General features: G+C 72.5%; 92 protein-coding genes and 2 pseudogenes (1 of these 94 running past the window's edge). 49 read left to right on the plus strand and 45 right to left on the minus strand.

The genetic code is table 11. From position 1 onward, the window contains the following. Nucleotides 1-995, plus strand: a 995-nt coding sequence (locus ACWEPL_RS24725) for a CHAT domain-containing protein (RefSeq protein ID WP_452437541.1), incomplete at its 5' end; no start/stop codon positions are given. Between the two features lie 49 nt (nt 996-1044). On the opposite strand, the gene ACWEPL_RS24730 is transcribed toward ACWEPL_RS24725, so the two are convergent. The 4 genes from ACWEPL_RS24730 to ACWEPL_RS24745 all read right to left on the minus strand — a co-directional run bounded on the left by ACWEPL_RS24730 (nt 1045) and on the right by ACWEPL_RS24745 (nt 4089). Then, complete coding sequence (locus ACWEPL_RS24730) at nt 1045-1395, minus strand: STAS domain-containing protein (protein WP_452437542.1); 351 nt, start codon at nt 1393-1395, stop codon at nt 1045-1047. Nucleotides 1396-1482: 87 nt separating this feature from the next. Then, nucleotides 1483-2910 carry an MFS transporter gene (locus ACWEPL_RS24735; protein WP_452437543.1) on the minus strand — a complete coding sequence of 476 codons (1428 nt, stop codon included), beginning with the start codon at nt 2908-2910 and terminating at the stop codon, nt 1483-1485. A 109-nt stretch (nt 2911-3019) separates the two neighbouring features. Continuing rightward, nucleotides 3020-3619 carry a TetR/AcrR family transcriptional regulator gene (locus ACWEPL_RS24740; protein ID WP_363974669.1) on the minus strand — a complete coding sequence of 200 codons (600 nt, stop codon included), beginning with the start codon at nt 3617-3619 and terminating at the stop codon, nt 3020-3022. 26 nt (nt 3620-3645) lie between these two features. Continuing rightward, entirely contained in the window at nt 3646-4089 is a 444-nt protein-coding gene (locus ACWEPL_RS24745; protein WP_350727734.1) for a CBS domain-containing protein, read from the minus strand. 236 nt (nt 4090-4325) lie between these two features. Between ACWEPL_RS24745 and ACWEPL_RS24750 the strand changes: the two genes are divergently transcribed. Together ACWEPL_RS24750 and ACWEPL_RS24755 are read left to right on the plus strand one after the other, a co-directional pair. After that, nucleotides 4326-5666 carry a TrkH family potassium uptake protein gene (locus ACWEPL_RS24750; RefSeq protein WP_452437595.1) on the plus strand — a complete coding sequence of 447 codons (1341 nt, stop codon included), beginning with the start codon at nt 4326-4328 and terminating at the stop codon, nt 5664-5666. Continuing rightward, nucleotides 5659-6315 (plus strand): potassium channel family protein, encoded by a 657-nt coding sequence (locus tag ACWEPL_RS24755; RefSeq protein WP_357753897.1) that lies wholly within the window; start codon nt 5659-5661, stop codon nt 6313-6315. Before ACWEPL_RS24750 ends, ACWEPL_RS24755 begins: the two co-directional genes overlap by 8 nt. Here ACWEPL_RS24755 and ACWEPL_RS24760 read toward each other — a convergent pair. After that, entirely contained in the window at nt 6312-7460 is a 1149-nt protein-coding gene (locus tag ACWEPL_RS24760) for an epoxide hydrolase family protein (RefSeq protein ID WP_452437544.1), read from the minus strand. The genes ACWEPL_RS24755 and ACWEPL_RS24760 overlap by 4 nt on opposite strands. 63 nt (nt 7461-7523) lie before the next feature. Between ACWEPL_RS24760 and ACWEPL_RS24765 the strand changes: the two genes are divergently transcribed. Together ACWEPL_RS24765 and ACWEPL_RS24770 are read left to right on the plus strand one after the other, a co-directional pair. Beyond that, nucleotides 7524-8486, plus strand: coding sequence for a helix-turn-helix transcriptional regulator (locus ACWEPL_RS24765; protein ID WP_452437545.1), 963 nt, complete (start codon nt 7524-7526; stop codon nt 8484-8486). Nucleotides 8487-8497: 11 nt separating this feature from the next. Further along, entirely contained in the window at nt 8498-9082 is a 585-nt protein-coding gene (locus ACWEPL_RS24770; RefSeq protein WP_452437546.1) for an NADAR family protein, read from the plus strand. On the opposite strand, the gene ACWEPL_RS24775 is transcribed toward ACWEPL_RS24770, so the two are convergent. Next, nucleotides 9061-9603, minus strand: coding sequence for an RNA 2'-phosphotransferase (locus ACWEPL_RS24775; RefSeq protein ID WP_452437547.1), 543 nt, complete (start codon nt 9601-9603; stop codon nt 9061-9063). The two genes, ACWEPL_RS24770 and ACWEPL_RS24775, sit on opposite strands and share 22 nt — an antisense overlap. Nucleotides 9604-9736: 133 nt before the next feature. On the opposite strand from ACWEPL_RS24775, the gene ACWEPL_RS24780 reads away from it, so the two are divergent. The 5 genes from ACWEPL_RS24780 to ACWEPL_RS24800 all read left to right on the plus strand — a co-directional run bounded on the left by ACWEPL_RS24780 (nt 9737) and on the right by ACWEPL_RS24800 (nt 18562). Beyond that, complete coding sequence (locus ACWEPL_RS24780) at nt 9737-10276, plus strand: DUF892 family protein (protein ID WP_350727741.1); 540 nt, start codon at nt 9737-9739, stop codon at nt 10274-10276. Between the two features lie 31 nt (nt 10277-10307). Next, nucleotides 10308-13235 (plus strand): FAD-binding and (Fe-S)-binding domain-containing protein, encoded by a 2928-nt coding sequence (locus ACWEPL_RS24785; protein ID WP_452437548.1) that lies wholly within the window; start codon nt 10308-10310, stop codon nt 13233-13235. Nucleotides 13236-13380: 145 nt separating this feature from the next. Continuing rightward, nucleotides 13381-14241, plus strand: coding sequence for an FG-GAP-like repeat-containing protein (locus ACWEPL_RS24790; RefSeq protein ID WP_452437549.1), 861 nt, complete (start codon nt 13381-13383; stop codon nt 14239-14241). A gap of 38 nt (nt 14242-14279) precedes the next feature. Further along, nucleotides 14280-18212, plus strand: a complete 3933-nt coding sequence (locus tag ACWEPL_RS24795) for a hypothetical protein (RefSeq protein WP_452437550.1) — start codon at nt 14280-14282, stop codon at nt 18210-18212. Further along, on the plus strand, nt 18212-18562 hold the full coding sequence (locus ACWEPL_RS24800; protein ID WP_452437551.1) for a hypothetical protein: 351 nt from the start codon (nt 18212-18214) through the stop codon (nt 18560-18562). The genes ACWEPL_RS24795 and ACWEPL_RS24800 overlap by 1 nt, the downstream gene beginning before the upstream one ends. 72 nt (nt 18563-18634) lie before the next feature. On the opposite strand, the gene recD2 is transcribed toward ACWEPL_RS24800, so the two are convergent. The 3 genes from recD2 to ACWEPL_RS24815 are packed head-to-tail and all read right to left on the minus strand — an operon-like array spanning nt 18635 to nt 23207. Next, nucleotides 18635-20767 (minus strand): SF1B family DNA helicase RecD2, encoded by a 2133-nt coding sequence (gene recD2 / locus ACWEPL_RS24805; RefSeq protein ID WP_452437552.1) that lies wholly within the window; start codon nt 20765-20767, stop codon nt 18635-18637. A 32-nt stretch (nt 20768-20799) separates the two neighbouring features. Continuing rightward, nucleotides 20800-22065: an erythromycin esterase family protein gene (locus ACWEPL_RS24810; protein WP_363974634.1), complete on the minus strand. Its 1266-nt coding sequence runs from the start codon at nt 22063-22065 to the stop codon at nt 20800-20802. Next, nucleotides 22062-23207 (minus strand): acetate/propionate family kinase, encoded by a 1146-nt coding sequence (locus tag ACWEPL_RS24815; RefSeq protein ID WP_363974631.1) that lies wholly within the window; start codon nt 23205-23207, stop codon nt 22062-22064. The genes ACWEPL_RS24810 and ACWEPL_RS24815 overlap by 4 nt, the downstream gene beginning before the upstream one ends. A 96-nt stretch (nt 23208-23303) precedes the next feature. Here ACWEPL_RS24815 and ACWEPL_RS24820 point away from each other — a divergent pair, with 96 nt between their 5' ends. The 4 genes from ACWEPL_RS24820 to ACWEPL_RS24835 are packed head-to-tail and all read left to right on the plus strand — an operon-like array spanning nt 23304 to nt 27336. Continuing rightward, complete coding sequence (locus tag ACWEPL_RS24820; RefSeq protein ID WP_350727750.1) at nt 23304-23792, plus strand: (2Fe-2S)-binding protein; 489 nt, start codon at nt 23304-23306, stop codon at nt 23790-23792. Further along, nucleotides 23789-24757 (plus strand): FAD binding domain-containing protein, encoded by a 969-nt coding sequence (locus tag ACWEPL_RS24825; protein ID WP_363974629.1) that lies wholly within the window; start codon nt 23789-23791, stop codon nt 24755-24757. The genes ACWEPL_RS24820 and ACWEPL_RS24825 overlap by 4 nt, the downstream gene beginning before the upstream one ends. Continuing rightward, on the plus strand, nt 24754-26784 hold the full coding sequence (locus tag ACWEPL_RS24830) for a xanthine dehydrogenase family protein molybdopterin-binding subunit (protein WP_452437553.1): 2031 nt from the start codon (nt 24754-24756) through the stop codon (nt 26782-26784). The genes ACWEPL_RS24825 and ACWEPL_RS24830 overlap by 4 nt, the downstream gene beginning before the upstream one ends. A 30-nt stretch (nt 26785-26814) precedes the next feature. Continuing rightward, complete coding sequence (locus ACWEPL_RS24835; protein WP_452437554.1) at nt 26815-27336, plus strand: DUF6328 family protein; 522 nt, start codon at nt 26815-26817, stop codon at nt 27334-27336. On the opposite strand, the gene ACWEPL_RS24840 is transcribed toward ACWEPL_RS24835, so the two are convergent. The 7 genes from ACWEPL_RS24840 to ACWEPL_RS24870 all read right to left on the minus strand — a co-directional run bounded on the left by ACWEPL_RS24840 (nt 27285) and on the right by ACWEPL_RS24870 (nt 34985). Next, nucleotides 27285-27602, minus strand: a complete 318-nt coding sequence (locus ACWEPL_RS24840) for a cation:proton antiporter (RefSeq protein WP_350727754.1) — start codon at nt 27600-27602, stop codon at nt 27285-27287. The two genes, ACWEPL_RS24835 and ACWEPL_RS24840, sit on opposite strands and share 52 nt — an antisense overlap. After that, nucleotides 27599-27859 carry a monovalent cation/H+ antiporter complex subunit F gene (locus tag ACWEPL_RS24845; RefSeq protein ID WP_185074016.1) on the minus strand — a complete coding sequence of 87 codons (261 nt, stop codon included), beginning with the start codon at nt 27857-27859 and terminating at the stop codon, nt 27599-27601. Before ACWEPL_RS24845 ends, ACWEPL_RS24840 begins: the two co-directional genes overlap by 4 nt. Continuing rightward, nucleotides 27856-28359 (minus strand): Na+/H+ antiporter subunit E, encoded by a 504-nt coding sequence (locus tag ACWEPL_RS24850; RefSeq protein WP_350727756.1) that lies wholly within the window; start codon nt 28357-28359, stop codon nt 27856-27858. Before ACWEPL_RS24850 ends, ACWEPL_RS24845 begins: the two co-directional genes overlap by 4 nt. Then, on the minus strand, nt 28356-29906 hold the full coding sequence (locus ACWEPL_RS24855; protein WP_452437555.1) for a Na+/H+ antiporter subunit D: 1551 nt from the start codon (nt 29904-29906) through the stop codon (nt 28356-28358). Before ACWEPL_RS24855 ends, ACWEPL_RS24850 begins: the two co-directional genes overlap by 4 nt. Continuing rightward, complete coding sequence (locus ACWEPL_RS24860) at nt 29894-30679, minus strand: Na(+)/H(+) antiporter subunit C (protein WP_452437596.1); 786 nt, start codon at nt 30677-30679, stop codon at nt 29894-29896. Before ACWEPL_RS24860 ends, ACWEPL_RS24855 begins: the two co-directional genes overlap by 13 nt. Before the next feature lie 35 nt (nt 30680-30714). Then, nucleotides 30715-33441: a Na+/H+ antiporter subunit A gene (locus ACWEPL_RS24865; RefSeq protein WP_452437556.1), complete on the minus strand. Its 2727-nt coding sequence runs from the start codon at nt 33439-33441 to the stop codon at nt 30715-30717. Between the two features lie 137 nt (nt 33442-33578). After that, entirely contained in the window at nt 33579-34985 is a 1407-nt protein-coding gene (locus ACWEPL_RS24870) for an alpha/beta hydrolase (protein WP_452437557.1), read from the minus strand. A gap of 310 nt (nt 34986-35295) precedes the next feature. On the opposite strand from ACWEPL_RS24870, the gene ACWEPL_RS24875 reads away from it, so the two are divergent. From ACWEPL_RS24875 to ACWEPL_RS24885, 3 genes are read left to right on the plus strand one after another with little or no spacing between them, the layout of a single operon-like run. Beyond that, a complete protein-coding gene (locus ACWEPL_RS24875; protein WP_452437558.1) occupies nt 35296-36897 on the plus strand; it encodes a TIGR02677 family protein in 1602 nt (533 codons plus the stop codon). Next, entirely contained in the window at nt 36894-38102 is a 1209-nt protein-coding gene (locus ACWEPL_RS24880; RefSeq protein ID WP_363974604.1) for a TIGR02678 family protein, read from the plus strand. Before ACWEPL_RS24875 ends, ACWEPL_RS24880 begins: the two co-directional genes overlap by 4 nt. Continuing rightward, nucleotides 38099-42175, plus strand: coding sequence for a TIGR02680 family protein (locus ACWEPL_RS24885; protein WP_452437559.1), 4077 nt, complete (start codon nt 38099-38101; stop codon nt 42173-42175). Before ACWEPL_RS24880 ends, ACWEPL_RS24885 begins: the two co-directional genes overlap by 4 nt. A 15-nt stretch (nt 42176-42190) precedes the next feature. Here the strand turns inward: ACWEPL_RS24885 and ACWEPL_RS24890 are convergent, their stop codons facing one another. Then, nucleotides 42191-45376, minus strand: coding sequence for an NACHT domain-containing protein (locus tag ACWEPL_RS24890; protein WP_452437560.1), 3186 nt, complete (start codon nt 45374-45376; stop codon nt 42191-42193). A gap of 68 nt (nt 45377-45444) precedes the next feature. Continuing rightward, nucleotides 45445-46404: a carbohydrate kinase family protein gene (locus ACWEPL_RS24895; protein WP_452437561.1), complete on the minus strand. Its 960-nt coding sequence runs from the start codon at nt 46402-46404 to the stop codon at nt 45445-45447. A gap of 148 nt (nt 46405-46552) precedes the next feature. On the opposite strand from ACWEPL_RS24895, the gene ACWEPL_RS24900 reads away from it, so the two are divergent. Genes ACWEPL_RS24900 through ACWEPL_RS24915 form a run of 4 tightly spaced genes read left to right on the plus strand, consistent with a single transcriptional unit; the run spans nt 46553 to nt 50362 of the window. Further along, nucleotides 46553-47545 carry a sugar ABC transporter substrate-binding protein gene (locus ACWEPL_RS24900; protein ID WP_350727765.1) on the plus strand — a complete coding sequence of 331 codons (993 nt, stop codon included), beginning with the start codon at nt 46553-46555 and terminating at the stop codon, nt 47543-47545. 10 nt (nt 47546-47555) lie between these two features. Further along, a complete protein-coding gene (locus ACWEPL_RS24905) occupies nt 47556-48518 on the plus strand; it encodes an ABC transporter permease (protein ID WP_350727766.1) in 963 nt (320 codons plus the stop codon). After that, nucleotides 48515-49327: an ATP-binding cassette domain-containing protein gene (locus ACWEPL_RS24910; RefSeq protein WP_363974591.1), complete on the plus strand. Its 813-nt coding sequence runs from the start codon at nt 48515-48517 to the stop codon at nt 49325-49327. The genes ACWEPL_RS24905 and ACWEPL_RS24910 overlap by 4 nt, the downstream gene beginning before the upstream one ends. A gap of 24 nt (nt 49328-49351) precedes the next feature. Beyond that, a complete protein-coding gene (locus ACWEPL_RS24915) occupies nt 49352-50362 on the plus strand; it encodes a LacI family DNA-binding transcriptional regulator (RefSeq protein ID WP_363974588.1) in 1011 nt (336 codons plus the stop codon). Here the strand turns inward: ACWEPL_RS24915 and ACWEPL_RS24920 are convergent, their stop codons facing one another. Continuing rightward, nucleotides 50363-51091, minus strand: a complete 729-nt coding sequence (locus ACWEPL_RS24920) for an SDR family NAD(P)-dependent oxidoreductase (RefSeq protein ID WP_355195771.1) — start codon at nt 51089-51091, stop codon at nt 50363-50365. Nucleotides 51092-51213: 122 nt separating this feature from the next. Here ACWEPL_RS24920 and ACWEPL_RS24925 point away from each other — a divergent pair, with 122 nt between their 5' ends. The 4 genes from ACWEPL_RS24925 to ACWEPL_RS24940 all read left to right on the plus strand — a co-directional run bounded on the left by ACWEPL_RS24925 (nt 51214) and on the right by ACWEPL_RS24940 (nt 55381). Continuing rightward, entirely contained in the window at nt 51214-52308 is a 1095-nt protein-coding gene (locus ACWEPL_RS24925) for a glycerophosphodiester phosphodiesterase (protein WP_452437562.1), read from the plus strand. Between the two features lie 55 nt (nt 52309-52363). Next, complete coding sequence (locus ACWEPL_RS24930; RefSeq protein ID WP_363974582.1) at nt 52364-53764, plus strand: tetratricopeptide repeat protein; 1401 nt, start codon at nt 52364-52366, stop codon at nt 53762-53764. A gap of 71 nt (nt 53765-53835) precedes the next feature. After that, nucleotides 53836-54663: a PIG-L family deacetylase gene (locus ACWEPL_RS24935; protein ID WP_452437563.1), complete on the plus strand. Its 828-nt coding sequence runs from the start codon at nt 53836-53838 to the stop codon at nt 54661-54663. Nucleotides 54664-54688: 25 nt separating this feature from the next. Continuing rightward, nucleotides 54689-55381, plus strand: a complete 693-nt coding sequence (locus tag ACWEPL_RS24940; RefSeq protein ID WP_452437564.1) for a crotonase/enoyl-CoA hydratase family protein — start codon at nt 54689-54691, stop codon at nt 55379-55381. Between the two features lie 122 nt (nt 55382-55503). Here the strand turns inward: ACWEPL_RS24940 and ACWEPL_RS24945 are convergent, their stop codons facing one another. Continuing rightward, nucleotides 55504-56082, minus strand: a complete 579-nt coding sequence (locus tag ACWEPL_RS24945) for a TIGR03086 family metal-binding protein (RefSeq protein WP_452437565.1) — start codon at nt 56080-56082, stop codon at nt 55504-55506. Between the two features lie 123 nt (nt 56083-56205). Here ACWEPL_RS24945 and ACWEPL_RS24950 point away from each other — a divergent pair, with 123 nt between their 5' ends. Both ACWEPL_RS24950 and ACWEPL_RS24955 read left to right on the plus strand, forming a co-directional pair. Then, nucleotides 56206-56784 (plus strand): TetR/AcrR family transcriptional regulator, encoded by a 579-nt coding sequence (locus ACWEPL_RS24950; RefSeq protein WP_449892536.1) that lies wholly within the window; start codon nt 56206-56208, stop codon nt 56782-56784. 133 nt (nt 56785-56917) lie between these two features. Continuing rightward, nucleotides 56918-57115 (plus strand): annotated as a pseudogene (locus ACWEPL_RS24955) (ATP-binding protein); the annotation flags it as partial. 32 nt (nt 57116-57147) lie between these two features. Here the strand turns inward: ACWEPL_RS24955 and ACWEPL_RS24960 are convergent. After that, on the minus strand, nt 57148-58014 hold the full coding sequence (locus ACWEPL_RS24960) for an alpha/beta fold hydrolase (RefSeq protein ID WP_452437566.1): 867 nt from the start codon (nt 58012-58014) through the stop codon (nt 57148-57150). A gap of 152 nt (nt 58015-58166) precedes the next feature. Next, nucleotides 58167-60092, minus strand: coding sequence for a hypothetical protein (locus ACWEPL_RS24965; RefSeq protein WP_452437567.1), 1926 nt, complete (start codon nt 60090-60092; stop codon nt 58167-58169). 68 nt (nt 60093-60160) lie between these two features. Between ACWEPL_RS24965 and ACWEPL_RS24970 the strand changes: the two genes are divergently transcribed. Continuing rightward, on the plus strand, nt 60161-60622 hold the full coding sequence (locus tag ACWEPL_RS24970; RefSeq protein ID WP_364249362.1) for an RrF2 family transcriptional regulator: 462 nt from the start codon (nt 60161-60163) through the stop codon (nt 60620-60622). A 44-nt stretch (nt 60623-60666) separates the two neighbouring features. Next, nucleotides 60667-61833 (plus strand): globin domain-containing protein, encoded by a 1167-nt coding sequence (locus tag ACWEPL_RS24975; protein WP_452437568.1) that lies wholly within the window; start codon nt 60667-60669, stop codon nt 61831-61833. Between the two features lie 21 nt (nt 61834-61854). Here ACWEPL_RS24975 and ACWEPL_RS24980 read toward each other — a convergent pair whose 3' ends face one another. From ACWEPL_RS24980 to ACWEPL_RS24995, 4 genes and pseudogenes are all read right to left on the minus strand, one after another. Then, nucleotides 61855-62652, minus strand: a complete 798-nt coding sequence (locus tag ACWEPL_RS24980; protein ID WP_452437569.1) for an ABC transporter permease — start codon at nt 62650-62652, stop codon at nt 61855-61857. Further along, entirely contained in the window at nt 62645-63334 is a 690-nt protein-coding gene (locus ACWEPL_RS24985) for an ABC transporter permease (RefSeq protein WP_452437597.1), read from the minus strand. Before ACWEPL_RS24985 ends, ACWEPL_RS24980 begins: the two co-directional genes overlap by 8 nt. A 217-nt stretch (nt 63335-63551) precedes the next feature. Then, nucleotides 63552-64136, minus strand: a pseudogene (locus ACWEPL_RS24990) (ABC transporter ATP-binding protein); the annotation flags it as partial. A 51-nt stretch (nt 64137-64187) separates the two neighbouring features. After that, nucleotides 64188-64730: an LGFP repeat-containing protein gene (locus tag ACWEPL_RS24995; RefSeq protein ID WP_452437571.1), complete on the minus strand. Its 543-nt coding sequence runs from the start codon at nt 64728-64730 to the stop codon at nt 64188-64190. Nucleotides 64731-64903: 173 nt separating this feature from the next. On the opposite strand from ACWEPL_RS24995, the gene ACWEPL_RS25000 reads away from it, so the two are divergent. Then, entirely contained in the window at nt 64904-66097 is a 1194-nt protein-coding gene (locus ACWEPL_RS25000) for an aminotransferase class I/II-fold pyridoxal phosphate-dependent enzyme (protein WP_363974543.1), read from the plus strand. Nucleotides 66098-66225: 128 nt separating this feature from the next. Here the strand turns inward: ACWEPL_RS25000 and ACWEPL_RS25005 are convergent, their stop codons facing one another. The 4 genes from ACWEPL_RS25005 to ACWEPL_RS25020 form a co-directional block, all read right to left on the minus strand. Then, nucleotides 66226-66993 carry an amidohydrolase family protein gene (locus tag ACWEPL_RS25005; protein ID WP_452437572.1) on the minus strand — a complete coding sequence of 256 codons (768 nt, stop codon included), beginning with the start codon at nt 66991-66993 and terminating at the stop codon, nt 66226-66228. Nucleotides 66994-67134: 141 nt separating this feature from the next. Further along, nucleotides 67135-68604 carry an SLC13 family permease gene (locus ACWEPL_RS25010; RefSeq protein ID WP_452437573.1) on the minus strand — a complete coding sequence of 490 codons (1470 nt, stop codon included), beginning with the start codon at nt 68602-68604 and terminating at the stop codon, nt 67135-67137. Nucleotides 68605-68629: 25 nt separating this feature from the next. Further along, nucleotides 68630-71413, minus strand: coding sequence for an FAD-binding and (Fe-S)-binding domain-containing protein (locus ACWEPL_RS25015; protein ID WP_452437574.1), 2784 nt, complete (start codon nt 71411-71413; stop codon nt 68630-68632). Further along, nucleotides 71410-72552: a pyridoxal-phosphate-dependent aminotransferase family protein gene (locus ACWEPL_RS25020; RefSeq protein WP_452437575.1), complete on the minus strand. Its 1143-nt coding sequence runs from the start codon at nt 72550-72552 to the stop codon at nt 71410-71412. The genes ACWEPL_RS25015 and ACWEPL_RS25020 overlap by 4 nt, the downstream gene beginning before the upstream one ends. An 89-nt stretch (nt 72553-72641) precedes the next feature. Here ACWEPL_RS25020 and ACWEPL_RS25025 point away from each other — a divergent pair, with 89 nt between their 5' ends. The 8 genes from ACWEPL_RS25025 to ACWEPL_RS25060 all read left to right on the plus strand — a co-directional run bounded on the left by ACWEPL_RS25025 (nt 72642) and on the right by ACWEPL_RS25060 (nt 84251). Continuing rightward, nucleotides 72642-73352 carry an IclR family transcriptional regulator gene (locus ACWEPL_RS25025; RefSeq protein WP_452437576.1) on the plus strand — a complete coding sequence of 237 codons (711 nt, stop codon included), beginning with the start codon at nt 72642-72644 and terminating at the stop codon, nt 73350-73352. Between the two features lie 212 nt (nt 73353-73564). Beyond that, on the plus strand, nt 73565-75907 hold the full coding sequence (locus ACWEPL_RS25030) for a beta-xylosidase/alpha-l-arabinosidase (RefSeq protein WP_452437577.1): 2343 nt from the start codon (nt 73565-73567) through the stop codon (nt 75905-75907). Beyond that, entirely contained in the window at nt 75904-76887 is a 984-nt protein-coding gene (locus tag ACWEPL_RS25035; RefSeq protein WP_350727790.1) for an ABC transporter permease, read from the plus strand. Before ACWEPL_RS25030 ends, ACWEPL_RS25035 begins: the two co-directional genes overlap by 4 nt. Further along, entirely contained in the window at nt 76884-77759 is an 876-nt protein-coding gene (locus ACWEPL_RS25040; protein ID WP_355195813.1) for a carbohydrate ABC transporter permease, read from the plus strand. The genes ACWEPL_RS25035 and ACWEPL_RS25040 overlap by 4 nt, the downstream gene beginning before the upstream one ends. 29 nt (nt 77760-77788) lie before the next feature. After that, nucleotides 77789-79426, plus strand: coding sequence for an ABC transporter substrate-binding protein (locus ACWEPL_RS25045; RefSeq protein WP_363974519.1), 1638 nt, complete (start codon nt 77789-77791; stop codon nt 79424-79426). Continuing rightward, the gene (locus ACWEPL_RS25050) at nt 79426-80937 is read left to right on the plus strand and encodes a GH39 family glycosyl hydrolase (RefSeq protein ID WP_452437578.1); all 1512 of its coding nucleotides are present in this window, start codon (nt 79426-79428) and stop codon (nt 80935-80937) included. Before ACWEPL_RS25045 ends, ACWEPL_RS25050 begins: the two co-directional genes overlap by 1 nt. Beyond that, entirely contained in the window at nt 80934-81620 is a 687-nt protein-coding gene (locus tag ACWEPL_RS25055) for a hypothetical protein (RefSeq protein WP_452437579.1), read from the plus strand. The genes ACWEPL_RS25050 and ACWEPL_RS25055 overlap by 4 nt, the downstream gene beginning before the upstream one ends. Nucleotides 81621-81707: 87 nt before the next feature. Beyond that, nucleotides 81708-84251 (plus strand): hypothetical protein, encoded by a 2544-nt coding sequence (locus tag ACWEPL_RS25060; protein ID WP_452437580.1) that lies wholly within the window; start codon nt 81708-81710, stop codon nt 84249-84251. Here the strand turns inward: ACWEPL_RS25060 and ACWEPL_RS25065 are convergent. The 7 genes from ACWEPL_RS25065 to ACWEPL_RS25095 all read right to left on the minus strand — a co-directional run bounded on the left by ACWEPL_RS25065 (nt 84213) and on the right by ACWEPL_RS25095 (nt 93976). After that, nucleotides 84213-86150, minus strand: coding sequence for an alpha-glucuronidase (locus tag ACWEPL_RS25065; protein ID WP_452437581.1), 1938 nt, complete (start codon nt 86148-86150; stop codon nt 84213-84215). The genes ACWEPL_RS25060 and ACWEPL_RS25065 overlap by 39 nt on opposite strands. Before the next feature lie 77 nt (nt 86151-86227). Then, entirely contained in the window at nt 86228-86956 is a 729-nt protein-coding gene (locus tag ACWEPL_RS25070) for a DUF6882 domain-containing protein (RefSeq protein ID WP_452437582.1), read from the minus strand. A gap of 69 nt (nt 86957-87025) precedes the next feature. Beyond that, a complete protein-coding gene (locus ACWEPL_RS25075; RefSeq protein WP_452437583.1) occupies nt 87026-89704 on the minus strand; it encodes a sugar-binding protein in 2679 nt (892 codons plus the stop codon). A gap of 16 nt (nt 89705-89720) precedes the next feature. Continuing rightward, nucleotides 89721-90521 carry a carbohydrate ABC transporter permease gene (locus ACWEPL_RS25080; RefSeq protein WP_363974498.1) on the minus strand — a complete coding sequence of 267 codons (801 nt, stop codon included), beginning with the start codon at nt 90519-90521 and terminating at the stop codon, nt 89721-89723. Further along, entirely contained in the window at nt 90518-91414 is an 897-nt protein-coding gene (locus tag ACWEPL_RS25085; protein ID WP_363974495.1) for a carbohydrate ABC transporter permease, read from the minus strand. The genes ACWEPL_RS25080 and ACWEPL_RS25085 overlap by 4 nt, the downstream gene beginning before the upstream one ends. Further along, complete coding sequence (locus ACWEPL_RS25090; RefSeq protein WP_452437584.1) at nt 91411-92775, minus strand: extracellular solute-binding protein; 1365 nt, start codon at nt 92773-92775, stop codon at nt 91411-91413. Before ACWEPL_RS25090 ends, ACWEPL_RS25085 begins: the two co-directional genes overlap by 4 nt. A gap of 4 nt (nt 92776-92779) precedes the next feature. Beyond that, the gene (locus ACWEPL_RS25095) at nt 92780-93976 is read right to left on the minus strand and encodes a carbohydrate kinase family protein (RefSeq protein ID WP_350727802.1); all 1197 of its coding nucleotides are present in this window, start codon (nt 93974-93976) and stop codon (nt 92780-92782) included. A gap of 135 nt (nt 93977-94111) precedes the next feature. On the opposite strand from ACWEPL_RS25095, the gene ACWEPL_RS25100 reads away from it, so the two are divergent. Beyond that, nucleotides 94112-94900, plus strand: a complete 789-nt coding sequence (locus ACWEPL_RS25100; protein ID WP_350727803.1) for a DeoR/GlpR family DNA-binding transcription regulator — start codon at nt 94112-94114, stop codon at nt 94898-94900. A gap of 10 nt (nt 94901-94910) precedes the next feature. Then, nucleotides 94911-96281, plus strand: coding sequence for a 6-phospho-beta-glucosidase (locus tag ACWEPL_RS25105; RefSeq protein ID WP_350727804.1), 1371 nt, complete (start codon nt 94911-94913; stop codon nt 96279-96281). Nucleotides 96282-96332: 51 nt separating this feature from the next. On the opposite strand, the gene ACWEPL_RS25110 is transcribed toward ACWEPL_RS25105, so the two are convergent. Continuing rightward, nucleotides 96333-97661, minus strand: a complete 1329-nt coding sequence (locus ACWEPL_RS25110; protein WP_452437585.1) for an amidase — start codon at nt 97659-97661, stop codon at nt 96333-96335. Nucleotides 97662-97762: 101 nt separating this feature from the next. Here ACWEPL_RS25110 and ACWEPL_RS25115 point away from each other — a divergent pair, with 101 nt between their 5' ends. Further along, entirely contained in the window at nt 97763-99028 is a 1266-nt protein-coding gene (locus ACWEPL_RS25115) for a hypothetical protein (RefSeq protein ID WP_452437586.1), read from the plus strand. Between the two features lie 192 nt (nt 99029-99220). On the opposite strand, the gene ACWEPL_RS25120 is transcribed toward ACWEPL_RS25115, so the two are convergent. From ACWEPL_RS25120 to ACWEPL_RS25145, 6 genes are all read right to left on the minus strand, one after another. Beyond that, nucleotides 99221-100030 carry an amino acid ABC transporter permease gene (locus ACWEPL_RS25120; protein WP_363974480.1) on the minus strand — a complete coding sequence of 270 codons (810 nt, stop codon included), beginning with the start codon at nt 100028-100030 and terminating at the stop codon, nt 99221-99223. Then, complete coding sequence (locus ACWEPL_RS25125) at nt 100027-100695, minus strand: amino acid ABC transporter permease (RefSeq protein ID WP_363974477.1); 669 nt, start codon at nt 100693-100695, stop codon at nt 100027-100029. The genes ACWEPL_RS25120 and ACWEPL_RS25125 overlap by 4 nt, the downstream gene beginning before the upstream one ends. 3 nt (nt 100696-100698) lie before the next feature. Beyond that, entirely contained in the window at nt 100699-101535 is an 837-nt protein-coding gene (locus ACWEPL_RS25130) for a glutamate ABC transporter substrate-binding protein (protein WP_350727809.1), read from the minus strand. Between the two features lie 11 nt (nt 101536-101546). Continuing rightward, nucleotides 101547-102290, minus strand: coding sequence for an amino acid ABC transporter ATP-binding protein (locus tag ACWEPL_RS25135; RefSeq protein ID WP_350727810.1), 744 nt, complete (start codon nt 102288-102290; stop codon nt 101547-101549). A gap of 107 nt (nt 102291-102397) precedes the next feature. Then, entirely contained in the window at nt 102398-103231 is an 834-nt protein-coding gene (locus tag ACWEPL_RS25140) for a glutamate ABC transporter substrate-binding protein (RefSeq protein ID WP_452437587.1), read from the minus strand. Continuing rightward, on the minus strand, nt 103228-103914 hold the full coding sequence (locus tag ACWEPL_RS25145) for a response regulator (RefSeq protein WP_350727812.1): 687 nt from the start codon (nt 103912-103914) through the stop codon (nt 103228-103230). The genes ACWEPL_RS25140 and ACWEPL_RS25145 overlap by 4 nt, the downstream gene beginning before the upstream one ends. A 162-nt stretch (nt 103915-104076) precedes the next feature. Here ACWEPL_RS25145 and ACWEPL_RS25150 point away from each other — a divergent pair, with 162 nt between their 5' ends. Beyond that, a complete protein-coding gene (locus ACWEPL_RS25150; RefSeq protein ID WP_452437588.1) occupies nt 104077-106896 on the plus strand; it encodes a response regulator in 2820 nt (939 codons plus the stop codon). A 49-nt stretch (nt 106897-106945) separates the two neighbouring features. Here ACWEPL_RS25150 and ACWEPL_RS25155 read toward each other — a convergent pair whose 3' ends face one another. Next, nucleotides 106946-107323 carry a hypothetical protein gene (locus ACWEPL_RS25155; RefSeq protein ID WP_452437589.1) on the minus strand — a complete coding sequence of 126 codons (378 nt, stop codon included), beginning with the start codon at nt 107321-107323 and terminating at the stop codon, nt 106946-106948. Nucleotides 107324-107330: 7 nt separating this feature from the next. Here ACWEPL_RS25155 and ACWEPL_RS25160 point away from each other — a divergent pair, with 7 nt between their 5' ends. The 7 genes from ACWEPL_RS25160 to ACWEPL_RS25190 all read left to right on the plus strand — a co-directional run. Next, nucleotides 107331-107753, plus strand: a complete 423-nt coding sequence (locus ACWEPL_RS25160) for a hypothetical protein (protein ID WP_452437590.1) — start codon at nt 107331-107333, stop codon at nt 107751-107753. Beyond that, a complete protein-coding gene (locus ACWEPL_RS25165) occupies nt 107753-108631 on the plus strand; it encodes a WXG100-like domain-containing protein (protein WP_363974466.1) in 879 nt (292 codons plus the stop codon). The genes ACWEPL_RS25160 and ACWEPL_RS25165 overlap by 1 nt, the downstream gene beginning before the upstream one ends. Before the next feature lie 21 nt (nt 108632-108652). After that, the gene (locus ACWEPL_RS25170) at nt 108653-108961 is read left to right on the plus strand and encodes a YbaB/EbfC family nucleoid-associated protein (protein ID WP_185074069.1); all 309 of its coding nucleotides are present in this window, start codon (nt 108653-108655) and stop codon (nt 108959-108961) included. Nucleotides 108962-109017: 56 nt separating this feature from the next. Then, the gene (locus ACWEPL_RS25175) at nt 109018-112059 is read left to right on the plus strand and encodes a BTAD domain-containing putative transcriptional regulator (RefSeq protein ID WP_452437598.1); all 3042 of its coding nucleotides are present in this window, start codon (nt 109018-109020) and stop codon (nt 112057-112059) included. 584 nt (nt 112060-112643) lie between these two features. Further along, nucleotides 112644-113549 carry an ATP-binding cassette domain-containing protein gene (locus tag ACWEPL_RS25180; RefSeq protein WP_452437591.1) on the plus strand — a complete coding sequence of 302 codons (906 nt, stop codon included), beginning with the start codon at nt 112644-112646 and terminating at the stop codon, nt 113547-113549. Continuing rightward, a complete protein-coding gene (locus tag ACWEPL_RS25185) occupies nt 113546-114337 on the plus strand; it encodes an ABC transporter permease (protein ID WP_452437592.1) in 792 nt (263 codons plus the stop codon). The genes ACWEPL_RS25180 and ACWEPL_RS25185 overlap by 4 nt, the downstream gene beginning before the upstream one ends. Nucleotides 114338-114423: 86 nt before the next feature. Next, nucleotides 114424-115343 carry the 5' portion of a sensor histidine kinase gene (locus ACWEPL_RS25190; RefSeq protein ID WP_452437593.1) on the plus strand. 391 nt of this gene lie beyond the right edge of the window, so 920 of the gene's 1311 nt are visible here — the first part of the coding sequence; the start codon lies at nt 114424-114426; its stop codon lies off the right edge, out of view.

Here is a 115343-nt window from a genome sequence, read left to right on the forward strand (position 1 = left end):
GCCCCGGCCTGGCCCCCGCCCCCGTCGGCGCGGTCGAGGAGGCGCTGGCGGCCGGCGACGATGCCATGGTCAGCCTGCTCAACGTCGGGGGCAGGCTGCTGGCGCTGGTGCTCGTGCGCGGCCGGTGCCATCTGTACGAGCTCAGCGCGTACGAACCGGTCGCCGAAGCCGCCCGCCGACTGGCCGGAGACCTCAACGCGCAGGCCGGGCGCACCCTGCGGCCCGCGCTGAGAGAGGTGATCGAGGCGTCCGTCCGGCGGCAGCTGGCGACCATCACCGGCGCGGTCATGGCGCCCCTGCGGCAGGTGTTGTCCGGCGCGCGGGGGATCGTCGTCATCCCGACGATGGGCCTGTCCGCCGTGCCCTGGGGCCTGCTGCCCGACCTGCGCGGCCGGCCCCTGGTGGTGGCGCCGTCCGCGCTGGTGTGGCTGTCGGCCCGGCGCGGGCGGGCGCCGTACGGGCCCGACGGCCCGCCCGTCCTGGTCGCCGGGCCCGGCCTGGACCACGCCGAGACGGAGGTCGAGCGGCTCGCGGCCGTGCACCCCAAGGCGCGCCGGCTCAGCGGCGGGCTGGCCACCGTGTCGGCCACGCTGGAGGCGCTGGACGGCGCGTCCCTCGCCCATTTCGCCGCGCACGGGCACCACGAGCGCGAGAACGTGTTCTTCTCCCGCCTGGACCTGGCCGACGGGCCGCTCATGGCGTACGACCTGCAGCGGCTCGGCCGGGCCCCCGGGCACGTCGTCCTGTCGGCGTGCGACGTGGGCCAGGCGGTGGTACGGGCGGGGGACGAACTGCTCGGCTTCACCGCGGCGCTGCTCCATCTGGGCACGTCCACCGTCATCTCCAGCCCCACCCGGGTGCCGGACCACGTCGCCGAGGCGGTCATGACGGCCTACCACCGGGGCGTGGCCGAGGGCGCGGCCCCGGCCGACGCGCTGGCGGCGGCGTCGGCGGGGGAGCCCGCCGCCACGTTCATGTGCTTCGGCGCCGGCTGATCACAAGAGGTTCGGCCGGGCGGCCGGAGCCCGCCCGGGTGGAGCGTTCCTAGGAGGCCAGGGCGGCGGTGATGGCGCCCTCGACCGTGTCGTGCACGGGCACGTGGGCGATGACGCCGGTCAGCTCGAAGAGCCGGGCGGGCATGCGCTGGACGGCGGCCAGGTGGACCGCGCCGCCGTCCTTGAGGCAGTTGGTGGCGCAGGTCAGCAGCACGTGCAGACCCGAGCTGTCCATGAACGGCACCTCCGACAGGTCGAACACCAGCCTCCCCGCGGGCGCCGGCTGGACCCGCGCGATGTACGCCTCGAGCTGGGCGCGGTTGGCGGCGTCCATCTCACCGATCACGGCGATCACGGTCACGCCGGGCAGTTGCTGGTGCGCCAGCCTCAGTCGCGGCATCTATGCCTTCACCGCTCTCGCCCGGCTTAAGTTGACCATCAATGAAGGATAATGCGCCGGAGACGTTGGCGATATCCCGGTTTTTCGTCAGTGACCGTGACCGTGGCCGTGGCCGACGAACGCCGCGGCCGGTCGGCCCGGCGGCACCAGCCCCAGCGAGACGGCCGCCGCGACCACCGCGACGACGGCGCACAGCGTGAGCCCCGCGACGAAACCTCCGACGCCTCCCGCCGAGCCGGGCGCGAGGCTCGACGCGGCGACCGTCGAGACGGCGGCCACGCCGATCGAGCCGCCGAGCTCGTGGAAGGTGTTGATGACGCCGGACGCCACGCCGTTCTCGCCGGGCGGGATGTTCGCCATGGTCGTCGTGGTGGCCGTCACGAACGCCGGCCCGATGCCCAGCGCCGCCAGGACGAAGCCCGGCAGCAGCGTGGTGTACGCGCTCGCGTCCGGTGAGATGCGCGTCATCAGGGCCGCCCCCGCCGCGGTCAGCACGAAGGACGCCACCGCCACCGGCCGCCCGCCGATCCTGCCGATGAGATGCCCGCCGAGCTGCGCCCCGATGGTGATCGCGATCGCCACGGGCAGGAAGAGCAGGCCCGTCTCCAGCGCGCTGAACCTCAGCACGTGCTGGAGGTAGAGCGAGCTGAGGAAGAACAGCCCCAGCATCAGCCCCGTCGCCATCAGCATGACGAACGTCCCCGAGATCACCGGCCGCCTGGCCAGGGTCTCGGCGCGCATCAGCGGTGACCGTACCGACCGCTCGACCACCACGAACAGGACATAAAGCAGCACCGAACCGGCCAGCGGCAGCACCGTGCCCGCAGCGCCCCAGCCGGCGTCGCCGGCCGTCACCAGCCCGTAGATCAGCAGCGCCGTCGCCAGCGTGACCACCAGCGCGCCGGGCACGTCGACCCGCTCGCCCCGCCCGCGCGCGGGCGGCACCAGGGCGGGCACGGCCGCCAGCACCACCAGCCCGATCGGGACGTTGACGAAGAACACCCACGACCACCCCGGCCCGGCGGTCAGCACGCCGCCGACCAGCACGCCCAGGGCCGCCCCGGTGCCGCCGATGGCCGCCCAGACGCCGAGCGCCCGGCCGCGCCGCTCACCCGTGAAGGTGGTGGTGATCACGGCCAGCGCGGCGGGGGAGAGCAGCGACGCGCCGACTCCCTGCAGCGCCCGTCCGGCGATGAGCGCGGCGCCGCTGCCGGCCAGCCCGCACAGCAGCGAGGCCGCCGTGAACAGCCCCAGGCCCGCCAGGAGCGTGCGGCGCGCGCCCAGCGCGTCCGCGAGCCGCCCGCCGAGCACCATCAGCCCGCCGAAGCAGAGCGTGTACGTGGTCACGACCCAGGTGAGGGACTCGCGGTCGAGCGCGAGGTCCACGCCGATGGTCGGCAAGGCCACCTGTACGACGGTGATGTCCACGATCAGCATGAACTGGGCCAGGCACAGCAGCACCAGCACACCCCATCCGCCGGTGCGCCGCCCGGCGGGAGCCGTATCAAGGCTCATCGGATACCCTCCTTAACTTGAACACTGATGTTCAAGTTAGCACGCATGAACCATACGTGGGTAGGGCATGCTGAAGGGCCGCGGGAGCCCGCGGTCAGGGCCGGTAGGGTTACGGCCGGGTGGGGGCGAGCAGCGAGAGCATCGTCCTGGTCAGCACCAGCTCGACCTCCTCGGGCACGAGCCGCCCCGCCTCACGCTCCTGCGCGGCGGCGTGGATGATCGAGAAGAACGTCGTCACCAGCCACTCCGACGGCAGGTCCGTACGGAACTCGCCCGTGCGCTGCCCGCGCACGATGAGCCGCTCCACCCGCCGCAGCGGCCTTTCGTGGTGCTCCCTGATCCGCTCCGTGGCCAGCACCCGGTCGGCGGCCACGAACAGCCGGCGGTGCCGGTCGAGCACCTCCCACGACGAGCGCAGCAGCCGCGCCATGGCCTCGGGCGCGGGGGCCGTGTCGAGCGAGTCGTCCGCCAGCACCGCGTCCGCCACCTCGACCGCGTGGTCGAGCACCGCGTCCACGAGCGCCTCCCGCGACGGGAAGTGGCCGTACAGCGTCACCCGGCCCACCCCAGCGGCCTTGGCGACGTCCGCCACGCTGGCCGTGGGATCGGCGCTGAGCAACCTGGTGCCGGCTTCGAGGATCGCGGCGATGTTGCGCTCGGCGTCCGCGCGCCGGGCGGGTACGGGCTGTCGTGCCGCGGTCTTGGCCATGCGACCAGCCTACGACGCCGCGCGGGTCACAGCTCCAGGACATGGTCCAGCAGCGACTGCAGCGTGACCGCACCCACCAGCCGGCCCCCGTCGACCACGGCGACCAGCGGGCTGCGCGTGCGCGCCATCAACGCCGCCAGCTCCAGCACGGTCGCCTTCAGGTCGGCGACCGGCAGCTCCTTCGGCTGCTCGGGCAGGCACTCCCGCACGGTCCTGCCCCCGAGCCGCCGCAGGAACAGGTCGGCGTGGGCCTCGTCCACCACCCGGGCCAGCGCCGGGTCGTCCTGGCAGTAGGCGGGCACCGCCAGCCGCAGCACCTGGGTGCCGGGCAGGATGCTGAGGGGGCGCCCGTCGGGATCGACGAGGATGAGCCCCGGCAGGTCCTGCTCCGCCAGGAGCTTCGCGGCTTCCAGCGCCGGGGTGTCCAGAGTGACCGTCGGGAAATCGACGGCGAGATCGCGTGCGCGCATCAGTGGCCTCCGGCGCCCAGCCTACGTCGCCGCCGCCTGCCTCCGGCGGGAGGCGGGGGCGTCAAAAGCGCGCAGGGTTCGCGTCAAGGACGCGTAAGTGCGCCGGCGTCACCCGGGCCTGTTACGGTAGTGCGCGGTGCGCCGGGAAGTCTGGTCGGCTCGGATTTCGGCTGGGGTTCGACGGGGGAGGCGCTCTCGATGCGTGACCTGTGTGGCGGGGCCAGGTGATGAGCATGATGCCGTCGTTCTTGACCCGTTTCCGGCACCCGGCTCAGGTCGTGGCCGCCGGGTTCGTGCTGGCCATCGGGATCGGCACCGTGCTGCTGGCCCTCCCGATCGCCACCACCGAGCGCGCGCCCGCCGACTGGGTCGTGGCCCTGTTCACCGCCACCTCGGCCGTCTGCGTCACCGGGCTGGTGATCGTGGACACCGAGTCGCACTGGTCGGTGTTCGGGGAGGTGGTGATCGCGGGGCTCGTGCAGGTGGGCGGGCTGGGGATCATGACGATGGCCACCCTGTTCACCCTGCTCGTCTCCGGCCGGCTCGGGCTGCGGGCCAGGATCGCGGCGCAGGCGGAGACCAAGACGCTGAGCATGAGCGACGTGCGCCGCGTCGTGCGCAAGGTGGTCCTGTTCAGCCTCGTGTGCGAGGTCGTCGCCGCCGTCGTGCTCACCGCCCGGTTCGCCATCGGGTACGGCGAGCCGCTGGGCCGGGCCGCCTACCTGGGCGCCTTCCACGCGGTCACGGCCTTCAACAACGCCGGGTTCGCGCTCTGGCCGGACAACCTCATGCGGTTCGTCGCCGACCCGTGGATCTGCCTGACCATCGCGCTCGCGGTCATCGTCGGCGGGCTCGGCTTCCCCGTGGTGTTCGAGCTGGCCCGCTCCTGGCGCCACCCGCGCAAGTGGAGCGTGCTGACCCGGGTCACCGTGGGCGTGAGCGTCACCCTGCTGGTGCTGGGCACCCTGGTCTTCCTGATGACCGAGTGGCGCAACCCCCGCACGCTGGGCGCGCTCGACGATCCCGGCAAGCTGCTGGCCGCGTTCTTCGCCGCGGTCATGCCTCGCTCGGCCGGGTTCAACACCCTGGACATCTCCCAGATGTACCCGTCGAGCTGGCTGGCCACCGACGTGCTGATGTTCATCGGCGGCGGCAGCGCGGGCACGGCGGGCGGGCTCAAGGTGACCACGTTCGGGCTGCTGGCGTTCGTCGTCTGGGCCGAGGTGCGCGGCGAGAGCCGGGTCAACATCGGCCATCGCAGGCTCCCCGAGGCCACGCAGCGCCAGGCAGTCACGATCACGGTGCTGGGCGTCACGCTGGTCGCCGTGTCCACGTACGTGCTGCTCGCGCTCACCCCGCACGGCCTGGACCAGGTGCTGTTCGAGGTGGTCGCGGCGTTCGGCACGGCGGGGCTGAGCACCGGCATCACCCCGAGCCTGGGCGTGGCCGGTCACCTGCTGCTGACGGTGCTGATGTTCATCGGCAGGATCGGCCCGCTCACCATGGGCTCCGCGCTGGCGCTCAACCAGCGCTCCCGACATTACGAGCTACCCGAGGAGCGAGTCATCGTTGGCTGACAACAACCCCGTCGTGGTCATCGGCCTCGGCCGGTTCGGCACGTCGCTGGCGCTGGAGCTGACCCGGCGCGGCACCGAGGTCCTAGCCATCGACCACCGGCCCAAGGTCACGCAGAGCCTGGCCGGGCGGATCACGCAGATCGCGACCGCGGACGCCACCGACATGGAGGCGCTGCGCCAGCTCGGCGTGCCCGACTTCTACCAGGCGGTGGTGGCCGTCGGCGGTGACATCGAGGCGAGCATCCTCACCACGTCGCTGCTGGTCGAGCTCGAGATCAACGACATCTGGGCCAAGGCGATCAGCACCCAGCACGGCCGCATCCTGAGCCGCATCGGCGCCCACCACGTCGTCTTCCCCGAGCACGACATGGGCGAGCGGGTGGCCCACCTGGTGAGCGGGCGCATGCTCGACTACATGCAGGTGGACGAGGACTTCGCGCTGGCCAAGACCACCCCGCCCAAGGAATACGTCGGCGTCCCGCTCGGCCGCTCCAACCTGCGCCGCAAGTACGGCGTCACGATCGTGGCGGTCAAGGCGCCGGGCGAGGAGTTCACCTACGCCACCGCCGAGACCGAGCTGTCCTACGGCGACGTCGTCCTCGTCTCCGGCCGGACCGAGCAGATCGAGCGCTTCGCCGAGCTGCCCTAGCGGAGCCGGCCGAAGAACTCGCGCAGGTCCGTCACCAGCAGGTCCGGGGTCTCCAGCGCCGCGAAGTGGCCCCCGCGGCCGAACTCCGTCCAGCGCACCACGTTGTGCACCCGATCGGCCAGCGGGCGCACCGAGAAGTCCGTCGGGAAGACGGCCGCCGCGGTGGGCACCGTGCCCCGCTCCCTGGGCGCCCACGCGCTGAAGTCGTTGAACCGCTCGTAGTACGTGTGCGCCGTCGACCCCGCCGTCTGCGTGAACCAGTAGATGCTGACGTCGGTGAGGATCCGGTCGCGGTCCACGGCGTCCTCGGGCAGCTTCGCCTCGGGGTCCGTCCAGTCCTTGAACTTCTCCACGATCCAGGCGAGTTGCCCGGCCGGCGAGTCGTGCAGCGCGGCGGCGATGGTCTGCGGCCGGGTGCCGTGCAGCTGCATGTACGCCCCGAGCTTGTCCTGCCACTCCCGCATCCCGGCCATCCGCGCCTGCTCGGCCTCGTTCAGCGAGCCCGTCACGGCCGGGTCGGGGAAGGTGAGCAGCCCGTTGACGTGCACGCCGACGACGTGGTCCGGCGCGGCCCGGCCCATCAGGGGAGCGATGAAGGCGCTCACGTCGCCGCCCTGGACGCCGTACCGCTCGTACCCGATCCGGGACATCAGCTCCACGAGCGCGGCCGCCGTGCGGCCGTCCGTCCAGCCGGCGCCCGGCAGCGGGCCGGAGAAGCCGTAGCCGGGCAGCGACGGGATGACCAGGTGGAAGGCGTCGGCGGCGGCGCCGCCGTGCGCGACCGGGTCGGTGAGCGGGCCGATGACGTCGAGGAACTCGACGACCGAGCCGGGCCAGCCGTGCAGGAGCAGCAGCGGGGTGGCGTCCGGCTCGGCGGAGCGGACGTGCAGGAAGTGCACGTCCGCGCCGCCGACCGTGGTCGTGAACTGCGGGTACGCGTTCAGCGCCGCCTCCTGGGCGCGCCAGTCGAAGCCGTCGGCCCAGTACGCGGCCAGGTCGCGCAGGTAGCCGGTGGGCACGCCGCGCTCCCAGCCGGTGCCGGGCAGCTCGGGGGCCCAGCGCGTACGCCGGAGGCGCTCGCGCAGGTCGTCGAGGTCGGCCTGCGGGATGTCGATGCGATAGGGGGTGATGCCGCTGTTCGTCATGCCTGAGACAGTAGAAGGGATTGGTGACAGGTTCTGGCACCGATGTCCGGCAGAATCATCCTCATGTTGGAGACCTCGGCGCGGCTGCTCCGCCTGCTGTCCCTGCTCCAGTCGCGCATGGATTGGAGCGGCGCCGAGCTGGCCGGACGGCTGGAGGTCGGCCTGCGCACCGTGCGGCGCGACATCGAGCGGCTGCGCGAGCTCGGCTATCCCGTGGACGCCACCCCCGGCGTGGCCGGCGGCTACCGGCTCGGCGTGGGCGCCGCGCTGCCGCCGCTGCTGCTGGACGACGAGGAGGCGGTGGCCGTGGCGATCAGCCTGCGTACGGCCGCGACCGGCAGCGTCGCCGGGCTGGAGGAGGTCGCGCTGCGGGCGCTGGCCAAGCTCCACCAGGTGCTGCCGTCTCGGCTGCGGCACCGGGTGAGCGCGTTCCAGGCGGCGACGGTGCCGCTGGCGGGCGCGGCGGCCCCGGAGGTGAACGCCGACGTGCTGGCCGGGCTCGCCGCCGCCTGCCGCGACCACCGGCGCCTGCGGCTGCGCTACCGGGGGCGGGACGGCGTCACGGCGCGCGAGGTGGAGCCGCACCGGCTCGTGCACACGCCGCGCCGCTGGTACCTGCTGGCGTGGGACGTGGCCAAGGAGGACTGGCGGACGTTCCGGGTGGACCGGATCGAGGATCCCCTGGGGGAGCCGGGAGCCCGGTTCACGCCGCGTGCGGCGCCCCAGGAGGACGTGGCCGCGTACGTCTCGCGCGCCATCACCTCCGCGCCCTACCGCTACCGGGCGCGCATCCTCTTCCACGCGCCCATGGAGGCGGTCGCGCCGCGCACCTCGCCGGGGGCCGGGCGGCTGGCGGCGGTGGACGAGCGCACGTGCCTGTTCGAGGCCGGCTCCAACTCGCTGGAGGAGCTGGCGATCCACGTCGCGGCCAAGGGCTTCGACTTCGAGGTGCTCGACCCGCCCGAGCTGGTGCCGGTGCTGCGCGAGGTCGCCGACCGCCTCATGAGAGCGGGCTCGCGAGCGTAAGGTACGGGGACATGTCCGACGAACTTCCCATGACCGTGGACGAGGCCGTCGCCGCCGAGCGGTCCGGCCGGCACGTCAAATATCTGTACTTCTGGGGCCACCAGCCCGCCCGCGACGGCGGCGTCGGACCGGGCTGCCTCAGCCAGTGGTGGCCGGTCACCTTCACGGAGGACGGCCACACGTACGCCTCGGCCGAGCACTACATGATGGCGCACAAGGCGTGGCTGTTCGGCGACGGGGAGAGCGCGGACAAGATCCTCGAGGCCGGCCACCCGGGCGAGGCCAAGGCGCTGGGCCGGACCGTACGGGGCTTCGACGAGCCCACGTGGGACGCCCACCGCTTCGGCATCGTGGTGCGCGGCAACGTCGCCAAGTTCGGGGCGCACGACGACCTGGCGGAGTTCCTGCTCGGCACGTCGAGCCGGGTCCTGGTGGAGGCGAGCCCGCTGGACCGGGTGTGGGGCATCGGGCTGGCGGCCTCGGACGAGCGGGCCGCGTCACCGGCCGCGTGGCAGGGTGCCAACCTGCTCGGCTTCGCGCTGATGGCCGCCCGCGACACCCTGCGCGCCCGCCGTCAGGAGGGGAACCGCAGGTAGCCGGGTGGCACGTGGTCGGCCAGCCACACCCCGTTGGCGCTGACCCGGAACTCGTGCCCGCCGGCGTGCATCGCCTCGGCCGCGACCACCAGCACCACGGGCACGCCCCGCCGGGCCCCCACCCGCGTCGCCGTCTCCCGGTCGGGCGACAGGTGCACGTGGTGCCGGTTCATGGGCCGCAGCCCCTCCTCCTTGATCGCCGCCAGGAACCGGCCAACGGTGCCGTGGTAGAGCACCTCGGGCGGCCGCACGGCGGGCAGGTCGAGATCCACCGGCACCGAGTGCCCCTGGCTCGCCCGGATCCGGCCGTCCTCGATCGCGTAGCGCCGCTTGTCGTTGGCCTCGACGACCTTCCACAGCTCCGCGGCGGTGATCGGGAACCCGTGCTCGGCCGCCGCCCGCAGCAGGGTGTCCACCGGCACCCACCCGTTCGGGTCCAGCGTGAGGCCGATGCGCCCCGGGTCGTGCCGCAGGTGCCTGGCCAGATATTTGGAAACGCGTATCAAGCGCCGTTCGTCCATCACCGCCATGATCCCGCGCCCGTCAACCGGGTTTCGACGTGACTGTCCCCGGGTGTCGCAGCCCGCCTGCGACGTCCCGCAAAGTTACCTTTGACCTGGGGGAACTCCTTGCCGGGGGAAGGACAGGACAGACATGAGCCACACCGACGACTTCGTGCTGGACGTCACCAGAATCCGTGACCAAGTGCGGCAGAAGATGAACGAAGGTCCGATCACGGGCACCTTCGGGCACGACCCGCAGAAGGTCATCAACATCCTCAACGATGTCATCGCGACCGAGGTGGTGTGCTGGCTCAGGTACACCAGGCACGCCATCTCGGCCAAGGGGATCGACCGGGCGCAGGTGTCGGCGGAGTTCACCGAGCACGCCCAGGAGGAGCTGCAGCACGCGCTGCGCGCCGCCGAGCGCGTGAGCCAGCTCGGAGGGGAGCCCGACTTCGACCCCGCCAGCCTCGTGCAGCGCTCCCACACCGACTACCAGGTCCCCGCCGACACCGACCTGCGCGGCCTGCTGGAGGCGAACCTCTGGGCCGAGCGCATCGTCATCTCCACCTACCAGGAGATCATCCGCTGGCTGGGCGAGGGCGATCCGACGACGCGGCGGCTCATGGAGTCGATCCTCGAAGAGGAAGAAGAGCACGCCGACGACCTCACCGATCTGCTCGGCGTCTAGGGCCGGGCGGCGGACGATGGCGGGCGAAGCTATGGACAGCCTGATCAGAACACCGGCCGCGCGCCCGCGCCGGCCGCTCGAGATCGACGTGGAGCCGCTCCAGCGGCGGCTGGAGGAGACGGTCGACGGCGAGATCCGGTTCGACACCGGCAGCCGCGCCGCCTACGCGCGGGACGCCTCCAACTACCGGCAGGTGCCCATCGGCGTCGTGGTGCCCTACACGCTCGACGCCGGGGTGGCGGCGGTGGCCGCGTGCCGCTCCCGCGACGTGCCGGTGCTGTCCCGGGGCGGTGGCACCAGCCTGGCCGGGCAGTGCTGCAACGTGGCCGTGGTGATCGACTGGTCCAAGCACTGCGGCGCGGTCGAGTCCGTGGACGTCGCGGGCAGGCGGATCACGGTGCAGGCCGGCGCCGTGCTGGACGGGGTCAACCACGTGCTGGAGCCGGAGGGCCTGATGGTCGGGCCCCGGCCGTCCAGCCATCCGACCTGCACCATCGGCGGCATGATCGGCAACAACTCGTGCGGGGCGTCCGCGCAGGCGTACGGGAAGATGTCGGAGTCGGTGCTGCGGCTGGAGATCCTCACCTACGACGGCGTGCGCATGTGGGTCGGCCCGACCGACGACGACGAGTACGCCAGGATCCAGGCCGTGGGCGGGCGGCCGGCCCAGCTCTACCGGCAGCTGCGCGAGCTGCGCGACGACACCATGGAGCTGGTGCGCACCCGCTTCCCCAAGCTGGAGCGGCGCATCTCCGGCTACAACCTCGACCAGCTCCTGCCCGAGAACGGCTTCAACCTGGCCCGCGCCCTCGTCGGGAGCGAGGGCACGCTGGTGACCGTGCTGCGCGCCGAGCTGGCCGTGGTGCCGAGGCCGGCCGCGCGGTCGCTGGCGGTGCTCGGCTTCGAGGACATCTTCGCGGCGGCCGACGCCGTCCCCGCCGTGGCCGGGCACCGGCCGCTGGCGCTGGAGGCCATGGACGACCGGATGTGCCGGCTCGCCCGCCAGGAGCGGCCCGACGATCCCGCGCTCCGCGACCTGCCGGAGGGGCGGGGGTGGCTGCTGGTGCAGTTCGGCGGCGACACCGCCGAGGAGGCGCTCGAACGGGCGCAGGGGCTGATGCGCGACGTGGGGCGGCACGCGACCCACACCTTCCTCGGCGACCCGGCCAAGGAGGACGAGCTGTGGCGCTGGCGCGAGGCCAGCCTGGGCGTGGAGGCGTACCCGCCGGAGGGCCGGGAGACGTACGAGGGCTGGTCGGACGCGGCCGTGCCGCCCGAGCGGCTGGGCACGTACCTGCGCGACTACGAGCAGCTGCTGCGCCGCCACGGCTACGCGGGCTCGGCCCTGTACGGGCATTTCGGACAGGGATGCGTGCACGGGAGGCTCCCGCTCGACCTGCACACCGACGACGGAATCGCCCGATTCCGGGCGTTCGCGGAGGAGGCGGCCGATCTGGTGGCCGCCTTCGGCGGCTCGCTGTCGGGGGAGCACGGCGACGGGCAGGCGCTGGCCGAGCTGCTGCCGCGCATGTACGGCGACGAGGTGGTGGAGGCGTTCGGCCGGTTCAAGGCCGTCTTCGACCCGCGCAACCGGATGAACCCCGGCAAGGTCGTCCACCCCAACCGCCTCGACCAGGACCTCGCCCAGCGGCACTTCTACCCGCTGGAGCCCCGGCAGAAGTCCTTCGACTACCAGGGCGACCACGGCCGGTTCGGGCACGCCGCCACCCGGTGCGTCGGGATCGGCAAGTGCCGCCAGGACACCTTCGAGGGCGGGGTGATGTGCCCCAGCTACCGGGTGACGCGCGAGGAGGAGCACTCCACGCGGGGACGGGCCCGGCTGCTGGGGGAGATGGTGCGCGGCGAGCTGATCACGGACGGCTGGCGCTCGGCCGCCGTGCGCGACGCGCTCGACCTGTGCCTGGCCTGCAAGGGCTGCCGGTCCGAGTGCCCGGTGAACGTCGACATGGCCACGTACAAGGCCGAGTTCCTGTCCCACCACTACCGGCGCCGGATCCGGCCCCGCGAGCACTACTCCATGGGCTGGCTGCCGATGTGGGCGGCGCTCGCCTCCGCCATGCCCGGCCCGCTCAACGCCCTGGCGCACACGCCGGGCCTGTCGCGGCTGCTCAAGGCCGTCGCGGGGGTCGCGGCCGAGCGGGAGCTGCCCCGTTTCGCGAACGAGCGCTTCATCGACTGGTTCAAGCGGCGGGGCCCGGCGCGGCCCGGCACGCGGGGCAAGGTCGTGCTGTGGGCGGACACGTTCACGAACAACTTCGACCCGCACATCGGGCAGGCGGCGGTGAGCGTGCTGGAGGCGGCCGGGTTCGAGGTGCACGTGCCGCCGGTGGCGCTGTGCTGCGGGCTGACCTGGATCTCCACGGGACAGCTCGGGGTCGCGCGGCGGGTGCTGGCCCGCAGCGTGCGCGCGCTGCGGCCGTGGGCGGAGTCCGGGATCCCGGTGGTGGGGCTGGAGCCGAGCTGCACCGCCGTGTTCCGCGCCGACGGGCCGGAGCTGCTGAACACGCCGGACACGCGGCTGCTGTCGGAGCGCACGCTGACGCTCGCCGAGCTGCTGGAGTCGCGGGCGCCCGACTGGCGCCCGGCCTCCCCGGGCGGGGAGGCGGTGGCGCAGGTGCACTGCCACCAGAGCGCCATCATGGGGTACGACGCCGACCGCGCCGTTCTCGACCGCTTCGGCATCCGCACGGAGGTCCTGGACGCGGGCTGCTGCGGCCTGGCCGGAAACTTCGGGTTCGAACGCTCGCACTACGACGTCTCGGTGGCCTGCGCGGAGGAGTCCGTCTGGCCCGCCGTCCGGGCGGCGGGGCCTGACCAGGCGATCCTCGCGGACGGCTTCTCCTGCCGCACCCAGATCTCCGCCTCCCGCACCGGCCGCCAGGCCCGCCACCTGGCCGAGCTCCTGGCCACGTCGCTGTCCCGCCCGGAACCCGGCTGAGCCACCCTCCGTGGTGCTTCCTGCGGGCAGAGCGAGTACGCCGCCCGCGGGAAGCGCAACGGAAGCGATCCGGTAGCGCTTTGCGCAACGGTCGGGTCCGTCCTGAAAGATCCTTTCACCTCTTCCTCATACGAGGTCACGTCGAATGTCCACATTCTTACGCTGGGCGCCAGTCCGTACCAGAACGCTGGCGGCGCTGGCTCTGCTCACCGTCCTGGGCTCGCTGCTCACCGCGCCCGCCGCGTCCGCCACCGCGGCGGGCGCGCCGATGCTGCCCCTGTTCGTCCGCAGGGCGAGCGACGGCCACCTGCTCGCCTACGAGCCCAAGGGCACCGGCGGCCTCCAGACCCCCGTCGACCTCGGCGGCGGCTTCTCCGCGGCGACCGCGATCCTGCGCGCCACCACCTCGGAGAACGGCACCGGCAACGACCTGTTCTTCCGCCTGGGCGGCGAGCTCTACTACACCGCCGAACGCGGCACCTCGACCATGCCGGTCGCCTCGACCATGGACCAGTACAACCTGATCATGACCCCGGGCAACATGGGCAGCAGCGCCTCGCCCGAGATCATCGCGCGGGACACCGCCGGCGCTCTGTGGCTCTACCCCGGCCGCTCCGACGGCGGTCTCGCGGCCCGGGTCCAGGCCGGGACCGCCGGCTGGAACGGCATGGACGCCCTGGCCGGGTACGGCGACTACACCGGCGACGGCAAGAACGACCTGCTGGCCAGGACCACCGCCGGCACCCTCTACCTCTATCCGGGAACGGGCGGCGTCACCGAGAACCAGATCCTGGGCGCCCGCGTCAGCGCGGGCACCGGCTGGGACGCCTACACCGCGCTGGTCTCGACCGGCGACAACAACGGGGACGGCAAGGCCGACCTGATCGCCCGCGACTCCGCCGGCGCGCTCTGGCTCTTCAAGGGAACGGGCGTCTCCTCGGCCCCCTTCGCGGCCAAGGAGAAGATCGGCAACGCGGGCTGGAACGCCTTCAACGCCTTCTTCTGAGCGCACCCGTCCCCGTAACCAACGGCTGAAAGCTGACCATGTTCACCACCACATCACGGCGCCCTTTATCGGGATGGCTTCGCGCTGCCGCCGCGACCCTCGCCTCCATCACCGTCCTCTCCGCGCAGGTCGTGCCCCTGCCCGGCGCCCGCCCGGCGGCCGCCTTCGCCGACGCCGCCGAGTACGACCTCGCGCACGCCGCGTCGGTCCGCGCGGCCCAGTGCCTGCTCACCACCGCGCAACGCAGGGGCGGCCAGGACCTCAAAGCCGTCGCCCGCGCCGGGCTGGGCGGCACCGACGACGTCCTGCTGCGCAACGCCGCCGACGACTACTGGGCCGACCCGCCGACCCCGCTGCACGCCGCCTTCGACAAGGACGAGGAGCGGACCGGGGTCAAGCTGAACGAGCTCAACGACCGGCACTACGTCTGGGAGGGGTCGCTCGCCGTCCCGCCCCCGAAGGGTTATACGGACGTCCAGTTCCAGCGGATCGACCAGAAGGACAACCCGTTCACCAAAGTGGGCCTGTCCACCTGGATCTCCAACCAGTACTGGCAGCACGAGGACGACTTCTACGCCGATCAGACCCCGCGGGCCGCCAAGGAGTCCGTGGACGCGGTCAACAAGATCGCCGAGGAGCGTTACCCCGCCGGCGGCGAGGACGAGGAGGGGCGGCAGGCGTGGAAGGACCTGACCGCCGACCACCCCATGTACGCCGACGACGCGCGGGCCTTCCTGGAGCGCGGCGGCTTCCCGACCGGCGCGCCCGATCCGGACAGCATGGAGTTCCGGGTCGACGTCGAGAACCTCAAGGCCCGCTACGCCTCCTGCACCACCGCCAACCCGCCGGACCCGCACGAGGTGCTGAAGGCCGAGTTCGCCGCCGCCTCGCAGGAGTGGCAGCAGGAGGTCGACGGCCAGCGCGCCCAGCGTGACACCATCCTCAACGAGGAGGCCGGGGCCGCCGCCGACCTCCAGGTCGCCTCCCAGGCATTGGGCGAGGCGCTGGGCCAGTCGATCATCGCGAGCCGGCTGACCGAATGGCAGGCGTACTGGCTCAAGCAGTCGCCGGACGACCTGTCCTACCCGAGCGCGGCGGAGTTCGCCAAGGTCAAGAACGACATCGTCAAGGCCCAGGCGATGGCTCTGGGCCGGGTGTTCGTCGCCTCGCGGGCCGCGCAGTCGGCCCAGCGGCACGCCACCGCCGCCGTCACGGCCCAGCAGGCCGCGTACGCGATCGCCGACGCCGCCGGGCTGCCACGGGGCCGCGGCCTGCTCTACGGGCAGCAGGCCGTCCAGGTAGCCCGCGCCTCGGCCGCCGCCACGCAGGCCGTTTCCAAGGCCACCGAGACCGCGGGCAACGCCACCCGCGCCTCGGCCGCCGACAGCAAGACGCTGATGGCGCTGGCCGAGACGCAGGCGCACGCCTCACGGGCGGAGTTCCGGCGGATGGCCGCCGAGGAGGCCGCCGCGCAGGCCAAGGCCGCCGCCGACGGCGCCGCGGCGCAGGCGGCTCTCGCGGCCGAGAACGCGACCAAGGCCAAGAACGCCCAGGCCAGGGCCGAGGCCGCCGAGCAGACGGCGAAGGCGGCGGCCGACGACGCCCGCGCCAAGCGGGAGATCGCCGAGTCCGAGCGCGACAACGCGGAACGGCAGAAGAACATCGCCGCCGAGCAGCGCGCCAACGCCGCCGCCGCGGAACAGCGGGCCCAGTCCGAACGGCAGACGGCCGCCAACGCGCTGAGCGCCGCCCAGGGCGCCGGCGCCACCGCGGCCGACAAGAAGGAAGCGGCGCTGGAGGCCGAGCGTAAGGCGGCCGCGGCCCGTACCACCGCCCTGGAGGCCGAGAGCACCCGGGACACCCTGCAGGCCAAGGCCTCTGCCCGCGAGGCGTACGCCGCGGCCGCCGAGGGCACCGATGCCGCTGAGGGGGCCAGGACCGCCGCCACCCAGGCGCGTTCCGCGGCCGACCGGGCGACCACCGCCGCGACCAACGCCCGCGCCGCCGCCGACCAGGCCACCGCGGCCGCGTCCGCCGCCCGCGAGGCGGCCACGCGGGCCGAGGCCTCCGCGGCCCGGGCCAGGTCCGCCTCCGACGCGGCCCAGCGCGACGTCACGATCACCAACGCGGCGGTCAAGAAGGCCCACGCCGCGGCGGCCGACGCCATCAAGGCGTCGTGGGATGCGTCCATCAACGTCCGTGATGCCGAGCAGTACGCGAAGACCGCCATGGCCAACGCGGTGCGGGCCAAGATGGACGCCGTCGTCGCCCGTAAAGAGGCCGACGCCGCGCATGTCAGCGCGGTCAAGACCGCCGGGTTCGCCTACGCCACCGCCCAGGCCGCGCTGGCCGCCCGCGACTCCTCCGCCCAGGTCATCAAGCCGGCCAACGACGCCATCGAGCTCGGCTCCCCGTACAAGGAGACCGACGCCTCGGCGGGCCTGGCCGTGCTGACCGCGCAGGCGTCCAAGACGCTGGCCGCCCAGCAGGCCGCCGTCGCCCAGGCCAAGGCCACCCAGGCGAAGAAGGCCGCCGCCGAGGCCGCGGCGCTGGCGGCCCAGGCCGACGCCGACGCCAAGGCGGCCGCCATCGCGGCGGCCGACGCGGCGGATTCCGCGGCCAAGGCCGTCGCCTCCCTCGCCCAGGCGCGGGCCTCAGCGGACGAGGCGGCAGCGGCGGCCAAGGCGGCGGTGAAGGCCGAGGCCAACACAGTCGAGTACGACCGCCGCGCCACCGCCGACGCCGCGGCCGCCGACAAGGCCGCCACCGCCGCCGAAGGCTACGCCGGCGACGCCCGCGACTCGGCCGACGAGGCCGAACGGGACGCCGCCTCGGCCCGCGACGCCGCCAGCGCCGCGGAACAGGACGCCGCCACCGCCCGCGACGTCGCCTCCAAGGCGGAAGCGGACGCGACCGCCGCGGAGGAAGCCGCCAAGAACGCGCGGCAGAGCGCCGAGGAGGCGCAGGCCGCGGCGATCAGGGCCGAGGCGCAGGCCCGCCAGCAGACCCGGGACACCCAGCGCATCGCCACCTGGGACGGCGGCTTCGCGCTGACGGAGGTGGCGACCGACCTGACCGTGGACTCCTGGAACGGGTCGTGCACCACCGGCTGGGGCGGCGACGGGACCTGCGACATCGACATCCCGCTGCACATCCACGGGACGGTGTACTACAACCTCGCGACGTGCCAGATGACGAGCGCGACCGAAGCGGAGTGCACCCGCTACAACCTGCTCGTCAAGGACGTCGACTTCATCGAGCACCGCACGCTGCACATGGACGTGCGGAAGGTGATCCAGGAGTCGTTCAACAACCTGGTGCACGCCGTGCTCGGCGACTTCATCGACTGCGCCAACTTCAAGGCCTCGGGCTGTGCCTGGGTGGCTGGCGAGATCCTGGGCCCGGTGGTCATCGGCAAGATCGCGAAGAGCGTGTTCGCCTTCCGGAACTCCATCCGCACGGGAGTCGGCGCCGAGGAGGCCGTGGCGGGCCTGGAGGCCGAGGCCGGCCTCGACCAGGCGACCGTGCTCGGGCTCGAAGCGCAGGCGGTGCGCGAGCTCGAGGCGCTCGAGGGCGCCAAGGTCTCGCTCGGCAGCCTCAGAGCCGAGTTCGTGGAGTTGGTACGCCGCAGGGCGCTAGGTTGGGACGCGGCGCAGAAGGGATTCAGAAAAGCCGAGATGGAAACCGCACTCCGCATCGAGTCCGAGCGCGGCGTGCGGCTCAGCCGGTCCAACGGCACGAGCGAGGACTGGTTCGACCAGTACGGGCGGTCCTACGACGCGGTGGGCAGCGGTCTCAGCTCGGAGTTCTTCGAGCGGAGCTGGCCGAGCCTGCAGAGTCAGATTCAGTCGCATCTGGGGAAGGCGCAGTTCGTGCCGGTCGACGTCTCTCTGCTCTCGTCCGCCCAGATCGCGACGGTGAAGGCGTTCATCGAACCGCTGGGACGCAACGTCTTCATCGTGGGTGGCTGATGGCGAACGACATCTTCGTCTCCGACGAGTACGCGTGGACCGCGTCGTTCGGGGTGTTCGAGTGGGTGGTCGAGTTCCTGCTGGAAACCATCGAGGACGCGGCCACCAGAGAACACCTCTCGCTGGTCCTCAGCGCCGGTCTCGGAAGCGTCGACCTGAGAGGGCTGCCGGAGGCCGGGCGCGCACAGATCCTGCGAGCCCTGCGCGGGCCGCTGGTGCCGGCGGCCGAGTCGGGCCTCGCGCTCACCCAGCCCGAAGGTGCTCGGCGTTTCACCGTCGGCCATGTCAAAGTCCTGGCCCTCATGGCCGAGGACGTGGCCGGCTCCGCCGGCGGAAAGGGAGCCACCTGAGCTGAGACCGGCGGCCGTCCTCGTCCCGGACGAGGGCGGCCACCGGGCCGGCGTCCACGGTGAGGGGCCGGGCTAGCTTTCCAGGGCGAGGGCCAGGCGGCGGGCCAGGCCGGTGTTGCGCCGGTGGCCGATCCGGTGGACGGCCAGCTCCAGCGCCTCCCGCTGGCCCACCAGCACCACCCACGCCTTCGCCCTGGTCACCAGCGTGTAGAGGAGCTTGCGGCGCAGCATGATCCCGCCCGACTCGGCCACGACGGGCGCCACCACGAACGGGTATTCGCTGCCCTGCGACCGGTGCACGCTGATCGCGTAGGCGTGGGTCAGGTCGTCGAGTTCGTCGAAGCCGTAGCGCACCCGCTCACCGTCGTCGGTCAGGATCTCGATCGTGCGCTCCTCCTGCACGACCGCCGTCACCGTGGCGGTCTCCCCGTTGAAGACGCCCTTGTCGTAGTTGTTGCGGATCGGCATGACCCGGTCGCCCACCCGGAACACCGACGCGCCCGACCAGTGCTCCGGCTTGTCGTCGGCGGCCGGGTTGAGCTGGTCCTGGATCAGGCGGCCGAGCGCGGTGGCGCCCGTCTCGCCCTTGCGCATCGGGCACAGCACCTGCACCTGGTCGGGCTCGACGTTCTGCTTGCGCGGGATCGCCACCATCGCCAGATGGGCCACCCGCCGCGCCACCTGGGCGGGGTCGTCGAGCTCCTCGAACCAGAACCCGCCGCCGGCCGTCCTGACCGGGAGCCGGCCGGCGCGGATGCGGTGGGCGGCGTCGATGATGCCGCTGCCGCCCGCCTGCCGGAAGACGTGGGTGAGCTGGACCCGCGGGACCGCCTCCACGCGCAGCAGGTCGGCGAGCACGTCGCCGGGCCCGATGCTGGGCAGCTGGTCGCCGTCGCCGATGAGCAGCAGATGGCTCCCTGACGGCACCGCGGCGGTCAGCCGGGTGGCCAGGTGGAGATCGAGCATGGACGCCTCGTCCACCACGATCAGGTCGGCCTGCGACGGCGTCTCGTCGAACAGCGTCTCCGGGTCGGGATCGGGCTGGCGGGCGAGCATCCGGTGGATGGTCATCGCCGGCAGCCCGGTCAGCTCCGACAGGCGCTTGGCCGCCTTGCCCGTGGGCGCGGTGAGCGTGACCGTGCCGCCCGCCGCCCTGACCGTGGTCGCGATGGCCTTCACCGTGTGGCTCTTGCCGCACCCGGGACCACCCGTGATGATGGAGACGGTGCTGGTCAGAGCCATGTTGACGGCGGCCTGCTGGTCCTCGTGGAGCCCGGGGTCGTCGGGGAAGGCGCGCAGGGGGAGGGTCGAGCGGGCCCGCATGAGCCGGGCGATCTGCTCGGTCAGCGCCGCCTCCCTGCTGTGCACGTGCTTGGCGTACGCCACCGCCTGGCCCGGCTGGCCCGGCGCGGCCTCCACGACCACCCGGCGGTCGGCCACGAGCGCGTCGATCATCGGGCGCACCAGCTCCTGGTCCTGCTCGATCAGCTCCGCCGTCTCCCGCACCAGCGCGGGCACCGGCACGAAGCAGTGGCCGTCGCGGCTGCCCGCCGCCTCCAGCCGGTCGAGCAGCGCCGCCTTGACCCGCTGCGGGCTGCGCTCGGGCACCCCCGACTGCAGCGCGATCTTGTCGGCGATCCGGAACGCGATCCCCCGCACCCGCCCGATCAGCCGGTAGGGGTCCGTGGCCAGCACCTCGTCGGCGTCCTGCCCGAACACCTGGTAGATCTTGGCCGCCAGCAGCGGGCTGACCCCCAGCCCCTGCAGCGTCACCATCAGCGCGGCGATCGCCTTCTGCTCCTGCCACGCCTGGACGATCTGCCCCTGCCGCAGCGGCCCGATGTTGACGACCTCGGTGAGCCGCTCGGGCTCGCTGTCGATCACCTTGAGCGTGGCCTCGCCGAAGTGGTCGACGATCGCGTACGCCAGGCGCGGCCCGATGCCCCTGATCAGCCCCGACCCCAGGTAGATCCGGATGGCCCGGACCGACGAGGGCACGATGCGCTCGCACCCGCTGACCGCGAAGCGCCGCCCGTAGCGGGGATGGCGGCCCCACTCGCCGAAGATCCGCAGCGTCTCGCCGGGCTGCGCCCCCGCCAGCGCCCGCCCGGTGGCCACGAAGTCGGGCTCGCCGTCGGCGCTCATGCGCGCGACGGTGTATTCGTCCTCCCGGACGTAGACGAGCTGCTCGACCGACGCCTCCACACCGCAGATCCAACCACCTGGCACCGACAAGGTCACATGGCGGTCGGATATGTCGCCGGTTCGGCGTCGCCCCACGGCTCGCCGTGCAGCGGGTGCAGCGCCCTGGTCTCGTCCAGCCAGATGAACGCGTCGTAGCGGCCGCCCACCACCGTGGGCACGTAGTTGCCCCTGAGCTCCCGCTCGGGGTGGTACACGACGCCGACCGCCCGGTGCCCCATCGGCTCGTCGTACCAGGCGGGCCTGGACCACTTGGGCGGGACCACGAACAGCACCTCGGGCTCGACGACGGCCTCGTGCAGCAGCGCCTCCAGCGACGCGGGCCGCGCCGGCGGCACCCGCATGACGTGGTGCTGCGAGCCCCAGGCGGTCGCGGCCACCACGGACCCGCGATGGGTGCCGAACCCCACCAGCACCGCGTCGTCACCGTAGCGCTCCCGGGCCAGCTGCCCGAGGTTGGTCATGCCCGCGGCGGCCATGTCCGTGGCTCGGGCGTCGCCCACGTGGGTGTTGTGCGCCCACACCACGCCCTTGGCGTCGGAGAAGTCCGCAAGCCGGGCCATGGTGTCGGCCATGTGGACGTCCCTGACGTTCCAGGACTCGGGGCCGCCGCGCATCATGGAGCGGTAGTAGCGCTCGGCCCCCGCCACGACCTCGGCGTTCTGGCGCGCGCTGAAGCCCTGCTCGTCGCCGGGCGCCGCGCGGACCACGGCCTGGAGCAGCTGCACGACCTCGTCCTCGCAGCCCTCCGGGACCAGCCGGGTGGCCAGGCCGTACTGCTGCGGGTCGTGGCCGTAGGACTCGAAGCAGTACAACGCGTCGATGACCGGCTCCATCTCGTGCGGCAGCCGGGCGGCGGCGTAGCGGCGTACGGCGCGCAGCGAGTCCCACAGGCTGTAGACGTCCAGGCCGTGGAAGCCGCAGCGCTCCTCGCGCGGCAGCGCGGCGTTGTAGCGCCGCAGCCACCGGCAGAACTGCACGACCTCCTCGTTGGCCCACATGAACGTCGGCCAGCGCTCGAACGCGTAGAGGGCCTCGAAGGGATCGGTGTCGCCGGTCACGGCCCGATGCACCCGTTCGCAGTCGGGCCAGTCGCCCTCGACCCCGACGAAACCGAATCCCTTCTCGGCGATCAGCCGGCGGGTCAGCTCCGCCCGCCAGGCGTAGAAGTCATGCGTCCCGTGGCTGGCCTCGCCGATCAGCACGAACCTCGCCTCGCCCACGCGTTCCATCAGCGGGTCGAGGTCCCCCGGGCCGGTCAGCGGCAGTGCCGAGCGGCGTACCTCGTCGAGAACCGTCATTCGTCCTCCTCCGCGAGCACGTGCAGGCATTCGCGGGCCAGCTGGAGCTCCTCGCGCACCTGCACCACCATGACGGGGACGGCCGCGTCGTACGCGCTGACCGGCCCGTCGTCGTGGCGGTTGCCGAGCGAGGGAGGCTCGATGCCGAGCAGCCCGAGGCGGGCGCAGACGGCCTCGCGCACCTCGGGCTGGTCCCAGCCGATCTCCCCGGTGAACACCAGCGCGTCGATCCGCCGCAGCGAGGTGGCCGCGGCGGCGATCTCCCTGGCCACCCGGTGGCTGAACACCTCCAGCGCCAGCTCCGCGGCCGAGTCGCCCTCCCGCGCGGCCGCCACCAGTTCGCGCGTGTCCCCGGAGAAGCCGCCCGACAGCCCCAGCAGGCCGGAGCGGCGCTCCAGCCCCTCGCTCAGCTCATCCACCGTGAGATGGCCCGGCCCCAGCAGCCACATCAGCATCCCGGGATCCACGCTGCCCGAGCGCCGGGACATCGGCAGCCCCTCCAGCGGGGTGAAGCCCATCGAGGTGTCCAGGCTGCGCCCGCCCGACACCGCGCACACCGAGCAGCCGCCGCCCAGGTGCGTCAGCACGAGATCCAGCTCCGCCGGCGGCCGGCCGAGCAGCTCGGCCGCCCGGTCGGCCGCCCACGCGTACGACAGGCCGTGGAAGCCGTAGCGGCGCAGCCCGTACTTCTCCCGCCAGGACAGCGGCAGCGCGTAGACCGCGGCCTCCTCCGGCAGGCCGGCGTGGAAGGCGGTGTCCGGGCAGAGCACGTGCGGCAGGGCCGGCAGCTCCGCGCGGGCCGCGTCCAGCAGGGCCAGCGCCGGCGGCAGGTGCAGCGGCGCCAGGCTCGTCAGGCCCCGCAGCCCCTCGGCCGTCTCGTCGTCGGCCACGGTCGGGGTGCGGACGAGATCGCCGCCGTGCACGAGGCGGTGCGCCACGGCGCGGATGTCGCGCCCGAAGTGCCCGCCGAGGAACGACGACAGCTCGCTCCTGGCCGAGCCGGGGTCGACGGCGCGCTCGGTGCGCACGCTGTCCAGCACGCAACCGCCCTCCACCAGATCCAGGCGGAGGCTCGACGACCCGGCGTTGACAGTGAGTATCGCCGCCGACTCCGTCACCTGCTCGTCGATCGACACGCCCATGCCCGCTCGGCTACCCCTCATCCCAGGCGCAAAACGGACACCGCGCTTTACCGCCCTCAGAGATTGCCTCGTCTGGAGGTCGGGTAGTCGTGCGCCATGGACATCACCCTGAAGGTGAACGGATCGTCACATTCTGTGCACGTAGACCCTCGGATGTCGCTGCTCGACCTGCTCCGGGAACGGCTGGGGCTGATCGGCGCCAAGAAGGGCTGCGACCACGGCCAGTGCGGGGCCTGCACGGTGCTGATCGACGGGCGGCGGGCCAACTCCTGCCTGGCGCTGGCGGTGGCGATGGACGGCTCGGAGATCGTCACCGTCGAGGGGCTGATGGAGGGTGACGAGCTGCATCCGCTGCAGGCCGCGTTCATCGAGCACGACGCCTTCCAGTGCGGCTACTGCACGCCGGGGCAGCTCTGCTCGGCGGTGGGGATGCTGGGCGAGCAGGGCCCGAGCGCGATCACCGGCGATCTCCGCGAGGACCCCGGCCTGACGCCGGAGGAGATCAGGGAGCGCATGAGCGGCAACCTGTGCCGCTGCGGCGCCTACGTCAACATCGTCAGCGCCATCGCCGAGGTCGCGCCGTGAAACTCTTCGAATACACCAGGGCGGGCAGCGCGGCGGACGCGGTGCGCAGGTTCGGGCCGGGCGCCATGTACCTGGGCGGTGGCACCAACCTGGTGGACCTCATGCGGCTGGGCGTGGCCGAGCCGGACCGCCTGGTGGACGTCGGCAAGCTGCCGCTCGACGCCATCGAGCAGACCGGCGACCGGCTCCGGGTCGGCGCCGCCGTGCGCAACAGCGATCTGGCGCTCCACCCTCTGGTGCGCTCCCGCTACCCGATGCTGGCCCGGGCGGTGCTGTCCGGCGCCTCCGGCCAGGTGCGCAACATGGCCACGGTGGCCGGCAACCTGCTGCAGCGCACCCGCTGCCCGTACTTCCAGGATGTGACCCGGCCGTGCAACAAGCGCCAGCCCGGCTCCGGTTGCCCGGCCATCGAGGGCGACCACACGAACCTGGCGATCCTCGGCACCTCGCACGCCTGCGTGGCCACCCATCCGTCGGACATGGCGGTCGCGCTGGCCGCGCTGGAGGCCGAAGTGCACGTCACCGGCCAGGGCGGTGACAAGGTCGTCCCGATGCCGGGGCTGCACCGGCTGCCGGGCGACGCGCCCGAGCGGGACACCGTGCTGGAGCCGGGTGACCTGATCACCGCCGTGGAGCTGCCCGCGCCGCCGCCGGGCGCCTCGCTCTACCGCAAGGTACGCGAGCGGGCGTCGTTCGCCTTCGCCCTCGTGTCCATCGCCGCCGTGCTCGACGTCCGCGACGGCACCGTCACCGGCTGCCGCATCGCGCTCGGCGGCGTGGCCCACGCGCCGTGGCGGGCCGAACGCGCCGAGCAGGTCCTCGTCGGCGGCCCGGCGACCGGTGAGGCGTTCCGCACCGCCGCCGAGGCCGAGCTGGAACAGGCCCGTCCGCTCCCGCGCAACGACTTCAAGGTGCCGCTGACCCGCAATCTGATCGTCCGCACGCTTGAGGAGCTGACGCCGTGAACCGCGTCGAGGGCCGCGTCAAAGTCGCCGGGCTGGCCACGTACGCCGCCGAATACCCGGTCGAGGGAGTCACCTACGCCTATCCCGTGCAGTCGCGGATCGCCAAGGGCCGCATCAGGCGCATCGACGTCCGTGACGCGCTCGCCATGCCCGGCGCGCTGGCCGTGCTGTCCAGCGAGGACCCGCCCCAGTTGGGCCCGGCCGCCGAGGGCGAGCTGGCGCTGTTCCAGAGCAGGGAGATCGCCTATCGCGGCCAGTTCGTGGCAGCCGCCGTGGCCGACACCTACGAGAACGCCCGCGCCGCCGCCGACGCGATCGTCGTCGAGTACGAGCAGGACATCCACGACGTGGCCCTGCGCGCCGACCACCCCAACCTGTACCAGCCGGAGACCGTCAACCCCGGCTTCCCGTCCGACACCGTGAAAGGCGACGTCGAAGCCGGGCTCAACGCGGCCGAGACCGTCATCGACGTGACCTACACGACCCCCGTCCTGCACAACAACCCGATGGAGCCGCACGCCGCCCTGGCGCTGTGGGACGGCGAGGGCAGGCTGCTGGTGTACGACACCACGCAGGGCACGTCCGCGAGCCGCGACCTCATCGCCCGGACCCTCGGCGTGTCCAGTGAGCAGGTGCGGGTGGTGTCCCGGCACGTCGGCGGCGGCTTCGGCTCGAAAGGCACCTCCAGGCCCCAGGCCGTGCTGGCCGCCCTGGCCGCCAGGGCCGTCGGCCGGCCCGTCAAGATCGTGCTGACCAGGCAGCAGATGTTCGACGTCACCGGCTACCGCACGCCCACGATCCAGCGGCTGCGGCTCGGCGCGGACGCCGACGGCCGGCTCACGGCGCTGGAGCACGTGGCCTACGAGCAGAGCTCGACGCTGGTGGAGTTCGCCGAGCAGACCACGACCCCGGCCCGCGTCATGTACGCCACGCCCGCGCTGCGCACGGCGCACCGGCTGGTCCGGCTGGACGTCGCCACCCCGTCGTGGATGCGCGCCCCCGGCGAGTGCCCCGGCATGTACGCGCTGGAGTCCGCCATGGACGAGCTGGCCTGCGCCGCCGGCATCGACCCGATCGAGCTGCGCGTCCGCAACGAGCCGGAGACGGAGCCGGACAGCGGCCTGCCGTTCAGCTCCCGCAACCTGGTCGCCTGCCTGCGCGAGGGCGCCCGCCGCTTCGGCTGGGACCGGCGCGACCCCGAGCCGGAACGCCACCGGGAGGGCGAGTGGCTGGTCGGCACCGGCGTGGCCGCCTCCACCTATCCGGCCAGGCGCAGCCCGTCGAAGGCCGTCGTCACCATGCGGGAGGGCGACTTCCTCGTCCAGGTGGCCGCCGCCGACATCGGCACGGGCGCGCGTACCGCGCTGACCGGGATCGCGGCCGGCGCGCTGGGCGTCGCGCCCGACCGGGTGCACGTCGAGCTGGGCGACAGCGACCTGCCGGACGCCCCGCTCGCGGGCGGCTCCATGGGCACGGCCTCGTGGGGCTCGGCGGTCGTGCGCGCCTGCGAGCACCTCAAGGTGAACGGCACGGTGGGCCGCGCCGACACCACCGAGGAGGTCGCGCGGGACGCGGAGCTGGCCAGGCACGCGTTCGGCGCCCAGTTCGCCGAGGTGCGGGTCAACGCCGTGACGGGCGAGGTACGGGTGTCGCGCCTGCTCGGCGTCTTCGCCGCCGGGCACATCCTGGACGCGGAGCTGGCCAGGTCGCAGTTCATCGGGGGCATGACGATGGGCATGGGGATGGCGTTGATGGAGGAGACGTACACCGACGAGGAGTTCGGCGGCTTCCTCCGGCGCGACCTGGCCCAGTACCACGTGCCCGCCTGCGCCGACGTGGAGCGGATCGAGGCGGTCTGGCTGGACGAGGAGGACGACGACCTCAACCCCATGGGCAGCAAGGGCATCGGCGAGATCGGCATCGTCGGCACGGCCGCCGCCGTCGGCAACGCCGTGCACCACGCCATCGGCCACCGCGTGCGCGATCTGCCCATCACCCCGGCCAAGATCCTGCGGGCGAGGTTTTAGCGCGCCCCGCCGAGGAAGGAGAAGTCTCTCGTGCCGGAGTCGGGAGGCGGCGTGAAGAACGAGTCGGATCAGGAGCGCGCGGACCGGAACTTCGTGGAGCTCTTACAAGGTGCGCGCGTGGCGGTGACCGGAGTGCAGGTGCTGTTCGCGTTCCTGCTCACCGTGCCCTTCTCGGCCGGTTTCGGCAAGCTGGACCAGCCCGACCGGTGGCTGTTCTACCTGGCGCTGGTCAGCGCGGCGGTCGCGTCCATCTGCTACATCGCGCCGACCGCCCAGCACCGCGTGCTGTTCCGGCAGGGGCGCAAGGAGACCCTGGTACGGCGCTCCAACCTCTACGGCATCGTCGGCGCGCTCGCGCTGGCCGTGTCCATGGCGACGGCCACCATGCTCGTGATCGACTACCTGTTCGGCCCCGCGCTGGGCTGGACCACCGGCGGGATCCTGGCCGCGCTGGCCCTGTGGACCTGGTTCGGCCAGGCGGCGCTCAACCGCTCGGACGATCAGTCCTCCGAGGGGAGCTCGGTGTCGTCGTCCGCGCGCTCGCGCGAGTAGGCGCCCCGCCCCACCATGTACGCCGCGACCGACACGGTGATCACCTGGGAGATGCCCGCCAGCAGCAGCGGCCCGGCGTTCGCCCAGGTGGGCCGGTGCAGCCACATGGCCAGCAGCACCAGCAGCACGCCGAGCACCTGCGGTTTGGTGCCCGCGTGCATGCGGTCCAGCGTGGTGCGGAACCGGACGAGCCCGGCCCCGGCCGACAGCGCCAGCGTCGCGCCCAGCAGCAGGCAGGCCGCAGCCGCAATGTCGAGCCAGCTCATCGGGACCTCCCCGAGAAGAAGCGGGCCAGCGACACGGACCCGACGAACCCCAGCAACGACAGCACCAGCAGGATCGGCAGGTCCGAATAGTCGTCCCTGACCACGGCGAACGCCCCGACGCCGCACATGCACAGCGACGTCATCACGTCGACCGCGACCGCCCGGTCCAGCATCGTGGGACCGCGCGCCACCCGGTAGAGCGTGGCCGCCGCCGCGCATCCGAGCAGCCCCAGCGTCACGAGGTACACCACGGTCACGGCAGCTCCTCCCGGTCCCGCCGGGTGCCGAACGCCGCCACGATGCGCGACTCCAGCCCGGCCACGTCCGCCCGCACCGCCTCGGCGACGTCTCCCGGACGTCCCAGCACGTGCAGGTCCAGCTCGCGCTCCTCGGGGTAGGCCTCCACGACGAGGCTGCCGGGCACGGTCGACAGCGCCACCATGATCATCACGGTCATGGACTCCGACGACGTGCGCAGCCGTACCCGGACGATCTGGGTGGGCGGCACGCCGGGCCGCACCACCCAGACCACCACCCGCACGGTCGAGACCACCAGGTCCCGGCCGAACCAGAGCAGGAAGTCCACCAGCGCCACCGGATGGACCCTGATGCCCGGGTCGAGAACGGGCAGCGGCAGCAGCCACGTCACCACCAGCGCGACCGCCAGCCCGCCCAGCACGTTGCCGGCCGAAAGCTCGCCCCACAACGTCACCCACACCACCGCCAGCCAGGCGATCAGCGCCAGTCGCGGCTTCACGGCCGCCCTCCGAGCACGGCCGTGACGTACGGCTCGCGGGCCATCAGCTCGGCGGCGGCCCGGTGCGTGAACGCCGACAGCGGCCCGGCCAGCACCGTGAACGACAGCCCCATCGCGACCAGCGCCGCCACCGCCGCCGTCAGCGTCCCCGGGACGGCAGTCGTGGTGACGGTCGGGTCCTCGCCGGTGTACTCCTCGCTCTCCACGACCGTGCCCGCCCGCACGGCCCGCGGGCCCCGCCAGAACGCCTTGCTCCACGTCTGGGCCACGGCGTACAGGGTGAGCAGGCTCGTCACCAGGCCCCCGGCCACGAGGGCGACGGGCAGCGGGCGGCCGTCGGCCAGGCCCGCCTGCACCAGCATCAGCTTGCCGAGGAAGCCGGACATGGGCGGGATGCCCGACAGGTTCATGGCGGGCACGAAGAACAGCACGGCCAGCAGCGGCGCGGTCGTCATCAGGCCGCCGAGCCCGTTCACCGAGGTGGTGCCGGTGCGCCGCTCCACCAGCCCGGTCACCAGGAACAGGGTCGTCTGCACGGTGATGTGGTGCACCACGTAGAAGATCGCTCCGGCCAGCCCGGCCACCGTGGACAGGCCGACGCCGAACACCATGTAGCCGATGTGGCTGACCAGCGTGAACGAGAGCATGCGCTTGAGGTCGGTCTGCGCGACCGCGCCCAGCACGCCCGTCAGCATCGTGGCCAGCGCCACCCACATGAGCAGCGTCGACACCGGCCCGCCCGGGAACAGCAGCGCCTCCAGACGGATGATCGAGTAGACGCCGACCTTGGTCAGCAGGCCGGCGAACACGGCCGTGGCCGGGGCGGGCGCGGTGGGATAGGAGTCCGGCAGCCAGGCCGACATGGGGAAGATCGCCGCCTTGATGCCGAACGCCAGCAGCAGCGTCAGCTCCACCAGCAGCGCCACCTGCACGGGCAACGTGGCGAACCGCTCGGCGAGCTGCGCCATCGACAGCGTCCCGGTGGCCGCGTACGTGACTCCCAGCGCGATCAGGAACAACATCGACGAAGCCAGGGCCATCAGCGTGTACGTGGCGCCCGCCCGGATCCTGGACTCGGTGCCGCCGAAGGTGAGCAGCACGTAGGAGCCGCTCAGCAGCAGCTCGAACGCCACGTACAGGTTGAACAGGTCACCCGACAGGAACGCGTCCGCCACTCCGGCCACCATGACCAGGAACGCCGGATGGAAGATCGCCATGGGGGCGTCGTGCTCCTGCGCGGCGTAGGCGTTGGCGACCGAGTACACCATGACGCAGAACGTCACCGCCGACGACACCAGCAGCACCAGCGTGGACAGGCGGTCGGCCACCAGGCAGATGCCGACGGGCGCCGGCCAGCCGCCCAGCTCGGTGACCAGCGGGCCGCGGGTGTCGGCGGCGACCAGCAGCAGCGCCGAGACGACGACCGAGACGGCGAGCGTGACCAGGCTGATGAGCGACTGCAGCCGGCGCAGCCGCCCGCCGATCGCCAGCTTCACGCCGGCGGCCAGGAGCGGCAGCAGCACGGGCACGCAGATCAGCCTCTCCACGGGGTCAGTCCTCGCCTTCCAGCTCGGGATCCTGCGCGAGGGCCTGGCGCTCCCGCTCCTCCCTGATGGCCGCCCGCATCTGCCTGCGCGCCTCCCGCTGCCGTGCCTTGAGCTTTCTCCGCATCGCCCGCTCCCTGGCCGCCTGCTCCTCCCGCCCCCGCGTGTGCTGCTCGCGCAGCTGCTCGATGCGCTCGGCGTTGTCCAGGGCAGCCGCGTCCTCGCGCCGCCCCGCCTCCTCGAAGCGCAGGTGCACCTCCTCCTCGGTCAGCCCCTCCTGCCGCCGCTCGTGCATCCACCGTTCGAGCTCGTCGTGCACCCTGGAGATGCGCTGCTCCAGGTCGGCCTCCTGCAGCCGCTCGCGCTCGGCCTGCTCGGCCGCGAGCTTGGCCAGCTCGGCGCGCTGCTCGGCGACCAGCCGCCGGTAGGCGTCCCGCCGGGCGCGCACGGCGTCGCTCAGCTCGCCGCGCCGGGCGCAGCCGTACGCGGCGGTCCTCGGTGTCGTCCTGGACCTCGTCGCTCCCGGACAGCTGCCACGACCGGTGCGCCAGGGCCAGCAGGAACGCCGTCACCCCCAGGGTGATCACGATCGCGGTGAGCACCATGGCCTGCGGCAGCGGGTCGGCCCGCCCGCGGACGTCCACGAAGGGCGGGCCGCCCGGGTCGCCGCCCGCGGTGACGATCAGCAGGTTGACGCCGTTGCCCAGGAGCACGACGCCGGCCAGCACCCGTACCAGGCTCCGCTCCAGCAGGAGCGTGACCCCGGTGGCGACCATCGCGAAGCAGGCCAGGAAGGGCAGCAGGGTGACGGTCACATGCTCTCCTGCCGGTCCAGCTCGGCGCCGAGGGAGCGCAGGATGTCCTGGACCATGCCGACGACGGACACGTACACGCCGAGGTCGAACAGCAGCCCCGTGGACACGTGCAGGTGCCCGGCCAGGGGCACGCTCACGTCCACGGTCAGCAGGTCGAGCGCCGCCCGCCCGAACACCAGCCCGATCAGCGCCGTGGCCGCCGACAGCGTGAGCCCGGCGCCCATGAGCACCCCGGCGTGCACCGGGAGAGCGGCGGCCAGCTCGTTCCGCCCGCCCGCCAGGTAGCGCACGGTGATCGCCAGCCCGGCCACGATGCCGCCGGCGAACCCGCCGCCGACCTCGCTGTGCCCGATGAACAGCAGGAACACCGAGAGCACCAGGACCGTGTGGAACGTCAGCCGGGCGACCACCTCGAACGCCAGCGCCCGCTGCCCGCGCGGCAGCGTGGCCGACAGCCAGCGGGTCCGCTCGGCGGGCGGCCCCGCGACCGGCTCGATGTGGTACGACCTGCGCCGCAGGAACACCAGGCTCGTCACGCCCAGGGTCAGCACGACGAGCACCGTGCTCTCGCCCATGGTGTCCCAGGCGCGCAGGTCGACGATGAGGGCGCTGACGATGTTCCTGGCGCCGGCCTGCCCGGCGGCCGCCTCCAGGTGCGCGCCGACCGGCTCGGCGGTCCGCGCGCCCATCGCCAGCATGCCCGCGCCCGTGACCACCACCCCCACGGCCAGCCCGAGCGCCATCCTGAACGGGAACGGCAGCCGCCCCCTGACCGGGCCGAGCGGCAGCCGCCGCAGCACCAGCGCGAACATGACCAGGCTCACCGTCTCGGCCAGGAACTGGGTGAGCGCCAGGTCGGGCGAGCCGTGCGCCAGGAACAGCAGCGCCGTGCCGTACCCGGTGAGGCCGACGACCAGGGCCAGCAGGATGAACGCGCGGGCGAAGAGCGCCAGCACGGCCGCCGCCACCGTCAGGACGGCGACGACGGGCTGCTCGGGGCGCTGCCAGAGGACGACGGGCACGCCGAGGTGGGGCGGGCCGCCGGAGGCGAGGGAGAACACGCCGACGCCGACCGCGGCCAGCAGGGTGAGCGTCAGGTAGTCGGGTACGGACCCGCGCTGGATGAAGCCGGTGAGCTGGATGGCGAAGCGGTCGAGCCGCTGCACGAGCGCCCAGAAGACCTGCCCGGAGTCGACCACGTGCAGCGCCGCCCCCGCCCTGGCCACCGGTTCCCTGGCCAGGAACAGCGTCACCCCGGCCGCCACCGACACCGCCGACAGCAGGAGCGGCAGGGTGAAGCCACCCCACGCCGCCAGATGGACTTCATGCCCCTTAATGCGAAATGTCCCGATATATCCAGAAAAGGCGGAGGCGAACCACCCGGCGAACGGCGTCAGGACCAGCCCGAGCAGCGACAGCAGCGCGGCAGGTCCCGTCATGGCCGCGGGCATGCGATGCGTCTGCCGCGCCACCACCCCCGGCTTGTCGCAGAACGCGCCCCACAGGAACCGCAGCGTGTACGCCGCCGTCAACGCCGACCCGGCCACCACGCCCGCCAGCACGACCGGAGCGCCCATGAGCGCCTCCAGCGCGGCCTCCTTGCCCGCGAACCCCGCCAGCGGCGGCAGCCCCGCCATCGACGCCCCCGCCAGCACCGCGACCCCGCACACCCACGGCATCGACCGGCCGACCCCGCTCAGCTCGCGCAGGTCGCGGGTGCCCGCCGCGTGATCGACGATGCCCACCACCAGGAACAGCGCGGCCTTGAACAGCGCGTGCGCCAGCAGCATGCCCGCGCCGGCCAGCGCCGCGCCTCCGTCGCCCGAGCCGAACAGCACCGTGAGGAAGCCGAGCTGGCCGACCGTGCCGTAGGCGAGCAGCCGCTTGAGATCCGTCTCGCGCAGCGCCCGCCACCCGCCCAGCACCATCGTGACCAGGCCGAGCGGGACCGCCACCGCCCGCCAGACCGTCAGGTCCCCGAGCGCGGGGCCGAGCCTGGCCAGCAGGTACACGCCGGCCTTCACCATGGCGGCCGCGTGCAGGTAGGCCGAGACGGGGGTGGGGGCGGCCATGGCGGCCGGCAGCCACATGCTGAACGGGAAGATCGCCGACTTCGACAGCGCGCCGGCCAGGATGAGGACGACGGCGACGGGGCCCGCGTGGGGCGGGTGCGCGACGATGTCCGAGACGCGGTACGTGCCCGCGGCCTGCCCGAGCAGGACGAACCCCGCCAGCATGGCCAGGCCGCCGGACGTGGTGACCATCAGCGCCTTCATGGCGGCCTGCCTGCTCAGCCTGCTCTCGGGGTCGTACCCGATGAGCAGGTAGGAGAAGACGGTGGTCAGCTCCCAGAAGACGTACAGCAGGAGCAGGTCGTCGGCCGCCACCAGCCCCAGCATCGACCCGGCGAAGCCCGTCATGAAGCAGCCGTAGCGCCCGAGCCCCTTGTCGTCCTGGCTGAAGTAGCGGGAGCTGTAGATCATGACCAGTGCGCCCACGCCGGTGACCAGCGACATCATCAGCACGGCCAATGCGTCGGCGCGGAAGGACAGCTCCAGCCCCAGCACGGGCGCCCAGGCCGCGCTCTCCTGAGGGGGCAGCCACAGCAGCACGGCGAGGAAGGCGATGCCCGGAGGAAGGGCGAGCACGGCCAGGGACGTGCGCCTGACCAGCCAGGGAGCGCACACCGCCGCCACCGCGTGCAGGACCAGCAGCGACTCCATGGGCTCCTCGGGAGGGACTTTTCCGGCTACGTCCGCCAATCTCTCCCGGCACGGCACGCGCGCTCCGCAGGCGCGACCGTGGTTGACCCGAACGACACCAGTCCCACACCGTGGTGTGGGACTGGGAAAACCGCGACTCACACCTTGGCGGAGCAGGCTCCGGGCCGCGGCGGGACGATCGTGATCAGGTAGCGGTCGATCTGCTTCTCCACACAGCTCGAACCGCCGCTGTACGCGGTGTGCCCGTCGGCGTCGTTGGTCAGCAGCACGCCCTTCGACAGCTGGGACGCCAGCGCCTTCGCCAGGCCGTACGGCGTGGCCGGGTCGCGGGTCGTGCCCACCACCACGATCGGCGGCGAGCCCTGGGCCCGCACCTTCTTGGCGAACCTGGTGCCCTTGACCGGCCAGTACGGGCAGCGCGACTCGGGGTGGTCGAGGCAGTTGATCGCCATGAGCGCCTCGTACCGGTTGTCGTAGCTGCCGTCGGCCCGCCGGCCGTTGTAGTCGTCGGCGAGCAGCAGCAGCTTCGTGCCGTCGCCCTTGAACGCGTCCGCCAGCGCGACCCGCAACGTCGGCCAGTAGGCCACCGCGTAGAGGGCGTTCATGACGCCGGTCCGCGCGACGGCCTCGCTGACCTGCCGGCCGTCGTAGGTGTTGCGCAGCGGCGCCTGGTCGGCCCGCTTGTACAGCGCGTCCAGCCGCTTCCAGGCCGCGCTGACGGAGTGCTTCTTGAACGGGCAGTCCTTGGCCCTGAAGCAGTCGCGCATGAATGACTCGGTCGCCACCTGGAAGCCCTTGGCCTGTGACCGGGCGAACTCGATGCCGGTCTGGTTCGGGTTCTCGGCCCCGTCGAGCACCATGGCGCGGATCCTCGTGGGGAACAGGTCGGCGTACCTGGCGCCGAGGTAGGTGCCGTACGACCAGCCGAGGTACGTCAGCCGCCGCTCGCCCAGCGCGGCCCGCATCACGTCCATGTCCCTGGCGGCCTCGCCGGTGCCGACGTGTGCGAGGAGCTGCTTGCCCGCGTTCTTCGCGCAGGCGCCGGCGAACGCCTTGGCCCACTGCTTGGCCTGCTTGACCTCGGTGCGGTTGTCGGGCGTCGGGTCGGTGGCGAAGAGCGCGTCGAGGCCCAGCGTGCCGAGGCAGCGCACGGGAGCCGAGGCGCCCACGCCGCGCGGGTCGAAGCTGACCACGTCGAACCGCTGCCTGAGAGAAGGGGACACCATGGTCTTGGCGGCCTTCAACGAATCGACGCCGGAGATGCCCGGGCCGCCGAAGTTGAGCACGATCGACCCGATCTTCTTTCCGGTGGCGCGCAACCGGACCAGGCTGATCTTGATCTGCCTGCCGCCGGGCTTCGAATAGTCGAGCGGGACCCGCAATTTCCCGCATTCATATCCGTTGCCACAGGAGGACCAGGCCACCCGCTGACCGTAATAAGCGTCGAGCCCGCCGGGCCCGGTCGCCCGCGCCGGCCCGGCGAGACCGGCGGCGGCGATCAAGCCTGCGATGGCGGGCGAAATGATGGTGATTAGACGTCGCATGAATAGAACGTGAATGTGAAAGCTTGCGGCGGCCTTTAAGGGCGCTGGAATAGATCGTCTGCAAGCGCGAATTCGGGGCTCGCCCATGCGCCGCCCTCGACAAGGTAATCGCATGGTAGTGCTCGGACGCCGAATCGCGCCGATTCCGCGTCAGGCGCGGGGACGTGTCGTACCGAACCCCGCCATCCCGGCCCCCGTTCCCATGCGCGCGCCGTGCCCTCGGTGATCCTCGCGCAAACCGGGGTCGGGTCATGAGGGCTTCCCGCTACGGTTGCGCGCGTGGAAATCGTGCGGCGAGGGGAGCGGGGCGATGGCTGAGCCGCCACGGGTGCCGCCGGAGATGTTCCGGTTCGCCACCACCGACCGGGCAGACCTGAACACCGCGGTCCTCTACGCCTTCGGCGAGGCCGGCGAGCGGCTGGAGACGGCGCTCACCGTGGAGGCGGCGCGGGAGCGGCTGCGGGCGGTGGGCTGGTACGCGCCGGTCGGCGAGCAGGAGCTGACCGCGACGCTCAAGCAGCTCGCGGGGTGGGGGCTGCTCGACGTCATCTTCAACCACGCCGGGAGCTTCGCCACCGCCGAGGAGTACGAGCGCAAGAACCTGCAGTACTCGCTGACCAGGCGCGGCGAGGCGGCCTTCGCCGGCGTACGGCACGCGATGGCGGTGCTGGCCTCCGCCGGCGCGCTGCAGACCGCGGTGCTCGACGCCATCGCCGACCGGCTGGGGGAGCTGGAGTCGCTGCTGCGCGATCCGGACCCCGGGCGCAACCGGCGGATCTTCGCGAGCCTGCGGGAGCTCGAAGGCCACCTCGACGGGCTGCGCGACAACACCAGGCAGTTCAACGGCGAGTTGCAGCGGCTGCTGCGTGTCGAGGGGACCGACCTCACCACGTTCCACGAGGTCAAGGGGGCCACCGTGGCCTACCTGCAGGAGTTCGTGAGCAATCTGGAGCAGCGCGCCGACACCATCGCCGCGGCCCTGCGCGGGGTGGCCGGGCACGGGGTCGCCGTGCTGCACGCCCGCGCGCTCGACGGGGCCGACCTGCCGGAGGCGCCGGGCACGGATCACGTCACCCCGTGGCTGGCGGAGCGGGCGGCCAGGTGGGAGGGCCTGTGCCGGTGGTTCGCGCCCGAGGACAGGCCGACCGACGGATCGGACGGCGGGCCGGACGACTGGGGGGAACCGCGGATCCGCCGGCTCCATGACGTGGCGCGGCAGGCCATCGTGTCGCTGCTCCAGGTGCTCGACCGGATCACCGACTCCCGCCGCCGCTCCTCTAGCGCCGCCGCCGACTTCCGTACACTGGCCCGCTGGTTCGCCGGCGCCCCGAGCGAGGACGACGCCCACCGGCTGTGGGACGCGGCGTTCGGGCTGGGTCCCGCCCGGCACGCGCACCTGGGGCACGCTGACGCGGAGCTGATCCCGGCCGGGGTGCCGTGGCGGGAGGCCGAGCCCGTGGAGGTGTCGGCGCTGCTGCGCTCGCGCGGGCGCACCGAGCGGATGGGCCGCACGGGCAAGGTGCGCGACGTCATCGCCCTGCGGGCCGAGCGCCAGGAACTGGCAGGCAAGGAGCGGGCCGAGCTGGAGGCCGCCTGGTCGGCGCTGGCCACCACCGGGGCGACCCGGCTGTCGCAGCTGGGGGAGCTCGACCACGACACCTTCGGACGCCTGCTCGACCTGCTCGGCAGGGCTCTGGCCGAGCGGCCCGACTCGACCGGGTTCCGGCGGGCCGTGACCTCGGACGGGCGGGTGGAGATCGTGCTGCGGGCCCCGGAGGACGGCGCGGTGGCGGTGCTGCGTACGTCGGACGGCTGGTTCCGCGGCCCTGACTACCTCATCGACGTGCGCTCCCTGGGGCTCGCCCGCGTGGGCGGCTCCCCCGCCTACCACGAGCAGGCGGCGGGCGCATGAGCAGCCTGGCCAACCAGCTCGTCAGAGCCGAGAAGGAGGAGATCGCGCGGGCGATCAGGACCCTGCTCGGCCGGCCGCTCGTGTCCCTGCACGACGACGCCGCCGCCTTCGACCTGATCAGGAAGCGGCGGCAGCCGCTGATCCAGTGGTTCGACTACTTCTGCGGCTGGCGGCTCGTGGTGGAGCCGCGCCGGGGGTACGCCCGCCTCGTCAAGGTCAGATCCGAGGCGAGCGCCACCCGGCCCGCCCGGCGCCGCCGCACCACCAGGGCCCCGTTCGACCGCCGCCGCTACACGCTGCTCTGCCTCTGCGCCGCCGAGCTGCTCACCTCGCCGGTCACCACGATCGGCATGCTCGCCCAGCGCGTGGTCCAGGCCGCCGCCGTGGAGGCGGGGGTGCCCGCGTTCGACCCGGTCAGGAGCGAGGAGCGGGCCGCGTTCGTGGACGCGCTCAAACAGCTGGAGCACTACGGCGCGATCACGGCCATGGACGGCGCGACCGACTCCTACCTCGACGACGAGGACGCCAAGGTGCTCTACCGCGTCGACACCACCCGCGTGATCAGGCTCCTCGCCGCCCCGGTGCCCCCGTCCCGCATCGCCGCCGAGGGCGACGACCCGATGGGCCGGGTGCTCGGCACGCTCACCACCGAGCCCCGCTACGGCGGCGACGAGCCGACCGAGACCCAGCGCAACCTGTGGGCCAGGCACTCCCTCATGCGCCGCCTCCTCGACGAGCCCGTCGTCTACCGCGACGAGCTGACCCCCGAGCAGTCGGCCTACGCCGCCTCGCTCACCGGCCGCCGGATCATCCGCCGCGCCGCGGAGGAGGCCGGGTTCGTGCTGGAGGAACGGGCCGAGGGCTTCCTGCTCATCGACGCCGACGCCACCGCCACGGACACCAAGTTCCCCGACGACGGAAGCCACGCCAAGGTGGCCGCCCTGCTCCTGCTCGACCTGCTCGTCTCCGCCGGTCCCGTCCGGGCCGCCCGGGTCGACGCCGAGGCCACGGAGCTGCTGCGCCGCTTCCCGCAGTGGGCCAAGGCGTACCAGTCCGACGGCGGCGGGCCGCGGCTGGCCGCCGACGCGCTGGAGGTGCTCGAACTGTTCGGGCTGGCCCGCCGCACGGGTGACCGGGTCGCCGCCCTGCCTGCCGCGGCCCGCTACCGGGTCGATCGCGGCACGGCCGTCCAGGAGGATTCATGACAGTCACGGAGCTCACCGCCGCACTCACCACCGGCACGCGTGCCGCGCAGGGCATGGACGCCCGCTGGGTGCCCGTACGCGCGGGGATCCTGAACGTGTGGCGCTACTACGACGAGGTGTTCGAGTTCCACCGGGGCAGGCTGCTGCTGCGCGGGCCCAACGGCAGCGGCAAGTCCAAGGTGCTGGAGCTGCTGCTCCCGTACGTGCTCGACGCCAGCCTCAAGCCGAGCAGGCTGTCCACGTTCGGCGGCACCGAGCGCACCATGCACTGGAACCTCATGGGCGACGGCGCCACCGGCACCACCAGGGTCGGCTACGTGTGGCTGGAGTTCCGGCACGCCGACGGGCGCTGGTTCACGTGCGGCGCCCGGCTCCAGGCCACCGTCCACACCAAGAACGTCACCGCCGCGTACTTCACGACCGAGGCCCGCGTCGACGCCCCCGACGGCATCCGGCTCACCGGCGAAGGCGGTCAGCCCCTGACCAAGGCCCAGCTCGCCGAGGAGCTCGGCACGTCGGGCCAGGTCCACGAGTCCGCCGACGCCTACCGCGCCGTCGTGCGCCAGACGCTCTACCGGGCGCTCAACGAGCAGCGCTACGACTCGCTCCTCACCGCCCTGCGCCAGCTGCGCACCCCCAAGCTCTCCGAACGCCTCGACCCGGGCCTGCTGTCCGACCTGCTGTCGAGCGCCCTGCCGCCGCTCGGCGAGGGGGAGATCCACGAGATCGCCGAGGGGTTCGAGCGGCTCGACCGGCAGCGCGAGGAGCTGCGCCTGCTCGACCGCGACGTGGAGGAGGCCGACCGGCTGGCCGGCCGCCAGCGCGGCTACGCGCAGCGGGTCCTGCGCGCCGCCGCGGCCGCGGTGACGTCCGCGGGCCACACCCTCGACTCGCTGGCGGCCGAGGCCAAGGCCAAGCGCGAGGCGCTCAAGGAGGTCGAGGGCGAGCTGAACGCCACGACCGTGCGGCTCGGGGAGGAGGAGGCGCAGGAGCTGGCGCTGGCGGCGCAGATCGACGGGCTCAAGGAGAGCGAGGCGTACCGGGCGGGCTCCGAGCTGCACCGGCTCCGCATGGAGGCGCAGGCCGCCCACGAGACGGCCGCCCTGCTCCGCGACCAGGCGGGGGCGGCGGCCCGCTCGGCCGCCGCCAAGCAGGAGCTGTCGGCGCTGGCCGAGGCCGCCGCCCGCACCGCCGCCGCGCTGTCGGAACGTTCCAGGACGGAGGCCCGCCACGCGGCCGAACGCGCCGGGCTGCTGGCCGCCCACGAGGAGTCCGACCGGGCCGGATCCGGCCCGGAGCCGGACGACGGTGATCAGGCCGTCCGCGCCGCCGACGGGGCCGGCGCCGTGCACCGGGCCCGGGAGCTGCTGCGGGCCGCCGTCACCAGCCGCGCCGCCCAGATCCGGGCGGTACGCGCCGGAGCCGTCGAGCACCAGGAGGCCATCAACCGCCGCACCGCGGCCGAGCAGGACCGCGACCGCGCCCGCGACGACCTCGCCGCCGCCCAGGCCGCCCACGACGCGGCCGAGAGCCTGCGCGACGAGCGGGCCGCCAACCTGGCCGCCGCCCTGTCCGAATGGGCGGCCGGCTGCGCGCAGCTCAAGCTCGACGCGGACGAGCTGGCGGGTCTGGCGGAGCGGTTCGAGCAGGCCGACGAGCTGGTGGGCGCCGCCCGTACGGCGGCGGCCGTCAAGCTGGCCGCCCGCGAGCAGCACCTGACCGGCCTGCGCGACAAGCTGCTGGCCGAGCGCGGCGAGCTGATCCGCGAACGCGAACGCCTCAACGACCGGACCGTTCTCGACCCGCGCGCCACGCACGCCCGCGACATGGCCGCCAGGAAGGGACGCCCGGGGGCCCCGCTGTGGCGGGCCGTGGCGTTCAGGTCGGGTCTCGACCCCGTCGCCCAGGCGGGCGTGGAGGCGGCGCTGGAGGCGGCGGGCCTGCTGGACCTGTGGCTGCGCCCGGACGGCGGGTTCGACGCGGGGGAGCACGACGCGTTCGCGGTGGCCGCGCTGGCCAAGCCCGCGCCCGGCTACAGCCTGGCCCACGTGCTGCTCACGGAGGCGGACTCCCCGGTCAAGGCCGACACGGTGCTGGCCGGCATCGCGTTCGCGCCCAGCGCGATCGGCGTCGACCACCCGGCGGTCGTCGGCGCCGACGGCACCTGGCGGCTCGGGCCCGCCGCGGGCCGCTGGGTCAAGCCCGAACCTTCCTACATCGGCGCCACCGCCCGCGAGCGCGCCAGGCGCCGCCGCGTCGCCGAGCTGGACGACCGGCTCGGCGAGCTCGCGGGCACGGTCGCCGAGTGCGACCACCTGCTCGCCGTGGTCGACGCCGACCGCGACACGCTGGCCGCCGAGCTGCGGCGCCGGCCCGCCCGGAGGCCGTACGCGGACGCGCTCGACGCGCTCGACGGGGCGGTGAAGAAGGTCGCGCTGCTCGAGGACCAGCTCAGGGCCTACGAGCAGCGCCTGCACGACCGGGAGAAGGAGGTCGGCAGGACGCTGCGGCGGCTCACCGAGCTGGCGGCCGGCCACGCCCTGCCCACCGCGCCGCCCGCGCTCGACAACCTCGAAGAGGCCCTGCGCACCGCCGAGACGACCGGCACCGCCTGGCACGACCGGCGCGCCGCCGCCCGCGCCGCCGCGGAGCGCGCCCAGCACGCCGCCGAGACCGCCGGCGAATACCAGGACCTCGCCGTCAGGGCCGTCGAACGCGCCGAGGACGCCGCGGCGGGCGCCGTCACGCTGGCGGAGAAGCTCGCGGCCGTCGAGTCCACGGTCGGCGCCGAGCACCTGCGCGTGCTGGAGCGGCTCCAGGAGACGCAGGCCGCGTACCAGACCTGCCGCCGCCTCATCCGCTCGGTCAACGACGACCTGGCCCGCATGCACGCCCGGCTCGGCGAGCTCAGGGGCGAGCTGGGCACGGCCGAGGAGAAGCACGCCGAGGCGGGGCGGGTGCGGGACGAGGTGTCCGAACGCTTCCGCAGCCTGACGGCCGGGCACCTGGCGGCGGACGCGCGGGCGACGGTCGAGCTGGCGCGCGACGCCGGGGTGCGGGCCGTGCTGGTCTCGGCCAGGGACGTCGCCGAGCAGCTCGCGGCGGTGCCGTACGAGCAGAAGAACGTCAAGGAGGCGGAGGCGCGGCTGCTCGACGCCTTCCACCACGCCAGGGAGATCCTCGCCGACCGCGCGGACCTGGAGCTGACGCCCGACGGGGACGTCCAGCTGCTGACCGCCACCGTCGCCGGCGTCCGGGCGGGGGCCGCCGCCCTCAGCGAGGCGCTGCGCAAGGAGCGCGACGAGCGGCGCTCGGACATCACGGAGGCGGAGCGGGACCTGTTCGACCGGACGCTGGCCGGAGACACGCGGCGGCACCTCGCCGACCGGATCAGGCAGGCGACCGCGCTGGTGGAGGGCATGAACCAGCGCCTCGAACGCGTCCGCACCGCCTCCCGGGTGGCCGTCCGCCTGGTGTGGCAGGTCGATCCCACGCAGTCGCCCGGCACCCGGGCCGCCCGCGACCTGCTGCTGCGCGACCCGGCCGGGCTGGACGAGGCCGACAGGGAGGCCCTGTACGTCTTCTTCAGGGACCGGGTGGAGGAGGCGCGGGCCGACAACTCGTCGGCGAGCTGGGAGGACCAGCTCATGAAGGTGCTCGACTACACGGCCTGGCACCGGTTCGTGGTCCGGCTGGACCGCGGCGACGGGCAGGGCTGGCAGGACCTCACCAGGAAGCTGCACGGGGCGCTGTCCGGCGGGGAGAAGGCGATCGCGCTGCACCTGCCGCTGTTCGCCGCCGTGGCCGCGCACTACCAGAGCGACCCGGGCTGTCCCCGGTTCATCCTGCTGGACGAGGTGTTCGTGGGGGTGGACAGGACGAACCGGGGGCAGGTGTTCGACCTGCTGGTGAACCTGGGGCTGGACCTGGTGCTCACGTCCGACCACGAGTGGTGCGAGTACCGCGAGCTCGACGGGATCGCCGTCCACCAGCTCATCACCGGCGACGGGGACGACGCGGTGACGACCGCCCGCTTCGTCTGGAACGGCTACCGTACGGTCCCGACGGAATGACCGTTCCCGACGGTGCTAATCGTTCTGAATGATCACGCTCTGGGTCTGCCCGAGTTCGCAGCCGTCGAGCGTGCCGTCCAACCGGTAGGCCGCGAGCAACTGCCGGAGCGCGTCGTCGGCGCCCGCGACCCCGGGATCGAGCTGTGCGCCGAGCGAGGCCAGGGCCGGAGATTCCGGCCCTGCCAGCCTGAACAGCAAGGCGACGCCGGGCGCGTCCGCATAGGTCTCGGGTTCGGTGAGCCAGGGGATCTCGTCGGCAAGCGCCGGATGCGCGCACAGCACGGCCGCCATCGCGTACGGGTCCGGTCTCCTGCCGCGGCCGACCCGGTCCGTCCACCGGACGACGTCCGCCGCCGACGCGGTCGTCAGCAGGCGGCTGCACTGTTTGAGCAGCGTCGCCAGCTGATCCAGCACCTTCTCCAGCTCTTCGTCGCCGACATCGTCGCCCGGGTCGACCAGAACCAGGTGTCCCTGCCGGCCGGGGCTGGTGAGCAGCGCGCTGATGGAGCTCTTGACGATGTCGGCCCACGAGTCGCCGGGACTGGAGTACTGAAGGCCCCCGACCGAGCTGTGGCCGAACCGAAGCCGCCTCTCCAGGGCGGTATCCCCGACGAGGCGTGCGTACATGACATCCGGGGCATCGGCTACCAGCTGCGCATTCGGCTGCGCCGAAATCTCGACCGAGCCGCCGTCGAACCTCAACGTGCTGAGGATCGACTGCCTTCCGGCCGTGTCGAGGCCCGACATCCACAGCATCACCATGGATCGCCACCGGGCCCGCTCGTTCTCTCCTTCCGGCCAGAGATCGTCGAGCAACACGAAATTCCGCAGCAGGACGAGCAGCGTGACCAGGTTGGCCGAGTAGGCCGCCAGCTGCCGCACCCGGTCCGTCGGGGTCGGCCGGTAGTCGGCGTACCGCTCCGAGCCGAACCTTCTGCGATGGCCCGCGATGAGCGCCGTGAGAGCGCCGGCGATCCGCCCCCGCTGCTCCGCCGGCAACTCGTCGGCCAACTCCTCCACGAACGTCAGGATGGTCCGCCGGTTCGACAGCGGCTGGTGCGACAGCAGCGCGAAGAGGAGGTTGTCGTTCAGGTCGCGGGCTCCGCGCCGGACCGGGGATTCGGCTGCCAGCTCGCCGAGCAGCTCGATGGTCTGTGCGGCCATCAGGTACTCGCCGAAGGTGGCGTGCATGAACTCGTAGCTCTGCCGCGGGTCGGCACCGGGCGCGCGGGCCTCGGCGGTGTGGACGAAGAAGAACTGTCCGATCAGCCGGCTGCCGACCTCGTCGGTGCGACTCGACGAGGAGGCCTGCTCGTCCATCGCCAGGAGGTCCGCCCCCAGCTCGGCGTCCGTCACGTTCTGCCTGCCACGGTTGAACATCGCGAACGCCGCCACGGCCAGTCTCCACAGCTGTTCGCGGACGAGCTCCTCACGCCGATGGCCGGAGAGCTTCTTGTTGGTGCGTTCGATCTCCCGGCGGGCGAAGGTGTCCAGCAGCCTTCTGTAGAGGTCGGCGGTCGAGAGCCCGTCGTCGAGCGCGGGCGCCCCGGGATCGGCGCAGTACAGAGCGAGCATGAGCAGCAGGAGCGGCTGTCCGGCCAGCTCGGGATGCCGCATGGCCGCCCCGGGGGTCAGCGCACGCGAGGCGCCGCCCCTGTTGGCGAAGTTCCACACCCGCAACCAGGCCGCGATCTGGTCCTCGTCGAACTCCTCAAGCTTGACGGCCACCGTCCCCTCCGGAACGGTGATCCGGTCGGCGACCACCGTCCGGGAGGTCACGATCACCACGACCGGGCGTTCCTGATCGGCCTCCTGACGCTGGAACGCCATGACCTCCTGCAGGTAGCCGCCCCGGTGACCGGCCGCCTGGAGCAGCTCGTCGAGGCCGTCCAGGAGGACGACGCGGATGGTGGCGCGGCTCTGGTCGGCCAGCTCCCACCAGTTGACCCGGCGATGGGTGGCCAGGTCGAGCGCTTCCTGGATCTGGTCGTGCACCGGTGCCCCGGCGCCGACCCGGCGCAGCGGAACCCGCACCGCGGTGAAGGCGGAGGCGGGCAGCCGTCCGGCGAGCATCTTGGTCAGGGAGCTCTTGCCCGCTCCTGGGTGCCCGAGCAGCAGCATCGGCGCTCGGGTGGCCTGGGGCGAGGTGAGGTGCGCCGCGAAGCGGAGGTCGAGGTCACCGAACACCGGCTGCTCACGCCACCAGCTCTCGTCGGCCAGCTTCTGGTCCTTGCCGCCCAGACTGATCCGGTAGCGGGGATCGACGAAGGACTCCTCGAGCGCGGGGAAGGTGAGCTCGGGGGTGGCCAGCACCGCGTCCTCCGCGACGATGTGCTCGCGTAACGCGCCCCGGTTGGCCCGGCTCATGACGGCGCACAGGTCGGGCTCCTCCCGGCGGTCGCCGGCCATCGACTCCAGCACCTGCTCCAGACGGGAGAGGGCGGCGGAGTGGCTGTCGAACGCGGTACTGACGTCCTCGCGGACCCCGGTGACCGCGGTCCTCGTGGCGGCGTGCTCGCCCAGACTTGCCCAGATGAGGAACTCCGGCACGGTCGCGCAGAGCGACAGGTAGTGGGACCGGTAACGCTCGATCGCGGCATCGAGGACCGTCTCCAGGTTCACCGGCAGCGAGGTGCCGGCCTGCGCGGTGAGGAGCCCCAGGAAGCGCAGGTGAGGCGCGATCATCCAATCCCGCAGTGCTGGGATGTTCTCCTCGAATCCCCGGGCGGGAGAGGGCGCGGGCACCTCGATGTCATAAAGGGCGTCGATCAGGTGCTCGTGGGCGTCGCGGGCGGTAGGCGTGATGAGCTGGAGCTTTTCGGCGTCCGTGAGGCGGGGCCGCGTGGCGAGCGGCGCCCTCAGGTGCTCGCGCCACGCCTCGAAGACCGCCGCCGCGACGATCGTGGTGTGGGCGGCGCAGATCAGCCGATGCCGTTCGTAGCCGGAGAGCCTCAGCAGCCGGTCGGCGGCGCTGTCCAGGGCCGCGCGCAGCAGCGAGACCGCCTCGTTCTTCTGGTCCACCCAGCCCCAGACCGCCGCGAACGCCGCCAGCGGCGGCAGCGCCGCCCCGCCGAGAGCCACGGCTCCGGCGGCCAGGATGGCGCCGCCCAGGAGCTTGTTCAGTCGGTCTATCCGGGGGCGGTCATGATGGCCGAGGATCGCCAGCGCGCCGCGATAGGTCAGGTCCGGGTCGCGGCGCATGACACCTCCACTGCTGCGTGCATGTGCCAAGTGTGGCCGGTCTCCGCCTGTCTCGCCTCTCGGTCGGGTCAGAGAGCATCGGCCCAGGGCGGGTTGGCGCCCGCGACCGAGCACGTCAGTGCCGCCACCCTTACCGCGAACTCGGCCGCCTCCACCGCCGTCCCCAGATCCAGGCCGTCCAGGCGGCCACCCAGGAGGTCCTTGGCGGCGAGGCTGTGCAGGAGGCCCGCCGTGAAGGAGTCGCCCGCGCCGACCGTGTCCACCACGTTCACCTCCGGCGCCGGCACCGACGCGCGCTCGCCGTCCAGGGACACCAGCGCGCCCGCCGCGCCCCTCGTGACGACGATCAGCCGGGCGCCGGCGGCGTGCCAGGTATCGCAGGCACGCTCCACCGGCACGCCGGGCAGCAGGAAGTCGAGGTCGTCCGCGCTGAGCTTGAGGATGTCGGTCCACTCGCACCAGCGCGACACCGGGTAGTCGGCCAGGGAGGCGAGGCTGGGGCGGACGTTCGGGTCGATCGAGATCGTGGCGCGCCCGGCGGCCTCCCGCGCGAAGGCCTCCACCGCCGTCCGGCCCGGCTCCCTGGCCAGGGCGAGCGATCCGGTGTGCAGGCAGGCGACCGGGCCGAGGCGGTCCAGGTCCAGCTCGTACGGGGTCCACTGCCAGTCGGCGGTGCCGTCGGCGTAGAAGGTGTACTCGGCCTGACCACCGGCGTCGAGGGCGGCGACGGCGAGCGTGCTGGGCTCCTTGGCGTCGACGGAGGCCGAGAGGTCCACGCCCGAGGAGGCGAGGTGGCGGCGGAACAGCTCGCCGAACACGTCGCCGGAGACACGGCCGAGGAAGCGCGTGGGGGTCCCGAGCCGGGCCAGCGCCACCGCCGTGTTCGCGGGCCCGCCGCCCGGCAGCACCCGCAACCCCAGCTCCATCGCCTCCCCGCCGTGCTCGGCCGGCCCGGATATGAGGGTGTGGTCGCCGGGGGAGCGGGTGGTGAAGCCGTCGGCGACGCACTCGCCCAGGACAGCGATCATCGAGCCTGCCTTTCAGGCACGTTGCCGATTTGTTACGGCATGGGGGCATTGACGTTTCTCGGATGGGAGTCCATCATCGCAGCACAGCGGATGTCAACGTTGACATATGTCAACGATGACATCGGGTCCCCCCTGATAGGAACCGCCCATGAATGCAAAGATTTCGGCCGGACTCCTGGTCACCGCCCTTCTCGTCACCGGATGTGGCGGCGGGGGCGGGGGCGCCGGGCAGAGCTCCTCCGCGACGCCCAAGGTCGGCCTCATCACCAAGACCGAGACGAACCCGTTCTTCGTGAAGATGAAGGAGGGCGCCCAGAAGTCGGCCCAGGCCAACGGCATGGAGCTGATGACCGCCGCCGGCAAGTTCGACGGCGACAACGCCTCCCAGATCACGGCCATCGAGAACATGGTCGCCGCCGGTGTGAAGGGCATCCTCATCACGCCGAGCGACACCAAGGCCATCGTGCCCGCCGTCAAGAAGGCCCGCGACGCGGGCGTGCTCGTCATCGCGCTGGACACGCCGACGGACCCGCAGGACGCCACGGACGCGCTGTTCGCCACCGACAACCTCAAGGCCGGCGAGCTGATCGGCCAGTACGCCAAGGCCGCCATGGCCGGCAAGCCCGCCAAGATCGCCACCCTCGACCTGGCCCCCGGCATCACCGTCGGCCAGCTCAGGCACGACGGCTTCCTGAAGGGGTACGGGATCGCGGAGGGCGACCCGTCCATCGTCTGCTCGCAGGACACCAGGGGCGACCAGGCCAAGGGCCAGACCGCCATGGAGAACTGCCTGCAGAAGGCCCCCGACATCAACCTCGTCTACACGATCAACGAGCCCGCGGCGCTGGGCGCGTACACGGCGCTGAAGGCCAAGGGCCGGGAGAAGGACGTGCTGATCGTCTCCGTGGACGGCGGCTGCACCGGCACCAAGGCCGTGAAGTCGGGCGAGATCGCCGCCACGAGCCAGCAGTACCCGCTGAAGATGGCGGAGGACGGCGTCAAGGCGGTGTCGGAGTTCGCCAAGACCGGCAAGAAGGCCTCCGGCTACACCGACACCGGCGTCACCCTGATCACCGACAAGTCCGTCTCCGGTGTCGAGGCCAAGGACACGGCCTTCGGCCTGGCCAACTGCTGGGGCTGACATGGCCGTCATGGAAGCGACGCTGCCGCGCCGCCTGATCTCCACACCCGTCGCGGGCCCGCTGGCCGCGCTCGTCCTGGCCTGCGTGTTCTTCGCGCTCAGGACCGACCAGTTCTTCACCGGCCCGAACTTCTCGCTGATCATCCAGCAGGTCATGGTGGTCGGCACGCTGGCCATCGGCCAGACACTGATCATCCTGACCGCGGGCATCGACCTGTCCAACGGCGCGATCATGGCGTTCGGCGGCATCGTGATGACCAAGCTGGCCGTGGACAGCGGCCTGCCGCCGGTCCTCGCGGTCGCCGCCGGGCTCGCCGTCTGCTCGCTGTTCGGGCTGGTCAACGGGTTGCTGGTGACACGGATCTCGTTGCCGCCGTTCATCGTGACGCTCGGCATGCTGAACGTGGTCTTCGCCCTGACCCACATCTACTCCAACGAGCAGACGGTCACGGACCTGCCGCCGGTGCTGACGTTCCTCGGCCAGACGTTCCAGGTCGGGCAGACGAACGTCACCTACGGCTCGCTGCTGACGATCCTGCTGTTCCTGCTGTTCGCGTACCTGCTCGGCTCCACGGCATGGGGCCGCCACGTGTACGCGCTCGGCAACAGCCCCGAGGTGGCCCGCCTGACCGGCATCAGGACGAGCCGGCTGACCATCGGCGTCTACACGCTGGCCGGCTTCGTGTACGGCATCGCCGCCCTGCTGCTGGTCTCGCGTACCGGAGTGGGCGACCCGCAGGCCGGCCAGACCGACAACCTGGACAGCATCACCGCGGTCGTCCTGGGCGGGACGAGCCTGTTCGGCGGCCGCGGACTGGTGATCGGCACGCTGGTCGGAGCGCTCATCGTAGGGGTGTTCCGCAACGGGCTGCAGCTGATGGGCGTACCGTCGATCTATCAGACGCTCATCACCGGCATCCTGGTGATCCTCGCCGTCGCGGTCGACCAGCTCTCCCGCAGGAGGAACCGATGACGACCCCCGTGCTCCAGGCCCGCGGCCTGGTGAAGCGCTACGGCCACGTGACCGCGCTCGACGGCGCCGACTTCGAGCTGATGCCCGGCGAGGTGCTCGCCGTCATCGGCGACAACGGCGCCGGCAAGACCAGCCTCATCAAGGCGCTCACGGGCGCGCTCCAGCCCGACACCGGCGAGATCCTGCTCGACGGCAAGCCGGTGCGCTTCCGCGACCCGCTGGAGGCGCGCCGGCAGGGCATCGAGACCGTCTACCAGGACCTCGCGGTCGCGGCCTCGCTCGACATCGCCACGAACATGTTCCTCGGCCGTGAGATCCGCAAGCCCGGCATCCTCGGCAGCGTCTTCCGCATGCTCGACAAGAAGCGCATGCGCGAGGAGTCCGCCCGGCACATGGCCGAGCTCAAGATCGGGCTGCGCTCGCTCACCCAGCCGGTCGAGTCGCTGTCCGGCGGCCAGCGGCAGGGCGTGGCCGTGGCCAGGGCGGTGGCGTGGGCCACGCACGTCGTGGTCATGGACGAGCCCACGGCCGCGCTCGGCGTCAAGGAGTCCGGCCAGGTGCTCGACATGATCAAACGGGTCCGCGACGGGGGCACGCCGGTCGTGCTGATCAGCCACAACATGCCGCACGTGTTCGAGATCGCCGACCGCATCCACGTCCAGCGCCTCGGCCGCCGGGTCGCCCAGATCAAGCCGGGCGACCACAGCATGGCCGAGGTGGTGGCCATCATGACCGGCGCCCTTCAGGTCTCGGAAGGCAAGGCGGTGGTGGCGGACCAGGGCGCGGCGGAGGCTATCGGGTTGTCCTGATGAGCGGCCACTAACATGGGCGCAATGCGGCGTCCGACGATGACAGATGTGGCGCGTGAGGTCGGCGTCACGGCGAAGACGGTCTCGCGGGTGCTCAACGACGACGGCCCGGTCGCCGTCGAGACCCGCGAGCGCGTCATGGAGGCCGTCAGGAAGCTGGGCTACCAGCCCAACCTGATGGCCCGCAACATGCGGGTCGGCGCGCGCGACGCCGCGATCGGCCTGGTCATCCCCGAGATGGGCAACCCGTTCTTCGGCACGGTCGCGGGCGGCATCGAGAGCGCCGTCCGCGCCCGCGGCCTCACCCTCATCGTCGGCAACTCCAGCGAGACCGCCGACCTGGAGCAGTCGCTGATCGCGACGTTCCTGGCCCGCAGGGTGAGCGCGCTCATGGTGGTCCCCTCGGCCACCAGCGACCACCGCCACCTGCGCAACGAACGCGTGGCCGGCCTGCCCATCGTCTTCCTCGACCGGCCGGCCGTCGGCCTGACCGCCGACAGCGTGGTCAGCGCCAACCGGGAGGGCGCCAGGGCCGGCGTCGCCCACCTGATCGCCCACGGCCACCGCAGGATCGGCTTCGTCGGCGACGTGCCCGCCGCCCTCTACACGCGCCGCGAACGCTTCCAGGGCTACCGCGACGCGCTCGAAGGCGCGGGGCTGCCGTTCGACCGGGGCCTGGTGGAGACGGGTCACGACCAGGAGGCCGCGGCCCGGGCCACGATGCGGCTGTTAGCCCTCGGCGATCCGCCGACCGCCCTGTTCGCGGGCAACAACCTCGCCTCCACGGGCGCGGTGGTGGCGCTGTCACGGGCCCGCCGCAGGGACGTGGCGCTGGTGGGCTTCGACGACCTGCCCCTGGCCGAGTGCCTGGACCCGCCGCTGACGGTCGTGGCCCAGGACCCGGCGCGGATGGGGGCCGCGGCGGCCGAGCAGGTGCTGGCGCGGCTGGACGGCGACCGCTCCAAGGCCCGCAGGACGCTGGTGCCCACCCGGCTGGTCGTCCGGGGCTCGGGCGAACTGCCCGCCCCCAAGTAGCTAGCGAGGGTAGGCGCCGCCGTCCAGGCTGAGGACCTGGCTGGTCAGATAGCCGTTGCGGAGGACGGCCAGGGCCAGGTCGGCGACCTCCTCAGGACGCCCGAAGCGGCCGACCGGGAGGTGGCTCGGGCTCGCCGTGGCCGGGAGCATCGCGGTGTCCTCGATCAGGGCGGGCGCCAGGGCGTTGACCGTCACGCCGTGCGAGGCCACGCGGGCGGCCAGGAAGTGGAGCATGCCGTGCAGGGCCGCCTTGGACGCGGCGTAGTGCGGGCCGACGATGCCGCCGGTGAAGGCCGCGATCGACGACATGAACAGCACCCGCCCGAACCCCCGCGCCGCCATCCCCGGCAGCGACTGCTGCGCCAGCAGGAACGGCGCGCGCAGGTTGACCGCCATCGTGCGGTCCCACGTCACCGCGTCCACCGCCGTGTACTCCTGCTGGATGGCATAGCCCGCGTTGGAGATCAGCAGGTCGACGGGGCCGAGCGCGTCGGCCGTGGCGCGCAGCAGGGCGACCGGGACCTGCGGGTCGGCCAGGTCGCCCGGGAGCGCGATCGCGTCCACGCCGGCGGCCCGCGCCCGCGCCACCAGGTCGTCGGCGTGCTCGGAGCGGGTGCCGTACGTGAAGGCGGTTCTGACTCCCGCGGCGATGAGACGGCGCCCGATCGCCTGCCCGATGCCGCCCGACGCGCCGGTCAGCAGGGCCACGCGGCCAGTGAGTTGGGTCATGTCACCCAATCTTCCCCGTGACTGAGGCGTTGACGGCACGTTGGAATGGGGCGTTTCCGTACGTCTTCCACTGTGTGCTCACGCGTAACTCGCGGTCCACCTGGGCGGTCTACGGTGCGCGCATGAGAATGCGCAGGTTACTCGCGAGTGTGCTGGCCGGAGTCGTCGCGGGCGGTACCGTCGCGGTCGTGCTGACCCAGACGACTCCCGCCACGGCCGAGCGCCGCGGCCAGGCACCCATCGTGATCGGCCACCGGGGCGCGAGCGCCCACCGGCCCGAGCACACGCTCCTGTCGTACGAGACCGCCATCGCCATGGGCGCCGACTACATCGAGCCCGACCTCGTCTCGACCAAGGATCACGTGCTGGTCGCCAGGCACGAGAACGAGATCTCCGGGACGACCGACGTGTCCGCGCACCCGGAGTTCGCCGACCGGCGCACCACCAAGACCGTGGACGGCCGGCCGATCACCGGCTGGTTCACCGAGGACTTCACGCTGGCCGAGCTGAAGACGCTGCGCGCCAAGGAGCGCGTCCCCGACCTGCGGCCGGACAACACCGCGTTCGACGGGCTGCCGGAGATCCCGACGTTCGAGGAGGTCGTGAAGCTGGCGCAGGAGCACGGCGTCGGCGTCTACCCCGAGACCAAGCACCCGACGTACTTCGACTCCATCGGCCTGTCGCTGGAGGAGCCGCTGCTGGACGTGCTCAACCGGTATCGCGTGCGCAAGGCGTACATCCAGTCCTTCGAGACCGCGAACCTGCGCGAGCTGCGCGGCAAGACCCGCCTGCCGCTGATCCAGCTGATCACGTTCGGGGGCGCGCCGTACGACTGGGTCGCCTCCGGGAGCGCCCGCACGTACGACGACATGGTCAAGCCGGACGGGCTGCGCGAGGTGGCCTCGTACGCGAGCGGGATCGGGGTGGACACCCGGCGCGTCGTGCCCCAGGACGCCTCGGGCAGGACCCTCGAACCGACCACGCTGGTCGCCGACGCGCACCGGCGCCGGCTGGACGTGCACGTCTGGACGGTACGGAACGAGAACTCGCAGCTGCCCGCCGACTACCGGCTCGGCAACCCGGCCAGCCCCGTCTACCCCCGGGCCACCGGGAACGTGATGGGGTGGCTGTCGAAGCTGATCGACCTGGGCATCGACGGCGCCTTCTGCGACGACCCCGCCATGGGCAGGGCCGTGGTGAGCGGACGGCAGGCGTAGGGACTCGTGGGGCGTCGGCCCTATTCCCCACCGGATCAGTGGGTACATTGGTCCGGTGAGGAACGACCAGCACGGCCTGGCGATGACCGGGGCCGGCGCCGCCGCGGCGCGGCACTACGACCGCGCGATCGACGAACTGCTGCACCTGCGGGTGGAGGTCGCCACCGAGACCAAGGCGGCGCTGGCCGAGTCGCCCGGCTTCCCGATGGGCAACGTCCTGAGCGCGTACCTCGGGCTGCTCACCACCGAGGTCGATGACGCGCGGAAGGCGCGGGCGCGGTTCGGGGCGTTCCGGGACAGGATCGACGAGTCGTCGCTGCTGCCCCGCGAGCGCGCCCACGTGGCGGCCGTGCAGGCGCTGCTCGACGGCGACTGGCTGACGTGCGGGCGGCTGCTCGGCGAGATCACCGTGGAGCACCCGCGCGACGCCCTGGCGCTGGCGGCCGGGCACCAGGTCGACTTCTTCACCGGCGACGCGCGCTCGCTGCGCGACCGGATCGGCGGGGCCCTGAACGCCTGGCGGGAGGACGACCCGCACTTCGGCCACGTGCTGGGGATGTACGCCTTCGGCCTGGAGGAGGCGGGGCACTACGACCGGTCGGAGGAGGCCGGGCTGCGGGCGGTCGAGCTGAACGCGCGCGACGTGTGGGGCATTCACGCGGTCGTGCACACGTACGAGATGCAGGGGCGGTTCGGGGAGGGGCTGCGTTACTTCGACGCGCGGGTCCCGGACTGGTCCACCGGAACGTTCTTCAACATCCACAACTGGTGGCACTACTGCCTTTTCGCGCTGGAGTCCGGTGACGAGGCGCGGGCGCTGGCGATCTACGACTCGGTGCTCGCGGGCGGGGAGACCTGCATGGAGCTGCTGGACGCCGCCGCCCTGCTCTGGCGGCTCCACCTGGAGGGCTCCGAGCAGCACGAGCGCTGGCGCGCTCTGGCCGACGCGTGGCCGGTCAGGGTGGCCGAGCCGTTCTACGCCTTCAACGACATGCACGCGGTCATGTCGTACGTGGGCGCCGGGCGGATCGGGGAGGCGGAGAAGCTGATCGCGACGCGCGAGGCGTACGTGCTGGAGCCGCGTCCGGGCGTCACCAACCGGGACATGACGCTCAGGGTGGGCCTGCCGGTGTGCCGCTCGCTGGTGGCCTTCGGACGGGGCGACTACGACGCGGTCGTGGACCTGCTCCATCCGATCAGGCACCGGGTGAACGAGTTCGGCGGCAGCCACGCGCAGCGGGACGCCGTGCAGAAGACCCTGCTGGAGGCGGCCCTGCGGGCGGGGCGGCGGGACGTCGCGCGGGTGCTGGTGAGCGAGCGCGTCAACGTCCGGCCGTGCAGCCCGTACAACTGGCTCAAGCAGGCCGCCCTCGCCGATGAACTGGGCGAACGGGGCGCCGCCGCGGCAGCCCGCCTGCGCGCCGGCGAGCTGGCCCGCAACGGCGGCCGGTCCTAGCCGGGGACCCGGCCACGGCGGCCGGGTCCTGGCCGGGGAACTGTCGGAGCCGGCGGGTAGTGTTTGCCGCCATGGAACGCCAACTCACCCTGATGGTCGTACACGCACACCCCGACGACGAGTGCCTCAGCACCGGCGGCATCTTGGCACGCTACTCCGACGAGGGCATCCGCACGGTCCTGGTCACCTGCACCAACGGTGAGCAGGGTGACGGCCAGGGCGGCGTGAAGCCGGGCGAGGACGGCCACGACGACGCGGCGGTGGCCGAGCAGCGGCTGGCCGAGCTGCGCGAGTCGGTGTCCCACCTGGGCATCGACCACCTGGAGCTGCTCGGCTACCGTGACTCCGGCATGGAGGGCTGGGACGCCAACGCCCACCCCGACGCGTTCGCCAACGTGCCGGTCGAGACGGCCGCCGCCAAGCTGGCCGCGTTGATGGAGCACTACCGGCCCCAGGTGGTGGTGACCTATGACGAGACCGGCGGTGGCGGCTACGGCCATCCCGACCACGTCCAGGCCCACCGCGTCACGGTGGCGGCCGTCGAGCAGACCGGCATTCCCGACAAGTTCTACTACACGGCCATGCCTCGGTCCGGCATCAAGCAGATGTTCGAGATGATGCGGGCCAACGGGGTCGATCTCGGCGACTTCCAGCCGTCCGACGACTTCGGCACCCCCGACGAGCGGGTCACCAGCGTCGTCGACATCGCGCCGTTCGTCGAGCGCAAGCTCAAGGCGCTCAGGGCGCACGAGAGCCAGGGCGAGAACATCTTCCTGCTCCGCATGCCCGAGGAGGTGCAGCAGCAGGCGTTCTCGCACGAGGCGTTCGAGCGGAAGCTGTGCAAGGTGGACGCGCCCGATCACGAGGAGGACCTGTTCGCAGGACTGCGTGACGGCTAGCCTCCAGAACATTATTCTGAGCCTTATGGGCACCCTCGTCAGCTATCAGCTCAAGGACTCCGTCGCCACCATCACCATGGACGACGGCAAAGTGAACGCGGTCTCGGTCCAGATGCTGACCGAGCTCGGCGCCGCCCTCGACCGGGCGGCCGCCGACTCGGCGGTCGTGCTGCTGGAGGGCCGGGAGGGGGTCTTCTCGGCCGGCTTCGACCTGAAGGTGCTCGCGGCGGGCGGCGACGGGGCGCTGGCGATGGTGCGGGGCGGGTTCGAGCTGGCGGAGCGGCTGCTGTCGTTCCCGACGCCGGTGGTGGCCGCCTGCACGGGGCACGCGGTGGCGATGGGCGCGTTCCTGCTGCTGTCGGCCGACTACCGGGTGGGCGCGGCCGGGCCGTACCGGCTGGCGGCCAACGAGGTGGCGCTGGGCATCACGATGCCGTACGCGGCGGTCGAGATCCTCCGGCAGCGGCTCACGCCCGCGTGTTTCACGCGGGCGGTGCTGCTGGCCGAGACGTTCTCGCCCGACGACGGCGTGGCGGCCGGGTTCCTGGACCGGGTGGTGGAGCCGGCCCGGGTATCCGACGTGGCCCGCGAGACGGCCGAGGCGCTGACCGGCCTGAACATGAGGGCGCACGCGGCTACGAAGGCGCGGGCGCGGCGGCGGACGCTGGAGGCGATGCGGGCCGGGATCGCCGAGGAACTGGGCCCGGGGGCGAGCTGACCGCCGGCGTAACGGGACGCCTGTGGCCGGGGGGACCCTCCCGCCCATGCGTGATCCTTTGCCTGGAGCGGGGCGCTCTGGTCTGCGGGCCCTTTGTCGGCGCGGGTGGGCCAGTGGGGTGATCAGCGCGCGGCCTCGGACGTGACGGCGCGGCCGAGGAAGGCGAGGAGCCGCTGGTGAGCGGTGGCGTCGGCCGGGGCGGGCAGTTCGGGGCCGAACATGCCGGGCCGGCGGAAGGTGTCGAAGTCCATGCCCCGCATGACCGCCAGCAGTTCCTCGCAGGAGCGCTGGTCGACGAGGTGCTCCTGGCGGGTGGCGAGTGCCAGGTCGACGCCGTGGACGAGCACCTCGGTGAGGTGGATGAGCGCCGCCATCGGCCCGGGTACGGTGCCGAACCCCAGGCGCACGCTCGTCTCCAGGACCCCGGGCCGGTGCCAGGCCGCGCGGTCGAGGTCGGCCGCGACGGCGAAGGCGCCCTGCGGATCGGTGCCCAGCCAGTCGGACTCGTGATCGGCCCCAGCCTCGGTCCCGGTGAGCTCGGCGGCGAAGATCCGCATTCCGCCCACCAGGTGGTTGAGCTCGGTGCGTACGTCCCACTCCGGGCACGGCGTCACGGCTCCGAGCCGATCGGGCCCGATTCCCCTGACGATGGCGGCCGTCATGTCGATGGCCCGGTCGATCTGCTCGATGACGCTGCTCATGTCGTTCTCCAGGGGATGCGGGGACGTAGCGTCGCGCTCTAAAGCAGGATGCGACTGCGTTAAAGCGCAATCTAGAGCCGCAGAAGCCGCAAACGCAAGTCGTAACTGCGTTAAGGTGGCGGCATGGAGGAAGAGCGACAGGCGGCCCGCCGGCCCGGTGGTCGCAGCGCCCGCGTCCGGGCAGCGGTGCACCAGGCCGTCACCGACCTCATCGCCGAACGCGGCTACGGGAACTTCACGGTCGGCGAGGTCGCGGCCCGCGCCGGCGTGGCCGACACCAGCGTCTACCGCCGCTGGGGCAACCTCGAGGCCCTGCTCATGGACGTGGCGATCACCTGGCTGACCACGCAGTCGCCGATCCCCGACACCGGCAGCCTGGCGGGCGACCTGCGCGCCTACGCCGCCAACGTGGCCCGCGACGTCACCGGCCCCGACGGGCCGGCGGTGCTGCGCCTGGTCATCGCCCTGTCCACGGCGGGACAGGACGGCCTGCGGGCGCGCGACGCGTTCCTCGCCGAACGTTCCCGCCAACTCCAGGTCATGCTCGACCGGGCCCGCGACCGGGGTGAGCACCCGCCGGACGTCCTGGACGTCCTCGACCACATCCTGGCCCCGATGTACATCCGGATCCTGTTCGGAGCGGGCCCGCTCACCCCCGACTACGCCGGCACGCTGGTCGACCGCCTCCTGTCCCACAAGTGACCACGGTCGGATGCGCCGACGTCGAGGGCATGAGCGCCGGGCCGGATCGCTGCGCGCCTGGCGGGAGCACCTGAGGGACGCCGCCGGGCACTGACCCGGATCCCGCTCCGGAGCCGGGTCGTACGATCGGCTCATGCCGCATGGCCGGGAACGGGAGTGCGGGCTCGTCGCGCGGCTGCTGGACGACGCGCGGGCGCGCCGCAGCGGGGCGCTGGTCATTCGCGGTGAGGCGGGGATCGGCAAGTCGGCACTGCTCGACTTCGCCGCCGCGCGGGCGTCCGACCCGCGGGTGTTGCGGGGCGGAGGGGTGGAGTCGGAGGCGGAGCTCCCGTACGCGGCGGTGCACCAGCTGCCGCATCCGGTTCACGGGGTGGGAGGCGTCGGTGCGGTTGAGGTCAGGAAGGACACCAGCTCCTTCGCGACCCGCTCCGGCGCGTCGCGGGGCAGCCAGTGGCCGGCATCGGGGACCAGGGCGAAGCGGGCGTCCGGGATGAGGGCCGCCGCCGCGCGTACGTCATCGGGCGGGACCAGCGTGTCCTTCTCCCCGCACAGCAGCAGCGCCGGGCAGGCCAGGTGGGTCAGCTCGTCGCCGAAGCAGGTACGCGGGCCGTTCCAGCGCACCTCGTCCCGCTGGAACGCCGACCACGCGACACCGGCGTCCGGACCGGACAATGCCGCTCGTACCTCGGCCAGAAGGTCGGCCGTCACCGCGTCCCGGCGGTGGAGCACCGCCCGGAGGCCGGCGCGGAGGAGCCGGTCGCTGCGTCGCATGAGCGCGTTGGACGCGGCCGGCGCGTACGGGGCGTGCACGGCGAGGTAGCCGGCCCGGCCGCCGGCCACGGACGGGCTCACCCCGTACGGCGCGCAGAGCGCCAGCTTGGCGACCCGGTCCGGCTGGTCGAGCGCCACCCGCAGGGCGATCCCCCCGCCGAGGGACAGCCCGGCGATGGCGACCGGGCCGGTGGTGCACGTGTCGAGGAACTCCCGGAGCCAGGCCGCGTACCCGATCAAGGTGGGCTCGGTCGTCCCCAGCGGGGTGCCGCCGAAACCGGGCAGGTCGGGTGCGGTCACCCGGGCGTGCGCGGCGAGCGCCGTCCAGACCGGCTCCCAGGTGAGGCGGGCGCTGTCCAGCCCGCCGCCGTGCAGGAGCACCAGTTCGGGGCCGTCGCCCGCTCTGTGGGCCCGGACGAGCGAACCGGACACCGTGCACACCATCTCGTCATGCCGCATCGGGCAATCCTGCCCGGGACGCCGCCGGCTCGCATCCGCGACTTCACCGGCCCGGCATCGGCGGGCCCCGCCGGGCAGGCGTCCGCGCGCGAACCGCACCAGGGCACGTAGCGGCGGGCGCGGCCGGCTCAGCGGGGCCTGCCTGCCGTTCTTCAGGTCCGGCGAAGGAGCGCGGACGCCGCCTCGACGCTCGCGACGACGTCGAGCCGGCCCCAGCGGACCGGCCAGGAGAAGCGGCGGTCGACGGTCCAGGCCAGGACGGCGTCGAGGTCGCCCGGGGAGTTCAGGCGGTCCTCGTCGGCGATCACCAGGGCCGCGGCAGGGCCGACGGGGGGGTCGGCGATGGCGCACCACGAGGAGTCCGCCAGGGGAAAGGCGTCCGACCGGAACATCCCGTGCAAGGTCGCGTAATCGTCGTCGAGCGGACTCCGTTCACTGTCGAAGTAACGGCCGAACACGAAGTCGCCCAGCACGGCACCGGTGAAGGCGCCGACGAAGCGGAGCGTCTGCGCGCCGATCAGCGCGAGCACCCCGTCCGCGCCCCACAGCACCGCCTCCGTCCCGTCCGGCGCCTCGATCGACCCGACCCGGGCCGGTTCGTCGCCCAGCGACCACACCTCCGCCCGCCCGTCCGCGGTCAGGCAGGCGCCGAAGTCCCCGGCGCTCTCCCAGGCCCAGGGGCGCTCCTGACCGTCGTAGAAGTACTGGCCGACGCGCCTCGTGGTGGCGATGGGCAGGTGGTACTGGTGGCGGCCGTGCGCGTCGTGAACGTCGACACCGCCGCTATCCTCCACCACGACCGCCAGCCGGGCCTCGGCCCCGCGCATGCCCCAGTGCAGCGACCCTTCGGCCTGCGCCACGGGGTCGCCCACCGGCCGCCCGGTGTCGGCGTCGAAGACGGTCAGCCGGCGCGGGCGGCCCGGCGTCAGCGCGGCGGCGTACCGGTCGTCCGGGCTCCACGCGACCGGGCCGGCGGTCAGCGCCAGCCAGCGCATCCGCCCGCCCGGGAGATCGACCACGGCGGCCCACGTGTCGTTGTCCCCGAGCAGCCGCCCGCCGTCGCGGGACCAGCGCACCCGGCGGAAGGAGAAGTAGTCGTCCTTGAGCCGCTCCTTCGCCTCCTCCGGCAGCGGTTCGGTCAGCATGGCCGGCTCGGGGCCCGTGTTGTGGTGGCGGTAGTCGTTGTAGAAGACCTTGCCCTCGTCCAGCGCCGCGACGCAGCCCATCATCTCGTGCTCGCTGCTCATCGAGACGTAGGCGCGGCGGCCGTCGGGGGCCAGGGTGAAGATCGCCGCGGCGTCGTACCCGTCCGTCACGTCCGCGCTCCCGTACGGATTGGTACGCGCGCCGAACGGGTCCCACACTCCGACGTTGTTCGTGCAGAACGCCAGCGCGACCCGGGTGCCGTCCGCCGACCACTGCACGGTGTCGCGGCGGCCGGGCCAGCCGACGCCGTACATGATGTCGATGGTGTTGACGAGGCGCCCCGTGGCCATCTCCCACACCTGCAGCGGACCGGTGCCGTCGTAGTTGTCCTTCGTCAGGCCCCGGCCCGTGGCGAGGTAGCGGCCGCACGGGCTGAGCGCGTAGTCCTGAAAGCCGCCCCCGAACATGGTGTACGGGTGCCGCAGCCGCGCCCCCCGCTCGCGCAGGCGCTCGGTGGCCAGCAGATGCGCGCCGGTGACGCCGTGCCGCTCTTCCATCCCGGCCAGCAGGTCACGCAGCGGGAGCAGGTCCCGCTCCGGCTCGAACGCCGACCAGTCGGCCTCCTCCAGCAGTTCGAGCAGGGCCGCGGGATCGTCCCGCACCGCTTCCAGATCGGGGAACTCCCCGGACCCCGTACGCGGGGCCGGCGCCAGCAGTTCCGTCACCGGCAACACCGGCACGCCCAGCCGCTCCGCCGCACGGACGTGCTCGTTCGGGTAACCGCCGTCGTACCCGTCCAACACGACGTCCACCGAACACGACACCTCGTCCACGACGTTGGCCCCGGCCGCCTCGAGCCGCGCCTTCAGCTTCGCGACGGACTCGGTACGGAAGCTGCCCGCCACGACGGCGGTTCTGCCTCGAAGATCCATAGCTGGCGAGGATAGACGAAGCGGAGCAGGCTGCCGTACCACTGCGGGACAGCGCCTACCGTGGGTGCATGCGCCTGACCGCCTTCACCGACATCTCCCTGCGCATCGTGATGCGGCTGGCCGTGGCCGATCCGGACGACCTGCTGACCACGCGGGCCGCCGCCGACCTGCTCGCCGTCCCCTACACCCACGCCGCCAAGGCCGTCGCGAGGCTGAGCGAGCTGGGTGTGGTGGAGGCCAGGCGCGGGCGGGGCGGCGGGTTGCAGCTCACCGCGGCCGGGCGCGAGGCGACGGTCGGGGGCCTGGTCCGCGCCCTCGAATCCGCGGGTGACGTGGTGGGGTGCGAGGACGACCCGCCGTGCCCCTTGCGGGCGGCCTGCCGGCTGCGGTCCGCACTGCGCCAGGCCCAGGAGGCCTTCTACGCCTCGCTCGACACGATCACGGTCGCGTCCCTGGTGGACGCGCCGACCGGGCCGCTTTTGCTGTCGTTGACGCCCCCCGGAAAGGGGACCGACCCCGCCATTGCATAATATGAATCCCAGATACCAATTTATGGTCCTTTCTGGGAGGTCTCATGCTGTCCGCTGAGAGCGCGGCGATCGTCGGCGAAACCCTGCCCGTCGTGAAGGCGCGGCTCGAGACGATCACGGCCAGGTTCTACGAGTCCATGTTCGCCGACCGCCCCGAACTGCTCGACGGGCTGTTCAACCGTGGCAACCAGCGCAACGGCGAGCAGCGGCAGGCCCTGGCGGGCGCCTTCGCGGCGTTCGCGGCCGCGCTGGTCGCGAACCCGGACGAGCGCCCCGACGCGCTGCTGGCGCGCATCGCGCACAAGCACGCGGCGGTGGGGGTGACCGACGACCAGTACGTGATCGTCCAGAAGTACCTGTTCGGCGCGATCGCCGAGGTGCTCGGCGACGCCGTCACGCCCGCGGTCGCGGCGGCCTGGGACGAGGTGTACTGGCTGATGGCCGGCGCGCTCATCGCCATCGAGGCCCGCCTGTACGCCGACGCGGGTGCCCGGCACGGCGACACCTGGCGGCAGTGGCAGGTGGTCGAGCGGCGCGAGGAGACCGCGGACGCCATGTCGCTGGTGCTGCGGCCGGTCGGCGACGCACCGGCCCCGCCCGCCCGGCCCGGCCAGTACGTCAGCGTACGGGTACGGATGCCCGACGGCGTCCGCCAGCTCCGCCAGTACACGCTCTCGGGGAACGGCGCGGACGGCCTGCGCCGCATCACGGTCAAGCGGGTCGGCGACGGCGAGGTGTCGAGCCTCCTGCACGCCACCGCCAAGGAGGGGGACGAACTGACCCTGTCCGCGCCGTTCGGCGACGTGGCGCTCGACGGCGGCCAAGCCCCGCTCGTGCTCGTCTCGGCGGGCATCGGCTGCACCCCGATCACCGCGATGCTGGAGCACCTGGCGCTCACCGGCGACACCCGCCGGGTCCTGGTGCTGCACGCCGACCGCTCCCCGGCCGCCCATGCCCTGCGCTCGGACATGGAACGCCTGGCCGACGCCCTGCCCGGCGGGGAGCGGATCTTCTGGTACGAGGAAGGCCACCCCCGTACCGGGAGGATGTCCCTGGACGAGGTGGACATCCCGGCGGGCGCGGTCGTCTACATGTGCGGGCCTGTGCCGTTCATGCGGACGGCACGCGGCGAGCTCATCACGGCCGGGGTCGCCCCGCGCGACATCCACTACGAGGTGTTCGGCCCGGACCTGTGGCTCGGCGCGGCCTGAAAGCGGTTCTCGGGGCGGAGCTCAATGGCCGACGCTCTGGTAGTGGTCGAGCTGGCGCCGCCACACGAGGTACGCCAGCACGATCAGGATCACTCCCACCAGCGGGGCGGCCAGCGCCCAGGGGTTGCCGAGCTTGCCCAGTATGACGCTCGCCGGCACGTACGCCACGAACGCGACCGGCAGCACGAACGTGAGCAGCCACTCCACCACGCCGCCGAAGATCCTCATCGGGTACGAGCCGAACTTGCTGAAGACGTCGTCCACGAAGACCCGCAGCGCGAAGGTGTCGATCATGCGCAGCGACAGGGAGCAGAGCGCGAGGAAGAAGGCGGCCTCGATGAGGGCGCCGCCGACGATCGCCATCAGGCAGAAGGCGATCAGCCAGGCGTTCCACCGGACCTGCGCGTTCTGGCCGGCCACGGCGAACAGCGTCAGGCCCACGAGCAGGTCGCCGAACTGGGCGATGCCCATTCGGTTGCCCATGAGCTGGACGAGGGGGTTGAGGGGGCGCAGCAGGAAGCGGTCGAACTCTCCGTTGAGGACGAGCCCCTGGATGTCGTTCACGCTCATCAGGGGGATCATGGCCAGGGCGTGGGCGGTCAGGCGCAGGCCGTACAGGAAGGCGATCTCCGCCAGGCCCCAGCCCGCCAGCGACGGGAAGGTGTGCATCACCACCCAGACGAAGGCGAACCCGGTGCCCTGCCAGATCGCGCCGCTGAGGATGCCGATCACGGTGTTCATGCGGTACTGCAGGGCGCCGCGGGCGGAGGCGCGCTGGAGCAGGACGTACAGTCGCAGGCCGCGGAGGAGCTCAGCCACCCTGGATCACCACCCTTCGGTGGGCCCGGGACCAGGTCAGTTCGAGCAGGCCCCACAGTCCGGCGACCCAGGCGAGCTCAACCACCACAGGTCCTGAAATATCGGAAATGTGGCCGATGTAGATCGCGGCGGGCACGTAGCCCATGTACTTGAAGGGCAGGACCTCGGCCAGATCGCCCAGGAAGCCGGGGAAGAAGGCGAGCGGCACCATCGTCCCGGCGAAGAACTGGCTGACCAGCCGGTAGAGCAGCGAGATGGCCCCGGTCTCCATGGTCCAGAAGCCGATCAGGCTGATCAGCAGCGCCATCTGCACGGCGATCACGTACCCGAGCACCAGCGTGATCACATAGCCCGGGCCGTTGACCGGCACGGTGATCGAGCCGACCAGCAGGACCACGGGGACGACCGGGGCGAGCAGCAGCAGCCCGCCGGCGGTGTTCCCGACCTGGAAGGCGGCCATCTGCCGGAGGTAGCCGGCCGGGCGGGCCAGGTCGAAGAAGACCATCCCGGTACGGATGCGGTGATGGACGGTGCGGGAGACGAGCGTCTGGGTGGCGAAGGCCTGCAGGTTGACCAGTGTGAGGTAGGCCAGCAGCGCCTCCAGCGTGAGCCCGGCGGCCACGGGGCGCGAGCCGTACACGGCGGTCCAGATCATGCGCAGCAGGAACACCTGGGCGACCATCGTCACGCAGGTCATGATGATGTTGCTGTGGTAGGCGAGGCTCGAGCAGCACCACCAGTCGTCGGGGCTGGTTCACCAGCGCGTCGATGGCACCGTCGAACAGCACCCGGCCGTGGTCGATGAGGATGATCCGCTTGCACAGCGCCTCGACGTCGGCCAGATCGTGCGTGGTCAGGATGACGGTGGTGCGGCCGGCGCGGTTGGTCTCCACGATGAACTCGCGTACGGCCTCCTTGGCCACCACGTCCAGCCCGACGGTCGGCTCGTCGAGATAGAGCAGCGGAGGTTCGTACAGCACGGCCGCGGCCAGGTCGCCCCGCATCCGCTGGCCCAGGCTGAGCTGGCGCACCGGGGTGTCGAGGAACTCGTCGAGCCCGAGCAGGTCGCGCACCTTCTTCAGCGACGTCTCGAAGCGCGCGGCGGGAACGTCATAGAGCGAGCCCACCAGCCGTAACGACTCGATCAGCGGCAGGTCCCACCACAGTTGGCTGCGCTGGCCGAAGACCACGCCGACGTTGCGCGCGTTGGCCGAGCGGCTGCGCCAGGGCACCAGGCCGTTGACCCGCACGGTGCCGCTCGTCGGGGTGAGGATGCCGGTGAGGATCTTGATGGTGGTGGACTTGCCCGCGCCGTTCGGTCCGAGGTAGCCGATGACCTCGCCCTCGTCGATCGCGAAGCTGACGTCGTCGACGGCGGTCTTGTGCTCGTACTGCCGGGTGACCAGTGTGCGTAACGCCCCGAAGGGGCCGGGGAAGGTGCGTGGCCGGCGGAATACCTTGGTTAATCCCTCGACCCGGATCATGCACGAATACTTTCTTCGGGGCGCGCACGCTGCAACTTGTTTTCACGGCCCCTAGCTGGAGGTGGCCGCGACCCAGATGGTCCACCCCTGGCGGCAGGTGTCGGAGGGGAACTTGTTGTCGCAGCCCATGACGCTGAAACTGACCCGCTTGCCCGCACCGGGGTAGACCACGAGACGGCCGCGCGTACGCGGCTGGTCCTTCAGCTTCAGCTCGCCCTTCAGCCCGCCGCTGAGCGTCACCCGGTAGTAGTCGTAGTTGAAGGGCGTGCTCGGCCCCCAGCGGAAGACCAGCCCGTTCCTGCCGTTGATCCTGGCGGAGTAGGCCGCGACGATCATTTTCGGGCCCTGGTCCGGAGACCAGGCGATCTGGCCGTCGTCGAAGTTCTGCCTGCGGCCGTTGCGGTTCGGCACGCCCCGCTCCTCGTCGGTGGCGCAGCCGATGATGGCGCTCTCGCCGCCGAGCGAGCGCCAGTAGTCGCCGATCAGTCCGTACGGCTGGATCTCGCACGAACTCGCGGAGGCCGGCTGGGCGACGAAGGCCGACCCGGCCACGATCATCGCGGCGGTCGCCGTCACGCGAAATGTCTTGTTCATGCCTCGAAAGTAGGCAGGACCGGGCAAGACGGCATGAGTAGGGCCTACTCATTTGTCTGAGGTGCGCCCGACCGCCGGTGACGGCACCGCGTGGACGGCGACGGCGGCGAACCGATCGAGCAGACTTTTTCGCGAGAGCCCGTACGACGCAACCGCCCGGAAGGCGAGAAGCCATGGTCGATGTGTTCGCGAAATGCCGGCTGCCCGAGACCTATCAGTTCGTGAAGGACCTCGGCGTCTATCCCTACTATCAGGCGATCGAGGAGCGGTCGGACAGGGGCGAGGTCGTGATCGACGGGCGGGTGCTCGTGCAGGCGGGCTCCAACGACTACCTCGGCCTGTCGGGCGACGAACGCGTGAAGGAGGCCGCGATCGAGGCGACGCGGCGGCTGGGCACCGGCAGCGGCGGCTCACGCCTCAGCAACGGCTCGCTCGCGCTGCACGAGGAGCTCGAAGCGCGACTGGCGGCCTTCTTGGGGCGGGCGGCGGTCATGGTGACCAGCGCGGGCTATCTGGCCAATCTCGCCCTCGGGGCGCTGATCGGGCCCCGTGACACGGTGATCGGCGACCGGCTGGTCCACGCCTGCCTGATCGACGCCGTACACCTGGGCGGAGCGCGGTTACGCCGCTACCGGCACAACGACATGGACCATCTGGAGCGGCTGCTCGACGCCTCCGACCCCGGCGCCGGGCGGCTGATCGTCACCGAGGGCATGTTCTCCACCTCCGGCAGCGTGTGCGACCTGCCGGGCATCGCCAAGCTCGCCCGCGCGTACGGCGCCCGCGTGGTCATGGACAGCGCCCACGACGTCGGCCTGCTCGGTGCGACCGGCCGAGGGGCGGCCGAACAGCACGGGCTGGAGGGCGCGGTCGATCTGCAGACCATCACCTTCTCCAAGACGCTGGGCACTCTCGGGGGCGCGGTGGCCGGCCCCGAGGAGATCATCGCTTACCTGCGGCACTACGCGCGGTCCATGGTGTTCACGGCCGCGTTGTCCCCGGCGTGCGCCGCGGCCGCGCTGGCCGCTCTGGAGATCATCGTCGCGGAGCCGGAGCGCCGTCACCGCCTGCGGACGGCGGCACGGCGGTTGAGCGGGGAACTGGCCGCGATGGGCTACGCGGTCGTCCCCTCCGATCGGCCGGTCATCGCGGTGCCGGTCGGCGACGACCTTCTGTGCTTCCAGCTGTGGCGGGAGCTGTTCGACGAAGGCGTCTTCACCACCGCCATGATCTCGCCCGGCGTCCCGCCCGGCCAGGCGCTCATCCGGGTCAGCATCACCGCCGCCCACACGGAGGCCCAGGCGGAACGCATCGCGTCGGCGTTCGCCACGGCCCAACGCCGCCTGCGGCTCGTCCGCGAGGAGTAGCGGCAGGTCGGGGGCCGCGTGCAGCCTGCGCCGCAGCTCGACGGCGCGGGGGAGCTCGTGTTCGAGCGCGGCACGGATGCGGGCGAGCGGGACGGCGCCCGCGGTGGCGGGAGTGGCGATGTGTTCGATCACGCGGAGGACCTCAGGCCGTAGACGCGCAGCGCGTTGTCCGAGCCGATCATGGTGGCCACCCGGATCGCGTCGGACTCGGTCCATTCTCCCGCCTCCACCCATCCGCGCAACGCCCTGCCGAGCCCACGCCTGAAAAGGCGGGCGCCGAGCAGATGGAGCTCGGCCGGTCCCCACGCGTCGGAGGAGAAGAGAATCTTGGCGAACGGCGCCAGCTCCAGCGACTCGGCGATCAGCGCGTCCGAGCGGCTGCCCGTGTAGTTGACCCCGAGCCCGACATCGAAGTAGATGTGCGGGAAGACCTGCGCCAGATATCCGGCGTTGCGGTGGTACGGGTAGCAGTGCAGCAGGGTGATGTCGACGCCATGGGGCTCCACCAGCTTCAGCCAGCGCGTGAGCAGGAGCGGGTCGCATCGGTGCAGCTCGACGTCCGGGTCGCCGTAGCCGGCGTGGAGCTGCAGCGGGAGCCCGCGCTCGACCCCGGTCCACAGCCCGAAGCGGAGTAGCACGGGGTCGTCCACACGCGGGTCCGCTCCCGTCTCCGTCCGGGCCAGCCACCGGCCGGCCGCGTCGATGACCTCCTTGTCGGAGGGGAGCGCCGGGTCGAAGTCGAAGCCGTGCCGGTAGGCGACGATGCTCTTGAGCCCGACGGCCGCCGCGCTCCGCACCGCCAGGGCGGCGCGGAACCGGTCGGGGAAGTGACGCGCGGGATCCTCGCCTTCCTGGGGCTCGACCTGCCTGAGGGATGCGCGATCGCGCCCGGCCACCGGCGCCAGGCCGACGAGCTGAACGCCGCCTGGACCGAGCGCTACCAACAGGAGTGAGTGGCCCGCAACCCGAAGAGGCCCGCGCTCCCCGGGTTGCGGGGCTTGTCCCGACGGCGCCGGCCGGGCGCCACGAGGACGGCGTCAGCCGAGCCAGCCCGGCGCCACCAGGACGGCCCAGGCCGACAGGGGGCCCACCACGACGATCGCCGCGCCGTACGCCAGGAGCTTGCGGTAGAAGGCGTCCCGCTCCATGCCCCTGACGTTGGCCACCAGCAGCGCCCCCGTCGTCGAGAACGGGCTGACGTCCACGATGGCCGACGACACCGACAGCGCCGCGATCATCGCGACAGGGCCCAGGGTGCCCTGGTTGAGCAGCGGCACGGCCAGCGGGACCAGCGCACCCAGGATGCCCACCGTCGAGGCGAACGCCGACACCACGCCTCCGACGTAGCAGATGAGCAGCGCGACCAGCAGCGGGATGCCGATCGCCGCCACCGCCGAGCCCACGTAGTCGACGGTGCCGATCTCCTGGAGCACGCCCACGTACGTGACGACGCCGCAGATCAGCAGCACGGTCGGCCAGGCCACCCGCTCGACGGCGCCCTTGTTCGTCCTGGGGGAGGTGAGGGACAGGACGACGGCGACGGTGACGGCGGTCAGGCCGACGTCCAGCTTGAACACCAGCACCGCCAGGCAGAGGGCGACGATGCCGGTCAGGGTCAGCGCCTGGTGCGGGGTGAGGCGCAGGCCACCGGACCCCGCGTCAGAGGCGTCGGGGAGCGGTTCCGGAGCCGCCGTATCGTCGGCGGTCTCCACGGAGACGGACGTGGCCGCGGCTGCGGGGGCGGACCCGCCGGACGACGAACCGGCGGCGGACGCGCCGGACGACGGGCCGGTAGCGGCCCCACCCGAAGGCGAGGCGGCCAAAGAGGCGGCGGGCGAGGAGGTGGCGGGCGTAGAGGCGGCGGGCGAAGGGTCGGGCGCGTCGGGGGAGACGGCGCCGCGATTGACCAGGTGACGGCCGCCGAAGATGAAGAACACGACCGCCGCCGCGCCCGCGTTGAACGCGAAGCTCGACAGGAACAGCACCAGGTCGTCGACGGGCAGCTTCGCGTCCCTGGTCACCCCGTTCACGATCCCGCCCAGCACGCTGATCGGCGAGAACGCGCCCGCCTGCGTGCCGTGCGCCACCATGAGCCCGATCAGCATCGGATGGATCCGGTAGTCGGCCGCGAACCCGAAAGCGATGGGCGCCAGGATCGCCGCCACCGCCGGGGCCGGCGCGCCCACGGCCGTCAGCAGCGCCGAGATGGCGAACACCACGATCGGGATGGCGGCCAGCCGGCCGCGTACCAGGTGCACGGCGGCCCGTACGAGCCAGTCGACCGTGCCGTTGTTGGTGGCGATCGCGAACAGCAGCGTCACCCCGACCAGGATCACGAACAGGCTGCCGGGGAAGGCCCCCAGGATGTCGTCCGTGCTCATCCCGGCGGCCAGCGTGCCGACGAGGAAGGCGCCGACCAGGGCCAGCGCGCCCAGGTTCACGGGGAAGACGGTCGCGATGACGAACATGACGATGAGGGCGAGAATGGACAGGAGCTCTGCGGACACTGCGTACTCCGATCTCCCCCGAGCGTTATGGCAGGTCGACCACCTGGTGGAGGAGCTCGACCGGATGGCGGGCAGCGCGTCCCGCGCCGTGGGCGATCTGCTGGCGGCACGAGACCCCCGTGGCCGCCAGCAGGGTGTCGGGCGAGGATGCGGCGATCGCCGGGAAGAGCCGGAGGCCGCCGATCTTCATGGACAGGTCGTAGTGCTCGCTCTCGAATCCGAACGAACCGGCCATGCCGCAGCAGCCGGCGTCGATCTCTTCCACCTCCGCTCCCGGGATCCTGGACAGCAGCTCGCGCGTGGCCGCGGTGCCGACGACGGCCTTCTCGTGGCAGTGGCCGTGCAGGAGGATCCGGCGCCCGCTCAGCCCGCCGTTCAGCGGCAGCGAGCCGTCGTCGACGGCCTCCGCCAGCAGCTCGGGGATGAGCCTGGCCCGCGCCGCCACCGCCGCCACCCGAGGGTCGCCGGGGAGCAGCGCGGCGTACTCGTCCTTGAGCGTGAGCAGGCAGGACGGCTCCAGCCCGACGATCGGCGCGTCCGAGCCGGCGAGCCGGCCGACCATGGCCTCGGCCATCGCGCGGGCCCGGTCCAGCAGCCCCTTGGAGATGCTGGATCGGCCGCAGCAGCCCTCCGACTCCAGGCGTACCCGGTAGCCGGCGCGCTCCAGCAGCTCGACGGCGGCCCGCCCGATGCCGGGCTCGCTGAAGGAGGTGAAGGAGTCCGCGAGCAGGATCACCTCCCGCCGTCCGGAACGCCGCCCGGAAGACGGCGGCCGGCGGGCGAACCAGCGGAGCAGGTTGTCGCGGCGGAAGCGGGGCAGCGGCCGCCGCGTGCTCAGCCCGAGCGGCCCGCGCAGGGGGGCGGCCAGCCAGTTCGACAGGGGCGCGGTGGCCGAGCCGAGCCGGTTGAGCGTCCGGATCGCCCCGAACAGCCGCGACCGCGGCGGCACGCCGTGGGTCTCCTGGTACTGGTGCAGGAACTCGCTCTTCATCGCCGCCATGTCCACGCCCAGCGGGCACTCCGACTGGCAGGCCTTGCACTCCAGGCAGAGGTCAAGGATCCCGTGCAGCCTCTCGTCGCCGAGGGCCTGCCGGGGGTCGTCCGAGGACAGGGCCTTGACCAGGGCGTTGGCGCGGCCGCGGGTGGAGTGCTCCTCCTCGCGGGTGGCCATGTACGACGGGCACATGACGCCCGTGTCGTCCTTGCGGCAGACCCCGACGTTCATGCACCGGTCGGCGGCGGCGTGCATGCCGTCCGCGAACGACAGGGTGGTGCGCAGCGGGCGCGGCGCGGGCATCGCGGGATCGCGCAGGTGCTCCGTCATCGGGGGCGCGTCCACGATCTTGCCGGGGTTCAGCAGCCCGCGCGGGTCGAAGGCGTGCTTGATGCGCCGCATCGCCTCGTAGACCGCGTCGCCGAACAGCCGCCGGTTGAACTCGGAGCGCGCCAGCCCGTCGCCGTGCTCGCTGGAGTTGACGCCGCCGTGCCGGGCGGCCAGCTCGGCGATCTCCTCGGCGACCGCGCGCATGGTGCCGATCTCGTCGGGCACGCGCAGGTCGACGAAGGGGCGGATGTGCAGGCAGCCGACCGAGCAGTGGCCGTAGAACCCCGCGGAGAGCCCGTGCCGGGAGAGGATCTCCGCGAACTCCTCGACGTACGGCAGCAGCCGTTCCGGCGGCACGGCCGTGTCCTCCACGAACGCCAGCGGCCTGCGGCTGCCCACGCTGGAGGCCATCAGCAGCCCGAGCCCCGCCTTGCGGACCTTGAGCACGGCCGCCTGCTGCCCGGCCGTGACGGCCCGCAGGGTGTGGTAGCCGTGGCCGTTCGCCTTCCAGGTGGCGGCGAGCTTGTCCACGCGGTCGGCCACCTCGGCGGGACTGTCGCCGAAGAACTCGACGAACAGCAGCGCCTCGGGGTCGCCGGACAGGATGTCGCCGAGCCCGGCGTAGTCCACGCGCCGCCTGGACAGGTCGAGGATGGCCTTGTCGATGAGCTCGACCGAGGCGGCCTCGAAGGAGAGCGCGTCCGCGGTGGCGGCGATGGCGGACGGCGTGGAGGTGAAGTGGCCGACGGCGATGGCCTTGGCCCGGGGCCGGTCCACCAGCCCGACCGTGGCCTCGGTCACCACGGCCAGCGTGCCCTCGGAGCCGACGACCAGCTTGGTGAGGTCGGGCAGGTCACGGGCGGCCAGGTCCAGGCGGTAACCGCCCGAGTGCCGCCAGAAGCGCGGGAACCCGGACAGGTCCACCCCCTGCAGCGCCCCGGCCACGGCCGCGCCCAGGCGGGCGTCGGAGCGCAGGTCGGGCGTGCCGGCGTCGGCGAGCACCACCCGCAGCGACTCGACGTGGTCCACGGTGGACCCGTAGAGCACGGAGTGGCTGCCCGCCGAGTTGTTGCCGATCATGCCGCCGATCGTGGCCCGGTTGCTGGTCGAGGTGTCGGGCCCGAACATCAGCCCGTGTTTGCGGGCCGCCCGGTTGAGCTGGTCCTGCACGACGCCCGGCTGCACGCGGGCGCTCCTGCCGTCGATCTCCAGGATGCGGTTCATGTGGCGGGAGAAGTCGACGATCACCGCCGCCCCGACCGTCTGCCCGGCCAGGCTGGTGCCCGCCCCGCGCGGCAGCACCGGCACCCCCAGCTCGCCGCAGGCCGCGACCAGCGCCTGGACGTCGCCGGCGTGCCGGGGGAAGGCGACGGCGAGTGGCTCGATGGCGTACATGCTGGCGTCGGAGGCGTACAGATGCCTGGTGTACGGATCGTCCCTGACGTCTCCTTCGAGCAGCCGGGACAGGGTCCGGGCCAGGGTCATGCGGCCCCCTCCAGGTACGCCAGCGCGACGCGCGTCCCGCCTTCCTTGATCGGTGCCCCGGCCGCGCTCAGCCCCATCTCGACGCCGCTCAGCGTGCCGGCCAGCGTCAGGTCGTTGAAGTGGCCGAGGTGGCCGATCCGGAAGACGCGCCCCGCGAGCCGCCCGAGCCCGGTGCCGAGCGACATGTCGTACCGATCGAGGATGAGCTTCCTGACCGCGTCGGCGTCGTGCCCGTCCGGCATCAGCACCGCGGTGAGCGAGCTCGAGTGCTCCCGCTCGTCGGCGCAGAGCACCTCGAGCCCCCACGCCCGTACGGCGCGCCGCGTCGCCTCGGCGTGCCGGTCGTGGCGGCGGAAGACCTCCGCCAGCCCTTCGTCCTCCAGCAGCATGACGAGCGCCTCGCGCAGCCCGTAGAGCAGGTTGGTCGGCGGCGTGTACGGGTAGAAGCCGCCGCGGTTGGCCGCGATGATCGGCTCCCAGTCCCAGTACGAGCGGGGCAGCCGCCCCCGGTGGGCCAGCGCCTTCGGGCTGACCGCGTTGAGGCCGATGCCGGGCGGCAGCATGAGCCCCTTCTGCGAGCAGCCGACGGTCACGTCCACGCCCCATTCGTCGTGGCGGTAGTCCATCGAGCCCAGCGACGAGATCGTGTCCACCAGCAGCAGCGGGGAGTGCCCGGTCCGGTCGACGGCCGCGCGGATCTCCGGGATCCGGCTGCGCACGCCGGTCGAGGTCTCGTTGTGCACGACCATGACGGCGGCGTGCTCGGCGGTGAGGCGGCCGGCGATCGCGTCGGGGTCGGCGCCGTGCCGCCAGTCGCCGGGCACGAGGTCGACGACCAGCCCCAGCCGGGCGGCCATCTCGCACCAGAGCGCGGAGAAGTGCCCGGTCTCGAACGCCAGCACCCTGTCCCCGGGCGAGAGCGTGTTGACCAGCGCCGCCTCCCACGCGCCCGTCCCCGACGACGGGTAGACGATCACGTGGTGGCGGGTCCGGAAGACCGCCTTCAGCCGCTCCAGGACCTCGCCGGCCAGGCGGGCGAAGGCGGGGCCGCGGTGATCGACGGTGGGCTGGGCGATGGCGCGCAGCACCCGGTCGGGAACGTTGGTCGGTCCTGGGATCTGCAGGAAATGACGCCCCACGTCTTGATCTCCTTGCGTGCCGTGTCACGGCACGGTGTGCCGTGTTGCGGTTCACTAACATTAAAATCGGTCCGCAGAGGAGTCAATGGATGCAGAACGTGATCAACGCCCTCCGGGTGCTCGAAGAGGTCGCCGCCCGCCAGCCCGCCGGAGTCGGGGAGCTGGCCCGGGTGCTCGGGCTGCCCAAGAGCACGGTGCAGCGCTCGCTGAGGACGCTGTACGAGGCCGGGTGGATCAGGCCCGCGGCGGGCGAGATCACGCGCTGGCAGGTGACGAGCAAGGCGTTCCAGGTCGGCCGCAGGACGGAGCTGGGCCTGCGGGACGCGGCGATGCCGGTCATGGAGCAGTTGCGGCAGCGCACCGGGGAGACGATCCACCTGATGGTGCCGGAGGGCGACGCGGTCGTCCTGATCGAGCGGCTGGAGACCGACAAGCCGCTGCGCATCGTGCTGCCGCTCGGCATCAGGCTCCCGCTGCACGCCTCGGCCAACGGCAAGGCCGTGCTCGCGCACAGGTCCGCCCCGCTGCCGGAGCTCGCGTCGTACACGGACACGACGATCGTCGACCCCGAGGCGCTGGGCGCCGAGCTGGCCGCGGTCCGGGCGCGGGGTTACGCGGACAACCGCGGTGAGTGGCGCTCCGACATCGCGGCCGTCGCCGCCGCCGTGCTGGGCCCGGACGGCCCGGTCGCCAGCCTCAGCATCTCCACCCCCGCCAGCCGCATGCCGGAGGAACTGCGCGGGGAGTACGGCAAGTTGGTCACCCAGGCGGCCCGCACTCTGACGGAGTCCCTGACCTGAGCGTGGCTGAACGGCAACTTGTCATCTGAGCATCCGGAAACTTTCTGGAAATGCGGGCGTCGAATGCTGGCCTGACCCTGCGGTGATCAGCACGAATATAACAGTTTGCACCCTCTTGACACGCCGAAACCTGGACCCATAAGTTGCCGCAATATTAACGGGAATTCCTCGAAAGTTTCGGCAGCAGGCCGGCTAAGAGCCGAAAGGGTGGCATGAGGGGCCAGGTACCAATCGACAAGTGGCGGGACACGCGGCTGACTGCCGCCGAGCGGGCCGGGGTGCTCATCCCGCTCATGACGCTGGAGGAGAAGATCGCCCAGCTCGTGGGCGTCTGGGTCGGCGCCGACGCGTCAGGGGGAGGCGTCGCCCCGCACCAGGCCGACATGGCGGGCGTGGAGTGGAGCGACGTCATCGCCCACGGGCTGGGCCAGCTGACCCGCCCGTTCGGCACGGCGGCGGTCGATCCCGTCGCCGGCGCTCGCTCGCTGGCCGCCTCGCAGGCCCAGATCGTGGCCGCCAGCAGGTTCGGGATCCCGGCCCAGGTCCACGAGGAGTGCCTGACCGGCTTCGCCGCCTGGCGGGCGACGGTGTACCCGGCGCCGCTGAGCTGGGGCGCGTCCTTCGACCCCGAGCTGATCGAGGAGGTGGCCGGGCGGATCGGCCGGTCCATGCGGGCAGCCGGCGTCCACCAGGGCCTGGCCCCGGTCCTCGACGTCACCCGCGACTACCGCTGGGGCCGCACCGAGGAGACGATCGGCGAGGACCCCTACCTGGTCGGGACGGTCGGCGCGGCCTACGTGCGCGGGCTCGAGGGCGCGGGCCTCGTCGCCACGTTGAAGCACTTCGCCGGCTACTCCGCCTCCCGGGGCGGCCGCAACCTCGCCCCCGCCCACATGGGAGGCAGGGAACTGGCGGACGTGATCCTGCCGCCGTTCGAGATGGCCCTGCGCCTGGGCGGCGCCCGGTCGGTGATGAACTCCTACGCCGAGATCGACGGCGTCCCCGTCGCGGCCGACGAGGAGCTGCTGACCGGGCTGCTGCGCGAGGAGTGGGGGTTCGCGGGCACGGTGGTCGCCGACTACTTCTCCATCCGGTTCCTGCACAAGCTGCACGGCGTCGCGGCGGAGGCCGCGGACGCGGCCGGGCTCGCGCTGCGGGCCGGGATCGACGTCGAGCTGCCCACGGTGGACACCTTCGGCCCTCCGCTGATCGAGGCCGTGAAGTCGGGACAGGTCGACGAGGCGCTCATCGACCGCGCGCTGGCCCGGGTGCTGGCGCAGAAGGCCGAGCTGGGGCTGCTCGACGAGGACTGGCGGCCGCTGCCCGGCGACGCCGCCGACGTGCGGCTCGACGACGAGGAGAGCCAGGAGCTCGCCCTGCGCCTGGCGCGCGAGTCGATCGTGCTGGTGCGCAACACCGGCGGCGTCCTGCCGCTCGCGCCGGGCCGGCGGGTGGCGCTCGTGGGGCCGGTGGCCGACGACCCGATGGCGATGCTCGGCTGCTACGCCTTCCCCGCGCACGTGGGCCCGCACCCCGAGCACGGGCTCGGGCTCGACCTCCCGTCGCTGCGCGAGGCGCTCGGCGCGCTGGTCCCCGATCTCGCGTACGAGCCGGGCTGCGAGATCACCGGCGACGACACCTCCGGGATCGCGGCGGCCGTCGCCGCGGCGGCGGAGAGCGACGTGTGCGTGCTCGCCGTCGGCGACCGGGCGGGGCTCTTCGGGCGCGGCACCTCCGGCGAGGGCTGTGACGCCGCCGACCTGCGCCTGCCGGGCGTGCAGTCAGAGCTGGTCCGGGCGGTGCTGGCGACCGGCACCCCGGTGGTCCTGGTGCTGCTGGCCGGGCGGCCGTACGCGCTGGGCCCGGAGTTCGACGCGGCCGCGGCCGTCGTCTACGGCTTCTTCCCCGGCCAGCGGGGCGGCCAGGCGCTGGCGGAGGTGCTCACCGGCGCCGTCAACCCGACCGGCCGGCTGCCGGTCAGCGTGCCGCGCGACGCCGGCGGCCTGCCCGCCACCTACCTGTCGCCGTGGCTCGGCCGCCGTACGCAGGTGTCGTCGGTGGACCCGACGCCCGCGTACTCGTTCGGGCACGGGCTGAGCTACACCACGTTCGAGTGGGAGCTCCTGGACACGGGCGCGGCCGAGTGGCCGGTGGACGGCGAGGTCACCGTCGGGGTGCGCGTCCGCAACACCGGATCGCGGGCCGGCGCCGAGGCCGTCCAGCTCTACCTGCACGACCCGGTCGCGCAGACCACCAGGCCGGTGGTGCGGCTGGTCGGCTACACCCGCGTCCCGCTGGAGGCCGGGCAGGCCGCCCGCGTGGAGTTCACCGTCCCGGCCGACGCCGCGTCGTTCACCGGCGTGCGCGGCCGGCGCATCGTCGAGCCCGGCGACGTCGAGCTGCGCTTCGGGCGCTCCAGCGGGGACGCCGCGACGGACCCGGCGACCGGTGCCGTGGCGGCCGTGCCGCTGCGGCTGACCGGCGCCGAGCGCGAGCTGGGGCACGACAGGAACCTGCTGGTCACGGCTCGTATCACACGGGAAGGAGCGGGATGAGCACAACGTCGTTGGACAATCCGCCGCGAGACGCGCGGGCGGCGGGACCGGCACCCAGCCGGCGCAGACGGGCCAAACCCGGCACCTGGCGGCACGCGATCCGCCGCGACTGGCAGCTGTACTCGCTGGCGATCCTGCCGCTGCTGTTCTTCGCGATCTTCCGGTACCTCCCGATGCTCGGCAACGTGATCGCCTTCCGCAAGTTCGAGCCCGGCGGGAGCATCTTCGGCGAGACCTGGGTGGGCCTGCGGTACGTGAAGATGTTCCTGAACGACCCGTCGTTCTGGACCGTGTTCGCCAACACGCTCATCCTCGGCGCGCTGACCCTGCTGTTCTGCTTCCCGCTGCCGATCGTGCTGGCGCTGCTGCTCAACGAGGTGCGCAACCGGCGCGTGAAGCGGTTCCTGCAGTCGGTGTCGTACCTGCCGCACTTCCTGTCGATGGTCATCGTGGCCGGCATCGTCATGCAGATGCTGGCCATCGACGGACCGGTGAACCAGATCGTCAAGGTGTTCGGCGGGGAGCCCACCGCGTTCCTGCAGAAACCCGAGTGGTTCCGCACGATCTTCGTCTCGTCGGAGGTCTGGCAGACCGTCGGCTGGGGGACCATCCTCTACCTGGCCGCGCTGACCACCATCGACGAGCAGCTCTACGAGGCGGCCCGGATGGACGGCGCCGGACGGTGGCGGCAGATCTGGCACGTCACCCTGCCGGGCATCCGGCCGACGGCGATCACGCTGCTGATCCTCAACATCGGCACGTTCATGGCCGTGGGCTTCGAGAAGGTCCTGCTGCTGTACAACCCGCTGACCTACCCGACGGCGGACGTGATCTCCACATACCTGTACCGGATGGGCGTGGAGTCCAGCAACCTGAGCTACGCCGCCGCGATCGGCCTGTTCGAGGCCCTGGTCGGCGTGGTGCTGATCCTCTCGGCGAACCTGATCTCCCGCCGCACAGTAGGGACGAGCCTGTGGTGACCCTCGAGAAGACCCGTGGCTACCGCGCCTTCCAGGTGGTCAACGCCGTCATCCTGAGCGGCGTCGTGATCGTGACGCTCTACCCCTTCCTCAACATCCTCGCCCGCTCGTTCAGCGAGGAGCGCTACATCGTCGGCGGGCAGGTCAACCTCATCCCGCGCGGGTTCAACATCACGACCTACAAGCTCGTGGTGTCGGACCCGACATTCTGGACGAACTACGGCAACACGATTGTCTACACCGTCGTGGCCACGGCGATCGCCATGCTGCTGACGACGTGCTACGCGTACGTGCTGTCCAAGAAGCACCTCAGGGGCCGCACGTTCCTGATCTGGGTCGCCGTCTTCACCATGATCTTCTCCGGCGGCCTGATCCCCAACTACGTGCTGGTCAACGGCCTCGGGCTGACCAACTCCATCTGGGCCATCGTCCTGCCCAACGCCATCAGCGTCTTCAACCTCCTGGTCATGAAGGCGTTCTTCGAGGGCCTGCCGCAGGAGCTGGAGGAGGCCGCCGCGATCGACGGCCTGAACACCTACGGCGTCCTGTGGCGGGTGGTGCTGCCGCTGTCGAAGGCGGTCATCGCCACGATGGTGCTGTTCTACGCGGTCTCGTTCTGGAACTCGTGGTTCACGGCGTTCCTCTACCTGAACAAGACCGAGTTGTTCCCCGTGACCATCTACCTGCGCAACCTCATCGCGGGCGCCACCGGCGCCGAGTCCGCGGGCGCGTCGCTCAGCGAGGCGTCGGCGGCGGCGGCCAACATCCAGTCGGTGACGATCATGCTCACCGTCGTCCCCATCCTGGCGGTCTACCCCTTCGTGCAGAGGTACTTCGTCTCGGGCGTCATGCTCGGCGCGGTCAAGGGTTAACCACTGTCCTCCCGAAAGGATCCCCCCCCATGCAGCACATCTCCCGCCGTCAGGCACTCCTCGGGCTGGGTGCGCTCACTCTTGCCGTCGCCGGCTGCGGCGAGGACGCGGCTCCGAAGAAGGCCGCCGACGTGTCCGCGAACAAGGCGGGCGCGATGGCCAACTACGGAGTCAACCAGCAGTTCAAGGCCACCGAGCCGATCTCGTTCGACGTGCTCTACAACAACCACCCGTTCTACCCGGACAAGAGCGACTGGCTGTTCTGGCAGGAGCTGACCAAGCGGACCAACGTGACGCTCAAGCCGGTGGAGGTGCCGCTCAGCGACTACGAGAAGAAGCGCGGCCTGCTGGTGGGCTCCGGCCAGGCCCCGCTCATCATCCCGAAGACCTACCACCCGGCCGAGGAGGCGTTCGTCTCCTCCGGCGCCATCCTGCCGGTCAGCGACTACTTCGACCTGATGCCCAACTTCAAGGACAAGGTCGCCAAGTGGAAGATGGAGCCGGAGCTGGACACCCTGCGCCAGGCCGACGGCCGCATCTACCTGCTGCCGGGGCTCCACGAGGAGATCTGGGCCGACTACTCCCTGGCCGTGCGGACCGACATCCTGGAGAAGCACAAGCTGGAGGTCCCGAAGACCTGGGATGATCTCTACACCCTGCTCAAGGCGCTGAAGAAGGAGTACCCGGACCTCTACCCGATGACCGACCGGTTCGGTGTCCCCACGCCCGGCGGCAACATCTTCAAGCTCGTCGCCCAGGCCTACGGCGCCAAGGGCGGCTGGCAGTACCAGCACGCGACCTTCGACGCCACGGCCGGCAAGTTCGTCTACACCGGCGCGATGCCGCAGTACAAGCAGATGCTGGAGTACCTGAACAAGCTGGTGAAGGAGAAGCTGCTCGACCCGGAGAGCTTCACCCAGCAGGACGAGCAGGCCAAGCAGAAGTTCAACTCCGGCAAGTCGTTCGTGATCAGCGCGAACGCGCAGTCGATCGTCAACGACTACCGCCCCACGCTGACCAAGCTCGTCCCCGGCGCCAAGGTCGCCAAGATCCCGGTGCCCCTGGGCCCGGTCGGCGAGTACAAGATCGACACCCGGCTCGAGAACGGCGTCATGATCTCCAAGAAGGCGCTGGAGAACAAGAACTTCGTCGCCATGATGCAGTTCATCGACTGGCTCTGGTACTCCGACCAGGGCGAGGAGTTCGCCAAGTGGGGCGTCGAGGGCACGACGTACACCAAGGACGCCTCGGGCGCGTTCAAGCTCGCCAAGGACATCGACTTCGTCGGCCTCAACCCCGGCGCGCCCAAGCACCTGCAGAAGGACTTCGGCTTCTCCAACGGCGTGTTCGCCTACGGCGGCACCACCAAGCTGCTGAACTCCACCTTCTCCGAGGAGGAGGTGGCCTTCCAGGACGTGATGAACGCCAGGAAGGGCTGGCCGGTCGAGCCGCCGCACCCGTTCAACGACGAGGAGCGCGAGCAGGCCACGCTGTGGGAGACGCCGCTGAAGGACTACGTCACCCAGCAGACGCTCAAGTTCGTCCTCGGCGAGCGTGACCTGAGCGAGTGGGACGCCTACGTCAAGGAGCTGGAGGCCAAGAACATGACCTCCTACATGAACCTCGTCAACTCCGCCTACGAGCGCTTCAAGAAGGACCACGGCTGATGCGAGTGCCCTCGGAGGCCTCGGGACGGCTGTCCGACGCCTGGCGGTTCTGTGTCGGCACCGGCCGCTTCGAGCTGGCGCTGCGCCGCGACTACCAGGACTCGCTGGCGCTGATCCAGCGGGAGATCGGCTTCCGGCACATCCGGGGGCACGGGCTGCTGAGCGACGGGGTGGGCGTCCACCAGCCGTACGAGTACGCGGGCGCGCGGCACGTGCGCCACTCGTTCACGTACGTGGACCAGGTGATCGACGCCTACCTCGAACTCGGCATCCGCCCTTTCGTGGAGCTGGGGTTCATGCCCTCCGGGCTGGCCTCCGGCGACCAGACCGTGTTCTGGTGGCAGGGCAACGTCACCCCGCCCCGCTCCTGGCGGGAGTGGGCGGAGCTGGTGCGGGCCACGCTGGCGCACCTCGTCGACCGGTACGGGCTCGACGAGGTGCGCACCTGGCCGATCGAGGTGTGGAACGAGCCCAACCTCAAGGACTTCTGGCAGGACGCCGACCAGGACGCCTACCACCGCCTCTATGAGGTGAGCGCGCACGCGGTCAAGGAGGTGGACGCCTCGCTCCAGGTCGGCGGCCCGGCCATCTCGCCCGGCTCCGACGAGTTCCTCGTGCGCTTCGCCGACTTCGTGGCCGAGCATTCGCTGCCCATCGACTTCGTCAGCCGACACGCGTACACCTCCGGCCCGGCCCAGCACGTGCCCTTCGGCGTGCACCAGACGCTCGCGCCGGCGTCGAAGCTGCTGGAGCAGTTCGCCACGCCGCGGCGGCAGCTCGCGGGCGGCCCGCTGGAGGGGCTGCCGGTGCACATCACGGAGTTCAACTCCTCCTACCGGCCCGACAACCCCGTCCACGACACGGCCTTCCACGCCGCCTACCTCGCCCCGGTGCTGGCGGCCGGGGGAGACCTGGTCGACTCCTTCTCCTACTGGACCTTCAGCGACATGTTCGAGGAGCAGGGGATCCCGACCTCGCTCTTCCACGGCGGCTTCGGCCTGCTGACCCACCGGCAGATCAAGAAGCCCACCTACCACCTGTACGCGTTCATGGCCCGGATGGGTGACCAGGTCCTGGCGCGCGGGGAGGACCACCTGGTCACCCGGGACGGCGACGGCCGGGTCACCGTGCTGGCCTGGGCCCCGGCGGACGTGACCGGCGCGCCTCCAGCAGACGGGCACGCCTTGCGGCTGTCGATCCCCATCGGGGAGGCCGCCTCGGCGTTCGAGCTGCGCTCGTCGGTGAGCGAGGAGAAGGGCAACGCGTGGGCGGCGTGGCGCGAGCTGGGCCGCCCGCGCTCGCCACGGCCCAGGGAGCTCGACGCGCTGCGGGAGGCGGCCGAGCCCGTGCGCTCCCACCGGAGCCTGCCCGTCGCGGACGGTCGCGTGGACCTGGATCTCCGGCTCGACCGCCACGAGGTTACGCTGGTCGAGCTCACACCGGTGGTGGACCGGACGCCGCCGTGGTGGGACGACAGGCGGCTGCTCGGCCTGGGAGAGGAGAGCCCATGAGCGAGGTGTCGGCGGGGCGGCGGTTCGGCGAGGGCCCGCTCTCGCGCGCCGCCACGCTGATCTACAGCCTGCTGGTGGTCGAGGGCCTGTTCCTCGTCGCGACCGCGCCCGGCCTGATCGCGCTGACCCTGCTCGGCGGCGACGCCGCCAACGTGCCGCTGGTGGCGGCCTGCGCGCTGCCGCTCGGCCCCGCGCTGTCCGCCGCCCTCTACGCGCTGCGCCATCGCAGCCGGGACCTGACGGACCTGCATCCGGCGGCGGCGTTCTGGCGCGGTTACAAGGCCAACGTGCGCGGCGTGCTGAAGATCTGGGTGCCGTGGCTCGTCGCGCTGGCCGTCGTCGGGACGAACCTGGCGAACTTCGCCGTCGCCGGCGTCCCGGGGTGGTGGGCGGTGCTGCTCGTGCTCGTCGCGCTGGCGGCGCTGCTGTGGGCCGCCAACGCGCTGGTGATCACGTCGCTGTTCGCGTTCCGGGCGGTGGACGTGGCACGGCTGGCGTCGTACTTCCTCATGCGCCACCCGAAGGCCGCCCTTGGCAACGCGTCGCTGCTGATCGTGGCGGGCGGCATCACGATGGTCGCCACCGAGCTGGCGCCCGCCCTGCTGGCCTCGGCGTTCGCCGCGGCCCTGCTGTGGAACAGCCGCCCGGTGATCGCCGAGGTCCGCGAGCGCTTCACCGCCTGAGGAGTCGCGGGCGCGGATCGAGCCACTATCCTCAGCATGATCTCCCGGTGATCACCGGGAGATGAGAGCTGCGGAAGGTGGCGGGGCATGCCGTCAGTGCTGAGGCTGGGCGTGGTGAGCCTGCTGGTCGCCACCGTGTTCGCCGGGCTCGGCATGTGTGCCGCGGCTCTGGGCGATGTGGAAGTGCGGCATGCCGTGGAGACGGCTCCGCCTCAGGCCGTCGGCGTCACGGTCGCCGGCGTGATCAACGCCGGGAACTTCGCCGGGCTCGACCGGGCCGTACGGGAACAGACGGCCCTGGCCTTCGGCGGTGCGCCCACCGAGGTGACCACCTTGCTCCGCTCGGACGGCTACACGATGCCGGGCCAGGAGAAGCTGAGGTACCGGCGGCCGGAGCGGCTCAGGTTCGGCAGTCTCGACGGATTCCAGCAGCACGCGAGACTGGTCAGCGGCTCCTGGCCCCGGTCGCGCACCGAGCCGGTCGAGGCGGCGATCTCCCAGGCCGCCGCCTCGTTCACCGGCTTCACGGCCGGACAGGTGTTCACCACGATCGGCCGTATCGACGCCGAGCCGGTAAAGGTCAAGATCACCGGGGTGTTCCTGCCCGACGACCCCTACGGGCCGCGCTGGGCCGGCGACCTGATGCTCGGCCGTGGCGTCGAGAGGGAGGGATACACCACCTACGGCCCGCTCATGGTGGATCAGGCCACCTTCCTCGACCGCTTCGCCGAAACGGTCGACGCCACCTGGACCGTCGTGCCCGACCTGCGCGGCCTGCCGGTCGAGCGGCTGCGTACGGCGGCCGCCCGGCTGCCGGACCTGCGGGAACGGCTCAAGGCGAACGGCTGCCCCGACTGCACGCCCGCCAGTGCTCTCCCCGGCACACTGGCCCGGATCGAGGCCGCCGCGCAGGCGGCCCGCTGGACCGTCCTGGGTCTGGCGGCGCTCCTGGCCCTGGCGCTGCTCCTCACGCCGGGGCCCAGGCGGGCCGGCCGGGCCCTGGGCACGGCGGCGGTGGTCATGGGCTGCGCGTTCCTGGCCCCCTTCGTGGCCCGCCTGCTGCTGTCCCTGGCGGAGGCCACGCCGTGGTGGCGGGCCGCGGGATTACGGCTGCCGGACCTGTCGGGAACACTCCTGGTGGCGATCCTGATGGCGCTGGTCGCGGTGGCGTGCCTGGTCGCCGAGGCGCCGAGGCCGGGGATACGGGCGCTCTCCGCGGGGATCGCCGCCGCGGTCGCCGTTCTCGCGATCGGTGGCGCCACGACCTGGCGCTCCTCGCAGGCGGACCAGGCCCGTCACCAGGCCGGTGCCGACGTGCGGCTGACCGGCCCGCCGTCGGGAGGCGAGCCGGGCGTCCTCGGCCGTGGCACCGCCTTCACCGCGCTGCCCGGTGTCACCGCCGCGGTGCCCGGACACCGCGATCGCGTCGATGTCGACCTCCGCTACAGCACCCTCCTCGGCGTCGACGCGAACCGCCTCGGCGAGGTGTTCCGGCTGCGGCCCGATCTGTCGGACCGGACGGTGGCGCAGCTGGCGGCCGCGATGGTCGCCGGCCGTCCCCAGCTCGGCGCCCTGCCGCTGCCCGGCCGGCCGCGCACGCTCACCGTCGAGGTCGAGCGGTCCGACGGCTCCGTGCGGCTGCGCGTGGTGGTCTCCGACGCCCTCGGGGTCTGGCACGACCTGCCGGTCGCACCACTGCGCGAAGGCTCCGCGAAGGTGGACGTGGACCTCGCCGGCCTGGCCGGTCCGGACGGGAAGATCGCCTACCCGCTTGCCGTCCGGGGTTTCCTGGGCGACGCCACCGACGACTCCGCACACGTGATCACCGTGACCGCGCTGCGCGCCGACGGAGGGGAACTGGCCCTGCCCGCGGGTCAGCGATGGTCGGAAGGGACGGGAAGCGGCATCTTCTCGCTGAAGGTGAAGGACGGTGCCTCCGTCGTGCGGCCCGTACCGCTGAACGCCGCCCCCGCCCGGCCGGTGCCGATCGTGCTCACCCCCGAGCTGGCCGCCTCGGCGAAGCTCGCCACGGGCCGGACCGGCTCCATCTCGCTCGGACGGCGACCGCTCCAGGTCGAGCTCGCCGGTGTCGTCGAGCGCATGCCCGGCGTCGCTCTCGACTCCGCCGCCGTCCTCATGGACTGGCAGACCTTGCAGGCCTGGAACCTGGCCGCGGCACGTCCGCCGTTGCCCGCCACCGACTGGTGGCTCGCCGTGGACGGCGACGGGAACGCGGCCCGCGCGGCGGTGGCCGGATCCGGGTGGGACGTCACGGTGATCGGCTCGCCGGATCCGGCGGTCCCATCGCCCGTTCTGCTGGGCGGAGCGATCGCGCTGGGGCTGGTGGCCGCGTCCGGCCTCCTGCTCCACGCCGCCGCCACGGGCCGTTGGGCGGCCCTGTGGCACGCCGCCGCGGGCGCATTGCTGGGGCTGGGGCTCTGCCATGTCCTGATGCCCCGGCTCGTGCGCGCCTGGCAGGGCGGGCCCGTCACGCCCGACGTCGTGCCGGACGTGCCGTGGCCCGCGATCGTCGCCCTGCCCGTGCTGGTGGCGGCTGTGATCGCCGTCGCGCGGTCGTTCGCCGGGCGCTCCCTAGGGGATGCGCCTGCCGCGCGCGTCGGGGACGCCTGACTTGCGGAAGAAATAGGCGTTGATCTGGTCGCGCCACTCCTCGGCGCAGCGGACCTGCTCGTCGAGCCGCTCCTTGACCCGGGCGTACAGGTCCGGGTCGACCGCGCCGGTGCCGGCCAGCTTCTCCCAGTGCAGCCGCGTCTCGGCCGCCTCCTCCGCCCCCGCGAAGTGCGTGTCGTAGATGTGCTGGATGACCGTCGAGCCGCTGTGCAGCACGTGCCCGTACGGGACGTGGTGGAAGAACAGCAGCAGCTCGTCGGGGCAGCGCTCCAGCGACTCGTAGACGTCCGACCACGGCTGCGGGTACTGGCCGGTGAAGCCGGTGCCGGTGGCGCGCGTGCGGTCCACGCCCACGCCGTCGCGGTCGGCGAAGTGGTACGTGCCCCACGGCGTGTACTCGTAGCCGTCCACGTCCGGGCCGTAGTGGTGGCCGGGGCGCACCATGAAGCCGACGCCGAGCGGCGCGGTGTAGCGCTCGTACGTGCGCCACGACCCGTCCATCATGGCGTGCAGGGTGCGCCGCAGCGACTCGCCGGGCCACGCGAAGGTGAGGTCGATCCACTCGTCGAGGACGGCGGCCGGGTCGAGGCCCGGGTCCCAGGCGAGGCGGCCGAACGCGTACAGGTTGGCCTGCGCGAGCGGGTGGCCGGTCCAGTAGCGGTCGTCGCCAACATTGGAGACCGCGACCAGGTCGCCCGCCTCGGCGACGTTCTCGAACGCGAGGATCTCGCTCCACATGGGGGCCAGGTAGCAGACGTGCCGCTGCTGGCCGGTGTACTCCTGCGTCACCTGCAGCTCCACCGCCAGGCGGGTCCCCTGCATCTCCAGGATCACCGGGGAGACCGGCTCGCGCGTCTGGAAGTCCATGGGGCCGTGCTTGACCTGCAGGATCGCGTTGTCCAGGAACCGGCCGTCGAGCGGGGCGAAGTGGTCGTAGGCGGCGCGGGCGCGGTCGGTCGAGCGGTCGCGCCAGTCCTGGCGGTGGTTGTAGACGAAGGCCCGCCAGTGCACGACCCCGCCGAAGGGGGCCAGGGCCTCGGCGAGCATGTTGGCGCCGTCGGCGTGGGTGCGCCCGTACGCGAACGGGCCCGGCTGGCCCTCCGAGTCGGCCTTCACCACGTACCCGCCGAAGTCGGGGATCGTCGCGTACACCTGCTCGGTGGTCCGCGCCCACCACGCCCGCACCCCCTCGTCGAGCGGGTCGGCGGTGGGCAGGCCGCCGAGCGCGATCGGGGAGGCGAAGTTGACCGACAGGTGCACGCGGATCCCGTACGGGCGCAGCTCGGCCGCGATCGCGGCCACCTCGCCGAGCCGGTCGGTCAGCAGGCGGGCCTCGGTGGCGTGCACGTTCACGTTGTTGATCGCGACCGCGTTGACGCCGGAGGCGGCCAGCAGCCGCCCGTAGGCGCGCACCCGCGTCAGGTCCGCGCGCGGCGCGCCCTTGTCCCAGAAGATCGAGCCGCCCGCGTAACCGCGCTCGACCTGGCCCATCACCGGGTGCACGTCGATGTTGTCCCAGTGGTCGAGCATGCGCCGGCGCATCGCGGGCCGGTGGTGCTCCGTCTCCCTGTCGGCCCCGAACGCGGCCTCGCCGAGCCGTACGACGTGGAAGAACCCGTACAGCATGCCGGCCTCATCGCCGCCGGTCACGGTCGTGACGCCGTCCCGCCGCGCGATCGCGTACCCGTCCGCGCCCTCGGCCGCGTCCAGGCCCAGCACCAGGTCGTACGGGCCCTCGGCGCCGTCGCCGTAGCGGGCGCGGGCCCGCGTGACCTCCGCCCGTACGGTCTCGGCTAGCGGCCCGTCGGCCCGCACGAGGGTACGGCGGGAACCGATCGCCCGGAACGCCTCGGGCGGCAGCCACGCCGCGTGGACGTCGGTCAGTTCGGGAATGGTCACGAGGCTCCTTCGGTCGGTCACCGAGGGATGAATCTATCGAAACGGCACCCGCCGCGAGCGATCAGGGGTGGCGCTGCTCAGGCGCCGCGGGGCGCCGACAGGGTCGCGCTGATGTTGCCGACCCGGCCGTGCCCGTCGAAGTCGACGGCCGCCTCGAAGCCGGGGCCCGTGAGCATGAGCCGGTCGCCGCCCGCGTCGCTGAAGGACGCCCCGAGCCCGCGGCGGGCGGCGTAACCGTGCATCGCACGCCGGTGGTCCGTCAGCAGCGGCAGGGAGAGCGCCTGCTGCAGGACGCGCATGACGCGGACCGGCTCGGGCGGCGGCAGCTGGAAGTCCGGGTGCTCGACGAGGAACGCGGCCCGGGTGCCGCCGCCCGCGTCGCCGCTGTAGGACGTCCAGTGGCCGGTCACCGCCTTGGCGGCCTCGGTGAGGATCGCGGCGGCGAAGTGCGGCTCGGCGGGGGAGGTGGGCAGCGCGGCGAACGGGACCTCCGCGGAGGCCAGCTCCGCGATGCCGAACCGCTGCCCGAAGTCCCGCAGCGTCCCCGACAGGGCGATCACCGGCTCCGGGAAGCCGGACGGGTTGGCCCAGGCCCACAGCCACGACTGCGGCCCTGGGGCGGCGCTGCCGAGCAGGTGGAAGCGGGTGCAGGTGATCGTGCGGCTCCCGGTGAACTGGAAGCGCTGCTCCCGCAGGTCGACGCTCCAGCTGTGCTCGCCGAGGACCTCTTCGAGGTGGATCTGGTGCTCGAGGGAGAGGATGGCCGCGTCGTCGAGCAGGTTCGTGAGTGTGAGGGATTCCGGCATCCCGGCAGACTACGGGATGCGTCCGACAGGGCTGCCCGCCCTCCGGGGAGGAGGGCGGGCAGCCCGGCTTCAGCGCACCTTCACCTGCGAGGCCGCCGTGCCGCCGCCGGGCGCCTCCCAGCCCGCCACCACCGCCGGGTGGGCGGCCAGGGCGCGGGTCAGGGGCACGGTGACGGTCGTGACGCCCTTGCGGGACACCGTGACGACGCGGCTGCCCGCCGTCCCCTGGTCGTCGCGGACGAACAGGTGGGCCTTACCGGGCGCCTCCGCCCGCAGCGTCACCTTCACCTCCTTCTGGCCGGCGGCGGCGGAGACGGCCTGGCCGCTCTCCGACTCCTTGGCCGCCGGGCCACCCGCGAGCGGGACGTGCACCCGGACCGCCTGCTCCAGCGACTGCGGCGAGTCCAGGCTGGACAGGGCCGTGTCGGGGATCACCGGGTCGGGCACCGGACGGTCCGCGGGCGGCCGGTAGCCGGTCAGCGTGGCCACGCCCCACCGGTACGGGTCGCCCTGCACGCCGCCCCACGTCGACCAGCCGATCCGGGTCTGGCCGGTCTTGTCCTGGGTGTCGGAGTCGTACACGAGGATGTTCAGCCCGAGGTGGGCGGGATCGACGGAGCCGGGGAGAAGCTCCATGGGGATCGACATCTCCACGGTGTATCCGCCCGAGGCGACCTTCGAGGCCACTCGCATGCCGGGGGCGGTCTGCTCGCCCGGGCCCTGGCGGTTGTCGGCGTCGCGCAGGAAGCACGGCGGTCCCTCGGCCGTCACGGGCAGCACCGCGGTCTTGAAGGTGGTCGAGGTGTTCTCGGACGTGCCACGCGGGTCGAGCGTGACCTCCACCGAGTCGGTACGCCAGTGCCGCTTGCAGTCGGCGGTGGCCAGCCGGGTGCCGAGCACGTCGTCCTGCACCTGGACCAGCAGGTAGAGGGTGTCGTCGTGCCACGCGAGCTTGGCGGTGCCGGAGCAGTCGGCCGCGGACGAGCAGGCCGTGCCCTCCCACAGCCGCGAGATGTCGAGGGCGGGCCCGGGATACTCGCCGTCGCCCGCCACGCCGTCCACGGTGGGCGACGCCTGCGGCACGGAGGCCGCCGGGACCAGTTCGAGCGCCGGCTTGCTCGCGACCGCGCCGTCCACGCTGATGGTGTACGCGTAGTCGCCGCCCTGGTTGGACGTCTTCAACGAGGGGTCGGAGTTCGTGACGGTGAACGGCACCGTCGTCGAGGCCCCGGCGGCCAGGTCGCTGTAGGGAGCCTCCACGCGGTCCGCGGTGAACCCGGCGGGCAGGTCCACGCGCACGGTCCCCGACTTGGCCGCGTCGCTGATGTTGGTCACCACGACGCCGACCTGCCGGGAGCCGCCGGAGGGCAGGGTGAGCACGGGGGTGACGATGCCGCGCAGCTGCGGCACGCCGACCTCGGAGGTCCACTTCTCGTACTGGGCGACCTGGGGGAGGAGCTGCTGCCCGGCCCGTACGGGCGGGCTGATCTCGACCTGCCGGTCGGTGTAGCCGCGGCCCCGCTCGGTGGTCAGCGTGGCCGACACGCGCGCCCGTCCGGTGCCAGCGGCGGGGGTGCCAGTGGGGGTTACGGTGAACGTCGCCGTCCCGGTGCGCCCGGCGGCGAGCCTGCCCAGGTCGCCCGAGCCGCTGACCTGCCAGCCCGCGGGCACGCCCAGCGTCACCGACGAGCGACCCAGCGGCTCGCGGGCCGGCGCGGTCGCGCTGACCTTGACGGTGAACGGCGTGCCGGGCCGCACGTCGAACGTGCCGGCGCGCAGCTCGAACAGGGTGCCCAGCGGGACCGCCCCGCTCGCCCTGGTCAGCGCGCCGTCGAGGATCGCCGTGGGCGCGGCCGCCGCCGCGCTGCCCGGCTCGGGGAACGGCACCCGCGAGTCCACCTGCGTGAAGAAGTCGCAGCCGAGCTGGTTCGGGTCCGACGGCACGTCGGGGAAGACGGCCCAGCCCTGGGAGGCGTACGCGCGCTGGGCGTCGCGCTCGATCGCGGCCCACGTCTTGCCCTGCGCCTGGGAGGGGCGCCCGCTCCACACGCCGTACACGTTCTGCGCGGGGTTGTTCGGGCGGAAGGTCGAGGCGCAGGACGGGCCGGTCTGCGAGGTGCCGCGCCCGCCGCCGAGCAGCAGCCGGGCCGGCGCGAACGGGCGCAGCCCCTCGCGGGTGATCTGCTCGGGGAACACCTTGGGGTCGGCCGCCGCGTAGAACGCCTGCACGGCCAGCCGCGCCGCCTGCTGGTGGTTGCCGTGGTTGCCGGGGGAGGGCGCCGGGTCCATGGTCAGGATGACCTCGGGCCTGGTCTGGCGGACCACCCGCACGACCTTCTCCAGGGTGTCCGCGCCCCAGATCTGGTCGGTCAGCGGGGCGCTCACCGTGTAGTAGAAGTCGACGTCGTCGAGGTTGAAGACCTCGCGCACGCCCGCCTTTCCGACCGCCGCCCGCTCCTCGGACTCGCGCAGCAGCCCGAGCGCCGGGCCCTCCTCGGGTCCGACGGCGTTGCCGCCGCCCTCGCCGCGGCTGACGGTGACGACGCCGGTGCGTACGCGGTGGTCCTCGTTCCACTGGCCGAGCGTGGACAGGCTGAACGCCTCGTCGTCGGGGTGGGCCCCGACGAACAGCGCGTCGAGGTCCACGGGAGCGCCGGCGGTGGACGCAGCGGAGGCTTCGGAGGGAACGGCGGGTGAGAGGGCGAGCGCGACCGTGGCGGCCAGCGCCAATGACAGGCGTTTACGCATGGAACCTCCGGAACAGTTACTCGCGGACCGCCCCTTGGAGCAGGCCGCGGACGAAGTGACGCTGGAGGAACAAGTAGAAGATCACGACCGGGGTCGCGACGATGACGGAGCCGGCGGCCAGCAGGGTGAAGCCGGAGGTGTACTGGCCCTGGAAGAAGGCCAGCCCCAGCGGCGCGGTCCGCAGCGACTCGCTGGTGACCATGATCAGCGGGATGAGGAACTCGTTCCACGTCCACATGAAGACCAGCACGGTCAGCGTGACGACGGCGGGCCGGGCCGGCGGCACCAGCACCTGCCACAGGATGCGCCACGTCGAGGCGCCGTCGATGCGGGCGGCCTCGACGATGGCCCGGTTGGAGGCCCGGAAGTAGGCCCGCATCCAGAACGTGCCGAACGCCACCGACAGCGCCACCTGCGGCAGCGCCACCGACCAGAACGTGTCGATCAGGCCGAGCGAGCGCAGGTCGAAGTAGAGCGGCACCGCGATGGCCTCGCTCGGCATCATGATCCCGAGCATGAACAGGTAGAACAGCACCGACTGCCCGCGGAAGCGCATGGTGCCGAACGCGTACCCGCTCAGGATCGACAGCACCACGCTCACGACCACGACGAACGACGACACCGCCAGGCTGGTGCGGAGGTAGGTGCCGAACCGCCCGATCTCCCACGCCGCCGCGAAGTTGCCCAGCCCGGAGGTCCCCCCGCTGTCGGCGGGGCCGAGCGCGGCGGCCAGGATCGAAACGATGGGGAAGAGCGCGAAGGCGGCGAACGCCGACAGGATCACGTAGTTGCCCACCCGCTCGCCCCGCGAGATCACGACACCCTCCTGTCGGCGAACCGGTTGATCCCGAACGAGATCACGAAGATGACCACGGTGAGCGTGACGCCGATGGCCGCGGCCGAGCCGATCTGGCTGAGCCCGAAGGCCCGGTGGTAGACCTCGTACGACGGCACCGACGTCGAGTCGCCCGGCCCGCCGCGCGTCGTGACGTACACCAGGTCGAACGTGCGCAGCGCGGCGATCACGGTCAGCGTCAGCGCGACGGCGATCTCCCCGCGCACCGACGGCAGCGTGACCGCGAAGAACTCCCTGACCGCGCCCGCCCCGTCCAGCCGCGCCGCCTCGTACAGCTCGCCGGGGATGCGGCTCATCCCGGCCAGCAGCAGCACCGTCACCAGCCCGGACTCGAACCACGTGCCCACCACCCCGACCGCGGGCAGAGCGAACGTGTAGTCGCCCAGCCAGCCCCGCGTCAGCGAGTCGAGCCCGAGCGCGCCGAGCAGGGTGTTGAGCGTGCCGTCGGGCGCGTAGACCCGCCGCCAGGCCACGGCCACCACGACCATGGCGACCACCTGCGGCAGGAACACGACCGTGCGGAAGAAGCCGAGGCCGCGCACCTTGGCGTGGTTGAGGATCGCGGCCAGCCCCAGCCCGATGGCCAGCGGCGCGGCCGCGTAGAACACGACCAGCACCAGCGCGTGGCCGAAGGCCGCCCGCAGCCCCTCGTCGGAGACGATCGCGAGGTAGTTGTCCAGGCCGACCCAGCGGCCGAGCGACAGCCCGTCCCAGTCGTACAGCGACAGCTGCACCGCGCGCCCGATCGGATAGAGCAGGAACACCGCGTAGACGGCGAAGGCCGGCAGCAGGTAGAGGTAGGCGACGCGGCGAGGCTCTCCCGGAGGCCGGCCCCCGGTCATCGGTCGGCTCACCCGTTGCTCTCGACGAAGGTCTTGTAGTCCTTCTCCAACGTGGCGAGGAACTCCTGCGGGGTCTGCTTCTTGGCCAGCAGGTCCTGCAGCGCCGCGCCCAGCGTGTCGGCGAACGTCGGTGTGGCGTAGTCGAGGTACGGCACCAGCCCGTCCTTGGCCGTGACCGTGCCGAACGCGGTGAAGACGTCCTGCTGCGGCCCCGCCGGGACGCTCTGCTGCGCGGTGTCGGCGACCGGCAGGTTGCCGGTGGTGGTGAGCACCTTCATCGCGTCGGCGTTGGTGATGAAGTCGATGTACGCCGCCGCGGCGTCGGGGTTGGGGCTCTTGGCCGTGATCGCGAACGGCAGCCCGGTCCCGCCGGTCGCAACGGGCGGCGCGCCGGCCGTGGCGCCCGGCGGCAGCATGAAGCCCAGGTCCTTGCCCAGCGCCTTCTGCACGTCGGCCAGCAGCCAGGTGCCCCCGATCAGGAAGACGCCCTCACCCTTGCCGAACGCCTGCCACGCCGGGTCGTAGCCCTGGCCGTTGAAGCCCTTGTTGAAGTAGCCCTTGTCCACCCAGCCGACGAGCTCCTCGGCGGCCTTGGTGTTCTCCGGCGTGTTCCACGAGGCGCCCTTGCGGCCGAAGGCCAGCGTGCTGATCTGGTCGGCGGGCACGCCGCGGCTCTGCACCGTGCCGAACACGTGGATGGCCGGCCACTTGTCGAGGTTGCCCAGCTGCATCGGCACCTCGCCGGCGGCCTTGGCCTTGGCCAGCGCGGCGTCGAAGTCGGCCCACGTCGCGGGCGGCTGCAGGCCGAGCTTGGTCAGCTTGGCCTTGTTGAAGAAGATGCCGACGACCTCGCCGACCTGCGGCAGGCCGTACAGGTTGCCCTCGCCGAAGGTCTTGCCGTCGGCGCTGTAGCTCGAATAGCGCAGCACCGACTGCGGGTAGCGCTTCTTCCACCCGTACGCCTCGGCGTAGGCGTCCAGCGGGCGCAGCTGCCCGGCCTTGACGAACGCGCCCATCGACGAGCGGCCGTTGTTGGCCTCCACGATGTCGGGCGGCTCGTTGCCGCTCAGGGCCAGGCGCAGGGTCGTGTTGAGGTCGTCGAAGGAGCGGCTCACCCGGTTGATCTTGATGTTCGGGTACTTCGCCTGGAAGGCGTCGTTGAGCTGCTTCATCTGGGCGGCCTGCCCGCCGCGTACCTCCTGGTCCCAGATCGTCAGGGTGACGTTGCCGAGCGCGGCGGCGTCGGTGCGCACCGCGGAGGCGGAGGGCTGCGCGGAGGTGGCCGCGGGCGGGGCGGAGGATCCGGGGGCGCACGCCGTGATGGCAAGGGCGCTGGCGGCGAGCACGGCGAGCGCTCGGAGCGGGGGGTTCATGGTGTTACTCCTTTTGCGCGGGCACGCGAGGCGTGTCGGGGCCCTCGTCCTCGGGTGGGTTCGGCCGCGTGGTGGGAACCTTGGGGCCGACGTCGGCGTACCGGGCGATGGTCGCGGCCGCGCGGCGCACGGCACCCACCGGCACGGCGGGCACCAGCTTGTCGAGGAAGGCGTAGCGGCGGGCCAGCGAGTTGCCGTAGGCGCCGCTGTGGTCGGCCGAGTCGCGGACCTCGTGCCACCAGTCGGCGATGTCGCCCCAGCCGGGCGCCGCGAGCGAGCCGCCGAACTGCTGCACCGCCAGCGCCGCGCACAGCTGCGCGAACGCCAGGCGGTCGGCCAGCGGCCAGCGCGACAGCGTGCCGAGCACGAACCCCGCGCCGAAGACGTCGCCCGCGCCGGTCGGGTCGAGCGCCGTCACCCGCGGCGCGGGCACGAACGCCTCCTCGCCGTTGGTGGAGTCGATGGCCATGGCGCCGTTGGCCCCGTCGGTCACCACGGCCACGGGGACCTTGTCGGCGATCGCGTAGAGCGCGTCGCGCGGGGTGTCGGCGCCGGTGTAGGCCATCGCCTCGACCGCGTTGGGCATGAACGCGTGGCAGAGCGCGAGCTGGTCCAGCAAGGAGGCCGACCAGGAGCCCGACGGGTCCCAGCCCACGTCGGCGAAGATGAGCGCGCCGTCGCGGCGCGCCAGCTCGGCCCAGTTGCACGGGCTGTCCGGCGAGTCGAGCGGATCGTCGGTGGACAGCGACACGATCACCGCCTTGGACCGCGGCGGGTTGCCGATCATCTCCGAGGCCGGCATGGGCGAGGGGTGGCCGTGCGTCACCATGCTGCGGTCGCGGTCGACCGCCATGGAGACCGTCACCGGCGAGTGCCAGTGCTCGAACCGCCGCGACCTGGACAGGTCCACCGACTCCTGCTCCTCGAGCGTGCGCCAGCAGAAGTCGCCGTAGTCGTCGTCGCCGAACGCGGCGGCCAGCGAGGTGCGCAGGCCCAGCCGGCTGGTCGCGATGGCGAGGTTGGCGATGCCGCCGGGGCATGATCCCATGCCCTCGGCCCAGATCTCGGTTCCGGCCGCGGGCATCGCGGGCAGACCGGTGAAGATGATGTCCAGAAAGACCGTGCCCGCCAGGAAGACATCGAACTGCGGCCCGTCCGGGGTGCGCTCGGCGGCGAGAGGGTCGTACACCTGATTAGACACGGGAATGAGTCCTCCCCGACACGTATCCAGCTCTGCGCAATCTTGCATGTTTGCTCACGCACTTCAAGTCTTCTTCTGGGAGTTTTTGGCTGAAGCTGCATACTCCTGCGCGATTTTGACTGATACACTCGCGCCGTGCTTCAGCGCCTCAGGCATGCCGAGATCATGCGCCGGGTCCGACTCTCAGGCGCCACCAGTGTCAGCGATCTCGCCAGCCAGCTCGGCGTGAGCCCGTCCACCATCCGCAGGGACCTCGAGGTGCTCGACCGCGACGGCACGCTGCGGCGCGTCCGCGGCGGGGCCCTGCTCCTCGACGGCGGGCTCCTCGACAGCGGGGTCAGCGTCGACGCCGACGCCGACCGGCCGTTCGCCGAGGTCGCCGCGGTGGACGAGCAGGACAAGGAGGCGGTCGCGGTCCGCGCCGCCGAGCTGGTCCGCGACGGCGACGTGGTCCTGCTCGACATCGGCACGACGACGATGCGGCTGGCCCGGCGGCTGCGCGGGCGCCGCGTCACCGTGGTGACCTCCAGCCTCGCCGTGCTCGACGTGCTGCGCTCCGACCCGGAGGTCGAGCTGCTGCTGCTCGGCGGCGCGCTGCGGCGGCCGTACCACTCGCTGGTCGGGGTGCTGACCGAGGCGGCCCTGAGCCAGGTGGTCGCCGACCGCGTCTTCCTGGGCGCCAGCGGCCTGCGGCCGGACGGGCAGCTCGTGGACACCACGCTCGCCGAGGTGCCGCTGAAGCGCGCCATGATCGCGGCGGCGGGCCAGGTGGTGCTGCTCGTCGACCGGCACAAGTTCCCGGGCACCGGCGCGCTGCGGGTGTGCGGGCCCGACGACATCGACGTGATCGTCACCAACCAGGGCGCCGACGAGGCGACGCTGCGCAACTGCGCCGCCGCGGGCGCCGAGATCCTGCTCACGTGAAAGGGTATCGATGAGACTGGCCGTTCTCGGGGGCGGCGGCTTCCGGGTCCCGCTCGTGTACGGCGCGCTGCTGCGCGAGACCGCGAAGCCGCGTGTGGAGCAAGTGGTTCTGTACGACGTGTCGCAGGACCGGCTGGAGGCCATCCGGCACGTGCTCGGCCAGCTCGCCGCCGGGCACGACGACCCGCCGGAGGTCCTGACCACCACCGATCTGGACACCGCGCTGCGCGACAGCTCGTTCGTCTTCTCCGCCATCCGGGTCGGCGGCCTGGCCGGGCGCACCGCCGACGAGCGGGTCGCGCTCGACCTGGGCCTGCTCGGCCAGGAGACGACCGGTCCCGGCGGCATCTCCTACGGCCTGCGCACCATCCCGGTCGCGCTCCACGTCGCCGAGCGGGTGGCCGCGCTCGCGCCCCAGGCGTGGGTCATCAACTTCACCAACCCCGCCGGCATGATCACCGAGGCCATGCGGCACGTGCTCGGCGACCGCGTGATCGGCATCTGCGACTCCCCGATCGGGCTGATCCGCCGGGCCGCCGTCGCGCTCGGGCTCGACCCGGCGCGCGTGTCGCCCGACTACGTGGGCCTCAACCACCTCGGCTGGCTGCGTGGCCTCACCTATCAGGGGCGCGACGTGCTGCCCGACCTGCTGGCCGACGACGCGGCGCTGCGGCAGGTCGAGGAGGCGCGCATCTTCGGCGGCGACTGGGTGCGTACGCTGGGCGCGCTGCCCAACGAGTACCTGTACTACTACTACTTCACCCGGGAGTCCGTGGCCGCGATCTCCGGGCAGACCCGCGGGGAGTCGCTGGTCCGGCAGCAGGACGACTTCTACGCCGCCGTGCGGGCGCGTCCCGAGGAGGCGCTGGCGGAGTGGGTCAGGGCGCGCAGGCTGCGCGACGAGTCGTACATGGCCGAGGCCCGCGAACCCACCGCCGCGGGCGCGCGCGACGCCGCCGACCTGGAGGCCGGCGGGTACGAGGGCATCGCCCTGGCCCTCATGGCCGCCATCGCCCGCGGCGAGCCCACCTCCATGATCCTCAACGTGCGCAACGGCGCCGCGGTGCCCGGCCTGCCCGCGGACGCGGTCGTCGAGATCCCGTGCGCGGTGGACGGGGCCGGCGTCCGGCCGCTGGCCACCCGCCCCTTGCCGGGCCGCTTCCTCGGTCTCGTGCAGCAGGTGAAGGCCGTGGAGCAGGCCGCCATCGAGGCCGCCAGGTCCGGCTCGGCCCGGCTGGCGGTCGAGGCGTTCGCGCTGCACCCGCTGGTCGACTCGGTCGCGACGGCCCGCAAGCTGCTCGACGGCTACCGGGCGCGCATCCCCGAGCTGGCCGCCGCCATCCCGGGCTCCTCCGACGCGGGCGGGCGCACGACGATTTAGCGGGCCCCTTCAGGGGCGCTTCCACGCCGCGCCCCCGCGTCGGGGTCGCTTTCACGCCATGCCGGCCGCCTCGAAGAGCCGCAGCTCGCGCCCCGGGCGGCACACGAGCTGCAGCCCCACCGGCAGCCCGTCCACCGTGCCCGCGGGCACGGTCAGCGCGGGCAGGCCCAGCACGTTCCACAGGCTCGTCATGGACAGCAGCGCGGGCCGCACGGCGACGGTCCGGCCGTCCACCTCCATCTCGCGCTCCAGGAGCAGCGGGGCGGTGATCGGCACGGTGGGCAGCGCCAGCACGTCGTGCCGTTCGAACAGCGTCGCCGCGGCCTCGGCGAGCCGGGAGCGCGCGGCCACGGCCGCGACGTACTGCCAGCCGGGTATCTCGGCGGCCGTGCGGAGGCGTTCGAGCAGCTCGGGGTCGAACAGCTCGGGCGCCTGCGCCATCCGGGCCGCGTGCACGGCCACCGCCTCGCAGCTCTGGATCACCGTGTACGTCTCGCGGAACTCCTCGCCCAGCCCCGCCCGCAGCCGCACCTCCTCCAACCCCGAGCGGGCCAGGCGGGACTCCGCGGTCGCGCGTACCGCGTCCACCACGCGCGGATCTCCGTCGAACAGCTCGGACGGATCGAGCCAGGCCACCCGCGCGGGACCGGGGTCCTCACGCAACTGGGCGGAGGCCAGGCAGCGGTAGGCGAGCAGGCAGTCCTGCTCGTCACCGGCCAGGACGCCGACGTGGTCGAAGCTGCGTGCCAGGGGGAACACGCCTTCGGCCGAGATCGCCCCATAGCTCGGCTTGAACCCGGCGATCCCGCACAGAGCCGCCGGGATGCGGACGGAACCGCCCGTGTCGGTGCCGAGCGCGAGCGGCACCAGGCCCGCCGCCACGGCCGCCGCGCTGCCGCCGCTGGAGCCGCCCGACATGCGCTCCGGGTCCCACGGGTTGCGCGAGGGGCCGTTGGCCGAGCGGTCGCCCGTGGGGCCGTACGCGAACTCGTGGGTGGACGTCTTGCCCACGACGACGGCGCCCGCGCGGCGCAGCCGGGTCACGGACTCGGCGTCGGAGTCCGCGACGTACCCCGCGAAATGCCGCGAACCCATGGTCGCGGGCAGCCCCGCGACCATGAAGAGGTCCTTCACGCCCACCGGCACGCCGTGCAGCGGACCCCGGTAGGTGCCCGTGTCCAGCTCGGCGTCCGCCCGCCGCGCCGCCGCCAGCGCCCCGTCGGCGTCCACGGTGACGAACGCGCCGAGCGCGGGGTCGTGCTCGGCGATGGCCTCGAGGGCCTGCTCGACGAGCTCGACGGCGGTGGTCCGGCCTTCGCGCAGGTCCTGGGCGAGGCTCGTGATGGTACGGCCGGTGAAGGGGCCGGGGGAGAGCGGCATGGGGTCCTTTCGAGCGGTCGTCGGCTGACGGATCCCACTGAACACCACGCACATCAGACCTTCCACCGCAGGGCTCCCCCTCGCGGGGCTAAGATCGTCGGATGTCCCAGCCGTCAGCCGCCCGCCGGGCATGGAAGTGGGCGCGGCTGGTCCTCGCCGTCGTGGTGAGCGCGTGCGCGCTGGCCGGCGTCGTACGGCTGACCGTGCCCGCCACCGCGGGGACGTCGGGGGAGCCGCCCGGGGTGCGGCGGCAGCTGGCGTTCCTGCGCGGGGCCCTGGACGCGGGCGCGGGTGACGAGGCCCAGGCGCTCTTCCCCGAGGGGTACTTCTTCCTGCACGCCCTGTACGGGCTGAGCTGGGTCGAGCTCGGGATGCGCGCGCCGGCGGGCGAACGGTCGCGGGCGCTGCGCGAGGCGCGCTGGGCGCTGAGCCGGCTGGACTCGCCCGCCGGGCGGGCCCCCTTCAGCCCCGGCCTCACCCCGCCCTACGGCGTCTTCTACCGGGGATGGTCCAACTGGCTGCGCGGCGGGGCGCTGAGCCTGGAGCCGGCCGGGCAGCGTGATCCGGCCGAGGTGCGCCGGTTCGCGGAGGACTCCGCCGCGCTCGGGGCCGCGTTCGACGCGTCTGCCTCGCCGTACCTGGCGGCGTACCCGGGGCAGGCCTGGCCGGTGGACTCGACCGTGGCGGTGGCGTCGCTGCGGCTGCACGACGCGATCCTCCCGCCCCGGTTCGGCGGGACCGTCGAACGCTGGCTGCGGGAGGTCAGGCGGCGGCTCGACCCGCGTACCGGGCTGGTTCCGCACCGCGCCGACCCCGGCGGCGGCGCGCCGGCCGAGGTGGCGCGGGGCAGCTCGCAGAGCATGATCCAGCGGTTCCTGGTGGACGTGGATCCGGCCTTCGCCGCCGAGCAGTACGCGCGCTTCCGCGAGCTGTACGTCGCCACCCCGCTCGGGCTCGGGCCCGCCGTGCGCGAGTACCCGGAGGGCGTGGACGGACCGGCCGACGTGGACTCCGGGCCGCTGCCGCTCGGGGTGAGCCTGTCGGCGACCGTGGTCACCCTCGGTGCGGCGCAGGCGCACTCCGACGCTCCGCTGGCCTCGGCGCTGGCCGGGTACGGGGAGCTGGCGGGGCTGCCCGTGGACACCCCCTGGACCAAGCGGTACGCCTTCGGGCTGCTGCCCATCGGTGACGCGTTCCTGGCCTGGGCGAAGACGGCCCGGCCGTGGGTGGCCCGGCCGCCGTCGGCACCGCCCGCGACCGTCTCGTGGTGGTGGCGGACGCCACTGTTGATCCTGCTCGCCGCCCTCGCCGCGGCCCCCTGGCTCCCGGCCCTCCGCCGCCGTCTCCGTCCCTCCGACCGTGGCTGAGGTCCCCCTTCGGGGGTGCCCGAGGACCTGTGGCCCGTGATGGGAGCGCGGCCCGGACGGGGGTTCACTGTCCGGGCCGCGGGTGGGCGCCCCGGGCTTCGCCGGTGGGCGAGGCGCGCGATGGGCGCGACGGCCGGGCACGGCGAGGGGGTGGGCCGTGCGGGGGCCGGGCTGAAGGGGAGGGGTGGCGGGTCAGCGGGTGGTGCCGAGGCGGGTGGAGAGCCGGGTGGCGAGGCGGTCGAGGGAGAGGTTGATCAGGATGAAGATGGCCGCGATGAGGATCGCCGCCGGGATGGTGTTCTTGAAGTTGGCGGCGATCCCGTTCAACCCCCGGTTCACCAGCTCGTCGAAGCCCACGATGAGCCCCAGCGCCGAGTCCTTCAGCAGCACCACGAACTGGCTGACGATGGCGGGCATCATGGTCCGGAACGCCTGCGGCAGCAGGACGAGGCGCATCACCTGCCCTTTGCGCATGCCTATGGCGTAGGCCGCCTCGGACTGGCCGCGCGGCAGGCTCTGCACCCCGGCCCGGATGATCTCCGCGATCACCGAGCCGTTGTAGAGCGTGAGCCCGAAGACGACGGCGGCGAAGGCCGAGATGTTCACGCCGATCAGCATGTACGAGCCGAAGAAGGCGAAGAAGATCAGCAGCAGCAGCGGCACGGACCTGAAGAACTCCACCACCGCGGCCGCGGGCACCCGGATCCACCGGTGGTCCGACATCCGGGCGGTGGCGAAGACGAGGCCGAACAGGCCCGCCAGCACCACCCCCACCACGGCCGCGCCGATGGTCCCGGCCAGCCCCGGCAGGATGAACGTGGCCCAGACGTCCCCGCGCACCAGCGGCGTCCACTTGTCGGCCGCCCACTGGTCCTTGGCGTCGAAGCGCACGTAGACCACGTACGCCAGCCCCAGCAGCACGAGCGCGACGACCGCCGCCAGCAGCCGGTTGCGCCGGATCCCGCGCGGCCCGGGCCGCTCGTAAAGGTTCGCGTAGCTCATCGGGCCACCGCCATCCGCCGCGACAGCCAGCCGAACAGCAGCCCCATCGGCAGGCACAGCAGCACGAACCCGGCGGCGAAGCCGAGGAAGATCTCGAGGACCTGGTCTCCGTACGTCTCGATCATCTCCCGCATCCGCACGGACGCCTCACCCACGCCGACCACGAGCGCGATCGTGGTGTTCTTGGTCAGCGCGATCATGATGCTGCCCAGCGGCGCCACCACGGCGCGGAACGCCTGCGGCAGCGTGATCAGCCCGAGCGTCTTCGTGAAGCCCAGCCCGAGCGACCGGGCCGCCTCCGCCTGGCCGACCGGCACCGTGTTGAGCCCCGACCGCAGGGCCTCGCAGACGAACGCCGAGGTGTAGGCGGTCAGCCCGATGACGGCGAGCCAGAAGTTGTTGGTCGCGATGTCGTCAGACAGCTCCACGCCGAGCTGCGCCCCGACGCCGAGGCCGGTGAACATCAGCACCAGCGTGAGCGGCGTGTTGCGCATCATGGTCACGTAAAAGTTGGCCGCGCCGCGCAGGGAGGCCAGCGGGGCCACCCGCATGGCGGTCAGCAGCGTCCCCAGCACGAGAGAGCCGAGCGCGCTGACCGCCGTCAGCCGTATCGTCATCCAGAACGCGGCGAGGATCGTGTCGCGTTCGAACAGCAGCGCTTCCATGGATCAGTAGCGCTCCAGCTGCGGGGCCTGCGGGAGGGTGAAGCCGGAGGCGCCGACGCTGGCCTGCAGCGCCTTCGTCCAGCTGCCGTCGGAGAACATCTTCTCCAGCGCGTCGTTGATCGCCTTGCGCCCGGCCGTGTCGTCCTTCTTCAGCCCGATGCCGTACTTCTCCGTGCTGAACGGCTGGCCGACCACCTTGAGCTTGCCCCCGTACTGGGCGGCGTAGCCGGCGAGGATGACGTTGTCGGTGGTGAGCGCGTCGAGCTGGCCGCCGAGGACGCGGTCCACGCACGCCGAGTACGTCCGCTCCTCCTGCAGCTGCACCTCCTTGGAGTACTCCGCCTTGACCTTCTGCGCCGGGGTGGAGCCGGCGACCGAGCAGAGCTTCTTGCCGTTCAGCGTCTCGGGCCCGGTCAGCGCCGTGTCGTCGGCCCTGACGAGCAGCGCCTGCCCGGCCACGAAGTACGGCCCCGCGAAGGACACCTTCTGCTTCCTGGCGTCGGTGATCGAGTACGTCGCCACCACCATGTCCACCTGGCCCTGCTCGATGAACGCCTCGCGGTTGGCCGACACGGTCTCCTTGAACGTGACGTCCTTGGCCTCCACACCGAGCTGCTTGGCCACGTACTTGGCGACCTCGATGTCGAACCCGGCAAAGCTGCCGTCGGGCGTGCGCAACCCCAGCCCCGGCTGGTCGGCCTTCACGCCGACGACCAGCTTCTTGTCGTTCTTGGCCTTGTCGACGATCGAGGCGTTGCTGGCCTCGGCGCTGCCACAGGCGGTGGCGGTGGCGGCGAGCGCGACCACCGCGAAGGTCGCGTAAAGGGACCTGCCGAACATATGACGGCTCCTTAGTGAGTGAGGATCTTGGCGAGGAAGGACTGGGCGCGCTCGCTGTTCGGGGCTCCGAAGAACGCGTCGGGGGTGTTCTGCTCGACGATCTCGCCTTCGGCCATGAAGACGACCCGGTCGGCCGCGCGCCGGGCGAAGCCCATCTCGTGGGTGACGACCACCATGGTCATGCCCTCGCGGGCCAGCGAGGTCATGACGTCGAGCACCTCGTTGACCATCTCCGGGTCGAGGGCCGAGGTGGGCTCGTCGAAGAGGATCGCCTTGGGGTCCATGGCCAGCGCGCGGGCGATGGCCACCCGCTGCTGCTGCCCGCCGGAGAGCTGGGCGGGGAACTTGGCGGCCTGGCCGCCGATGCCGACCCGGTCGAGCAGTTCCTGGGCCCTGCGCACGGCCTCCGCCTTCGGCCGCTTCAGCACGTGGACCTGGCCGAGGACGACGTTGTCCAGGACGGTCTTGTGCGCGAAGAGGTTGAAGGACTGGAACACCATGCCCACCTCGGCGCGGAGTCTGGCCAGCGCTTTGCCCTCAGCGGGCAGCGGCGTACCGTCCAGGGTGATCGTGCCGGAGTCGATCGTCTCCAGGCGGTTGATCGCCCGGCACAGAGTCGACTTCCCGGCGCCGGACGGGCCGATGATCACGACGACCTCGCCCTGCCTGACGTTCAGGTTGACGTCTCTGAGCACATGGTGGTCGCCGTAGCGCTTGTTGACCTGGTCCAGGACGATCAGGTCGGCCTCGGTCATGCGTCACGCTCCTTGTCTCGGTCAGCGATGGCGTAACCGTAGGAGCCGTATGTGTCACCGAAAGGCTTGTGCGCGTTCTGCTCAGTGATTGATCGATCTGAGTTCGATCAGGGCCGGTGGTCGCCGGGCCTGGAGGAGTCGGACGTCGCTCCGGAGACCCCGATGGTGTCCTTGTAGGCGCGGTCCCACTGCCCGTCGCGCAGCCAGCTGGCGATCAGGCCGTTGAGGTAGTCGCGGAAGGCGACGTCCTGCTTGGGCACGCCCATCCCGTACGGCTCGCGCCCGAACGGCTTGAGCACCAGCCGGAACTGGTCCGGATGCTGGTCGAGCAGGCCGAGCAGGATCGTGTCGTCGGTGCTGATCGCGTCGACCCGCCCGTTCGTGAGCGCGGGCACGCAGATGCTGTAGGCGTCGACGATCTCCAGGGTGGCGCCGGGCACCAGGGAGCGCAGCCGCTCGACGGACGTCGAGCCCGTGGCGGTGCACACGGTCTTGCCGTCCAGGTCCGACACGTCGTTGATGGTGGTGTCGGACGTCCTGACGAGCAGGTCCTGCCCGGCGTAGTAGTACGGGTCGGTGAAGGCGACGAGCTGCGCGCGGGCCGGGGTGATCGAGTACGTGGCGATGACGAGGTCCACCACGTTCTGCGAGATGAAGTTCTCCCGCTCGCGCGAGACGGTCTCGACGAAGCGGATGTTGCGCTCGCTGCCGGTGAGGTCCTTCGCGATGAGCCTGGCGATCTCGGCGTCGAAGCCGATGATCCGCCCGCTGGCGGGATCCTTGTAGCCGAACATCGGCTGGTCGAACTTGGTGCCCACGACGAGGACGCCCCGCTCCCTGATCCGCGCCATCGTGGAGCCCTCGGGGAAGGGGTTGTCGCTCCCGCATCCGGCGGCGGTGAGGCAGAGCAGGACGGCGAGCAGCGCCCTGAGCCCTCTCATCGCACTCGATAACGGTGCTGGGGGCGCCCGGTCGGCCCGTACTTCGGCCGGCCTTCGAGCAGCCCGCGATCGGCCAGATGCTCCAGGTAGCGGCGGGCGGTGGCGCGGCTGACGCCGATCATCCCGGCCAGCTCGTTCGCCGACACGTCCTCAGGGACGGCGGCCAGCGCGTCCAGCACGGCCTGCTCGGTCGCCGCCGAGATGCTCTTCGGCCGGGCGCCCTGGTCGAGGTGGAGCGTGCGGAAGATGCGGTCGATCTCCTGCTGCTCGGCGAACCGGTCGCCCGACTCCAGTTGCTCGGCCGTGGCCGCGTAGCGCAGCAGCGTCTGCTCGAGCGTGCCCGCCCTGGTCGGCTTGACCAGGTAGTAGAGCGCGCCGCGCTGCATGGCGGCGCGTACCGTGGCCGACTCCTTGCGCCCGGAGATCACGATGATGTCGATGGGCGGCTGCTCGGGCCGGCGCAGCCGGTGCGCCACCTCCAGCCCCGGCAGGTCGGGCAGGTGCAGGTCCAGCAGCACCAGCCGGGGCGCGAAACGGCCGGCGGCGGCGAGCGCCGCCTGGCCGGTGTGCGCGATCCCGACCACCCTGAACCCGAGTACTCTGTTCACCTGCGCGTGCAGGGCCGCCGTGACGACCGGGTCGTCGTCCACGATGAGAACGGTGATGTCCCGTGGCTCAGGCACCGCCACTCCTCGTCCAGGTGCAGTTTTTACAAATCAGAGTGAGCTTAGGCAGGTTTTGTTACAAACGCTCAAGTTTTGCGCGTTCTGCTCACGGTGATCCGCCGCTCATGCCCTCTTCCTCTTAATCTGTAGCCGAACCGACAGGGGGGAGGACGGACGCCGGTGAGATGGGTGCTCGCGGTGACTGCCCTGTGGACGCTGCTCGGCCTGCTGCCCCTGGCGCTGCTGACCTCCTCCAGTATCTCCCTGTCGGAGAACGCCGTGCGCGACGAGGTCGACGACCGGGTCAGGATCACCGCCTCGGTGAGCCGGGTCGTGGTCGAGCAGCAGATGGGCTCCCTGGCGCAGCTCGTCACCACGTTCGCGCAGCGGCCCGGCGTGCGCGACACGGTGGGGCACGCGACCCCCGAGGCCATGCGTACGTACCTCGGAGAGCTCAAGGAGCTGCGCGACGGCATCAGCGGGCTGATCCTGGTCTCGTCGGAGGGCCGCATGCTCGGCGCGGAGCCGAAGACCGTGCTGCCCCAGGACCTCACCGCCACCGACTGGTACCGCGCCGTGCGCGACCGGCGGGCGGCCCACATCTCCCAGGCGTACACGCCCACGATGATCGACGTGTCCAGGGCGGTCGCGGTGGCCGCGCCGATCCCGAGCGCCGACGGCAAGCGCATGCTCGGCATCCTCGCCGTCGTCTACAGCCTGGACGCCATCCAGGAGTTCGCCAAGGAGGCCGCCGAGGCGCAGGACATCAGGCTGCTGATCACCGACCGGGCGGGCGTGCTCGTCGCCGACCCCGGCAGGAAGCTCCTCGCGCTCACCTCCCTGCGCGAGGACCCCCGGGTGGACGCCGCGCTCGCCGGGCGCACCTGGAACGGCCTGTTCAGCGGCGTCGACGGCACGGTCCTGTCGGCGTCCGAGCCGATCCCGGGCATCGGCTGGACGGTCACCGCCGAGGTGTCCGCCACCAAGGCGCTGGCCTCGGCCGAGCGGCTCAGGACGAACGTCATGACCGTCGCGGCCCTGCTGGCCCTGCTCATCCTCATCGGCCTGGGCCTGCAGATCCACACCACGCGCGGCCGCCGCCGCGCGCAGGCCACGCTGGCCAGGTACGCGGCCGAGCTGGCCGCCGCCAGGGACGAGGCGGTCAGCGCCTCCAGCGCCAAGTCCGAGTTCCTGGCCAAGATCAGCCACGAGATCCGCACCCCGATCAACGGCGTGCTCGGCATGAACTCCCTGCTCATGAGCACCCGGCTGGACGACGAGCAGCGCCACTACTCGACCACGGCCCAGGAGTCGGCCCAGAACGTGCTGCGCCTGCTCGACGACTTCCTCGACCTGTCCAGGATCGAGGCGGGCCACCTCCAGGTCGACGCGGTGCCGTTCGACCTGCCGCGGTTGTGTGACGAGGTGGTCGCGCCCTTCGCGCCGCACGCGTACGAGCAGGGGCTCTGGCTCACGCTGCGGCTCGACGACGGCGTGCCCCGGCAGGTGACCGGCGATCCGGCGCGGCTGCGCCAGATCCTCACGAACCTGGTGGGCAACGCGCTGAAGTTCACCGTCCAGGGCGGGGTGGACCTGCACGTCACCCTCGAGGAGGGTGAGCCCGGCGACGCGCGGGCGGTGCTCAGGTTCGCGGTCGCCGACACCGGGATCGGGGTGGGGCCCGACGACCGGGAGCGGGTGTTCGGCGTCTTCCGGCAGGTCGACTCGCCGATCACGCGCAGGACCGGCGGCAGCGGCCTGGGGCTGGCCATCGGCCGGCAGCTCACCGAGCTCATGGGCGGGGAGATCGGGCTCGACAGCGTGGAGGGCGTGGGCAGCCGGTTCTGGGTGCGCCTGCCCGTTGACGTGCTCACCTGGTCGGAGCCGTCGGTCGAGGCCCTGCAGGGCAGGCGCGCGCTCGTCGCCGACCCGCGGCCCGAGGACCGCGCGCTGGCCGTGCGGTTCCTGGCGGGCGCCGGGCTCGACGTGGAGGAGACCGCGGACTCCGCTTTGGAGCTGCTGAGGGCCGCCGCGTCGGGCGGGCGGCCGTACGAGCTCGCGGTCGTCGCCCTCGACCTCGGCACCGACGCCGAGTCGACCGCGCACGTGATCCTCACGGACCCGCTGCTCCAGGCGACCAGCGTGGTCGTGGTCGTCACCCCCGGGCGGTCGGGCTTCGCCTGGCCCGGTGCCATGGGGGAGCGGGCCGTCCAGTCGATCACGCGGCCGCTGAGCCGCCGCCGCCTGCTGGCCGCCGTGGAGAACGCCCTGGTCACCGCCGAGTGCCCCGGCGAGCCGCGCGAAGGCCTGGAGCTCGCGGGCAGGGACGGCGGCGCGCGGATCCTGGTGGCGGAGGACGACGAGGTCAGCCGCCAGGTCGCGATGCTCGTGCTGCGCCAGGCCGGGCACGAGGTCGAGGTGGTGGACGACGGCGAGCAGGCCGTACGCGCCGTGCTGGCCGGGGGCTACGACCTGGTGTTCATGGACTGCCAGCTGCCCGTGCTCGACGGGCTGGCCGCGACCGAGGAGATCAGGCGGCGCGAGGACGCGCACACCCCGATCATCGCGATGACCGCGGCGGCGATGCCGGACGACCGGATCCGCTGCCTGGCGGCCGGGATGGACGACCACCTGGCCAAGCCGGTGGACTGGCCGCGCGTGCTCGCCAGCATCCCGGAGTGGGCCGCCTACTCCGGGCTCCCGCCCGAGCTGGTGGGGCTGTCGCCGGAGGCGCTCGCCGACGTGGCGGAGGCGTACCAGGCCACCGCGACGCGGACGTACGAGGAGCTGCGGCTGGCGGCGCGGACCGGCGACGTGGCGGAGGTGGCCGCGCTCGCCCACCGGCTCAAGGGCAGCTGCGCGACCGTCGGGGCGGCCCGCGAGGCCGAGCTGTGCCGGCGCGTCGAGGATCGGGCGCGTACGGGCGCCGTCGACAGCGAGCCGCTCGACGAGCTGGGCGAGCTGCTCAAGGTGACGCCGGCGTGGATGAACAATCCGTAGCCGCTTGTTAACACCTGAGAAATTTGTCAACGTTAGTGTCTCACTGTTACTAGTCGTGTTTGTTTGTAGTGATTGGAGGGTTGATGGCTGATTCGTCTGGTGAGCCGAGTCCAACGACCACCCCCAGCCCGACGTCCTCCCCGACGCCGACCGCGTCCCCGACCAGCACCCCGTCCCCGACCAGCACCCCGTCCCCGACCAGCACTCCGTCCCCAACCGGCACCCCATCTCCGACGGGCACCCCGTCTCCGACGGGCACCCCGTCCCCGTCCGGCACCCCGACTCCCACGCCCACGGGGTCACCGAGCCCGACCCCGTCCCCGACGGGCACCCCGAAGCCGACCCCGACTCCGTCGGGCACGCCCACCCCCGGGCCGACCCCCACCCCCACCTGGTCGCCCGTTCCGACGCCCACCTGGTCGGTCATCCCGCCGGTGGAGGAGCCCTCCCCGCGCCCGACCCCGACCCAGGAGCCGGTCCAGCCCCCGAACGCCCCCAGCGGCGGCCTGGAGATCCACTGGACCTCGATCCGCCGCCTGGCCAAGCTCTTCGACAAGACCGGCGACGACGTCGTGGCGCTGCACCGCGGCTCCACCTCGCTGGCCACCACCTCCGACCTGGTCGGCGGCGACGACGACGGCCGCGCGTTCGCCGAGTGGTACAGCGACGGCTACGACTCGCTCACCGAGGCGATGCAGGGCATCGCCGACAAGAACTTCAGCTCGGCGGGGAACTTCCGCGACTTCGAGAAGTTCTGGGACTTCCTGGAGCAGCAGATCATCAGCACGCTGCCCAAGATCCCCGATCTTCCCGCGCCGCCGATCCCGCAGGCCCCGCCGCGCAAGGAAGGCGCCTGATGTTCGACCCCTTCCAGGCGCTGGCCTGGTTCGCCGACGTGCACGTGCCGGTGGCCGACGTGAGCAACCTGCGGGACCGTGCCAAGGCGCTGCGCGCGCTGGCCGAGTCCATCGGGAAGGTCGCGCACAAGACCGACGCCGGCGTCGCCGAGGCGCGCAAGGCGAACGACAGCCGCATCGTGGACCGCTTCGCCGACGTGTGGCCGAAGGAACTCGCTCCCCGCTACGCCGCGCTCCAGGAGGAGCTGCTGGACCTGGCGGCGGGCTGCGAGGAGTACGCCGACGCCGTCGAGGAGCACCGCGAACAGCTCCGGATCATCGGCACGTACCTCGCCGCCATGGCCTTCACGATGATGTTCGGCTTCGTCTACCCCCTCGCCAGGAAAGCGGCCGAGAAGGCGTTCCAATGGCTGGTGTCCAGGGCCAGGCTGGAGCGCACGATCTTCCAGAAGATCACCAGGATGATCCTGGAGGCGCGGATGGGCAAGCGCCGCGTCGGCAACTACTTCGTCCGCGAAGGGCTCGACGCGCTGGCCGACTCCGTGCTGTGGACCGTGCTCAAGACCGGCGTGCACGCGGGCAGCTCGGCCGCCACGGGGCAGCCGATGGGCAACCTCTGGGAGTACGCGGGCAAGCACTTCGCCGCCGAGATGGCCTACAACGGCGGCATCAAGGCGCTGAGCGACGTGCGCAGGTTCTTCCCCGCCACGAAGGTCACCGAGACGCTGCTGGGCTCGGACCCCGCGGGCAAGTTCTTCCGCCGCACGCTCTCGGCCGCCACCATCTACCCCCTGGTCGCCGGTGGGGCGATGTCGGAGCAGGGCGCGCTCCGCTCGGCGCTGGCGCACGCGCCCAGGGCCTTCATCTTCAAGCGTTGAGTGAGTGAGTGAGGAACACCGATGACGACACCCCGTACCGGAGACCCGGAGCTCGACCGCGCGCTGGCCGAGATGGCGGCGCGGACGGCCGAGCTCGAAGAGGTGAGCCGCCTGCTGGAGGAGACCCGGGGGCGCGGCGAGAGCGCCGGCGGTCAGGTCGTCGTGGAGCTCAAGCCCACCGGCTCGCTGGCCGGGCTGCGCATCGACCCGCGGGCGATGCGGCTGGGCTCGCAGGCGCTGGCGGACGCCATCGTGGAGGCGTTCCGGCGCGCCGAGGATGACGTGGCCGGACAGTCGTACGACCTGGCGAAGACCGTCTTCGGCACCTGACCGCCGCGCGGTTGGCGCGATATGGGGTGAATGGCAAGCTTGGTGCCGTGCGTGTGATGTTGCTCGGCCCGTTCGAGGTGCGTGACGGGGAGGGACGCCGGGTCGAGATCTCCGGTGCCAGGTTGTGCGCGCTGGTGGCCCGGCTCGCGCTGGAGCCGGGCCGGGTCGTGCCGTTCGACGTGCTCACCGCCGCCATCTGGGGCGAGCGCCCGCCGGCCGGCAGCGCCAACGCCCTCCAGTCGCTGGTCTCCCGCACCCGGCGGCTGGTCGGCCACGCCGCGATCGAGTCGCACCCGGCCGGCTACCGGCTCGCCGTCGACGCCGACGACGTGGACGCCTCCCGGTTCGAGCGGCTGGCCGGCACGGGGGGCCTCGCCGCGCTGCGCCAGGCCGAGGGGCTGTGGCGGGGGCCGGCGCTGGCGGACCTGGCCGGGCTGCCGTTCGCGGACAACGCCGCCGTACGGCTGGACGAGCTGCGCCTGTCCGCCGCCGAGGACCGGCTGGACCTGGAGCTGGGCGCGGGCAACGACGTGCTGGCGGAGCTGGGCCCGCTGGCGGCCGCGCACCCGCTGCGCGAGCGCCTGCAGGGCCTGCTCATGCGGGCCCTGTACGCGGCCGGCCGCCAGGCGGACGCGCTCGACGCCTACGAGCGGACCCGGCGGACGCTGTCGGAGGAGCTGGGCGTCGACCCGTCCGCCGAGCTGGCCGAGCTGCACCTGTCGATCCTCCGGCACGACCCGCAGCGCCAGGACCGCCGCCGCACCCGCCGGACGAACCTGCGCGCCCAGGTGACCAGCTTCGTCGGCCGCGAGCAGGAGCTGGCCCAGCTCGCCAAGGCGCTGGAGACCGGCCGGCTCGTCACCGTCGTCGGCCCAGGGGGCGCGGGCAAGACCCGGCTCGCCGCCGAGGTCGCCGAGCGCTCGGCCGATCTGGCTCCGGACGGCGTCTGGCTGGCCGAACTGGCGCCCGTCACCGACCCCCACGACGTCGCCAACGCGGTGCTCACGGCGATCGGCGGCCGGGACGGAGCCCGGTTCGAGGCCGGGGAGGGCGGCGCCGCCGAGCGGCTCGCGGAGGTCTTCGCCCAGCAGGGCGCGCTGCTCGTGCTCGACAACTGCGAGCATGTCGTGTCGGCCGTCGCCGAGCTGGTGGACCGGCTGCTGGGCGCCTGCCCCGACCTGCGCGTCCTGGCCACCAGCCGGGAGTCGCTGGCCGTCGCGGGCGAGAGCCTCTATCCCATCCCGCCCCTGGAGTGGCCCGCCGGCACGACCGAGGACGCCCGCGGCTACTCCGCGGTCCGCCTCTTCGCCGAACGGGCCGTGGCGGTCCGCCCCGGCTTCACCCTCGACGAGACCACCACCCGGGCGGTCGTCGAGATCTGCCGGCGGCTCGACGGCATGCCGCTGGCCATCGAGCTGGCCGCCGCCAGGACGCGCGCGCTGAGCGTGGAGCAGATCGCGGCCAAGCTCGACGACCGCTTCCGCCTGCTCAGCAGCGGTAGCCGGACGGCCCTGCCCCGGCACCGCACCTTGCAGGCGGTGGTCGACTGGAGCTGGGACCCGCTGTCCGGCGAGGAGCGGGAGCTGGCCATGGTGCTGGCGGCCTTCCCCGGCGGGGCCACGCTGGAGGCGCTGGAGGCGGTCAGCGGGCTCGACCCGCTCGACGCGCTCACGGCGCTGGTGGACAAGTCGCTGGTCGAGTTGTCCGGCGAGCGCTACCGCATGCAGGAGACGGTCAGGTCGTACGGGATGGCCCGGCTGGCGGAGTCCGGGCAGGACCGGGCCGTGCGGGACGGGCACGCGCGCCACTTCCTGCGGCTCGCCGAGGCGGCCGACCCCGGGCTGCGCGGCGCCGGCCAGCTCCACTGGCTGGACAGGCTGCGGGCCGAGCACGACAACGTCGTGGCCGCGCTGCGGTTCGCGGCCGACGCGGGGGACGCCGAGCTGGGCGTGCGGCTGCCGGCGGCCATGTGGTGGTTCTGGTTCCTGCAGGGCATGCGGATCGAGAGCGTGCACTGGATGCGTGGCGTGCTCGACCTGCCGGGCGAGGTGCCGGAGGAGCTGCGGCCCGTACGGCTGGCGCTCCAGGGGCTCGTCCACCAGCAGCTCGGCGACCCGGCGGCGGCACAGGAGACGGTCCAGCAGGCGCTGGACCTCGGCGACCGGCTGGGCGGGCCCGCCGGCGTGCTGCTGCTCTGCGCGCCGATGGTGCTGGGAGACCTGGTGGCGGCCGCCCGGGCCGCAGAACGGTCGATGCCGGGCCTGACCGGCTGGGAGCGGGCGTTCGCGCGGATGACGCTGTCCATGGCGGCCGAGAGCAAGGGGGACGTCAGCGGGGCGTTCACCCTCGTCGACGAGACGCGGCGGGAGATGGAGGCCCTCGGCGAGCGGTGGGGGCTGTCCTCCGCGCTGCGCGTGCTGGCCGACCACCACGACCGCGCGGGCGATCTCGCCGCCGGGATCGAGGCCAGGTCGCGGGCGCTGCGCCTGGCCGGTGAGCTGGGTGTCGTGGAGGACCAGGCCGCCATCCTGGCCAAGATCGCGCTCTCGTACGCGCGGTCGGGCGAGCATGACCGTGCCCGGTCGTACATGGACGCGTGCTGGGACTGCGTGGAGCGGTTGCGGCGGAGGGAGGGCGTCGAGTACGTGCGGCTGTCGCAGGTCGAGGTGCTGCTCCGGAGCGGTGCCCTGGAGGAGGCGCGGCGCGAGCTGACGGCGGTCGAGGATCCGTCCTGCCCTCCCGATGTGCGGGCCTGGGCCGCCTGCTATCGCGCGATGGCCGCGCTGCTCGACGGCGACCGGCCGAGTGCCGGGCCGTCGCTCGACATCGCGATGGAGCTGGGGGACCTGCCGATCCTGGCCGTCGCGGCGCAGGTGCGGGCGGCCGCGCTGGCCGACGACGAGCCGGCGCGGGCGGCGTACCTGCTGGGGGCCGCGACCGCGCTGCTCGGGACGGAGGACCGCAGCGGGTTCGGCGACCTGCTGCGGCCCGCCGAGCGGGCGCGGGCGGCGCTGGGGGACGAGGCGTTCGCCGCGGCGTACGAGAGCGGGGCCGCGCTCACCCGCGACGCCGCGATCAGCGCCGTCCGCCCGGTGTGAGCGGCTTCAGGTGGAATAGTCGCAGCAGTCGCAACAGGAACGGTCCAAGCCACTCAGGTCACACCCGCCTCGGCCGCGGTGACGGGCGTCCCGCCTGTTCCACCGGGGCTGCCACCGGCCGCAGGTCAGGATCCCGGCCCCCGTCCTGCGGATCCAGCCGGGCCGCTCGTACGACGCCCGGAACGCCCGCTCCACCGCCCGATGCACCTCGGCGCCGAGCAGCGTGTCCACCAGGTGGCCGGCCGCGCCGCCTGGCCCTGCCCGTCCCGCAACGTCAGGCACAGCCCGCGCAGGTGCGCCCGCCAGGCCGTACGCGGCGACGGGCACCCGTGTGCGCCACAGGGACGGATGATGCCGAACATACGACCTCGCAGGATTCGGATTCTGGAGGCGCGATGCCCGGAGGCACAGCCGAACCCGGTATTTCCCCGTGGTCCGCACCCGAGGCGAGGCAGTACATTGTGCCGACCAGGCCGGAGGCGTCCCCGTTCGCCGCCGGCCTGGTCTTTTACGGCTTTCCGCCATCGAAGTCGGCGGCTCGCCCCCATATCCGCCGGACCCGAGGCCGCCTAGCGTGAGGCGGCGTGATCAGTCTGAAGGGTTTGAGCAAGAGGTACGGCGACCGCCCGGCGGTCGACGACCTGACACTGGAGCTGAGACCGGGCACGGTGACCGGGTTCCTCGGCCCGAACGGGGCCGGGAAATCGACCACGATGCGCCTGATCCTCGGCCTCGACCGCCCCACCTCCGGCACCGCGCTCATCGGCGGCGTGCCGTACCACCGGATCGGCAACCCGCTGCGCACCGTCGGCGCGCTCCTCGACGCCCGCGCGCTGCACCCGGGCCGCAGCGGCCACGCGCACCTGGTGGCGCTGGCCCGCGCCAACGGCATCCCCCGGCGGCGCGTGGGCGAGGTGCTGGAGACGGTCGGCATGGCCGCGGCGGCACGCAAGCGGGCCGGGGCGCTGTCGCTGGGCATGAGCCAGCGGCTCGGCATCGCGGCGGCGCTGCTGGGGGATCCTGAGGTGCTGATGTTCGACGAACCCGTCAACGGGCTCGACCCGGACGGAGTGCGCTGGGTGCGCGGGCTCATGCGCTCGCTGGCCGCCGAAGGCCGGACGGTGTTCGTCTCCAGCCACCTCATGACCGAGATGCAGCTCACCGCCGACCACCTCGTCGTGATCGGCAAGGGCCGGCTCATCGCGGACGCGCCGCTGTCCGACGTCATCGCGGGCAGCTCCCTGACGGCCGTGCTCGTCCGCACCCCGCACGCCGGCGATCTCGCGGTACGGCTGCGCGCCGCCGGGATCGCGGTGGACCGGTACGGCGAGAACGAGCTGGAGGCCACCGGCGCCACCCTCGAAACGGTCGGCGACCTGGCCTACGAGGCCGGGATCCGGCTGCACGAGCTGCGCACCCGGGGGGCCTCGCTCGAACAGGCCTACCAGGAGCTGACGGCGGGAAGCGTCGAGTACGGGGCGGGATCATGAGGACGTTGTGGCAGGCGATCGGGTCCGAGTGGGCGAAGCTGTGGTCGGTCAGGTCCACGTGGTGGTGCCTGGCCTGCGCGGCGGCGCTCATGGTGGTGACCGCGCTCACGCTGGGCGGCGCGAGCGCCACCGACGCCCTGAGCGAGGGCCGGACCGGCGCGCGGGTGACGGCCAGCGAGCCGGTGGTGTCGGCGACGTCGTTCGTCCAGTTCGCGCTGGTGGCGCTGGCGATGCTGGCGATCACCTCGGAGTACTCGTCCGGAAGCATCCGGGCCACGTTGCAGGCCACGCCCGTCCGAGGGGTGGTGCTGGCGGCCAAGGCGCTGGTGGTGGCGCCGGTGATGGCCGTGGCGGGCGTGCTGTCGGGGGCCGTCGCGACGGTGGTCGTCCAGGTCGTGCTGTCCGGCGCTCTGTTCGGCGGGCTCGTCGTGTCGCCGATCGGCGAGGTCGTGCCGGACCTGCTCGGGGTCGGGGCGTTCTTCGCGCTGGTGTCGGTGATGACGCTCGGCGTCGGTGCCGCGATGCGCAGCGCGGCGGGCACGCTGACCGTGGTGTTCATGCTGCTCATGGGGCTGCCGCTGATGTTGCTGACGACGGGGAGCCAGGCGGCGCTGGACGCCTCCTTGCGGATGCCGACGTTCGCGGGGCTGGCGTTCATGGGGAGCGCGGACAACCTGGCCGGCGGGCCGATGCCGTACTCGGCGGGGGAGGGGCTGGCCTGGCTCCTCGCCTGGACGGCGGCGGCCCTGGCGGCGGGCCACGCGGTGCTGCGCCGCCGCGACGCGTAGCGCGGCGGCCCGCGATGCCTGGAGCGGTGCGGATGATGCGGGGAGCGGTGCGCGTCGTCAGGGGGTTGCGCCTAGAATTCACGCCCGTGTCAGGCAGCAGGGCAGCCCGGGTGCTGGCCGGGGTCGTCCTCGGGATGGCCCTCGGCCTCGTCGAGCTGGTTTTCCTGTGCGTGGCGTGGCCCGCGTGCCTGGTCCCCGCCGCCCGGCCCGCCGTCGTCCGAGGCCTGGACAGGCTGATGGCGCTGGAACGGGCCAGGCTGTCCGGCTGGCTCGGGCACGAGGTGGCACGGCGGGACGGCGGCTACGGCTTCCTCGCGGCCCGCGCCGCCCTGGGGGTCCTGGGCGGGTACCTGTGCGCGGCGGGCCTCTTCCTCGGCGGGCTCCTGCTGGTCGGCGGCCTGTGGGACCTCGCATGGGGGCGGGCCGAGCCGGTGCCGGTGAACCTGCCCGGCGTCAGAATCGTCACCAGCAGCGGCATGCTCGGCCTGACCGGCGGCGCCGTGCTGCTCGCCCTGGTCACCCTCATGACCCTGGCCGTCGGATCGCTCGAACGGCGGCTGGCCGACCACTTCCTCGGCCCCGGCAGCCACGAGCTGATGCGCCGCCGGATCGCCGAGCTGACCGCCACCCGCTCCGGCATCGTCCGGGCTGTGGACGACGAGCGGCGCAGGATCGAACGCGACCTCCACGACGGCGTCCAGCAGCGCGGCGTCGCGCTCGCCATGCTGCTGGGCCGCGCCCGGCACAGCGCCGATCCCGGGGCGACCACCGAACTGGTCGCCCAGGCGTACACCGAGTCGCGCCAGCTCCTCGACGAGCTGCGCAGCGTGGCCTGGCGCATCTACCCGACCGCGCTCGACGAGCTGGGGCTGCGCGCCGCGCTGGCGGGCGTCGCCGACCGGTCGAGCGTGCCGGTGACCGTGCACGACGGGCTGGCCGGACGGCCCGTGTCGGAGGTGGAGACCGCGCTCTACTTCGTGGCCCGCGAGGCGATCACCAACACGAT

The sequence above is a fragment of the Nonomuraea sp. NPDC004186 genome (assembly GCF_053603495.1).

What these genes read in the sequence shown, in the direction of transcription:
- ACWEPL_RS24730 (WP_452437542.1), bottom strand. Translation starts at nt 1,395, where the DNA reads ATGCCGCGACTGAGGCTGGCGCACCAGCAACTGCCCGGCGTGACCGTG.
- ACWEPL_RS24735 (WP_452437543.1), bottom strand. Translation starts at nt 2,910, where the DNA reads ATGAGCCTTGATACGGCTCCCGCCGGGCGGCGCACCGGCGGATGGGGT.
- ACWEPL_RS24740 (WP_363974669.1), bottom strand. Translation starts at nt 3,619, where the DNA reads ATGGCCAAGACCGCGGCACGACAGCCCGTACCCGCCCGGCGCGCGGAC.
- ACWEPL_RS24745 (WP_350727734.1), bottom strand. Translation starts at nt 4,089, where the DNA reads ATGCGCGCACGCGATCTCGCCGTCGATTTCCCGACGGTCACTCTGGAC.
- ACWEPL_RS24750 (WP_452437595.1), top strand. Translation starts at nt 4,326, where the DNA reads ATGCCGTCGTTCTTGACCCGTTTCCGGCACCCGGCTCAGGTCGTGGCC.
- ACWEPL_RS24760 (WP_452437544.1), bottom strand. Translation starts at nt 7,460, where the DNA reads ATGACGAACAGCGGCATCACCCCCTATCGCATCGACATCCCGCAGGCC.
- ACWEPL_RS24765 (WP_452437545.1), top strand. Translation starts at nt 7,524, where the DNA reads ATGTTGGAGACCTCGGCGCGGCTGCTCCGCCTGCTGTCCCTGCTCCAG.
- ACWEPL_RS24770 (WP_452437546.1), top strand. Translation starts at nt 8,498, where the DNA reads ATGTCCGACGAACTTCCCATGACCGTGGACGAGGCCGTCGCCGCCGAG.
- ACWEPL_RS24775 (WP_452437547.1), bottom strand. Translation starts at nt 9,603, where the DNA reads ATGGACGAACGGCGCTTGATACGCGTTTCCAAATATCTGGCCAGGCAC.
- ACWEPL_RS24780 (WP_350727741.1), top strand. Translation starts at nt 9,737, where the DNA reads ATGAGCCACACCGACGACTTCGTGCTGGACGTCACCAGAATCCGTGAC.
- ACWEPL_RS24785 (WP_452437548.1), top strand. Translation starts at nt 10,308, where the DNA reads ATGGACAGCCTGATCAGAACACCGGCCGCGCGCCCGCGCCGGCCGCTC.
- ACWEPL_RS24790 (WP_452437549.1), top strand. Translation starts at nt 13,381, where the DNA reads ATGTCCACATTCTTACGCTGGGCGCCAGTCCGTACCAGAACGCTGGCG.
- ACWEPL_RS24795 (WP_452437550.1), top strand. Translation starts at nt 14,280, where the DNA reads ATGTTCACCACCACATCACGGCGCCCTTTATCGGGATGGCTTCGCGCT.
- ACWEPL_RS24800 (WP_452437551.1), top strand. Translation starts at nt 18,212, where the DNA reads ATGGCGAACGACATCTTCGTCTCCGACGAGTACGCGTGGACCGCGTCG.
- ACWEPL_RS24810 (WP_363974634.1), bottom strand. Translation starts at nt 22,065, where the DNA reads ATGACGGTTCTCGACGAGGTACGCCGCTCGGCACTGCCGCTGACCGGC.
- ACWEPL_RS24815 (WP_363974631.1), bottom strand. Translation starts at nt 23,207, where the DNA reads ATGGGCGTGTCGATCGACGAGCAGGTGACGGAGTCGGCGGCGATACTC.
- ACWEPL_RS24820 (WP_350727750.1), top strand. Translation starts at nt 23,304, where the DNA reads ATGGACATCACCCTGAAGGTGAACGGATCGTCACATTCTGTGCACGTA.
- ACWEPL_RS24840 (WP_350727754.1), bottom strand. Translation starts at nt 27,602, where the DNA reads ATGAGCTGGCTCGACATTGCGGCTGCGGCCTGCCTGCTGCTGGGCGCG.
- ACWEPL_RS24860 (WP_452437596.1), bottom strand. Translation starts at nt 30,679, where the DNA reads ATGGTCGCCACCGGGGTCACGCTCCTGCTGGAGCGGAGCCTGGTACGG.
- ACWEPL_RS24865 (WP_452437556.1), bottom strand. Translation starts at nt 33,441, where the DNA reads ATGGAGTCGCTGCTGGTCCTGCACGCGGTGGCGGCGGTGTGCGCTCCC.
- ACWEPL_RS24870 (WP_452437557.1), bottom strand. Translation starts at nt 34,985, where the DNA reads ATGCGACGTCTAATCACCATCATTTCGCCCGCCATCGCAGGCTTGATC.
- ACWEPL_RS24875 (WP_452437558.1), top strand. Translation starts at nt 35,296, where the DNA reads ATGGCTGAGCCGCCACGGGTGCCGCCGGAGATGTTCCGGTTCGCCACC.
- ACWEPL_RS24880 (WP_363974604.1), top strand. Translation starts at nt 36,894, where the DNA reads ATGAGCAGCCTGGCCAACCAGCTCGTCAGAGCCGAGAAGGAGGAGATC.
- ACWEPL_RS24885 (WP_452437559.1), top strand. Translation starts at nt 38,099, where the DNA reads ATGACAGTCACGGAGCTCACCGCCGCACTCACCACCGGCACGCGTGCC.
- ACWEPL_RS24890 (WP_452437560.1), bottom strand. Translation starts at nt 45,376, where the DNA reads ATGCGCCGCGACCCGGACCTGACCTATCGCGGCGCGCTGGCGATCCTC.
- ACWEPL_RS24895 (WP_452437561.1), bottom strand. Translation starts at nt 46,404, where the DNA reads ATGATCGCTGTCCTGGGCGAGTGCGTCGCCGACGGCTTCACCACCCGC.
- ACWEPL_RS24900 (WP_350727765.1), top strand. Translation starts at nt 46,553, where the DNA reads ATGAATGCAAAGATTTCGGCCGGACTCCTGGTCACCGCCCTTCTCGTC.
- ACWEPL_RS24905 (WP_350727766.1), top strand. Translation starts at nt 47,556, where the DNA reads ATGGAAGCGACGCTGCCGCGCCGCCTGATCTCCACACCCGTCGCGGGC.
- ACWEPL_RS24910 (WP_363974591.1), top strand. Translation starts at nt 48,515, where the DNA reads ATGACGACCCCCGTGCTCCAGGCCCGCGGCCTGGTGAAGCGCTACGGC.
- ACWEPL_RS24915 (WP_363974588.1), top strand. Translation starts at nt 49,352, where the DNA reads ATGCGGCGTCCGACGATGACAGATGTGGCGCGTGAGGTCGGCGTCACG.
- ACWEPL_RS24920 (WP_355195771.1), bottom strand. Translation starts at nt 51,091, where the DNA reads ATGACCCAACTCACTGGCCGCGTGGCCCTGCTGACCGGCGCGTCGGGC.
- ACWEPL_RS24925 (WP_452437562.1), top strand. Translation starts at nt 51,214, where the DNA reads ATGAGAATGCGCAGGTTACTCGCGAGTGTGCTGGCCGGAGTCGTCGCG.
- ACWEPL_RS24935 (WP_452437563.1), top strand. Translation starts at nt 53,836, where the DNA reads ATGGAACGCCAACTCACCCTGATGGTCGTACACGCACACCCCGACGAC.
- ACWEPL_RS24940 (WP_452437564.1), top strand. Translation starts at nt 54,689, where the DNA reads ATGGGCACCCTCGTCAGCTATCAGCTCAAGGACTCCGTCGCCACCATC.
- ACWEPL_RS24945 (WP_452437565.1), bottom strand. Translation starts at nt 56,082, where the DNA reads ATGAGCAGCGTCATCGAGCAGATCGACCGGGCCATCGACATGACGGCC.
- ACWEPL_RS24950 (WP_449892536.1), top strand. Translation starts at nt 56,206, where the DNA reads ATGGAGGAAGAGCGACAGGCGGCCCGCCGGCCCGGTGGTCGCAGCGCC.
- ACWEPL_RS24960 (WP_452437566.1), bottom strand. Translation starts at nt 58,014, where the DNA reads ATGCGGCATGACGAGATGGTGTGCACGGTGTCCGGTTCGCTCGTCCGG.
- ACWEPL_RS24965 (WP_452437567.1), bottom strand. Translation starts at nt 60,092, where the DNA reads ATGGATCTTCGAGGCAGAACCGCCGTCGTGGCGGGCAGCTTCCGTACC.
- ACWEPL_RS24970 (WP_364249362.1), top strand. Translation starts at nt 60,161, where the DNA reads ATGCGCCTGACCGCCTTCACCGACATCTCCCTGCGCATCGTGATGCGG.
- ACWEPL_RS24975 (WP_452437568.1), top strand. Translation starts at nt 60,667, where the DNA reads ATGCTGTCCGCTGAGAGCGCGGCGATCGTCGGCGAAACCCTGCCCGTC.
- ACWEPL_RS24985 (WP_452437597.1), bottom strand. Translation starts at nt 63,334, where the DNA reads ATGGTCGCCCAGGTGTTCCTGCTGCGCATGATCTGGACCGCCGTGTAC.
- ACWEPL_RS24995 (WP_452437571.1), bottom strand. Translation starts at nt 64,730, where the DNA reads ATGAACAAGACATTTCGCGTGACGGCGACCGCCGCGATGATCGTGGCC.
- ACWEPL_RS25000 (WP_363974543.1), top strand. Translation starts at nt 64,904, where the DNA reads ATGGTCGATGTGTTCGCGAAATGCCGGCTGCCCGAGACCTATCAGTTC.
- ACWEPL_RS25015 (WP_452437574.1), bottom strand. Translation starts at nt 71,413, where the DNA reads ATGACCCTGGCCCGGACCCTGTCCCGGCTGCTCGAAGGAGACGTCAGG.
- ACWEPL_RS25025 (WP_452437576.1), top strand. Translation starts at nt 72,642, where the DNA reads ATGCAGAACGTGATCAACGCCCTCCGGGTGCTCGAAGAGGTCGCCGCC.
- ACWEPL_RS25030 (WP_452437577.1), top strand. Translation starts at nt 73,565, where the DNA reads ATGAGGGGCCAGGTACCAATCGACAAGTGGCGGGACACGCGGCTGACT.
- ACWEPL_RS25035 (WP_350727790.1), top strand. Translation starts at nt 75,904, where the DNA reads ATGAGCACAACGTCGTTGGACAATCCGCCGCGAGACGCGCGGGCGGCG.
- ACWEPL_RS25045 (WP_363974519.1), top strand. Translation starts at nt 77,789, where the DNA reads ATGCAGCACATCTCCCGCCGTCAGGCACTCCTCGGGCTGGGTGCGCTC.
- ACWEPL_RS25050 (WP_452437578.1), top strand. Translation starts at nt 79,426, where the DNA reads ATGCGAGTGCCCTCGGAGGCCTCGGGACGGCTGTCCGACGCCTGGCGG.
- ACWEPL_RS25055 (WP_452437579.1), top strand. Translation starts at nt 80,934, where the DNA reads ATGAGCGAGGTGTCGGCGGGGCGGCGGTTCGGCGAGGGCCCGCTCTCG.
- ACWEPL_RS25060 (WP_452437580.1), top strand. Translation starts at nt 81,708, where the DNA reads ATGCCGTCAGTGCTGAGGCTGGGCGTGGTGAGCCTGCTGGTCGCCACC.
- ACWEPL_RS25070 (WP_452437582.1), bottom strand. Translation starts at nt 86,956, where the DNA reads ATGCCGGAATCCCTCACACTCACGAACCTGCTCGACGACGCGGCCATC.
- ACWEPL_RS25075 (WP_452437583.1), bottom strand. Translation starts at nt 89,704, where the DNA reads ATGCGTAAACGCCTGTCATTGGCGCTGGCCGCCACGGTCGCGCTCGCC.
- ACWEPL_RS25090 (WP_452437584.1), bottom strand. Translation starts at nt 92,775, where the DNA reads ATGAACCCCCCGCTCCGAGCGCTCGCCGTGCTCGCCGCCAGCGCCCTT.
- ACWEPL_RS25105 (WP_350727804.1), top strand. Translation starts at nt 94,911, where the DNA reads ATGAGACTGGCCGTTCTCGGGGGCGGCGGCTTCCGGGTCCCGCTCGTG.
- ACWEPL_RS25110 (WP_452437585.1), bottom strand. Translation starts at nt 97,661, where the DNA reads ATGCCGCTCTCCCCCGGCCCCTTCACCGGCCGTACCATCACGAGCCTC.
- ACWEPL_RS25115 (WP_452437586.1), top strand. Translation starts at nt 97,763, where the DNA reads ATGTCCCAGCCGTCAGCCGCCCGCCGGGCATGGAAGTGGGCGCGGCTG.
- ACWEPL_RS25120 (WP_363974480.1), bottom strand. Translation starts at nt 100,030, where the DNA reads ATGAGCTACGCGAACCTTTACGAGCGGCCCGGGCCGCGCGGGATCCGG.
- ACWEPL_RS25125 (WP_363974477.1), bottom strand. Translation starts at nt 100,695, where the DNA reads ATGGAAGCGCTGCTGTTCGAACGCGACACGATCCTCGCCGCGTTCTGG.
- ACWEPL_RS25130 (WP_350727809.1), bottom strand. Translation starts at nt 101,535, where the DNA reads ATGTTCGGCAGGTCCCTTTACGCGACCTTCGCGGTGGTCGCGCTCGCC.
- ACWEPL_RS25135 (WP_350727810.1), bottom strand. Translation starts at nt 102,290, where the DNA reads ATGACCGAGGCCGACCTGATCGTCCTGGACCAGGTCAACAAGCGCTAC.
- ACWEPL_RS25140 (WP_452437587.1), bottom strand. Translation starts at nt 103,231, where the DNA reads ATGAGAGGGCTCAGGGCGCTGCTCGCCGTCCTGCTCTGCCTCACCGCC.
- ACWEPL_RS25155 (WP_452437589.1), bottom strand. Translation starts at nt 107,323, where the DNA reads ATGACCGACCAGGTGGGCGTCGGAACGGGCGACCAGGTGGGGGTGGGG.
- ACWEPL_RS25165 (WP_363974466.1), top strand. Translation starts at nt 107,753, where the DNA reads ATGTTCGACCCCTTCCAGGCGCTGGCCTGGTTCGCCGACGTGCACGTG.
- ACWEPL_RS25170 (WP_185074069.1), top strand. Translation starts at nt 108,653, where the DNA reads ATGACGACACCCCGTACCGGAGACCCGGAGCTCGACCGCGCGCTGGCC.
- ACWEPL_RS25175 (WP_452437598.1), top strand. Translation starts at nt 109,018, where the DNA reads ATGTTGCTCGGCCCGTTCGAGGTGCGTGACGGGGAGGGACGCCGGGTC.
- ACWEPL_RS25185 (WP_452437592.1), top strand. Translation starts at nt 113,546, where the DNA reads ATGAGGACGTTGTGGCAGGCGATCGGGTCCGAGTGGGCGAAGCTGTGG.